The sequence below is a fragment of the Microbacterium sp. MF43 genome (assembly GCF_012847295.1).
GTDB lineage: Bacteria > Actinomycetota > Actinomycetes > Actinomycetales > Microbacteriaceae > Microbacterium.
In genome coordinates this window covers 568090-682169 of the sequence record NZ_JABBDY010000003.1, presented here as the reverse complement: position 1 = coordinate 682169, position 114080 = coordinate 568090, and the positions used below count along the sequence as shown (strand labels likewise).

General features: G+C 69.9%; 111 protein-coding genes (2 of these 111 only partly in view). 82 read left to right on the top strand and 29 right to left on the bottom strand.

What is annotated here, in order from left to right:
• On the bottom strand, positions 1–635 hold the 5' portion of the coding sequence (pknB, locus tag HF323_RS11695; protein WP_169582729.1) for a Stk1 family PASTA domain-containing Ser/Thr kinase. Its footprint begins 1306 nt before the window's first position; only the first 635 of its 1941 coding nucleotides appear in the window; the start codon lies at positions 633–635; the stop codon falls past the left edge of the window.
• Positions 636–704: 69 nt separating this feature from the next.
• Positions 705–1910: a LysM peptidoglycan-binding domain-containing protein gene (locus tag HF323_RS11690; protein ID WP_223169318.1), complete on the bottom strand. Its 1206-nt coding sequence runs from the start codon at positions 1908–1910 to the stop codon at positions 705–707.
• 149 nt (positions 1911–2059) lie between these two features.
• On the opposite strand from HF323_RS11690, the gene HF323_RS11685 reads away from it, so the two are divergent.
• Positions 2060–2410, top strand: a complete 351-nt coding sequence (locus HF323_RS11685; RefSeq protein WP_348981584.1) for an Rv2175c family DNA-binding protein — start codon at positions 2060–2062, stop codon at positions 2408–2410.
• A gap of 35 nt (positions 2411–2445) precedes the next feature.
• Here the strand turns inward: HF323_RS11685 and HF323_RS11680 are convergent, their stop codons facing one another.
• Positions 2446–3540 carry a polyprenyl synthetase family protein gene (locus HF323_RS11680; RefSeq protein ID WP_169582727.1) on the bottom strand — a complete coding sequence of 365 codons (1095 nt, stop codon included), beginning with the start codon at positions 3538–3540 and terminating at the stop codon, positions 2446–2448.
• 64 nt (positions 3541–3604) lie between these two features.
• Between HF323_RS11680 and HF323_RS11675 the strand changes: the two genes are divergently transcribed.
• From HF323_RS11675 to murG, 10 genes are all read left to right on the top strand, one after another.
• Positions 3605–3970 (top strand): DUF3040 domain-containing protein, encoded by a 366-nt coding sequence (locus tag HF323_RS11675; protein ID WP_169582726.1) that lies wholly within the window; start codon positions 3605–3607, stop codon positions 3968–3970.
• Positions 3971–4164: 194 nt separating this feature from the next.
• On the top strand, positions 4165–4596 hold the full coding sequence (mraZ, locus tag HF323_RS11670) for a division/cell wall cluster transcriptional repressor MraZ (RefSeq protein ID WP_169582725.1): 432 nt from the start codon (positions 4165–4167) through the stop codon (positions 4594–4596).
• Positions 4597–4697: 101 nt separating this feature from the next.
• Positions 4698–5651, top strand: a complete 954-nt coding sequence (rsmH, locus tag HF323_RS11665) for a 16S rRNA (cytosine(1402)-N(4))-methyltransferase RsmH (protein ID WP_169582724.1) — start codon at positions 4698–4700, stop codon at positions 5649–5651.
• Complete coding sequence (locus HF323_RS11660) at positions 5648–6241, top strand: hypothetical protein (protein WP_169582723.1); 594 nt, start codon at positions 5648–5650, stop codon at positions 6239–6241. Before rsmH ends, HF323_RS11660 begins: the two co-directional genes overlap by 4 nt.
• 3 nt (positions 6242–6244) lie before the next feature.
• Positions 6245–8029: a penicillin-binding protein 2 gene (locus HF323_RS11655; RefSeq protein ID WP_169582722.1), complete on the top strand. Its 1785-nt coding sequence runs from the start codon at positions 6245–6247 to the stop codon at positions 8027–8029.
• A gap of 24 nt (positions 8030–8053) precedes the next feature.
• Entirely contained in the window at positions 8054–9466 is a 1413-nt protein-coding gene (gene murF, locus HF323_RS11650) for a UDP-N-acetylmuramoyl-tripeptide--D-alanyl-D-alanine ligase (RefSeq protein ID WP_169582721.1), read from the top strand.
• The gene (gene mraY, locus HF323_RS11645) at positions 9463–10575 is read left to right on the top strand and encodes a phospho-N-acetylmuramoyl-pentapeptide-transferase (RefSeq protein ID WP_169582720.1); all 1113 of its coding nucleotides are present in this window, start codon (positions 9463–9465) and stop codon (positions 10573–10575) included. The genes murF and mraY overlap by 4 nt, the downstream gene beginning before the upstream one ends.
• Complete coding sequence (gene murD / locus HF323_RS11640; RefSeq protein WP_169582719.1) at positions 10572–12125, top strand: UDP-N-acetylmuramoyl-L-alanine--D-glutamate ligase; 1554 nt, start codon at positions 10572–10574, stop codon at positions 12123–12125. Before mraY ends, murD begins: the two co-directional genes overlap by 4 nt.
• On the top strand, positions 12076–13344 hold the full coding sequence (ftsW, locus tag HF323_RS11635; RefSeq protein ID WP_169582718.1) for a putative lipid II flippase FtsW: 1269 nt from the start codon (positions 12076–12078) through the stop codon (positions 13342–13344). Before murD ends, ftsW begins: the two co-directional genes overlap by 50 nt.
• A gap of 41 nt (positions 13345–13385) precedes the next feature.
• Positions 13386–14486 (top strand): undecaprenyldiphospho-muramoylpentapeptide beta-N-acetylglucosaminyltransferase, encoded by a 1101-nt coding sequence (gene murG / locus HF323_RS11630; protein ID WP_169582717.1) that lies wholly within the window; start codon positions 13386–13388, stop codon positions 14484–14486.
• A gap of 85 nt (positions 14487–14571) precedes the next feature.
• Here murG and HF323_RS11625 read toward each other — a convergent pair whose 3' ends face one another.
• Positions 14572–14934, bottom strand: a complete 363-nt coding sequence (locus HF323_RS11625) for a GntR family transcriptional regulator (RefSeq protein WP_169582716.1) — start codon at positions 14932–14934, stop codon at positions 14572–14574.
• A gap of 115 nt (positions 14935–15049) precedes the next feature.
• Here HF323_RS11625 and murC point away from each other — a divergent pair, with 115 nt between their 5' ends.
• The 16 genes from murC to HF323_RS11545 all read left to right on the top strand — a co-directional run bounded on the left by murC (position 15050) and on the right by HF323_RS11545 (position 31326).
• Entirely contained in the window at positions 15050–16474 is a 1425-nt protein-coding gene (gene murC, locus HF323_RS11620) for a UDP-N-acetylmuramate--L-alanine ligase (RefSeq protein WP_169582715.1), read from the top strand.
• A 6-nt stretch (positions 16475–16480) separates the two neighbouring features.
• Positions 16481–17449: an FtsQ-type POTRA domain-containing protein gene (locus HF323_RS11615; protein WP_169582714.1), complete on the top strand. Its 969-nt coding sequence runs from the start codon at positions 16481–16483 to the stop codon at positions 17447–17449.
• Positions 17450–17630: 181 nt separating this feature from the next.
• Complete coding sequence (gene ftsZ / locus HF323_RS11610; protein WP_169582713.1) at positions 17631–18770, top strand: cell division protein FtsZ; 1140 nt, start codon at positions 17631–17633, stop codon at positions 18768–18770.
• A 30-nt stretch (positions 18771–18800) separates the two neighbouring features.
• A complete protein-coding gene (locus HF323_RS11605; RefSeq protein ID WP_169582712.1) occupies positions 18801–19508 on the top strand; it encodes a YggS family pyridoxal phosphate-dependent enzyme in 708 nt (235 codons plus the stop codon).
• Between the two features lie 32 nt (positions 19509–19540).
• Positions 19541–20002 (top strand): cell division protein SepF, encoded by a 462-nt coding sequence (locus HF323_RS11600; RefSeq protein WP_169582855.1) that lies wholly within the window; start codon positions 19541–19543, stop codon positions 20000–20002.
• Between the two features lie 9 nt (positions 20003–20011).
• The gene (locus HF323_RS11595; RefSeq protein WP_169582711.1) at positions 20012–20311 is read left to right on the top strand and encodes a YggT family protein; all 300 of its coding nucleotides are present in this window, start codon (positions 20012–20014) and stop codon (positions 20309–20311) included.
• Between the two features lie 133 nt (positions 20312–20444).
• Complete coding sequence (locus HF323_RS11590; RefSeq protein ID WP_169582710.1) at positions 20445–21038, top strand: DivIVA domain-containing protein; 594 nt, start codon at positions 20445–20447, stop codon at positions 21036–21038.
• Positions 21039–21047: 9 nt separating this feature from the next.
• Positions 21048–21662, top strand: coding sequence for a signal peptidase II (gene lspA / locus HF323_RS11585; protein WP_169582709.1), 615 nt, complete (start codon positions 21048–21050; stop codon positions 21660–21662).
• Position 21663: 1 nt separating this feature from the next.
• On the top strand, positions 21664–22584 hold the full coding sequence (locus HF323_RS11580) for an RluA family pseudouridine synthase (protein WP_169582708.1): 921 nt from the start codon (positions 21664–21666) through the stop codon (positions 22582–22584).
• A 47-nt stretch (positions 22585–22631) separates the two neighbouring features.
• Positions 22632–23201, top strand: a complete 570-nt coding sequence (locus HF323_RS11575; protein ID WP_169582707.1) for a GNAT family N-acetyltransferase — start codon at positions 22632–22634, stop codon at positions 23199–23201.
• Between the two features lie 9 nt (positions 23202–23210).
• Entirely contained in the window at positions 23211–23660 is a 450-nt protein-coding gene (locus HF323_RS11570) for a hypothetical protein (protein ID WP_169582706.1), read from the top strand.
• 101 nt (positions 23661–23761) lie between these two features.
• On the top strand, positions 23762–27280 hold the full coding sequence (gene dnaE, locus HF323_RS11565; RefSeq protein ID WP_169582705.1) for a DNA polymerase III subunit alpha: 3519 nt from the start codon (positions 23762–23764) through the stop codon (positions 27278–27280).
• Positions 27281–27366: 86 nt separating this feature from the next.
• Positions 27367–28413 carry a hypothetical protein gene (locus tag HF323_RS15445; protein ID WP_317451062.1) on the top strand — a complete coding sequence of 349 codons (1047 nt, stop codon included), beginning with the start codon at positions 27367–27369 and terminating at the stop codon, positions 28411–28413.
• A 30-nt stretch (positions 28414–28443) separates the two neighbouring features.
• Positions 28444–29745: a histidinol dehydrogenase gene (gene hisD / locus HF323_RS11555; protein ID WP_169582704.1), complete on the top strand. Its 1302-nt coding sequence runs from the start codon at positions 28444–28446 to the stop codon at positions 29743–29745.
• Positions 29746–29776: 31 nt separating this feature from the next.
• Positions 29777–30250, top strand: a complete 474-nt coding sequence (gene nrdR, locus HF323_RS11550) for a transcriptional regulator NrdR (protein ID WP_169582703.1) — start codon at positions 29777–29779, stop codon at positions 30248–30250.
• 44 nt (positions 30251–30294) lie between these two features.
• Positions 30295–31326: a quinone-dependent dihydroorotate dehydrogenase gene (locus HF323_RS11545; RefSeq protein WP_169582702.1), complete on the top strand. Its 1032-nt coding sequence runs from the start codon at positions 30295–30297 to the stop codon at positions 31324–31326.
• 62 nt (positions 31327–31388) lie between these two features.
• On the opposite strand, the gene HF323_RS11540 is transcribed toward HF323_RS11545, so the two are convergent.
• Entirely contained in the window at positions 31389–31979 is a 591-nt protein-coding gene (locus HF323_RS11540) for a DUF3043 domain-containing protein (RefSeq protein WP_188241693.1), read from the bottom strand.
• Between the two features lie 50 nt (positions 31980–32029).
• On the opposite strand from HF323_RS11540, the gene HF323_RS11535 reads away from it, so the two are divergent.
• From HF323_RS11535 to HF323_RS11510, 6 genes are all read left to right on the top strand, one after another.
• The gene (locus tag HF323_RS11535; RefSeq protein WP_169582701.1) at positions 32030–33430 is read left to right on the top strand and encodes a dipeptidase; all 1401 of its coding nucleotides are present in this window, start codon (positions 32030–32032) and stop codon (positions 33428–33430) included.
• An 86-nt stretch (positions 33431–33516) separates the two neighbouring features.
• Complete coding sequence (locus HF323_RS11530; protein WP_169582700.1) at positions 33517–33882, top strand: iron-sulfur cluster assembly accessory protein; 366 nt, start codon at positions 33517–33519, stop codon at positions 33880–33882.
• 160 nt (positions 33883–34042) lie between these two features.
• Entirely contained in the window at positions 34043–34927 is an 885-nt protein-coding gene (gene coxB / locus HF323_RS11525) for a cytochrome c oxidase subunit II (protein ID WP_169582699.1), read from the top strand.
• 2 nt (positions 34928–34929) lie between these two features.
• Positions 34930–36693 (top strand): cytochrome c oxidase subunit I, encoded by a 1764-nt coding sequence (gene ctaD / locus HF323_RS11520; RefSeq protein WP_169582698.1) that lies wholly within the window; start codon positions 34930–34932, stop codon positions 36691–36693.
• Positions 36694–37158, top strand: a complete 465-nt coding sequence (locus tag HF323_RS11515; RefSeq protein ID WP_169582697.1) for a cytochrome c oxidase subunit 4 — start codon at positions 36694–36696, stop codon at positions 37156–37158.
• 2 nt (positions 37159–37160) lie between these two features.
• Positions 37161–37973 carry a protein phosphatase 2C domain-containing protein gene (locus tag HF323_RS11510; protein ID WP_317451061.1) on the top strand — a complete coding sequence of 271 codons (813 nt, stop codon included), beginning with the start codon at positions 37161–37163 and terminating at the stop codon, positions 37971–37973.
• A 21-nt stretch (positions 37974–37994) separates the two neighbouring features.
• Here HF323_RS11510 and HF323_RS11505 read toward each other — a convergent pair whose 3' ends face one another.
• The 5 genes from HF323_RS11505 to HF323_RS11485 form a co-directional block, all read right to left on the bottom strand.
• Complete coding sequence (locus HF323_RS11505) at positions 37995–38423, bottom strand: rhodanese-like domain-containing protein (protein WP_169582696.1); 429 nt, start codon at positions 38421–38423, stop codon at positions 37995–37997.
• Positions 38424–38588: 165 nt separating this feature from the next.
• Positions 38589–40439 carry a cytochrome bc complex cytochrome b subunit gene (locus tag HF323_RS11500; protein WP_223169317.1) on the bottom strand — a complete coding sequence of 617 codons (1851 nt, stop codon included), beginning with the start codon at positions 40437–40439 and terminating at the stop codon, positions 38589–38591.
• Positions 40440–40441: 2 nt separating this feature from the next.
• The gene (locus HF323_RS11495) at positions 40442–41521 is read right to left on the bottom strand and encodes a Rieske 2Fe-2S domain-containing protein (RefSeq protein ID WP_169582695.1); all 1080 of its coding nucleotides are present in this window, start codon (positions 41519–41521) and stop codon (positions 40442–40444) included.
• A gap of 34 nt (positions 41522–41555) precedes the next feature.
• Complete coding sequence (locus HF323_RS11490) at positions 41556–42359, bottom strand: cytochrome c (RefSeq protein ID WP_169582694.1); 804 nt, start codon at positions 42357–42359, stop codon at positions 41556–41558.
• Positions 42360–42379: 20 nt separating this feature from the next.
• Positions 42380–43024 (bottom strand): heme-copper oxidase subunit III, encoded by a 645-nt coding sequence (locus HF323_RS11485; RefSeq protein WP_169582693.1) that lies wholly within the window; start codon positions 43022–43024, stop codon positions 42380–42382.
• Positions 43025–43210: 186 nt separating this feature from the next.
• Between HF323_RS11485 and trpD the strand changes: the two genes are divergently transcribed.
• From trpD to HF323_RS11470, 3 genes are all read left to right on the top strand, one after another.
• Positions 43211–44272 carry an anthranilate phosphoribosyltransferase gene (gene trpD, locus HF323_RS11480; protein WP_169582692.1) on the top strand — a complete coding sequence of 354 codons (1062 nt, stop codon included), beginning with the start codon at positions 43211–43213 and terminating at the stop codon, positions 44270–44272.
• Positions 44273–44359: 87 nt separating this feature from the next.
• Complete coding sequence (locus HF323_RS11475) at positions 44360–44860, top strand: aromatic ring-opening dioxygenase LigA (protein WP_169582691.1); 501 nt, start codon at positions 44360–44362, stop codon at positions 44858–44860.
• A gap of 28 nt (positions 44861–44888) precedes the next feature.
• Positions 44889–45884: a PHP domain-containing protein gene (locus HF323_RS11470; RefSeq protein ID WP_169582690.1), complete on the top strand. Its 996-nt coding sequence runs from the start codon at positions 44889–44891 to the stop codon at positions 45882–45884.
• Positions 45885–45896: 12 nt separating this feature from the next.
• Here HF323_RS11470 and HF323_RS11465 read toward each other — a convergent pair whose 3' ends face one another.
• Positions 45897–46829: a 5'-3' exonuclease gene (locus tag HF323_RS11465; protein WP_169582689.1), complete on the bottom strand. Its 933-nt coding sequence runs from the start codon at positions 46827–46829 to the stop codon at positions 45897–45899.
• Between the two features lie 70 nt (positions 46830–46899).
• The gene (locus tag HF323_RS11460) at positions 46900–47508 is read right to left on the bottom strand and encodes a dihydrofolate reductase family protein (protein ID WP_169582688.1); all 609 of its coding nucleotides are present in this window, start codon (positions 47506–47508) and stop codon (positions 46900–46902) included.
• A 175-nt stretch (positions 47509–47683) separates the two neighbouring features.
• On the opposite strand from HF323_RS11460, the gene HF323_RS11455 reads away from it, so the two are divergent.
• Genes HF323_RS11455 through HF323_RS11440 form a run of 4 tightly spaced genes read left to right on the top strand, consistent with a single transcriptional unit; the run spans position 47684 to position 51940 of the window.
• Entirely contained in the window at positions 47684–48595 is a 912-nt protein-coding gene (locus HF323_RS11455) for a hypothetical protein (protein WP_169582687.1), read from the top strand.
• The gene (locus HF323_RS15740; RefSeq protein ID WP_169582686.1) at positions 48592–49788 is read left to right on the top strand and encodes an acylneuraminate cytidylyltransferase; all 1197 of its coding nucleotides are present in this window, start codon (positions 48592–48594) and stop codon (positions 49786–49788) included. The genes HF323_RS11455 and HF323_RS15740 overlap by 4 nt, the downstream gene beginning before the upstream one ends.
• Entirely contained in the window at positions 49785–50657 is an 873-nt protein-coding gene (locus HF323_RS11445) for an N-acetylneuraminate synthase family protein (RefSeq protein ID WP_169582685.1), read from the top strand. Before HF323_RS15740 ends, HF323_RS11445 begins: the two co-directional genes overlap by 4 nt.
• The gene (locus HF323_RS11440; protein ID WP_169582684.1) at positions 50654–51940 is read left to right on the top strand and encodes a DUF6716 putative glycosyltransferase; all 1287 of its coding nucleotides are present in this window, start codon (positions 50654–50656) and stop codon (positions 51938–51940) included. The genes HF323_RS11445 and HF323_RS11440 overlap by 4 nt, the downstream gene beginning before the upstream one ends.
• 1 nt (position 51941) lies before the next feature.
• Here HF323_RS11440 and HF323_RS11435 read toward each other — a convergent pair whose 3' ends face one another.
• Positions 51942–52715, bottom strand: coding sequence for a hypothetical protein (locus HF323_RS11435; RefSeq protein WP_317451060.1), 774 nt, complete (start codon positions 52713–52715; stop codon positions 51942–51944).
• Complete coding sequence (locus tag HF323_RS11430) at positions 52706–53236, bottom strand: hypothetical protein (protein ID WP_169582683.1); 531 nt, start codon at positions 53234–53236, stop codon at positions 52706–52708. Before HF323_RS11430 ends, HF323_RS11435 begins: the two co-directional genes overlap by 10 nt.
• Before the next feature lie 362 nt (positions 53237–53598).
• Between HF323_RS11430 and HF323_RS11425 the strand changes: the two genes are divergently transcribed.
• The 5 genes from HF323_RS11425 to HF323_RS11405 are packed head-to-tail and all read left to right on the top strand — an operon-like array spanning position 53599 to position 57260.
• On the top strand, positions 53599–53955 hold the full coding sequence (locus HF323_RS11425) for a TraR/DksA family transcriptional regulator (protein WP_169582682.1): 357 nt from the start codon (positions 53599–53601) through the stop codon (positions 53953–53955).
• A gap of 1 nt (position 53956) precedes the next feature.
• Positions 53957–54394: a YchJ family metal-binding protein gene (locus HF323_RS11420; protein WP_169582681.1), complete on the top strand. Its 438-nt coding sequence runs from the start codon at positions 53957–53959 to the stop codon at positions 54392–54394.
• Between the two features lie 49 nt (positions 54395–54443).
• Entirely contained in the window at positions 54444–55220 is a 777-nt protein-coding gene (locus HF323_RS11415) for an isocitrate lyase/phosphoenolpyruvate mutase family protein (protein WP_169582680.1), read from the top strand.
• Positions 55221–55228: 8 nt separating this feature from the next.
• Complete coding sequence (gene mmuM, locus HF323_RS11410; protein WP_317451059.1) at positions 55229–56128, top strand: homocysteine S-methyltransferase; 900 nt, start codon at positions 55229–55231, stop codon at positions 56126–56128.
• A gap of 37 nt (positions 56129–56165) precedes the next feature.
• The gene (locus HF323_RS11405) at positions 56166–57260 is read left to right on the top strand and encodes an NAD(P)-binding domain-containing protein (RefSeq protein WP_169582679.1); all 1095 of its coding nucleotides are present in this window, start codon (positions 56166–56168) and stop codon (positions 57258–57260) included.
• Positions 57261–57270: 10 nt separating this feature from the next.
• On the opposite strand, the gene HF323_RS11400 is transcribed toward HF323_RS11405, so the two are convergent.
• The gene (locus tag HF323_RS11400) at positions 57271–58302 is read right to left on the bottom strand and encodes a serine hydrolase domain-containing protein (protein ID WP_317451058.1); all 1032 of its coding nucleotides are present in this window, start codon (positions 58300–58302) and stop codon (positions 57271–57273) included.
• Between the two features lie 90 nt (positions 58303–58392).
• Here HF323_RS11400 and HF323_RS11395 point away from each other — a divergent pair, with 90 nt between their 5' ends.
• Together HF323_RS11395 and HF323_RS11390 are read left to right on the top strand one after the other, a co-directional pair.
• On the top strand, positions 58393–59838 hold the full coding sequence (locus tag HF323_RS11395) for an amino acid permease (protein ID WP_169582678.1): 1446 nt from the start codon (positions 58393–58395) through the stop codon (positions 59836–59838).
• A 77-nt stretch (positions 59839–59915) separates the two neighbouring features.
• Positions 59916–60560: an SDR family oxidoreductase gene (locus HF323_RS11390; RefSeq protein WP_169582677.1), complete on the top strand. Its 645-nt coding sequence runs from the start codon at positions 59916–59918 to the stop codon at positions 60558–60560.
• Positions 60561–60609: 49 nt separating this feature from the next.
• Here HF323_RS11390 and HF323_RS11385 read toward each other — a convergent pair whose 3' ends face one another.
• The gene (locus tag HF323_RS11385) at positions 60610–60819 is read right to left on the bottom strand and encodes a DUF1653 domain-containing protein (protein ID WP_169582676.1); all 210 of its coding nucleotides are present in this window, start codon (positions 60817–60819) and stop codon (positions 60610–60612) included.
• A gap of 65 nt (positions 60820–60884) precedes the next feature.
• Between HF323_RS11385 and HF323_RS11380 the strand changes: the two genes are divergently transcribed.
• The 6 genes from HF323_RS11380 (at position 60885) to HF323_RS11355 (ending at position 67963) form a co-directional block, all read left to right on the top strand.
• Positions 60885–61934 carry a zinc-dependent alcohol dehydrogenase family protein gene (locus tag HF323_RS11380; RefSeq protein WP_169582675.1) on the top strand — a complete coding sequence of 350 codons (1050 nt, stop codon included), beginning with the start codon at positions 60885–60887 and terminating at the stop codon, positions 61932–61934.
• Positions 61935–62167: 233 nt separating this feature from the next.
• Positions 62168–63616, top strand: a complete 1449-nt coding sequence (gene rpsA, locus HF323_RS11375; RefSeq protein WP_169582674.1) for a 30S ribosomal protein S1 — start codon at positions 62168–62170, stop codon at positions 63614–63616.
• 122 nt (positions 63617–63738) lie between these two features.
• Positions 63739–64290, top strand: coding sequence for a GIY-YIG nuclease family protein (locus HF323_RS15735; RefSeq protein WP_317451057.1), 552 nt, complete (start codon positions 63739–63741; stop codon positions 64288–64290).
• Between the two features lie 90 nt (positions 64291–64380).
• Complete coding sequence (locus HF323_RS11365; RefSeq protein WP_169582673.1) at positions 64381–65064, top strand: hypothetical protein; 684 nt, start codon at positions 64381–64383, stop codon at positions 65062–65064.
• A gap of 53 nt (positions 65065–65117) precedes the next feature.
• On the top strand, positions 65118–66800 hold the full coding sequence (locus tag HF323_RS11360; RefSeq protein WP_169582672.1) for an ATP-binding protein: 1683 nt from the start codon (positions 65118–65120) through the stop codon (positions 66798–66800).
• The gene (locus HF323_RS11355; RefSeq protein WP_169582671.1) at positions 66797–67963 is read left to right on the top strand and encodes a hypothetical protein; all 1167 of its coding nucleotides are present in this window, start codon (positions 66797–66799) and stop codon (positions 67961–67963) included. The genes HF323_RS11360 and HF323_RS11355 overlap by 4 nt, the downstream gene beginning before the upstream one ends.
• A 27-nt stretch (positions 67964–67990) precedes the next feature.
• Here the strand turns inward: HF323_RS11355 and HF323_RS11350 are convergent, their stop codons facing one another.
• On the bottom strand, positions 67991–68785 hold the full coding sequence (locus HF323_RS11350) for a response regulator transcription factor (protein WP_188241701.1): 795 nt from the start codon (positions 68783–68785) through the stop codon (positions 67991–67993).
• A 496-nt stretch (positions 68786–69281) separates the two neighbouring features.
• Between HF323_RS11350 and coaE the strand changes: the two genes are divergently transcribed.
• From coaE to uvrB, 3 genes are all read left to right on the top strand, one after another.
• Positions 69282–69896, top strand: coding sequence for a dephospho-CoA kinase (coaE, locus tag HF323_RS11345; RefSeq protein ID WP_169582670.1), 615 nt, complete (start codon positions 69282–69284; stop codon positions 69894–69896).
• 48 nt (positions 69897–69944) lie between these two features.
• Positions 69945–70574, top strand: a complete 630-nt coding sequence (locus tag HF323_RS11340; RefSeq protein ID WP_169582669.1) for a hypothetical protein — start codon at positions 69945–69947, stop codon at positions 70572–70574.
• 113 nt (positions 70575–70687) lie between these two features.
• The gene (gene uvrB / locus HF323_RS11335; protein ID WP_169582668.1) at positions 70688–72766 is read left to right on the top strand and encodes an excinuclease ABC subunit UvrB; all 2079 of its coding nucleotides are present in this window, start codon (positions 70688–70690) and stop codon (positions 72764–72766) included.
• A 73-nt stretch (positions 72767–72839) separates the two neighbouring features.
• Here the strand turns inward: uvrB and HF323_RS11330 are convergent, their stop codons facing one another.
• Complete coding sequence (locus HF323_RS11330) at positions 72840–73097, bottom strand: hypothetical protein (protein WP_169582667.1); 258 nt, start codon at positions 73095–73097, stop codon at positions 72840–72842.
• Positions 73098–73139: 42 nt separating this feature from the next.
• On the opposite strand from HF323_RS11330, the gene HF323_RS11325 reads away from it, so the two are divergent.
• The 6 genes from HF323_RS11325 (at position 73140) to whiA (ending at position 83027) form a co-directional block, all read left to right on the top strand.
• Positions 73140–73586 carry a MarR family transcriptional regulator gene (locus tag HF323_RS11325; RefSeq protein ID WP_169582666.1) on the top strand — a complete coding sequence of 149 codons (447 nt, stop codon included), beginning with the start codon at positions 73140–73142 and terminating at the stop codon, positions 73584–73586.
• Between the two features lie 132 nt (positions 73587–73718).
• A complete protein-coding gene (locus tag HF323_RS11320; protein WP_223169315.1) occupies positions 73719–76130 on the top strand; it encodes a 5'-nucleotidase C-terminal domain-containing protein in 2412 nt (803 codons plus the stop codon).
• Between the two features lie 129 nt (positions 76131–76259).
• Positions 76260–79160, top strand: coding sequence for an excinuclease ABC subunit UvrA (uvrA, locus tag HF323_RS11315; protein ID WP_169582665.1), 2901 nt, complete (start codon positions 76260–76262; stop codon positions 79158–79160).
• 3 nt (positions 79161–79163) lie between these two features.
• Positions 79164–81071: an excinuclease ABC subunit UvrC gene (uvrC, locus tag HF323_RS11310; RefSeq protein ID WP_169582664.1), complete on the top strand. Its 1908-nt coding sequence runs from the start codon at positions 79164–79166 to the stop codon at positions 81069–81071.
• Between the two features lie 26 nt (positions 81072–81097).
• Entirely contained in the window at positions 81098–81979 is an 882-nt protein-coding gene (gene rapZ, locus HF323_RS11305; protein ID WP_169582663.1) for an RNase adapter RapZ, read from the top strand.
• A gap of 70 nt (positions 81980–82049) precedes the next feature.
• A complete protein-coding gene (gene whiA, locus HF323_RS11300) occupies positions 82050–83027 on the top strand; it encodes a DNA-binding protein WhiA (RefSeq protein ID WP_169582662.1) in 978 nt (325 codons plus the stop codon).
• 3 nt (positions 83028–83030) lie between these two features.
• Here the strand turns inward: whiA and HF323_RS11295 are convergent, their stop codons facing one another.
• Entirely contained in the window at positions 83031–83870 is an 840-nt protein-coding gene (locus tag HF323_RS11295; protein WP_169582661.1) for a PhzF family phenazine biosynthesis protein, read from the bottom strand.
• A 162-nt stretch (positions 83871–84032) separates the two neighbouring features.
• Between HF323_RS11295 and HF323_RS11290 the strand changes: the two genes are divergently transcribed.
• From HF323_RS11290 to HF323_RS11265, 6 genes are all read left to right on the top strand, one after another.
• Positions 84033–84659 (top strand): superoxide dismutase, encoded by a 627-nt coding sequence (locus HF323_RS11290; protein WP_169582660.1) that lies wholly within the window; start codon positions 84033–84035, stop codon positions 84657–84659.
• Positions 84660–84763: 104 nt separating this feature from the next.
• The gene (gene gap, locus HF323_RS11285; protein WP_169582659.1) at positions 84764–85774 is read left to right on the top strand and encodes a type I glyceraldehyde-3-phosphate dehydrogenase; all 1011 of its coding nucleotides are present in this window, start codon (positions 84764–84766) and stop codon (positions 85772–85774) included.
• 9 nt (positions 85775–85783) lie between these two features.
• A complete protein-coding gene (locus tag HF323_RS11280) occupies positions 85784–86998 on the top strand; it encodes a phosphoglycerate kinase (protein ID WP_169582658.1) in 1215 nt (404 codons plus the stop codon).
• Positions 86989–87780 carry a triose-phosphate isomerase gene (gene tpiA / locus HF323_RS11275; RefSeq protein ID WP_169582657.1) on the top strand — a complete coding sequence of 264 codons (792 nt, stop codon included), beginning with the start codon at positions 86989–86991 and terminating at the stop codon, positions 87778–87780. The genes HF323_RS11280 and tpiA overlap by 10 nt, the downstream gene beginning before the upstream one ends.
• Before the next feature lie 59 nt (positions 87781–87839).
• Entirely contained in the window at positions 87840–88088 is a 249-nt protein-coding gene (gene secG / locus HF323_RS11270) for a preprotein translocase subunit SecG (RefSeq protein ID WP_169582656.1), read from the top strand.
• On the top strand, positions 88088–88444 hold the full coding sequence (locus tag HF323_RS11265) for an RNA polymerase-binding protein RbpA (protein WP_169582655.1): 357 nt from the start codon (positions 88088–88090) through the stop codon (positions 88442–88444). The genes secG and HF323_RS11265 overlap by 1 nt, the downstream gene beginning before the upstream one ends.
• 80 nt (positions 88445–88524) lie before the next feature.
• Here HF323_RS11265 and pgl read toward each other — a convergent pair whose 3' ends face one another.
• The 6 genes from pgl to tkt are packed head-to-tail and all read right to left on the bottom strand — an operon-like array spanning position 88525 to position 96706.
• Entirely contained in the window at positions 88525–89304 is a 780-nt protein-coding gene (gene pgl / locus HF323_RS11260; RefSeq protein ID WP_169582844.1) for a 6-phosphogluconolactonase, read from the bottom strand.
• 18 nt (positions 89305–89322) lie between these two features.
• The gene (locus HF323_RS11255; RefSeq protein WP_169582654.1) at positions 89323–90282 is read right to left on the bottom strand and encodes a glucose-6-phosphate dehydrogenase assembly protein OpcA; all 960 of its coding nucleotides are present in this window, start codon (positions 90280–90282) and stop codon (positions 89323–89325) included.
• A complete protein-coding gene (zwf, locus tag HF323_RS11250; RefSeq protein ID WP_169582653.1) occupies positions 90279–91829 on the bottom strand; it encodes a glucose-6-phosphate dehydrogenase in 1551 nt (516 codons plus the stop codon). Before zwf ends, HF323_RS11255 begins: the two co-directional genes overlap by 4 nt.
• A gap of 15 nt (positions 91830–91844) precedes the next feature.
• Complete coding sequence (locus HF323_RS11245) at positions 91845–93467, bottom strand: glucose-6-phosphate isomerase (protein WP_169582652.1); 1623 nt, start codon at positions 93465–93467, stop codon at positions 91845–91847.
• Entirely contained in the window at positions 93464–94585 is a 1122-nt protein-coding gene (tal, locus tag HF323_RS11240; protein ID WP_169582651.1) for a transaldolase, read from the bottom strand. The genes HF323_RS11245 and tal overlap by 4 nt, the downstream gene beginning before the upstream one ends.
• A 12-nt stretch (positions 94586–94597) precedes the next feature.
• Positions 94598–96706 (bottom strand): transketolase, encoded by a 2109-nt coding sequence (tkt, locus tag HF323_RS11235; protein ID WP_169582650.1) that lies wholly within the window; start codon positions 96704–96706, stop codon positions 94598–94600.
• Between the two features lie 313 nt (positions 96707–97019).
• Between tkt and HF323_RS11230 the strand changes: the two genes are divergently transcribed.
• The gene (locus tag HF323_RS11230) at positions 97020–97961 is read left to right on the top strand and encodes a heme o synthase (protein WP_169582843.1); all 942 of its coding nucleotides are present in this window, start codon (positions 97020–97022) and stop codon (positions 97959–97961) included.
• Between the two features lie 3 nt (positions 97962–97964).
• Here the strand turns inward: HF323_RS11230 and HF323_RS11225 are convergent, their stop codons facing one another.
• From HF323_RS11225 to HF323_RS11215, 3 genes are all read right to left on the bottom strand, one after another.
• Positions 97965–99539, bottom strand: a complete 1575-nt coding sequence (locus HF323_RS11225) for a Na+/H+ antiporter (protein ID WP_169582649.1) — start codon at positions 99537–99539, stop codon at positions 97965–97967.
• A 78-nt stretch (positions 99540–99617) separates the two neighbouring features.
• The gene (locus HF323_RS11220) at positions 99618–100013 is read right to left on the bottom strand and encodes a dinucleotide-utilizing enzyme (protein ID WP_211160450.1); all 396 of its coding nucleotides are present in this window, start codon (positions 100011–100013) and stop codon (positions 99618–99620) included.
• A 152-nt stretch (positions 100014–100165) separates the two neighbouring features.
• Entirely contained in the window at positions 100166–101272 is a 1107-nt protein-coding gene (locus HF323_RS11215) for a COX15/CtaA family protein (protein WP_169582648.1), read from the bottom strand.
• A gap of 261 nt (positions 101273–101533) precedes the next feature.
• On the opposite strand from HF323_RS11215, the gene sufB reads away from it, so the two are divergent.
• The 12 genes from sufB to HF323_RS11155 all read left to right on the top strand — a co-directional run bounded on the left by sufB (position 101534) and on the right by HF323_RS11155 (position 113159).
• Positions 101534–102952, top strand: a complete 1419-nt coding sequence (gene sufB, locus HF323_RS11210; protein WP_169582647.1) for a Fe-S cluster assembly protein SufB — start codon at positions 101534–101536, stop codon at positions 102950–102952.
• Positions 102952–104142 (top strand): Fe-S cluster assembly protein SufD, encoded by a 1191-nt coding sequence (sufD, locus tag HF323_RS11205; RefSeq protein WP_169582646.1) that lies wholly within the window; start codon positions 102952–102954, stop codon positions 104140–104142. Before sufB ends, sufD begins: the two co-directional genes overlap by 1 nt.
• On the top strand, positions 104139–104468 hold the full coding sequence (locus tag HF323_RS11200; RefSeq protein WP_169582645.1) for a non-heme iron oxygenase ferredoxin subunit: 330 nt from the start codon (positions 104139–104141) through the stop codon (positions 104466–104468). Before sufD ends, HF323_RS11200 begins: the two co-directional genes overlap by 4 nt.
• 14 nt (positions 104469–104482) lie before the next feature.
• Positions 104483–105277, top strand: coding sequence for a Fe-S cluster assembly ATPase SufC (sufC, locus tag HF323_RS11195; protein WP_169582644.1), 795 nt, complete (start codon positions 104483–104485; stop codon positions 105275–105277).
• A gap of 9 nt (positions 105278–105286) precedes the next feature.
• Positions 105287–105616, top strand: coding sequence for a metal-sulfur cluster assembly factor (locus HF323_RS11190; protein ID WP_127475313.1), 330 nt, complete (start codon positions 105287–105289; stop codon positions 105614–105616).
• Positions 105617–105733: 117 nt separating this feature from the next.
• Positions 105734–106885 carry an aminotransferase class I/II-fold pyridoxal phosphate-dependent enzyme gene (locus tag HF323_RS11185; RefSeq protein ID WP_169582841.1) on the top strand — a complete coding sequence of 384 codons (1152 nt, stop codon included), beginning with the start codon at positions 105734–105736 and terminating at the stop codon, positions 106883–106885.
• Positions 106882–108270, top strand: coding sequence for an MFS transporter (locus HF323_RS11180; protein WP_169582643.1), 1389 nt, complete (start codon positions 106882–106884; stop codon positions 108268–108270). The genes HF323_RS11185 and HF323_RS11180 overlap by 4 nt, the downstream gene beginning before the upstream one ends.
• Before the next feature lie 43 nt (positions 108271–108313).
• Complete coding sequence (locus HF323_RS15730) at positions 108314–109258, top strand: siderophore-interacting protein (protein ID WP_169582642.1); 945 nt, start codon at positions 108314–108316, stop codon at positions 109256–109258.
• Positions 109255–110265: an iron chelate uptake ABC transporter family permease subunit gene (locus tag HF323_RS11170; RefSeq protein WP_169582641.1), complete on the top strand. Its 1011-nt coding sequence runs from the start codon at positions 109255–109257 to the stop codon at positions 110263–110265. The genes HF323_RS15730 and HF323_RS11170 overlap by 4 nt, the downstream gene beginning before the upstream one ends.
• Positions 110262–111281: an iron chelate uptake ABC transporter family permease subunit gene (locus HF323_RS11165; RefSeq protein WP_317451056.1), complete on the top strand. Its 1020-nt coding sequence runs from the start codon at positions 110262–110264 to the stop codon at positions 111279–111281. Before HF323_RS11170 ends, HF323_RS11165 begins: the two co-directional genes overlap by 4 nt.
• Positions 111278–112099, top strand: a complete 822-nt coding sequence (locus HF323_RS11160; protein WP_169582640.1) for an ABC transporter ATP-binding protein — start codon at positions 111278–111280, stop codon at positions 112097–112099. The genes HF323_RS11165 and HF323_RS11160 overlap by 4 nt, the downstream gene beginning before the upstream one ends.
• A gap of 22 nt (positions 112100–112121) precedes the next feature.
• The gene (locus HF323_RS11155) at positions 112122–113159 is read left to right on the top strand and encodes an ABC transporter substrate-binding protein (RefSeq protein ID WP_169582639.1); all 1038 of its coding nucleotides are present in this window, start codon (positions 112122–112124) and stop codon (positions 113157–113159) included.
• 82 nt (positions 113160–113241) lie between these two features.
• On the opposite strand, the gene HF323_RS11150 is transcribed toward HF323_RS11155, so the two are convergent.
• Positions 113242–113877, bottom strand: coding sequence for a biotin transporter BioY (locus tag HF323_RS11150; RefSeq protein ID WP_169582638.1), 636 nt, complete (start codon positions 113875–113877; stop codon positions 113242–113244).
• 180 nt (positions 113878–114057) lie between these two features.
• On the opposite strand from HF323_RS11150, the gene HF323_RS11145 reads away from it, so the two are divergent.
• A protein-coding gene (locus tag HF323_RS11145; RefSeq protein ID WP_169582637.1) for an ABC-F family ATP-binding cassette domain-containing protein crosses the window boundary here: on the top strand, positions 114058–114080 show its beginning. 1576 nt of this gene lie beyond the right edge of the window; 23 of the gene's 1599 nt are visible here — the first part of the coding sequence; its start codon is at positions 114058–114060; its stop codon lies off the right edge, out of view.

The window sequence follows — 114080 nt, the reverse complement described above, 5'->3', positions numbered from 1 at the left end:
GTCAGCATCTCGTAGAGCATGATGCCCAGCGCATAGATGTCGCTGCGGGCGTCGGCCGTGCCGCGTGTGACGAGTTCGGGCGCGAGATAGGCGATCGTGCCGAGCAGCTGCGCGCCTGTCGCCGTGTTCGCGGTGGTGGCGCGGGCCAGGCCGAAGTCGCCGATCTTGATGCGGCCATCCTCGGCGAGGAGCACGTTCTCGGGTTTCACGTCGCGATGCACGATCCCGGCGCGGTGCGCGGCGGCCAGCCCCGACAGGATCGCGTCGAGGATCGAGACGGCCTGCGGCACGGTCAGCCGGCGCTGCTCGCGCAGCAGCTCCCGCAGCGTGATGCCCGGGAGGTACTCCATCACCAGGTAGGCCATGTCGCCGTCCTGGCCCTGGTCGAACACGTTCACCACGTGGGGGTCGGCCAATCGGGCGGCCGCGCGCGCCTCCTGGATGAAGCGGCTCTGGAAGACGGTGTCGTCGCTCAGGTGGCCATGCATCACCTTCAGGGCGACGCGACGCTCGAGGCGCAGATCGGTCGCCACGTACACCGTGGCCATGCCACCCCGCGCGATGCGAGCACGGACGCGGTATCGGCCGTCGACCAGACGGCCGATCAGCGGATCCGTCTGCTGACTCGTGCTCACGGCAGAAGTCTACGGACGCGTACCTGCGAGGCTGCGGAGCGGCTCACCCTGTGACGTGGAGGACCTGGATCATCCGAGTGCCGCGAGCCAGGCGTGAGCAGGCTTCTCCCACTGCGCGTAACGATCCGGATACGCCGAGATCTGCACGGCCTGCGCCGCCTGCGCGAACGTCATGCTCTGCCAACCGGGGATGTCGAGCAGACCGCGTGTGCGCGTCCCGTTCGGGTCGGCGGGTCCGCCGTAGAACGCCTGGGTGGCCCGTACCCGGTCGCGCACCTGATCCGCGGTGCCCCATCCCGTGCTCGGGCGCTGCTGGAACAGCCCGAGGGAGTCGCGGTCGCCCCCGTCGAGGTTGCGGATCCATGACTCCTGCATGGCGGTGCCGAGCGCGATCGCGATGCCGCGATCCGGAACGCCGAGCTCCCGTCCGATCTGGATGATGAGGCGCGCGTTGTCGATCTGCTCGGCGTCGAGCCCGAGTCCTCCCTGGGGCGGGATGACGAGCTTCTGCCCGGGATAGATGATCGACGACATCTGCAGCGTGTTCGCGGCGAGGACCGCCTGGATCGTCACGCCGTGCCGGGAGGCGATCGACGTGACGGTGTCGCCCGCTTTCACGACGTAAGACCCTGCGGCGGGTGTCGGGGCGGCGGGCGCAGCGGGCGTGGCGGGTGCCGCAGGCGCCGAGGCCGCAGGCGCGGCATTGCCCGGGATCGTGAGCTTCTGGCCCGGATAGATGATGGACGACCAGCTCAGGCCGTTCGCCTTCAGCACCGTCGGGACGCTGAGGCCGTGCCGTTTCGCGATGGCCGAGACGGTGTCGCCTGGCCGGACGGCGTGGACGACGGATGCCGCGACCGGCGCGGCGGGGGCAGCCGGGGTGACGGCGGCACCGCCGACGAGCGTGAGCACCTGACCGGGGTAGATGACGGAGCTCCACGACAGCCCGTTGAGCGCGAGGACGTCGACGGTGCGCAGTCCGAACCGCGCGGCGATGGCCGACACGGTGTCGCCGCGCTGCACGGTGTAGGTCGCCGGCCGGTTCGCCAGCGCGACGGCACGCGAGGGGATCGCGGTGGTGGGGGCAGGAGCCTTCGTGGCCATCGGCGTGCGAACGGTCGCATCCAGCGACAGCGGGCGCTGCATCCGCTCTGCCGAGGCAGGATCCGCCGCGTGCGCCGGCGCCGCCGTGAGCACGAGCGCGATGGATCCGCAGACGGCGGCGGGGGCGGCGGTGAAGGAGCGGATGCCGCGGGTTCGAGTATCGGGTCGCAAGAGATTCCCCCTCTTCGGACTCCCAGAACCGTGACACGGATGTATACGCGTGTCAACGGTTGTGAGATGAGGGGCAGATGTGAATTCTGTGACGGATGAGGTTCGGCACCGACGTGCGCGGGTGCGCACGGGAGTGGGATAGTGGCTGGGTGACAGCTGACGACGCTTCGCGCATCGAGACCGATTGGCTCACCCTGCCCGAACTGGTGGAGGTGCTCGGCGAACCGCTGGGCCGTGTCCGCCGCTTCCTCGACGAGTCCCACCTCATCGGCTCGCGACGCGACGGGGCCCTCAAGGTGCCGGCCGTGTTCATCAAGGACGGGCATCCGATCCCGTCGCTGCGGGGAACAGCCATCGTCCTTCACGACGCCGGATTCTCCGACGACGAGGCGATCGACTGGCTGCTGACGTCCGAGGAGTCGATCGGCGTCCCGCCCATTCAGGCGCTGATCGAAGGGCGCAAGGCCGAGGTGCGCCGCGTCGCCCAGACGATGGCCTGAGTCACCTTCGGCGCCGTCGCACCGGGCGGGTTCGCCTAGGTGACTCGCACCGTCGCGGCACGCGCGAGGTCACGCAGCTCGCTCACCGCGGCATCGCCGAGTCGTGCGCCCGACAGGGAGCGCTCCGCATCGCGGGCGTATTCGGAGATGAGGGATTCGACACCGTCGAGGGCACCCGTCTCGACGATGGTGCGCTGGAGCGAGGCGATCTGCTCACCGGTCAGCGACCGGTCGCCGAGCAGTTCGTCCACGATGCGCCGCGCCGGCGGCGCGAGCGCCTCGCGGGCGTAGGCGATCAGAACGGTGCGCTTGCCCTCGCGCAGGTCGTCGCCCGAGGGCTTGCCCGTCTCCCGTTCGTCGCCGAACACGCCCAGCACGTCGTCGCGCAGCTGGAACGCCATGCCGAGAGGGTGGCCGAAGGCCGCGAGAGCAGCCGTCTGCGCGGCATCCGCTCCCGCCAGCGCCGCACCGATCGCGAGCGGCTGCTGGATGCTGTACCGGGCCGACTTGAGGGAGGCGACGCGCAGGGCGCGGTCGGCGTGACGCTCATCGGGCTCGGTGAGGAAGGCCGACTCCTCGGCGATGTCGAGGAACTGCCCGATCGTGACCTCACGGCGCATCGCCGCGTACTCTGCGCGGGCGACCGTGGCGCGTTCGGGAGCAGTGAGCTCCAGCGCCTCTTCGAAGAGGTCGTCGCTCCAGGCGACGAGGAGGTCGCCGAGCAGGATCGCGCCCGAGCGTCCGAAGGCCGCGGCATCCCCCGTCCACTGGGCCTCGCGATGTGAGGCCTCGAGCGCGCGGTGCGCGGCGGGGCGGCCGCGGCGCGTATCCGAGTTGTCGATGACGTCGTCGTGGACGAGGGCGGCGGCGTGGAAGATCTCGAGCGCTCCCGCGGCCGCCACCACCTCGGCGGGGGGAACGGCGGATCGGGCGGAGGCCTCCTCCACCGCCCTCCACCCGGCGATCAGGAACCGGCCGCGAAGGCGTTTGCCGCCGGCGGCCGCCGCCGCCGCGGCCCCGATGAAGAGGCCGGCTTCGGAGCCCAGTCCGGCCGCGTGCGCGCGCTGCGCCGAGATGAAGGTGTCCAGACGCTGGGAAATGGCTTCGACCGGGTCTGCAGAGCGTGACACGGGCCTAGCCTAGTGATCTACGGCACGCGTAGAATCTTGGTACTCGAGCTAAAGAGGGGGATGCATGCCACTCTCCGAACAGGAGCAGCGTCTGCTCGACGAGATGGAACGCCATCTGATGCGCAACGACGCGGATGTCGTCAGCGCGCCGCGCGATGGTCGCAGCCTCAGTTATCGCAACATCGTGTACGGGACGATCCTCGTGCTCCTCGGTCTCGGCGGGCTCATCGTCGGCGTCTCGCTTCCTCTGATCGTGGTGGGGGTCGTCGGGTTCGTCGTCATGCTGGGCGGAGTGATCCTCGCCGTGACGCCGACGCGCGGCTCGGGCGCCGTCCGTGTCGAGCCGGCGAAGCCGACGCCGACGCGCCAGGGAACGTCCTTCATGGACCGCATGAACGACAGATGGGACAAGCGCCAAGGCGAGCGCTGACGGCGACCGCCTGACAGCAGGATCAAGCACCGACCTTCGGGTCGGTGCTTTTTTCTTTGCCTGAACGAGGGCCTTCGACGTCGATCAGGAGAGCGGGGGAGGAATCGGCCCACGAATCCATAGCAAAGTGGAGGAAAGTGGAGTAATGTGGTGCACATCCTGCGGGGGCCGGACGAAGGGGGAGTGATGAGCCGATGCTTCTTGGCACGCACACTCCCAAGCTCGACGACAAAGGTCGCGTCATCCTTCCGGCGAAATTCCGCGACGACCTGGGCGGGGGTGTCGTCGTGACCCGGGGTCAGGACCGCTGCCTCTACGTCTTCAGCACGCAGGAGTTCGAGCGCGTGCACGAGCGGATCCGCGAGGCGCCGCTGGCCAACAAGCAGGCCCGCGACTTCCTGCGCATGTTCCTCTCGGGGGCGAGCGCGGAGAAGCCCGACAGCCAGAACCGCATCACGATCCCCCCTCCGCTGCGCGCCTACGCCGGCCTGGAGCGCGACCTCGTCGTCACCGGCGTGGGCGCCCACGCCGAGATCTGGAACGCCGACGCGTGGAACAGCTACGCCGAGGCGAACGAAGAGAGCTATGCCGAGCTGGAGCAGGAGGTGATCCCGGGCCTTTTCTGAGCCCTCGGTCCTGACTCCCAGCCGCCCTCCCTGACGCACTTCCCCGGCGCCAGGTCGGAGCGGATGGGGATCAGGACCGAGGGACCCGGCCCCGATCGATCATGAACCTCCACGAGATCCACACCCCCGTCATGCTCGACCGCTGCGTCGAGCTGCTCGCGCCGTCGCTGCAGCGCGACGGCGCGGTCTTCGTCGACGCGACGCTCGGCATGGGCGGCCACTCCGAGGCCTTCCTCCAGCGGTTCCCCGGCGTCCACCTCGTCGGACTCGACCGCGACACCGACGCTCTGCGCATCGCGGGCGAGCGTCTGGCGCGCTTCGGCGATCGCGTCACTCTCGTGCACACCGTCTACGACGGCATCGCTGAGGCGGTCGCAGGTGCCGGGCACGCCAAGGTCGACGGCATCCTGTTCGACCTCGGAGTCTCGTCCCTCCAGCTCGACGTGGCCGATCGCGGCTTCGCGTATGCGCAGGACGCCCCCCTCGACATGCGCATGGACCAGTCCAGCGGCACCACCGCCGCCGAGGTGCTCGCGACGTACGGCGAGGGCGATCTGCGCCGCATCTTCGAGCGCTACGGCGAGGAGAAGCTCGCCGGACGCTACGCCCGCGCCATCATCGCGGCGCGGGCCGAGGCTCCGATCGAGCGGTCGGGGCGGCTCGTCGAGATCCTCCAGGCGGCCACGCCCGCCGCCGTGCAGCGCGCCGGGCACCCTGCCAAGCGGGTGTTCCAGGCCCTGCGCATCGAGGTCAATCGCGAACTCTCGGTGCTGGAGCGCGCCATTCCCGCCGCGCTGCGGCTCCTGTCGGTCGGCGGGCGGATCGTCGTGCTGTCGTACCAGTCGCTGGAGGACCGCCTGGTCAAGAGGGAGTTCGCGGATGCCTCGGCATCGACGGCTCCGCGAGGCCTGCCGGTCGAGCTGCCCGAGCACGCAGCGAAGTTCCGTCTGCTGGTCAAGGGCGCCGAACTGGCGTCGGACGAGGAGCGCGCGGTCAACCCGCGGGCGACCCCGGTGCGGCTTCGCGCCGCCGAACGAGTCAGGGAGGACGCATGAGCACCGCGACCAATGCGCTGCGCGCGCCTTCAGTCGTCCCGGTCCGTCCTGAGCGTCCCGGTCGTCGCCTGCACGCGGTCGAAGCGCCCGCCCGCCGTCGTCGCCCCAAGCTCCTCTACGGTGTCGTCGCCGTCCTCGGCGCCTTCCTCATCGCCGGTGCGCAGATGGCGCTGTCGATCATGACGACGCAGGGCACGTACGAGATCTCCGCGCTGACGCAGCAGCAGCGCGACCTGACCTACCAGAAGCAGATCCTCTACGACGAGGTCGCGGGGCTGAGCTCGCCGCAGTACCTCGCCGCGAACGCCGCGGCGCTGGGGATGGTGATCGACGAGTCGCCGAGCTATCTGCGCCTGAGCGACGGCGCCCTGCTGGGTGCGGGGGAGGTCTCGATGGGCGGCTCGCCCATCGAGGCGATCGGCCGCGGCGCGGTGCCGAACGCGCTGATCGCCGAAACGCCGCTCGTGACGGCCCCCGACGCGACGATCGGCGGGAAGAAGGCGCCGGTCGCGGCGCCCGTCGAGGACGGCGGAGTCGTCAACACTCCGCCGCCGATCACCGACGGACTGCCGACCCCGAGCACACACTGAGACATGACGACCCGCAGCACCCGAAGCCCGCGTCGTCGTACCGTCGTCGCCCTCGCCGTCGTCCTGGCCGTCTTCGCCGGATTCATCGTGCGGCTGGTCGACATCCAGGTGGTGAACGCCGACGCGCACGTCGCCGACTCCCTCGACAACGCGCTGGCCGGTGGTCAGGTGCTCCACGGCACGCGCGGCGCCATCGTCGATGAGAACGGGCAGACGCTCGCGGGAAGCATCCTCGAATACGACTGCCAGCTCGATCCCCTGCTCATCTCGCAGATCGAGGACGACATCGCCGAGGGCACCTCGAAGGCGGACCCCTGGAGCGAGGTGTCGCCGAAGATCGCCGAGATCACCGGTCAGGCGCCCGACGAGGTGCGCGCGATCGTCGCCGACGCTCTGGCGGAGAACCCCGGCTCGCGCTACGCGGTGCTGCGCAACGGTGTGAACACGGAGCAGTACCGAGCGCTCGTCGACCTGCGCACGCCGTACATCGCCTGCGTCGCGCATCCCGCGCGGGCGTACCCCGACGGCGCCGTGGCCGGCAACCTCGTCGGTTTCATCGGCACCGACGGTGACGCGCTCGAGGGACTGGAGAAGTCGTACGACAGCTGCCTCCGGGCGACCGACGGAGCGCTCGCCTATCAGAAGGGCAAGGACGGCGTAGTCATCCCTGGGACTCGGCGCGAGCAGCCCGCTGTGGACGGCGGCACCCTGAAGCTCACGATCGACCGCGACCTGCAGTGGTACCTTCAGCAGCTCATCGGCGAGGAGGTCACCGACCGCCGGGCCGAGTCGGGCGGGATCTTCGTCGTCGAGATCGAGACCGGCAAGATCCGCGCGGCGGCCGAGTACCCGGCCATCGACCCCAACCAGCCGACCGCCCTCGAAGGGGTGCGAGGCAGCCGAATCTTCGAGGCCACGTTCGAGCCGGGATCGACGTTCAAGGCGCTCACGGCGGCGACCGTGGTGGATGCCGGCGGCCAGACGCCCGCGTCCACGGTCGTCGCATCGAGCAAGGAGTACTTCGCCAACGGGGCCCGGGCGATCGACTCCTTCCAGCACCCCGCCTTCACGTACACGCTGACCGGCGTGCTCGTCGACTCGTCGAACGCCGGCATCTCGAAATTCAGCGAGAAGGTGGCGCCCTCGACGCGCTACGAGTACTTCCAGAAGTTCGGCATCGGATCGGGGAGTGCGGTGGACTTCCCGGGCGAGGAGACGGGTCTCCTGCATCCGCTGGATCAGTGGGATCCGCAGACGACCTACAACACCGGCTTCGGACAGGGCCTGACCACGACGGTCCCCGAGCTGGCGGGCGCGTACGTCGCGATCGCCAACGACGGCCTGCGCATGCCGCTCTCGCTCGTCGAGTCGTGCACGGCGGCGGATGGCACCGTGACGGCCCCCGAGCTCCCCGAGCCGACCCGGGTGCTCAAGGAGAGCACGTCGGTGCAGATGCGCAAGATGCTCGAGAACGTCTTCGTGCAGTCCACCTTCGCCAACATGGTGGAGATCCCCGGCTACCGGATCGCGGGAAAGACCGGAACGGGTGAGAAGCCCGATCTCGTCAACGGCGGGTACAAGCGCGGCGTGTACTTCACCACGATGGTCGGATTCGCGCCCGCCGAGGACCCGAAGTATCTCGTCATCGTCACGCTCGACGAGCCCAAGACGGTAACATCGTCTGCGGCCAACGGGCCCACGTTCCAGAAGGCCATGACCCAGGTTCTGAAGACCTATCGCGTCATGCCTTCGACGTCGGCGCCGGAGCTGTTGCCCAAGTTCGGGTGACCTCCCGATCCGGCCGGAGAATTCATGATCGCCCTCACCATCGCCCACATCGCCCGTGCCGTCAGAGGGGAAGTCGTCCTCGCCGGCGCCGACACCGCTGAGACGATCGTCTCGGGTGCCGTCGACACCGACTCGCGCCTCATGGTGCCGGGAGGGATCTTCGTCGCCAAGCCGGGCGAGGAGACGGACGGCCACCTGTTCGTCGACGCCGCTGTCGCCAACGGAGCGGCATTGGCGATCGTCGAGCGGGTGGTCGAAGCATCCGTCACCCAGATCGTCGTTCCGAGCGCGGTCGACGCACTGGCGGACCTCGCTCGCGAGGTGGTCGGCGCCGTTCGGGACGGTGGAGACCTCCGCATCGTCGGGATCACCGGCTCGAACGGCAAGACGACCACGAAGAACCTCCTCGCCCGCATCCTCGAGGGCGAGGGCGAGACGGTGTCACCCAAGGCGTCGTTCAACAACGAGGTCGGCGCGCCGCTGACGATGTTGCGTGTCACCGACGACACGCGATATCTCGTCAGCGAATTCGGGGCGAGCGCCCCCGGCGAGATCGCCCGCCTCGCGGGCCTGGTCGAGCCCGACATCGGCATCGTCCTCATGGTGGGGCTCGCCCACGCGGGCGGGTTCGGCGGCATCGAAGCGACGTTCCAGGCGAAGTCCGAGCTGGTGCGCGCGCTGCGCCCGGGCGGGCTCGCCATCCTCAATGCCGACGACGCCCGCGTGGCCGCGATGGCCCCCATCGCCGCCGAGCGCGGCGTATCGGTGCGCTGGTTCGGCCGCAGCCAAGGGGCGGAGGTCAGGGCCGACGACGTCGTCGTCACGGCATCCGGTACGACGTGCGTCGTGTCCGCCGACGGCCGGTCGTCGCCGCTGCGCCTCCGCGTGCTGGGCGAGCACCACGTCATGAACGCCCTCGCGGCGATCGCCGCCGCGACCGCCCTCGGCGTGCCCCTCGCGGATTGCGTCGCGCGCCTCGAGACCGTCGAGCTCGCTGAGCGCTGGCGCATGCAGCCGCTCGGCTCGGAGCGGGTGCGGATCATCAACGACGCCTACAACGCCAGTCCCGACTCGATGGCGGCCGCGCTGCGCACCCTCGCGCAGATCACCGGCCCGAAGGAGCGCACGGTGGCCGTGCTCGGGGCCATGAGCGAGCTCGGCGAGCACGCCGAGGAGGAGCACGACCGGGTCGGCCTGCTGGCTGTCCGCCTGGGGATCAAGCGCATCGTCGTCGTCGGCTCCGATGCCCGCCGCATGTACCTCGAGGCCGTCGCACAGGGGTCGTGGGATGCCGAAGCGGTGTTCTTCGAAACCGCCGACGATGCGTACGACTACCTCGTCGGCGAGCTCCGCGACGGGGACCGTGTGCTCGTGAAGTCGTCGAACTCGGCGGGTCTGCGGTTCCTCGGCGATCGTCTGGGAGAATCATTCTCGTGAGATCACTCCTGACGGCGGCGGCGATCTCGCTGGCATTCACCCTCTTCCTCACGCCGGTCTTCCTCCGGCTCTTCCGCAAGTGGGGCTGGGGGCAGGTGATCCGCACCCCCGACAACATCCACAACCCCAGTCACGGCGCCAAGCGCGGCACGCCCACCATGGGCGGCACGATCTTCATCGTCGGCACGATCGTCGGCTACCTCCTCGGCGCCTTCACGGGCAACAACCCGCCGACGATCTCGGGGCTCCTCGTCATCTGGATGATGGTCGGCTTCGGGGTCGTCGGATTCATCGACGACTACATGAAGGTGCGCAGCCAGCGCAGCCTCGGTCTCAGCGGGTGGCGGAAGATCGTCGGCCAGCTCGTCGTGGTCGTGCCGTTCGCGATCGTCGCGCTGAACTTCCCCAACGCGTGGCAGGAGACGCCGGCCTCGCCGTACGTGTCGATCTTCCGAGACCTGCCGGTGCTGTCGTTCTTCGCGCTCGGCCCGATCCTCGGCTGGCTGCTGTACCTCGCGTGGACCGCGTTCATCGGCGTCGCGTATTCGAACAGCGTGAACCTCACCGACGGCCTCGACGGCCTGGCCGCCGGCGCAGGGATCTTCGTCACGGGCGCCTACAGCCTCATCGCGTTCTGGCAGTTCAACCAGGCGTGCTGGGGCGGCGAGGGCCTGTCGCCGGGGGCGTTCTCGGCCTGCTATCCGACGCCCAACCCCTTCGACCTGGCCATCGTGTCGGCGTCGTTCGTCGGCGCCCTCGTCGGGTTCCTCTGGTGGCAGGCGCCGAAGGCCGAGGTCTTCATGGGCGACGTCGGATCGATGGCCATCGGGGGCGTCATCGCGGCCATGGCGATCCTCACCCGCACTGAACTGCTCTCGATCCTCGTCGCGGGCGTGTTCATCATCGCTCCGGGCTCGGTCATCCTGCAGCGTCTGTACTTCAAGGCGACCCGCGGCCGGCGTCTCTTCCTCATGAGCCCCTTCCACCATCATCTCGAGATGCGCGGGTGGCCCGAAGTGAAGATCACCGTGCGCATGTGGATCATCGCGGGGCTGCTCGCGGTCTCGGGCATCGGGTTCTTCTACGTCGAGTGGCTGTCGCAGACATGACCTCGGACCGCCTCGACGGCCTCATCAGCTGGCACGCGGACTGGAAGGGCCTGCGCGTCGCCGTGCTCGGCCTCTCCGTCACGGGCTTCGCCGTCGCCGACACGCTCACGGAGCTCGGCGCCGACGTGCTCGTCGTCACCGAGAAGGCCGACGAGGAGTACGCGCGCCTGCTGCCGGTCGTCGGCGCGCGCCTGTGGACGGGATCCCTCTCTGCGGTGCCCGCCGAGCTCGCGGCGTTCGCCCCGGAGGTCGTCATCGCCTCGCCGGGCTTCGCGCCGGGGCATCCGCTCATCTCCTGGACCCGCGAAGCCGGTATCGCCCTATGGGGCGACATCGAACTGGCGTGGCGCGTGCGCGACAAGGTGGTGCGCGCCGATGGATCGCCGGCCGACTGGATCCTCGTCACCGGGACGAACGGGAAGACCACGACCACGCGCCTGACCGCGTCGATGCTGGTCGCCGGAGGCCTGCGCGCCGCGCCGGTCGGCAACATCGGCACGCCGGTGCTCGACGCGGTGCGCGACCCCGGCGGATTCGATGCGCTCGTCGTCGAGCTCTCGAGCCACCAGCTGTGGTACCTGGGACTGCAGGAGGGACCGGACCCGGTCTCGCCGCACGCGGCGGTGTGCCTCAATCTCGCCGACGACCACCTGGAGTGGCACGGCTCGTTCGAGGCGTATCGCGATGCCAAGGCGCACGTGTACGACAACACGCGGGTGGCGTGCGTGTACAACAAGGCGGATGCCGCGACCCGCACCATGGTCGAAGACGCCGACGTCGTCGAGGGGGCGCGAGCGATCGGCTTCGACCTCGGCGTGCCCGGACCCAGCGATCTCGGCGTGGTCGACGGCATCCTCGTCGACCGCGCCTTCCTCGAGGACCGGCGCACGAGCGCCCTCGAGCTCACGACGGTCGCGGAGCTGCGCGAGCTCGGGCTCTCGGCGCCTCACGTCGCGGCGAACATCCTCGCCGCCGCCGCTCTCGCGCGCTCGCTCGATGTGCCTCCGGCGGACGTCCGCGATGCGCTGCGGGGGTTCCGACTGGACCCGCATCGGATCGAGGTCGTCGCCACCCACGAAGGAGTCACGTGGGTCGACGACTCGAAGGCCACGAACCCCCACGCTGCGGCGTCGTCGCTCACGGCGTACCCGGGCGCCGTCTGGGTCGTGGGCGGTCTCCTGAAGGGCGTGGACATCTCCGACCTGGTGGCCGATCGCGGCGCGCAGGCGAAGGCGGCGATCGTGATCGGCCTCGAGCGGGACGGCGTCGTGGCGGCGTTCTCGCGACACGCGCCGGGGGTGCCCCTGTTCGAGGTGGACGCAACCGAGACTGAAGAGGTCATGACGCGTGTCGTCGAGCTGGCGGCCGGGATCGCGCGTGACGGGGACGTCGTCTTGCTCGCCCCCGCCGCGGCATCCTTCGACCAGTTCGCGTCCTACGCGGATCGCGGCCGGCGTTTCGCCGACGCGGTGAGGAAGCGGATCGGAACGGGGGCCGAGGGTGAGCACGACGCAGCCGCGGACCCGTCCGCCGGCGGCGACCCCGCCTGACCCCTCGGCCCGCCGCGGGCTCGCAGCGCGCGTGTCGCTCGGACGGGTGTTCGCTCCCGTGCCGAGCGAGTTCCTGCTGATCGCGTCGACCACCGTGCTGCTGACGGTGTTCGGACTCGTCATGGTGCTCTCGGCGACGTCGGCTGTCGCCGCAGCGGCCGGGCAGTCTCCGTACGACACCGCCTTCCGCCAGGCGCTGTTCGCCGCCGTCGGCATCCCGCTGATGTTCATCGCCAGTCGTCTGCCCGTGACCTTCTGGAAGCGGGTCGCCTGGCCGGCGCTCATCCTGGCCACGCTGTTCCAGCTGCTCGTCTTCACGCCCCTGGGGTTCGACAACGACGGCAACCGCAACTGGATCGTGATCGCCGGTGTGCAGGCCCAGCCGTCCGAGTTCCTCAAGCTCGCGCTGGCGCTGTGGGTCGGCTACGTGCTGTTCCGCAAGCAGACCCTGCTGGGCCTGTGGCGCCACGTCTACATTCCGCTCGTCCCCGTCGCCGGCCTCGCGATCGCGACGGTGATGGCGGGCAAGGACCTCGGCACGGCGATGATCCTCGTGCTGATCGTGCTCGGCGCGCTGTTCTTCTCCGGCGTGCGGCTCCGCATCTTCATCCTTCCCGCGATCGGCGCGGCGGCCATCGTCGCCTACCTGGCGGTGACCAGCCCCGACCGCATGCGCCGCTTCATGAGCTTCCTCAATCCCAACTGCCTCGACGACTACCTCAACGACTGCTGGCAGCCGCTGCACGGCATCTGGGGACTGGCCAACGGCGGGATCTTCGGCCTGGGGCTGGGGAACTCTCGCGAGAAGTACGACTGGCTGCCCGCGGCCGCGCACGACTACATCTTCGCGATCGTGGGGGAGGAGCTCGGACTGATCGGCTGCGCGGTCGTCCTGGCCCTCTACGGGCTCTTCGCCGTCGGCGCCTTCCACATCATCCGCAAGACGGACGACCCGTTCGTGCGCATCGTCGCCGGCGGCATCACCGTATGGATCGTCGGGCAGGCGCTCGTGAACGTCGGCGTCGTGCTTCGCGTCTTCCCCGTGCTGGGCGTTCCGCTGCCCTTCATGTCGCAGGGCGGCACGTCGCTGCTCTCCGTGCTCGTCGCCTCGGGAGTCCTGCTGGCGTTCGCGCGGACGCTCCCCGACGCGGTCGCGCGCCGGCAGGCGTCGATCGATCTCGCCGCGGCACGGCGGGCAGCGGCATCCCGCACCCGCTGACCTCGCGGCGGGAAGCGGACCCCGCCGGATAGGCTCGGTGGGTGACGACGTACCTTCTCGCCGGCGGCGGCACCGCCGGACACGTCAACCCTCTGCTCGCCGTGGCCGACGCGCTTCGTGCGCGGGAACCCGACGCCGAGGTGCTCGTGCTGGGCACGCGAGAGGGCCTGGAGTCGCGGCTCGTGCCCGACCGCGGGTATGAGCTGCTGTTCGTCGACAAGGTGCCGTTCCCGCGGCGCCCGAACCGCTCTGCTGCGGCATTCCCCGTGCAGTTCCCGCGCGCGGTCGCTCAGGTGCGCGCGCACCTGGCCTCCCGCTCGGTCGATGTGGTCGTCGGCTTCGGCGGGTACGCCTCCGCTCCGGCCTATGTCGCCGCCCGCCGCGCCCGCATCCCCTTCGTCGTGCACGAGGCGAACGCGCGCCCGGGAATGGCGAACGTCCTCGGCGCCCGCACCGCGGCGAAAGTGGGCGTCGCGTTCGAGGGGACGCCGCTCAAGCGGTCGCACGTGGTCGGGATGCCCCTGCGACGCGAGATCGTCGAGCTCGACCGCGCTGCACGCAGACCCGAGGCGGCGTCCGCCTTCGACCTCGACGAGGACCGCCCGGTGCTCCTCGTGTTCGGCGGCTCGCTCGGGGCCCAGCGGCTCAACGACGCCTTCGGCGAAGGGCACGGCGCCGCGTGGCGCGATGTGCTCGACGCGGGCTGGCAGCTGCTCCACGTGACCGGCGAGCGATCCGAGCTGGCCGATCCCGGCGTGCGCGGCTACACCGTGCGCCGGTATGTCGACCGGATGGATCTGGCGTTCGCCCTGGCCGATCTCATCGTCTCGCGCGCGGGCGCGGCGACCGTGAGCGAGATCAGCGCGCTCGGGATACCCGCCGTGTACGTGCCGTACGCGGTCGGAAACGGCGAGCAGGCCCTGAACGCCTCGTCGGCGGTTCGAGCCGGCGCGGCGATCCTGATCCCCGACGCGGAGCTCACCGGCGACCGAGTCCGCAGCGAGATCGTGCCGCTGCTCGCCGACGAGGCCAGGAGGCGGGCGATGACGGATGCCGCGGCATCCGTCGGCACGCGCACCGGAACCGAGAACGTCCTCGACCTGATCGACCAGGCGCTCGGCCGGCCGACGGCATCGAGCTGAGACGGTCCGCTCTGCGCCGGCCTCGGCGAGTGGCCGCCCGCTCTGCGCCGACCTCGGCGAATGCTGTCCGACCGAGCTCCGGCCGCTAGTCCGCGGGTGCGCGCAGTGCCGCCGTCACGACGGCGAGGGCGTGCTCCGCGTCGACGCGCAGCTCGCGGACCTGGGCCGCGAACGCCGCCGCGGCGCGCTGCAGTTGCGCTCGAGCGGGGTCGTCGTCGAAGGACACGAAGGTGCCGTTGCGCCCGCGGGTCTCGATGAGGCCGGATGCCTCGAGCTCGCGGTACGCGCGGGCCACGGTGCCCGGCGCGACGCCCAGATCCTCGGCGAGCTTGCGCACCGTGGGAAGGCGATGCCCCGGCGCGAGTTCACCCGAGGCCATCGCGTCCACGAAGCCCGCGCGGAGCTGCTCGAAGGGTGGCGTCGGCGACGACGGGTCGATCGTGATCACGGCGGCTCCTCGGTCTCGGCGTCCGTGCGATTGTGCGCACGTTCGTACCAACAGGTCAAGGCGGCCAGCGTGCCGGGCCCGACCGGCCAGCCCGCGAACTTAGGATTGACGGGTCATGATCAGACCCGACCTCTCTCTTCCCATCCCCGAGCACATCGAGGCCGCCCACTTCATCGGGATCGGCGGCTCCGGCATGTCGGGCCTTGCCCGCATGTATCTCGAACGAGGCATCCGGGTCTCGGGGTCGGACCGCGCCGACAGCCCTTCGCTGCGCGATCTCGCCGCGCTGGGGGCGACCGTCCACGTCGGCCACGACGCGGCCAACCTGGGTGACGACGTCGACACCGTCGTTCACACCGGCGCCATCTGGCCAGAGAATCCGGAGTTCGTGCTGGCCAAGCAGCGCGGTCTCCACGTCATCCACCGCTCGCAGGCCCTCCACTGGCTGATCGGGGGTCGCCGCCTCGTCTCGGTCGCCGGAGCGCACGGGAAGACGACCTCGACCGGGATGATCGTCACCGCGCTGCAGGCGCTCGGCGCCGATCCGACCTTCGTCAACGGCGGAGTGATCGCCCAGCTCGGCGTCTCGAGCGGAAGCGGCTCGGACGATCTCTTCGTCATCGAAGCCGACGAATCGGACGGCACCTTCCTGCTGTACGACACGTCCGTGGCACTGATCACCAACGTGGATCCTGACCATCTGGATCACTGGGGCACCCGCGAAGCCTTCTACGAGGCGTTCGCGCGGTTCGGCAACGAGGCCCGCGAGGCGGTGGTGATCTCGTCGGACGACCCCGGCGCACGCCGCGTCTCCGAGCACCTGACGCACGAGCGCGTCGTGAGCTTCGGAGAGTCGGCCGATGCCGCCGTCCGCGTCGGCGACATCCGCACCGACGGACCGGTGTCGTTCACGATCACCTACGACGGACACACCGTCGCGGGCGCTCTCCCCGTGCCCGGCGCCCACAACGCCGTGAACGCGGCCGGCGCGGTCGCGGTGCTGCTGACCCTGGGCCACCCGCTCGAACCGGCGGTGCGCGCGGTCGAAGAGTTCGCGGGGACCGTGCGCCGCTTCGAGCTGCACGGCACCGAGCGCGGGGTCAGCGTCTACGACGACTACGCGCATCATCCGACCGAGGTCGCCGCGGCGCTCTCTGCGGCGCGGACGGTCGTCGGCGACGGACGGATCATCGCCATCCAGCAGCCGCACACGTACTCGCGCACGCAGGAGATGTACCGCGAGTTCGCCCAGGTGCTCGAGCATCACGCTGACCACACCGTGATGCTCGACGTATACGGCGCCCGCGAGGACCCGGTCCCGGGTGTCACCGGAGAGCTCGTGAGCGGCGCCTTCGACGATGCATCGCACGTGCATTACGTTCCGGACTGGCAGGAAGCCGCGGACTACACCGCCTCGATCGCGCGTGAGGGCGACTTCGTGATCACTCTCGGGTGCGGGAACGTGAACCTGATCATCCCGCAGGTGCTCGACGCGCTCGAGCGCACCGCTCCGGTCGCCCCCTCGAGCGTGGGGGAGTAGGAGCGGATGCGCCGGCCGACGCCGCTGCCGCCGCCGCCGCGCGGCGATGCGGCATCCGCCGCGGCGCCGCGCGCGACATCCACGGCCGACCTCGCTCCGCAGTTCGAGGAGCGTCACGGCGACGACCGGACCGCCGGCGAGGTCATCGCGCTGACGACGCCGACCGCCCGCGCTGACGACGCGGCGACCGGCCGCCCTCTCGACGACGACTTCATCGGCTGGCGCGACGTGTGGGGGGCCGCTCGCGCGCGCCGGAAGGCGCTGCGAGCAGAGGTGCGCCGCTTCACCGCCCGCCAGCGGCGTCGCCGGATGACCTGGATCGCGGCGGGCGCGTCGATCGTGGTGCTGGCGCTCGCGACGCTCGGAGCCGCGTACAGCCCGCTGTTCGCCGTCGAGGCCATCACGGTGGTGGGTGCCGAGCAGCTCGACGAGGCCGAGGTGCAGTCCGCGCTCGCCGACCAGCTGGGCACGCCCATGCCCCTCGTCGACGAGAGCGCCGTGAAGGCGGCGCTCATCGCGTTCCCCCTCGTGGAGTCGTACACGCTGGAGGCGCGTCCTCCGCACGAGCTCCTGGTGCGCATCGTCGAACGCACGCCGATCGGCGTGATCGAGACCCGTGCCGGCTTCTCGGTCGTCGACTCCGCCGGCGTCGCGCTGTCGACCACGGCCGCCGCGCCGACGGGGCTGCCGATCATCGACATCCGCGGCGGGGTCGGGTCGGATGCCTTCGCCGCGGCGGGTCAGGTGATGAATTCGCTGCCGGATGCCGTCCGCGCTCAGGTCACGGCGGTCGAGGCATCCACTCCCGACGACGTGACGCTGACGATGGGCGGCACCGCCACGCAGGTCGTATGGGGGAGCGCGTCGGATTCCGCCAAGAAGGCGGTGGTCCTGCAGAAGGCGATGGCCGCCAAGCCGCCGGCGACCGTGAACGTGTACGACGTCTCGTCGCCGTCCGCTGTCGTCATCCGCTGAGACCTGAAACCCGCGCCCGGCACGCGGATCTCGCCGCGGGATGCAGCGACACGCCGGAACGCTCCCGGTCGCGCGGCGGCGGCCGCTTACTTTCGATTCAGGAATTGCATACCGGGCAATTCTTTATACCTCTACTAGAGGTTGAAAGTTTAGACCAGGGTCCAGGGCTACGGAGGCCGGCATGAGCCAGAACCAGAACTACCTCGCCGTCATCAAGGTGGTCGGAGTCGGCGGAGGCGGCGTGAACGCCGTCAACCGGATGATCGAGCTCGGCCTGCGCGGCGTCGAGTTCATCGCCGTGAACACCGATGCGCAGGCGCTCCTGATGAGTGACGCCGACGTCAAGCTCGATGTGGGGCGCGAGCTCACCCGCGGGCTCGGCGCCGGTGCCGACCCCGAAGTGGGCCGTCGTGCTGCCGAGGACCACGCCGAGGAGATCGAGGAAGCGCTGCGCGGCGCCGACATGGTGTTCGTCACCGCCGGAGAGGGTGGTGGGACCGGCACGGGCGGCGCGCCCGTCGTCGCGAAGATCGCCAAGTCGATCGGCGCCCTGACGATCGGCGTCGTGACCAAGCCCTTCTCGTTCGAGGGGCGTCGCCGCCAGCAGCAGGCCGAGACGGGCGTCGCGAAGCTGAAGGAAGAGGTCGACACCCTCATCGTGGTGCCGAACGACCGGCTCCTCGAGATCAGCGACCGCGGCATCTCGATGATCGAGGCGTTCGCGACCGCCGACCAGGTGCTCCTCGCCGGTGTGCAGGGCATCACCGACCTCATCACGACCCCGGGTCTGATCAACCTCGACTTCGCCGACGTGAAGTCGGTCATGCAAGGTGCAGGCTCCGCGCTGATGGGCATCGGCTCCGCTCGCGGCGCCGACCGTGCGATCAAGGCCGCCGAGCTCGCGGTCGAGTCGCCGCTGCTCGAAGCCTCGATCGAGGGTGCCCACGGCGTCCTCCTGTCGATCCAGGGCGGGTCGAACCTCGGCATCTTCGAGATCAACGACGCAGCGCAGCTGGTCAAGGAAGCCGCACACCCCGAGGCGAACATCATCTTCGGAACCGTGATCGACGACACCCTCGGCGACGAGGTGCGTGTCACGGTCATCGCGGCGGGATTCGACGGCGGCGAGCCGCAGCAGCGCATCGAGCCGATCACGGCCTCGCGCGTCGTGACGACGCCCGCCGTGCCGGCGCTGTCGGCCGACGAAGCGGCGAAGGAGCAGGAGCCCGAGAAGGTCTCGGTCGGCGCGAGCCTGCCCGAGACCTCGTTCGACTCGGCGTTCGGCGACGACGACCTCGACATCCCCGACTTCCTCAAGTAACGCCGTCGCCGGGCCCAGGAGCGATACGCCGTGCCACCGTCCGCTGAGCCCGACGCGGCGCTCGCCGCCCGTCTCGCCGACGTCGATGCCCGCATCGCGGAGGCGGCGCGGGCGGCCGGACGCGATCCCGCAGAGCTGACGAGGATCGTCGTGACGAAGTTCCACCCTGCGAGCCTCGTCGAGCGGCTGTACGCCCTCGGGGTGCGCGACGTAGGGGAGAACCGGCAGCAGGAACTGTCGTCCAAGGCCGCAGAGGTGACGCAGCTGGAGGGCCTGCACTGGCACTTCATCGGGCAGGCGCAGACGAACAAGGCGCGCGCGATCCGCGCGCACGCGTCGGCCGTGCACTCGGTGGACCGCGCGCGCCTCGCGGATGCGCTCGACGCGGCCGCCTCACCCGGGAGCCCGACGCTCGACGTGCTGCTGCAGGTCAACCTCACCGACGATCCCGGCCGGGGTGGTGTCGCCCCCGACGCGGTGGAAGAGCTCGCGCGCCACGTCGCCGCACTCCCGACGCTTCGCATCCGGGGTGTGATGGCGGTCGCGCCACTGGACGTCCCGCCGGCGCAGGCGTTCGATCGCCTCCCCGACCTGTCCGCGAGCGTGCGTCGCGTCGTCCCGGACGCGCGATGGATCTCGGCGGGAATGACCGCCGACTTCGCGGAGGCGATCGCCGCAGGCGCGACACACCTGCGGATCGGCTCGGCAATCACGGGCCCGCGCCCCGAGCGCGGTTAACCTCGGAACAGATGAGCACAACGGAGGATGCGATGTCGAACCCGCTCAAGAAGACCATGGTGTACCTGGGCCTCGCCGACGAGGAAGAGGTCTATGACGAGCCCGCGCCCCAGCCGCGCAGCCGCAAGACCGAGGCGGTCGTCGAGAAGGCTGCTCCGGTGACGCCGATCCATCGCCCCGCGGTGGTGCGCCAGCCGGCTCCTTCGGCCATCAACGAGATCGTGACGGTGCACCCCAAGCAGTACCGCGACGCCCAGGTCATCGCCGAGAACTTCCGCGACGGGATCCCGGTCATCATCAACCTGTCGCAGATGAGCGACGCCGATGCGCGACGCCTCATCGACTTCGCCTCGGGTCTGTCGCTCGGCCTGTACGGCCGCATCGAGCGGGTCACCAGCAAGGTGTTCCTCCTCTCGCCGGAGAACGTCGCCGTCTCGGGTGACGGCGCCGTCGCGCAGGCCGATCCGGAATCGGTCCCCTTCTCGCAGCCGTAGTCTGGATAGGTGCCCGTCGTCCAGCTCATCGCCTCGATCCTGAATCTGGCGCTCCTCCTTTTCGTCTTCCTGCTGCTCGCACGGCTGATCCTGGACTGGATCCCGTTCTTCAACCGGGAGTGGCGCCCGCGCGGCGCCGGCCTCGTCGCCGCCGAGCTCATCTACACGGTCACCGACCCTCCGATCAAGCTCTTCCGGCGATTCATCCCGCCCCTGCGGGTGGGGGCGATCGCCATCGACTTCGGCTTCGCGCTGACGATGCTGCTGTGCTTCATCCTCCTCAGCGTCACCCGCGCGATCGCCGCCTAGACACGCCGCCGGGCACGTCGAACCCTTCGACACTCTCAGGGGCCCGCGGCTATGCTTGCCTGATACGACCAGCCGCCGGCCGGTCGTCCCCCGACATCGGCCAGCGACCTGAGCGCTCGAAAGAGGAATCACCATGGCATTGACCCCCGATGACGTCGTCACCAAGCAGTTCCAGCACGTCCGCTTCAAGGAGGGCTTCGACCCGGACGAGGTCGATGACTTCCTCGACGAGATCGTCGTCGAGTGGCGCAAGGCTCTCGCCGAGAACGAGGAGCTGAAGGCCAAGCTGGCGGCGTACGAGTCCGGTGCCGCCCCCGCTCGCACCGCCGAGCCCGCTCCGGCCCCCGCCGCGGCTGCTCCGGCGCCCGCCGCCCCCGCCGCTGCCGAGGGCGCTGCGCCCGGTGCTGCCAGCGCAGGCATCATCGAGCTCGCCCAGCGCCTGCACGACGAGCACGTCGCCGAGGGTCGCGCTCAGCGCGACCAGCTGATCTCCGAGGCCAAGGCTCAGGCGGCCTCGATCATCTCCGACGCCGAGACCCGCGGCCGCGAAGAAGTCGCGCGCCTCGACCGCGAGCGTTCGCAGCTCGAGAGCCGTATCGCCGAGCTGCGCAACTTCGAGCGCGACTACCGCGCGCAGCTGCGCACGTACATCGAGGGTCACCTGCGCGATCTCGAGACCACGGGCACGTCGTCCGGCACGTCGCCGGTCTCGGCCATCGGCCTCTAGGCCGGTCCTTTGACGGGCCGACCCCCCCTTCACAAGGCGGCGGCCGGCGCCATCATCGCGACTCTCGCGGTGCTGGTGCTGGCCGCCGACCAGTTCACGAAGTACCTCGCACTCGACAACCTGCCGTACGAGCAGCCGGTCCCGGTGATCGGCGACTTCCTGATCTTCTATCTCGTCCGAAACCCCGGCGCCGCCTTCTCGCTCGGCGAGAGCGTCACGTGGATCTTCACGATCGCGCTGGCGGCCGTGGCTGTGGTGATCGTGTGGCTCGCCGCAACCCGCATCCGATCCCGGCTGTGGGCTGTCGTGCTCGGTCTCCTGCTCGGCGGCGTCCTGGGCAACCTCACGGATCGCGTGCTTCGCGAGCCGGGCTTTCCCGTCGGGCATGTGATCGACTTCATCAACACGCCATGGATGATGCCGGCGATCTACAACGTCGCCGACATCTTCATCGTCTCGATGATGATCTCCGTGGCCCTGCTCGTCCTGCTCGGGCTCCATCTCGACGGCACGCGCGAGCCGCGGAAGACGGCGGGCGACGACGCGTCGCCGTCCGCTCCATCCGAGCCCGCCGCCGGTGATGGCGAAGCGGATGCCGCGGCATCCGAGTCCCCGAAAGCCTGACGTGGCGTCCCGCAGCCTTCCCGTGCCCGACGGGCTCGACGGTGTGCGCGTCGACGCCGCGCTGGCCAAGATGCTCGGATTCTCCCGCACCTTCGCGGCCGAGGTTGCCGAGGCGGGCGGTGTGACGATGGACGGGCGGACGCTCGCGAAGTCCGACAAGCTGCGCGGCGGCGCATGGCTCGATGTCTCGTGGGCGCCGAAGGAAGAGCCCCGCGTCATCCCCGTCGAGGTTCCCGATCTGGGGATCGCGTACGACGACGACGAGATCGTCGTCGTCGACAAGCCCGCCGGTGTCGCCGCCCATCCGTCCGTCGGATGGGAGGGGCCCACGGTGCTGGGCGCGCTGGCGGCCGGCGGCTACCGGATCGCGACGAGCGGTGCCGCGGAGCGTCAGGGAGTCGTGCATCGTCTCGATGTCGGCACCAGCGGCCTGATGGTCGTCGCGAAGACCGAGCACGCCTATACGGCGCTCAAGCGCGCGTTCAAGGAGCGCGAGGTGGAGAAGATCTACCACGCGGTCGTGCAGGGGCATCCGGACCCGCTCGCCGGGACGATCGATGCACCGATCGGCCGTCACCCCACCCACTCGTGGAAGTTCGCCGTGACGCCCGACGGCAAGGACTCCGTGACCCACTACGAGACGCTGGAGGCGTTCCCCGGCGCGTCGCTGCTGGAGATCCACCTCGAGACGGGTCGCACCCATCAGATCCGCGTGCACATGGCTGCGCACCGCCACCCGTGCGTCGGCGACCCGCTGTACGGCGCGGATCCCACGCTCTCCGCGCGCCTCGGCCTGACGCGGCAGTGGCTGCACGCGCACGAACTGTCGTTCGCCCACCCGGCGTCGGGGGAGTGGGTCACCTTCACGTCGGAGTATCCGCCCGACCTCGCACACGCTCTCGAGGTGCTGCGCGGCGACTGAGCGGCGCAGCCCGCGCGGATGTCGGGCGTGCGGGCCAGACTCGGGCTATGGCGATCGACGTGAGACCGGCGACCGTGTTCGACGACGTCGCGACGCTGGTCGGCCCGAAGAAGCCCGAGTCCAGCGTCTGCTTCTGCCTCAGCTACCGCATCCCCGCCAAGGAGGCGACGGCGCTGCGTGGTCCAGAGCGGGCGCAGCGCGTGCGGCGGCTCATGGCCGAGGAGGGGCCGATCGGCGTCCTGGCTTATGACGGCGACGAGCCCGTCGGATGGGCCGCCGTGGCCCCGCGCAGCCGCACCCACTTCGCCACCTTCCGGAAGATCCCCCGCGTCGACGATCTCGACGTCTGGTCGGTGTGGTGCTTCCGCGTGCGCCCCGGCCATCGCAAGAAGGGCGTGATGCACGCGCTGATCGACGGTGCCGTCGCGTTCGCAAGGCAGCAGGGTGCGCCGGCGATCGAGGGGTACCCGGTCGACAATCAGGGTGAGAGGGTCGACCTCACGATGGCGTACGTGGGAACGCGAGGGCTCTTCGAGCAAGCCGGCTTCATCAAGGCGGCCGACACCGAGTCGGTGCTGTCCGGCTTCCCGCGCGTGCTGATGCGCCGCGACCTCTAGCCTGGACGCGTGAACGACCTGCTGCGACGCCGCCTCGCGCGCTCCACCGTGCTGTACCTGGACCTCCTCGACACCGTTCCGCCCGAGCTGCTCGGCTCGCACCTGGCCGACCTGCCGTCCGACACCATCGGACACCAGCTGTGGTGCGTGCTCGGCGCCCGCGAGAGCTACCCGCGCGCGGCGGCGGCGGGCGCGTGGCAGGGGTTCACGAGTCCTGTCACGGCCGAGCAGACGACGGATGCCTCGGCACTCCGCGCCGCGTTCGAGCAGACCGCGCGCGACCTCGACGCGTGGGTCGCCGGCATCGATGCCGCCGACGAGGCTTCCCTGACCTACGCGCTCTCCCTGCTCGAGCATGAGACGCAGCATCAGGGGCAGCTCATCCGCTACCTGTACGGGCTGCGCATCGACCGTCCGCACACGTGGCAGCAGCAGTACGCGCTCGACGAGGACTTCTGACCTTCACCCTGTCGTCGAGGGTGAAGCGACCTGCCCGCGCGTCGCGGCGACACCCGCGGGCCCGGGCGATGAGTGTCGGCGTCCGAATCTAGACTCGAGCCGTGGCATCCGACTCCTTCGTTCATCTGCACGTGCACAGCGAGTACTCGATGCTCGACGGGGCGGCCAAGATCGGCGCGATGACGCAGGCCGCCGCCGACTACGGAATGCCCGCGATCGCGGTCACCGACCACGGCAACACCTTCGCCGCGTTCGAGTTCTACAACGCGGCCAAGGCTGCGGGCGTCAAGCCGATCATCGGGCTCGAGGCATACGTGACGCCCGGCACGCACCGCAGCGACAAGTCGCGGGTGGCGTGGGGGACCCCCGAGCAGAAGAGTGACGACGTCTCGGGCTCCGGCGCCTACACGCACATGACGATGTGGAGCCAGAGCACCGAGGGGATGCACAATCTCTTCCGGCTCAGCTCGCTCTCGAGCATGGAGGGCTACTACTTCAAGCCCCGCATGGATCGGGAGCTGCTCGAGACGTACGGCAAGGGGCTCATCGCGACGACGGGCTGCCCCTCCGGCGAGGTGCAGACCCGCCTCCGCCTGGGGCAGTACGACGCGGCCCGCGCCGCCGCGGCCGAGTTCCAGGACATCTTCGGCAAGGAGAACTACTTCGCCGAGATCATGGACCACGGACTCTCCATCGAGCGCCGGGTCATGACCGATCTGCTGAGGCTCTCGAAGGACCTCGGCATCCCGCTCGTCGCCACCAACGACTCCCACTACACGCACCAGCACGAGGCCGACGCCCACGCCGCCCTCCTGTGCGTGCAGTCCGGTTCGACGCTCGACGACCCCAACCGCTTCAAGTTCGACGGCGACGGCTACTACATCAAGACCGCTCAGGAGATGCGGCAGATCTTCCGAGACCACCCCGAGGCGTGCGACAACACCCTGCTCATCGCCGAGCGCTGCGAGGTGGAGTTCAACACCGCGGCGAACTACATGCCGCGCTTCCCCGTGCCGGACGGCGAGACCGAAGACAGCTGGCTCATCAAGGAGGTCGAGGCCGGGCTGCACTACCGATACCCCGACGGCATCCCCGACAGGGTGCGCAAGCAGGCGGAGTACGAGACGGGCATCATCCTGCAGATGGGCTTCCCGGGCTACTTCCTGGTCGTCGCCGACTTCATCAACTGGGCGAAGGACAACGGCATCCGCGTCGGTCCCGGGCGAGGCTCCGGCGCCGGCTCGATGGTCGCCTACGCGATGCGGATCACCGACCTCGACCCGCTCGAGCATGGGCTCATCTTCGAGCGGTTCCTCAACCCCGACCGCGTCTCGATGCCCGACTTCGACGTGGACTTCGACGACCGCCGACGCGGCGAGGTGATCGACTACGTCACCGAGAAGTACGGCTCGGAGCGCGTCGCACAGATCGTCACGTACGGAACCATCAAGTCCAAGCAGGCGCTCAAAGACGCCGGTCGGGTGCTCGGCTTCCCCTTCAGCATGGGGGAGCGGCTGACGAAGGCGATGCCCCCGGCCGTCATGGGCAAGGACATGCCGCTCAGCGGCATGTTCGACAAGGAGCACCCTCGGTTCAAGGAGGCGTCGGAGTTCCGCGCCCTCATCGACACCGACCCCGAGGCCAAGACGGTCTTCGACCGCGCGCTCGGGCTCGAGGGCCTCAAGCGCCAGTGGGGAGTCCACGCGGCGGGCGTCATCATGTCGAGCGAGCCGCTGCTCGACATCATCCCGATCATGCGCCGAGAGCAGGACGGCCAGATCGTCACTCAGTTCGACTACCCGTCGTGCGAGACCCTCGGCCTGATCAAGATGGACTTCCTGGGGCTGCGCAACCTCACGATCATCTCGGACGCCCTCGACAACATCCGCTTGAACCGCGGCGAGGAACTCGACCTGGAGCACCTGGCGCTCGACGACCGAGGCGCATACGAGCTGCTCGCCCGCGGCGACACGCTCGGCGTCTTCCAGCTCGACGGCGGCCCGATGCGCTCGCTCCTGCGACTGCTTCGTCCCGACAACTTCGAGGACGTCTCCGCCGTCATCGCGCTCTACCGCCCGGGTCCGATGGGCGCGAACTCGCACATCAACTACGCGCTGCGCAAGAACGGGCAGCAGGAGGTCACCCCGATCCATCCCGAGCTCGAGGAGCCCCTGCGGGAGATCCTCGACATCAGCTACGGCCTGATCATCTATCAGGAGCAGGTCATGGCGATCGCGCAGAAGGTCGCCGGGTTCTCGCTCGGTCAGGCAGACATCCTCCGTCGCGCGATGGGCAAGAAGAAGAAGTCCGAGCTCGATAAGCAGTACGAGGGATTCTCGGGCGGCATGACGGAGCGCGGCTTCAGTGCCGACGCGATCAAAGCCCTGTGGGACATCCTGCTGCCGTTCTCCGACTACGCGTTCAACAAAGCGCACTCCGCCGCCTATGGCCTGGTGTCGTACTGGACCGCGTATCTGAAGGCGCACTACCCCGCCGAGTACATGGCCGCGCTGCTCACGAGCGTCGGCGACTCGAAGGACAAGATGGCGGTCTACCTCAACGAGTGCCGTCGCATGGGCATCAAGGTGCTGCCGCCCGATGTGCGCGAGTCGATCCGGTACTTCGCCGCTGTCGGCGAAGACATCCGATTCGGCCTGGGGGCCGTGCGCAACGTCGGCGCCAACGTCGTCGACGGCATCATCGCGGCTCGCAAGGACGACACGTTCACGTCGTTCCACGACTTCCTCGACAAAGTTCCCATCCACGTCGCCAACAAACGCACCCTCGAGTCCCTGATCAAGGCCGGAGCGTTCGACTCGATGGGCGACACCCGTCGCGCTCTGCTCGAGATCCACGAGGATGCGACCGAGGCGGCGGTCGACAGGAAGCGCAACGAGGCCCAGGGTGCGATCGGCTTCGACTTCGACAGCCTTTACGACGCCGCCGAAGAGGTCGTCCCGGCCAAGGTCCCGCCGCGTCCGGAGTTCACCAAGAAGGACAAGCTCGCCTTCGAACGCGAGATGCTCGGGCTCTACGTCTCCGATCATCCGCTCGCGGGCCTCGAGATCCCGTTGGCCAAGCACGCGTCGACGAGCATCCACGACCTGCTCTCGTCCGAAGACGTCAACGACGGAGACCAGGTCACGGTGGCGGGTCTCGTGACGAGCGTTCAGCATCGTGTCGCCAAGGCCAGCGGGAACCCCTACGGCATGATCACCGTCGAGGACTTCAACGGCGAGGTCACGATCATGTTCATGGGCAAGACGTACACCGAATTCAGCTCCATGCTCGTGGCCGACTCGATCCTCGTCGTGCGCGGGCGCGTCTCGCGCAGGGAGGACGGACTCAACCTGCACGCGCAATCGGCGTTCGCTCCGGATCTGGGGACGATGGATGCCTCGGGGCCGCTGGTCCTCGTGATGCCCGAACGCCGCGCCAACGAAGCGGTCGTGGGGGAGCTGCTGCAGGTGCTCGACCGTCACCGGGGCGACACCGAGGTCACCGTCAAGCTCCACGCCGGGTCTGTCGCGAAGGTGTTCGAGATCCCGCATCAGGTGCGCCTCACCGCAGATCTGTACGGCGAACTCAAGGGCCTCCTGGGCCCGCAGTGCCTGGGCTGAATCACCCCGATCTCATTTCCGTCTCATCGGGCGTGAGTAGCATGAATGCGACGTATCGCCGCCTCGCGCGGCCGGAAGGGAACATCGTGACGGACGACCAGCACAATGAGGATCTCGACGTCGAACAGGGCTCGGTTCACCCCGAAGAGCCGCCGCAGTACGGCGTGGGCCCGTTCTCGATTCGCGAGGTCGCCCTGGCAGGCGTCTGGCTCGTCGCGTTCGTCGTGTCGTTCTTCTCCGTCAATGTGGGCCGCTTCGAATCGGTGTGGACCTCGAGCATCCTCTGGATCCTCGCGATCGGCGTGCCGACCGCCGCGGTGTTCCTGATCGTGCTCCGCCGGCTGTCGCCGCAGGGCATTCGCCGCGTCGGATCGCTCGGCATCGACCAGTTCGCGTCCGTCGCCTTCTCCGTGGCGTTCGTCGTGTGGCTCCAGCTCATCTGGGAGACCGTCGAGATCGCTGCCGAGACCGGCGCGTGGGCGCGCACCTGGGTGATCTGGGTGGAGGGCATCCTGATGCTCGCCGGTGTGGTGCTCACCGTGTTCGCTCCGCTCATCCCCGTACTCGAGGAGGATTTCCGCGGTCGTCCGGAGGTGCCCGCTCATCGCAGCGCACGGCCGATCCGCTCGATCACGGCCCGCCCGCCGCGCGCGCCCCGTCCCTCGGAGGCCGAGACCTCCGACTTCTCGTCGTACGCGCCGGCCGTCGGCGCCGCGCCGTACGCCACGTCGGGAGAGACGCTCGCCGCGCCGGCCGCTGCCGCCTCCGCGCGTCCCGGCGAGCCGCCGCGCGCCGACGAGGCCGAGTTCGAGGCGGGAGCGAAAGCGGAGCCCGACCGCACGGCCGAGACCAGGGCCTTCGAGCCGGCTCACTCGCGCGATACGTTCGAGCCCGTCCAGGAGCCCACGACGACCGTCGAGCCCGCCGCCGAACCCGCTGCGCGGCACCAGGCGTTCTGGGCGCTCGTGCCCGAGGACCGCGATGTCGTCGATGAGATCGGCATCCCCGTCTTCCGCATTGGACCGACGGCATGGGCGCTCGTCATCGAGGACCGCGGTGAAGCGTTCGTCGTGCGGCATGAAGACGGCCGCATCGGCTATCTGCACGACGTCTCCGGCGTCACACGCGGCTGACGCCGCCTCCCGCGCCGCTAGCGTAGAAGTATGCTCCGCACGATCGACCTGCGCGGGCGTGTACTCACGTCCGCGGAGCTTCTCGCGACCGTCCCGCGTGCCTCGGCGGCGCGCGAAGAGGCTCTCACGACAGCCGCCCGCATCGTCGCCGACGTCGCCTCGCACGGCGAGACGGCGCTTCGCGATCAGGCGGAGCGGTTCGACCGGGTGACCGGCCATGACATCCGCGTCCCGGGCTCCCACCTCGACGAGGCCGCCGCGGCGCTCGACCCCGCGGTGCGCAGTGCGCTCGAGGAGGCCATCGCGCGGGTGCGCGAGGCCTCCGCCGCTCAGGTGCCCGCCCCCGCGACGACCGTGCTCGGCCCCGGTGCGCGGGTGACACAACGGTGGCAGCCCGTGCGCCGCGTCGGGCTCTACGTGCCGGGCGGGAAGGCCGTCTACCCGTCGAGCGTCGTCATGAACGTCGTCCCCGCCCAGGTGGCGGGCGTCGCCGAGATCGCGCTCGCCTCGCCCCCTCAGCGGGAGCACGGCGGACGCGTGCACCCCGTGATCCTGGGTGCCGCGAAGCTCCTCGGCGTCGACGAGGTCTACGCCATGGGCGGCGCAGGGGCCGTCGGAGCGCTCGCGCACGGGGTGCCGACGCTCGGACTCGAGCCCGTCGACGTCGTCACCGGCCCCGGCAACAACTTCGTCGCGGCCGCGAAACGCGCGGTGGCGGGACTCGTCGGGACGGATGCCGAGGCCGGCGCCACCGAGATCCTGATCGTCGCCGACGACACCGCCGATCCGCGGCTGGTCGCCGCCGATCTCATCAGCCAGGCTGAGCACGACGAGCAGGCCTCTGCCGTCCTCGTCACGACATCGGAGCCGCTCGCGGCGGCACTGGCCGTGGAGGTCGCTTCCCGCGCGCTGGCGACACGTCACGCCGAGCGAGTGACGACGGCGCTGTCCGGACCGCAGTCCGCGATCGTCCTCGTCGACGACCTCGCAGCGGCGACGGACTTCAGCAACGCCTACGCGCCGGAGCACCTCGAACTGCATCTCGCTGACCCACGCCCCGAGGACTTCGTCCACGCCGGCGCGGTGTTCGTCGGGCCGGACTCACCGGTCAGCCTCGGCGACTACCTCGCGGGCAGCAATCACGTGCTTCCGACCGGCGGTCAGGCCCGTTACGCCGCCGGGCTGTCGGCTTCGACGTTCCTGCGGCCGCAGCAGGTCATCGAGTACGATCACTCGGCACTCGAAGCGGTCCGCGACGCGATCGTCACACTCGCGGAGGCCGAGGCGCTGCCCGCCCACGGTGAGGCCGTCGTGGCGCGCTTCGAGGCGTAGCCGGCCGCGTGAGGCGTAGTCTGTTCCTGCCATGCACTGCCCGTTCTGCCGCCACCCGGACTCGCGCGTGATCGACTCGCGCACGAGCGACGACGGTCTCAGCATTCGCCGACGTCGCCAGTGCCCGCAGTGCGGCGGTCGTTTCACGACCGTGGAGACGGCGAGCCTCAACGTGATCAAGCGCTCGGGGGTGATCGAGCCCTTCAGCCGGGAGAAGGTCATGTCGGGCGTCCGCAAGGCCTGTCAGGGCCGGCCCGTGACGGAGGCCGACCTCGCGGTCCTGGCCCAGACCGTCGAGGAGACGGTCCGCCAGACGGGTGCGTCGCAGCTCGACACCAATGAGATCGGCCTGGCGATCCTGGGGCCGCTCCGCGAACTCGACGAGGTGGCCTACCTGCGATTCGCCAGCGTCTACCAGGCGTTCGACTCTCTGGAGGACTTCGATTCGGCGATCGCGCAGCTGCGCGCCGATCATCAGGATCGCCCCGCCCGGGCGGTCGACTGACACGACGTCGGACCGCAGCGGAGTGACCGGTTAGCCTGGATCCGATGTATCCCCTCCTCTTCCGGACCGTGCTGTCGCGCATGGATCCCGAGACCGCGCACCACGCGGCCATGGTCGTCATCCGTGTTCTCGGAGTTCCGCCGTTCTCCTGGGCTGCGCGCGCGCTCACCCGCCCCGATCCCGCGTTGGGGGTCTCGGCGCTCGGGCTGCGCTTCGCCACGCCGTTCGGCGTCGCGGCGGGCTTCGACAAGGACGCCACCGGCGCGGCGGGGCTGTTCGCGCTCGGGTTCGGGCATGTCGAGGTGGGCACCCTCACCGCCATCCCGCAGGAGGGGAACCCTCGCCCGCGACTGTTCCGGCTCATCCCCGATCGGGCGGTCGTCAACCGGATGGGCTTCAACAACCACGGCGCCGAGGCGGCCGCAGCGCGACTCGAGAAGCTGCGCCGTCGGCGGCACCGAGGTGTGATCGGCGTGAACATCGGCAAGAGCCGTGTGGTCGATGTCGCCGATGCCACCGCCGACTACGTGCGAAGCGCGACACAGCTCGCGCCTCTCGCCGATTACCTCGTCGTCAACGTGTCCTCTCCGAACACGCCCGGCCTGCGCGGGCTGCAGGCCGTCGAGACCCTCCGGCCGCTGCTGGAGGCGGTCCGGGATGCCGCGGGCCCGACGCCCCTCCTGGTGAAGATCGCCCCCGACCTGCCCGACGACGAGGTGACGGCCATCGCGACGCTGGCGGTGGACCTCGGCCTGGCCGGTCTCATCGCCACGAACACGACGATCTCGCGCGACGGGCTCGTCACCGATCCGGAGACGGTGGCAGCCGCCGGAGCGGGCGGCCTGTCCGGTGCCCCGCTGAAGCAGCGTTCGCTCGAGGTCCTGCGCCTCGTCCGCGCGGCCGTGCCCGCCGACTTCTGCGTCATCTCCGTCGGCGGCGTCGAGACGGCCGCCGATGTGCGCGAGCGGCGGGATGCCGGGGCCACCCTGGTTCAGGGATACACCGGCTTCCTCTATCGGGGACCGTTGTGGGCCCGGCAGATCAGTCGCGGACTGCGTCGAGACGTCTCGGCCTGACGCGCGCCGGCATGGCCGGGCGACCCACCGTCCGGTGACGGCGGGAGAGGCATCCGATCGACTCAGACCGGGCGCTGGCCGCGCTTGACTTGCGGCTTCGGCAGACGCAGGAAGCGCATCTGAACGGTGCGCATCGCGGCGTACCAGCCGAGGCCCTTCTCGATCTTGTCGGCCCCGAACTTCGCCTTGACCGCGCGCTTGACCATGATCGAGGTCAGGATCATGTCGCCGATGACGAAGAAGATGAAGATCCACAGCACGACGAACGAGTAGAACTGCACCTCGCGCAGCGGGATGAAGGTCGCGAGGATCACGATCACCATGGCGGGCATGACCGCCTCGCCCAGGTGCCAGCCGGCGTCGACGTAGTCGCGCACGAACTTGCGCTGCGGACCCTGGTCGCGCGCCGGGAGGTAGCGCGGGTCGCCGGAGGCCATGCCCACGCGGGCCTTCTCGCGTTGAGCGGCGAGTTCGGCCCGCTGACGCGCCTTCGCCTCCTTGGTGTCGGGCACGAGGGGGCGCTTGCGGGCGGCCTCGCGCTCGGCGCGGGTCGGGGTCGCGCGACCCTTTCCGGTCGTGACGGGAGTGCCGTTCAGCACCGTCCCGTCGGACGGCGCGTCGCTGGACGCGGATGCTGCGGAGTTCTTGGCCACGATGATCCTCGGAAGATTTTGCGGGGGCGGGTGCACTTAAGATTACCCGCATGACCTCTGACCTCTCCCGACAGGATGCTGTGCGCGACGCAGCGGCATCCGGCATCCCTGCCGCCATCGCCGACCTCGGCACCCTCGTGCGCATTCCGTCCGTCGCCTTCCCTGGGTTCGACGAGGCGCCGGTCGAGCGCAGCGCCGAGGCAGTCGCCGATCTCGTGCGCGGCACCGGGCTGTTCGAGACCGTCGAGGTGCGGCGCTCGTCGATCCCGGGCACGGCGGAGCAGGGGAAGCCGGCCGTGCTGGCCACGCGTGCGGCGCGCAACGGCCGCCCGACGATCCTGCTGTACGCACACCATGACGTTCAGCCGGTCGGCGACGAGTCGCTGTGGGAGTCGCCGCCGTTCGAGCCGACGCTGCGCAACGGTCGCCTGTACGGGCGCGGGGCGGCCGACGACAAGGCGGGCGTCATGGCGCACATCGCCGCGCTCCGTGCGCTCAAGGAGGCGGTCGGCGAGGACTTCGATCTGGGCGTCGCGCTCTTCTTCGAAGGCGAGGAGGAGGCCGGATCACGCTCGTTCGCGCAATTCCTCTCCGACAACGCCGACGCGCTTCGCGCCGACGTCATCGTGGTCGCCGACTCGGGCAACTGGGACGACAAGACGCCTGCTCTCACCGTCTCCCTGCGTGGCAACACGCGCTTCACCATGCGCGTGAAGACGCTCGAGCACGCGTCGCACTCCGGCATGTTCGGTGGAGCGGTGCCCGACGCGATGATGGCCGCTGTCAAGATGCTGGCGACGCTGTGGGACGACGACGGAGCAGTCGCGGTGGAGGGCCTGACGGAGCGGGATGCCCCGACTCCCGAGTACTCCGAGGAGACGCTGCGCGACGAGGCCGGACTGCCGGCCGGAGTCTCGCCGGTCGGGCGGGGCACGATCCTCAGCCGGATCTGGAACAAGCCGTCCATCACCGTGACGGGCATCGATGCGCCGAGCGTCGCGAACGCCTCGAACACGCTGAGCCCCGAGGTCTCGGTCGTCATCAGCGCACGCATCGCCCCCGGCCAGTCCGCGCGCGACGCCTATGGGGCCATCGAGGCGCACCTGCGAGCCCACGCCCCGTTCGGGGCCGAAGTGACCTTCACCGACCAGGACTACGGCGACGCGTTCCTCGTCGACACCTCCGGCTGGGCCGTCGAGGCTGCCCGCGAGGCGCTGCACGAAGGGTACGGCGTCGAATCGGTCGACATCGGAGTGGGCGGATCCATCCCCTTCATCGCCGACCTCGTCCGCGAGTTCCCCGGGGCGCAGATCCTCGTCACCGGGGTGGAGGACCCGCACGCCCGCGCGCACAGCCCCAATGAGTCCCTGCACCTCGAGACGTTCCGAAACGCGGTCCTGTCCGAGGCGCTGCTCCTCGAGAAGCTCGACCGGCGCGACGGCCGGGCGTAGACACGATCCGCTCGGAGCCGGTTCCCCGGCGACGAAGGTAGAATCGCACCATCCAGCCGCGAACGCGGCCCGTCCGGAGGAGTGCCATGACCGACACTGCGATGTCGACCGACCAGTCCGTTCGCGAGCACGGCGTCCTGCTCACCGACGCTGCCTCGCTCAAGGTGAAGAGCCTGCTCTCCCAGGAGGGGCGGGATGATCTCCGCCTGCGCGTCGCAGTCCAGCCCGGCGGCTGCAGCGGCCTCATCTACCAGCTGTACTTCGACGAGCGCTACCTCGACGGAGACAAGACGGTCGACTTCGACGGAGTCGAGGTGATCGTCGACGACATGAGCGTCCCCTACCTCGACGGCGCGACCATCGACTTCAAGGACACGATCTCGGAGCAGGGCTTCACGATCGACAACCCGAACGCGGCCGGCAGCTGCGCATGTGGCGACAGCTTCCACTGATCGCAGGAGATTTTCCCGCAGGCCCGGCGCGCTCCTCGGAGCGCCCGGGCCTGCGGTTTTCCGCTCCGGAGACACGGTTCAACCTGGGCGGATGGCCTGAATCGACTGAACGCTTGCCCTAGACTGGCAAGGTCCTCTTCACGACCCGGAAAGGTGCACCGTGCCCTCGAAACGCCGTATCCGCTGGGCCGTTCTCCCGATCGGGATCGCAACGGCCGCACTGCTCGCCGGATGCACCCCGACAGAGCTGAACGGCTACCTGCCCGGCTTCGTCGAAGACGGCACCCCGGCCACCGACCGCACCGACATGGTGTCGGGTCTGTGGGTCAACTCCTGGATCGTGCTTCTCGCCGTCGGCGTGATCACGTGGGGCCTGATGGGCTGGGCGGCGATCGCCTACCGGCGCCGCCGCGGTCAGACCGGGCTCCCCGTCCAGCTGCGGTACAACATGCCGATCGAGATCTTCTACACGATCGTGCCGCTCATCCTCGTCATCGGCTTCTTCGCGTTCACGGCGCGCGACCAGACGATCCTCGAGACGCAGTACGAAGACCCGGACGTCGAGATCACCGCCATCGGCAAGCAGTGGTCGTGGGACTTCCAGTACAACGGCGAGGACGAGGAAGACACCGTCTGGAGCATGGGCGTCCAGGCGCAGACCGACGCTGAGGGCAACATCACCAGCGAGCTGCCCACGCTCGTCCTTCCGGTCGACCAGACGGTCAAGATCAAGCTCCAGTCGCGGGATGTGATCCACTCCTTCTGGATCATCGACTTCCTGTACAAGAAGGACATGTACATCGGCAAGGACAACTACTGGTCCTTCACGCCGACCCGAGAGGGATCGTACGCCGGCAAGTGCGCCGAGCTCTGCGGTGAGTACCACTCGATGATGCTCTTCAACGTCGAGGTCGTGAGCGAGGGGGAGTACGAGGAGTACCTCGCCTCCCTCCGAGACGCCGGCCAGACCGGGGACATCAACGACCAGTACGACCGCCTCCAGAACCTGCCCGGAACGGGTGCAAGCGAAGAGGGAGACCACTGATCATGGCGACGACGCTTCCGCTTCAGGAGAAGACGCAGGGTCGCCCGACCACGCTGCCCCCTCGCCAGGCGGCGCTGCTCAGCGCTTCACGCGTCGAGCAGAAGGGCAACATCATCGTCAAGTGGATCACCTCCACCGACCACAAGACGATCGGCTACCTGTACCTCATCTCGTCGGTGCTGTTCTTCCTTCTCGGCGGTGTGATGGCGCTCATCATCCGCGCCGAGCTCTTCGAGCCCGGGATGCAGATCATCCCGACGAAGGAGCAGTACAACCAGCTGTTCACGATGCACGGCACGATCATGCTGCTGATGTTCGCGACGCCGCTCTTCGCCGGCTTCGCCAACGCGATCCTGCCGCTGCAGATCGGTGCGCCCGATGTCGCGTTCCCCCGTCTGAACGCCTTCGCGTTCTGGCTGTTCCTCTTCGGGTCGACCATCGCGGTCGCCGGCTTCCTCACCCCGCAGGGCGCGGCGTCGTTCGGCTGGTTCGCCTACCAGCCGCTGGCGAATGCCAGCTTCTCTCCCGGCGCGGGAGGCAACCTCTGGATGCTCGGCCTCGGCATGAGCGGTTTCGGCACGATCCTCGGTGCGGTGAACTTCATCACCACGATCATCACGATGCGTGCGCCGGGCATGACCATGTGGCGCATGCCGATCTTCTCGTGGAACACGCTGGTCACCAGCATCCTGATCCTCATGGCGTTCCCGGTGCTCGCCGCCGCCATCCTGGCCGCCGCCGCTGACCGCGTGCTCGGTGCGCACATCTACGACCCGGCCAACGGCGGCGTCCTGCTCTGGCAGCACCTCTTCTGGTTCTTCGGTCATCCCGAGGTGTACATCATCGCGCTGCCGTTCTTCGGCATCATCTCCGAGGTGCTTCCGGTCTTCAGCCGCAAGCCGATCTTCGGCTACAAGACCCTCGTCTACGCGACGATCGCCATCGCCGCGCTGTCGGTCGCGGTGTGGGCGCACCACATGTACGTGACGGGTGCTGTCCTGCTGCCGTTCTTCGCGCTCATGACGATGCTCATCGCGGTTCCGACGGGTGTGAAGATCTTCAACTGGATCGGAACCATGTGGCGGGGCTCCGTGACCTTCGAGACACCGATGGTGTTCGCACTCGGCTTCCTGGTCTCGTTCGTGTTCGGTGGACTCACGGGCGTCATCCTCGCGTCGCCGCCCCTGGACTTCCATTTGTCGGACTCGTACTTCGTCGTGGCGCACTTCCACTACGTCGTCTTCGGCACGGTCGTGTTCGCGATGTTCGCAGGCTTCTACTTCTGGTGGCCGAAGTGGACGGGCAAGATGCTCAACGAGCGTCTCGGCATGGTGCACTTCTGGATGCTCTTCATCGGCTTCCACATGACGTTCCTCATCCAGCATTGGCTGGGCGTGGACGGCATGGTCCGCCGCTATGCCGACTACTCCGAGGCAGATGGCTTCACCTGGCAGAACCAGGTGTCGACCGTGGGTGCGATCATCCTGGGCGCTTCGATGATCCCCTTCCTGTTCAATGTCTGGATCACGGCACGCAACGCGCCCCGGGTGACGGTCAACGACCCGTGGGGTTACGGCGCGTCGCTGGAGTGGGCCACCTCCTGCCCGCCGCCGCGGCACAACTTCACGTCGATCCCGCGCATCCGCAGCGAGCGTCCTGCGTTCGACCTCAACCACCCGGAGGCGGGCATCCCCGTCGGCGTGGGTCCCGCGAAGGACGCGCCCGAAGCTCCGGTTGTCGACCTCGCCGAGGGAGAGGTGAAGTAAGTGCGCACCAACACCGGACTCTGGTGGCTCCTCTGCGCGTTCTTCGTGCTGATGGCGGTCGTCTACACGGGCTGGAACCTGCTCTCGCACTGGGACACCAACCTCACCGGCAGCCAGTCGCTGTGGGAGACCGCGACGCGCTCGATCGAGTGGGTCGGCAGTGTCGCCCTGCTCTTCACCGCCTTCATGTCGGCGCTCATCGCCTTCTACATCGGCAAGGTGCACAAGGCACAGGGTGGCGAACTGCCCGAAGACATCCTGACCTCCGACATCGACGACGGCGACCCGGAGCTGGGTGAGTTCAGCCCCTGGTCGTGGTGGCCGATCGTCCTCGCCTTCTCGGCCGCGATCGCGATGATCGGCCTCGCCGTGGGGGCGTGGATGGTGCCAATCGGATTCGGCATCTTCCTCGTCGCGATCGTCGGCTGGGTGTACGAGTACTACCGCGGGTACTTCGCGCGCTGATCGTGGCGCTGCGCCCCTCGCGCGTGCGGCTGCGCGCCGCTGCGGTGTCCGACATCGGGCCTCACCGCACCGTGAACCAGGACGCCGCCTTCACGGCACCCTGGGGTGGTGCAGTGGCGGATGGCGTCGGAGGCGGACCGGCTGGCGACCTCGCATCTGCGGCGTTCGTGCACCGGCTCGCCGCCGGGCGTATCGGAACCGTGGATGCCCAGACGCTCGCCGTCAGCGTTCGTGAGGCGAATTGGGACCTGCGAGCACACGTCGAACGGGATCCGTCTCTCCACGGGATGGCGACGACCTTCACGGGCATCTTCGTATCGGAGAACGACTCCGTGCTGCTGGCGCACACCGGCGATTCCCGTGCGTATCTCCTGCGCGCCGGCACGCTCACGCAGCAGACGCGCGACGACTCCTACGTCCAGGCGCTCGTGGACCTGGGTCTCGTCGGGCCCGAGGAGGCGATCTCGCATCCGCGTCGCAACCTCATCACGGCCTCGCTCTCGGGAGCGGAGCGCGATGGGGCAGTGGTCGTCGAACACGACGCGCGCCATGGCGACCGTTGGGTGCTGTGCAGCGACGGGCTGAGTGACTACGTTCCGCTGGGCGACATCGCCGACGCGGTGTCGGCGCCTGATGCTGCGGTCGCCGCCGCATCCGCCGTCGGCGTGGCGATCCGCGCCGGGACGCGCGACAACGTCACGGTGGTCGTCTGCGATGTCGAGGTCGGGGCTGTGCAGTCCTTCTCGGATCGGCCCGACGCCTCCTTCTACGGTGCGGCGGCCCAGCGGTTCACCGAGGGCCTCGAATACGCCTGACCGGCGCCTGCGACCACGCGGTCACGCACCGCCGAGCGCGGCATTGTCACGTACCACCATCACCTGCGGGTCGAACGTGCGGGGGAGTGCTCCCTGGTCGTTCTCGGTCGGCTGCCCTTCGCGGATCCAGTACTCATAGCCTCCGATCATCTCCTTCACGCTGTAGCCGATCTTGGCGAACTCCAGGGCGCCCTTGGCGCCCGCGTTGCAGCCCGGGCTCCAGCAGTAGACGACCACGGGAACGGACGGATCGAGCTCGCGCGGCGCACGCTCGGCGATCTGCGCGTAGGGCATGTGGACTGCCCCCACGATGCGCCCCTGCGCCCACGCCTCGTCGCCGCGCACGTCGACGAGTACGAAGCGCCCACCGGCCTTCTGCGCGGCATAGACGTCCGAGGCATCCGTCTCGAGGGCGAGCTTGGCGGAGAAGTAGTCGAGAGCTGACGTCATGTGTCCACGCTACGACCCTGGCCCCTGCGTCGGAGTCGCACCGCGGTCAAGCCTCCACGGAATCCTGCCGACCCTGGTCGCGCGCCCCAGGGACCAATGGCGGATGCCCCGGCACCGGCGCCTCGAGGGGCGCGGTGCCGGGGCATCCGATCGAATCGATCCGACCTACTGGTTGGACTCCTTCTCGCGATTGCGTTTCTTTTCGCCGGTCTCGGGAACGATCACGTTCGACGGACGGACGGCGGTCTCGGAATTGCGACCGTCGTCGATCGGCGTGTGAGGCGCGTCGGGCACGCCGGCGCGCTCGTGAGCGGCCTGCAGCTCGGCGTCTTCCTCCGCGGCGATGTGGTCGAGCTCGTGGTGCTGGTGGGCCAGCGCCGCGTCGAGTTCTGCCTGGGTGACCGGCGTGAGCCGGTCCTCGAAGAACCAGCGCGAGAAGGCCGCGCGGAGGTTCTCGTGCCACGGGATACGGCCCTTCGCGTTCGGGCGCACGACCAGCGGTTCGTACGTCTCGAACCCGACGAGCTTGTAGCGCTCGTAGTCGTCGACAGGCTGGTGAACCTCGATGTACTCGCCGCCGGGGAGGCGCACGATGCGACCGGACTCGTACCCGTGCAGCGCGATCTCGCGGTCCTTCCGCTGAAGCGCGATGCAGATGCGCTTCGTCACGAAGTAGGCGACGACAGGACCGACGAAGAGGAGCGCCTGGAGGGTGTGGATGACCCCCTCCATGGTGAGCCAGAAGTGCGTCGCGATGATGTCGGACGCTGCGGCGGCCCACAGCACGGCGTAGAACGTGACTCCCGCGGCGCCGATCGCCGTGCGGGTGGCCGCGTTGCGGGGACGCTCGGCGATGTGGTGCTCACGCTTGTCTCCGGTGACCCACGCCTCGATGAAGGGGTAGATCAGCACGACGAGGATGAACACGCCGAGTCCGACGAGGGGGACCAGGATGTTGAACGACCACGTGTGGCCGAGGAACACGAACTCCCAGCCCGGCGGAATGAGTCGCAGAGCGCCATCCGCGAAGCCGATGTACCAGTCCGGCTGCGTTCCCGCCGAGACCGGCGACGGGTCGTACGGACCGTAGTTCCAGATCGGGTTGATCGTGAACAGGGCCGCGATCAGCGCGATGAAGCCGAACGTGATGAAGAGGAAGCCACCCATCTTCGACATGTAGACGGGCATCATCGGGTAGCCGACGACGACGCTGTTGGTGCGGCCGGCACCAGCGAACTGCGTGTGCTTGTTGATCACCATGAGCATCAGGTGCAGCACCAGCAGGCCGACGAGGATCGCCGGGAGCAGCAGGATGTGCAGGGAGTAGAGGCGCCCCACGATGGCGGTACCCGGGAACTCGCCGCCGAACAGGAGGAACGAGGTCCACGTGCCGATCAGCGGGATGCCCTTGACCATGCCGTCGATGATGCGCAGGCCGTTGCCCGAGAGAACATCGTCGGGGAGCGAGTACCCGGTGAAGCCCTCGCCCATCGCGAGGATGAAGAGGATGAACCCGATCACCCAGTTGAGCTCGCGCGGCTTGCGGAACGCGCCGGTGAAGAACACGCGGAGCATGTGCACGCCGATGCCGGCGACGAAGACGAGCGCCGCCCAGTGGTGCATCTGGCGCACCAGGAGACCGCCGCGCAGGTCGAACGAGATCTCGAGCGTCGAGGCCATGGCGGCGGACATCTCGATGCCGCGCATGGGGAGGTAGGCGCCGTGGTAGTGCGTCTCGACCATGGAGGCCTGGAAGAAGAACGTCAGGAACGTGCCCGTGAGAAGCACGACGACGAAGCTCCACAGCGCGATCTCGCCGAGCATGAACGACCAGTGGTCGGGGAAGATCTTCCGGCCGAGCTCCTTGACGAAGCCCGACAGGCTGGTGCGCTCGTCGATGTAGTTCGAGGCGGCGCCGACGAAACGTCCGCCGAGCGGCTTGTCGCGCGTGCCCGCGGGCTCTGCGTACGACGCCGGCTCCCGAGTCAGGTTCTCGGAGGGGTGCGTGGTGGTCATGATCAGTGACGCTCCCAGAAGCTCGGGCCGACGGGCTCGGTGAAGTCGCTGCGCGCGATCAGGTAACCCTCGTCGTCGACGGTGATCGGCAGCTGCGGCAGCGGACGGGCGGCGGGTCCGAAGATGACCTTCGCGGCGTCGGTGACATCGAACTGCGACTGGTGGCAGGGGCACAGCAGGTGGTGAGTCTGCTGCTCGTACAGCGCGACGGGGCATCCGACGTGGGTGCAGACCTTGGAGTACGCGACGATGCCGTCGTAGGACCAGTCCGCGCGCTCGGGCGATTCGGTGATCTGCTCGGGGAGCAGGCGCATGAGGAGGACGATCGCCTTGGCCTTCTCCTCGAGGTAGCCGTCGGAGTGCGAGATATCGGCGAGGTCCTCGGGGATGACGTGCACGGCCGAGCCGAGCGTCACGTCCGCGGCGCGGATCGGCTCACCCGTCGGGTCGTGTGCGAGGCGCGTGCCCTCCTTCCACATCGTGTGGCTGAGGAGGTAGACGGGGTCGCCGCCGTGCGGGTGCTCGGGGGTGTCCTGAGGCGCGAGACCGCGGAAGAGGACGATCGCGGGAGCGACCGAGGCGACGAGGGCCGCGATCAGCGAGTTGCGGATCATCGCCCGCCGGCCGAAGCCCGACTCCTCGTTGGCGTCCGCGAACGCCTGGATCGCCGCGGCTCGGGTCGTGTCGCGACCGCGCGTGGCGTGACGCGGCTCGACGTACTCCTTGTCGGACATCACGGCCTTCGACCAGTGGATCGCGCCGATGCCGATGGCGAGCAGCGCGAGCGCGATGCCGAGGCCGATGAACAGGTTGTTGTTCCGGATGTCGATCATCCGGCCGCTCTCGATGGGGAAGAGCATGTAGGCCGCGATGGCCCAGATGCTCCCGGCGATCGAGATGTAGAAGAGCGTGTAGACCGTGCGGACAGCCCGCTTCATGGCGGCCGGATCCTGGTCGGTGATCCGCTCGCGGTGCGGCGGGAGCTCCGGGTTGTGCACCGGGTCGGTGACCGCGACGGCGAGCCCGGGGGAGGGCTTCCAGGAAGCCCTCTCGTGCTCGAGCGGGTCGTCCTCGTGTGCCATGCTGCTCCTCGTCAGTTCTTGCGTATCAGTGAGTTCAGTTGGATTTCGCCGTGATCCACACGGTGATGGCGATCAGAGCGCCGATGCCGAAGATCCAGATGAAGAGGCCCTCGGAGACGGGGCCGAGCGAGCCGAGCGTGAATCCGCCGGGCGACGTGGTGTCCTGCAGGAAGAGCAGGTACGTGATGATGTCGCGCTTCTCCTCGACCGTCAGGGTCATGTCGTTGAAGACCGGCATGTTCTGCGGGCCCGTCACCATCGCGGCATACATGTTCAGCGCCGAGGTGTTGTACAGCGCGGGAGCGTACTTGCCCTCGGTCAGCGCGCCACCGGCACCGGCGACGTTGTGGCACATCGCGCAGTTGATGCGGAACAGCTCGCCGCCCTCGGACGCGTTGCCCTCGCCGTCGAGCACCTCGTCGTCGGGGAAGGACGGGCCCGGGGCGATGCTCTGGATGTAGGCGCCGACCGCCGCGATCTGCTCGTCGGTGAACTGAACGGGCTTCTGGGGCGCCTGCGGTCCCTGCATCTGCAGGGGCATGCGGCCCGTGCTCATCTGGAAGTGCACGGCGAGCTCGCCGACGCCGTAGAGCGACGGCCCGTCGTTGGTGCCCTGCACGTCCAGACCGTGGCAGGTCGCGCAGTTGGCCTGGAACAGCCTCTCGCCGTCCTCGACGGTCGACGCACTGGCCACCGTCGACTCGGTCGTGGTCGCGGCGACGGCTGCGGATGCGCCGGCGTAGACGCCGCCGGTGATCAGCAGGCCGATGCCGATGAGTGCTGCTGCCGCCCAGGGGCTGCGGCGGCCTTTCGAGCGGCGCGGGGTGTCACGTGCCATGTCGGGAATCAGCTCCGCTCTTATTTCAGGAAGTAGATGACGAGGAACAGGGCGATCCAGACGACGTCGACGAAGTGCCAGTAGTACGACACCACGATCGAGGAGGTCATCTCTTTGCGCCCGAAGTTCTTGACGGCGTAGGCGCGGCCGATCACGAGGAGGAACGCGATGAGACCGCCGGTGACGTGGAGCGCGTGGAAGCCGGTCGTGAGGTAGAACGCCGACGCATACGAGTTCGCGTCGATCGGCATGCCCTCGGCGACGAGCTGGGCGTACTCCCACACCTGGCCGGAGACGAAGATCGCGCCGAGCGCGAAGGTCAGCCAGAACCACTCGACCATGCCCCAGCGCTGCCAGAAGCTGTTCGACTTCACGGTGTAGGGCTGGAAGCGCTCGGCCGCGAACACACCCATCTGGCACGTGACGGACGACAGCACCAGGATGATCGTGTTGACGGTCGCGTACGGGATGTTCAGCAGGGCAGTCTCTTGGGCCCAGAGTTCGGGCGAGGTGCTGCGCAGGGTGAAGTAGATCGCGAAGAGGCCCGCGAAGAACATCACCTCGCTGCCGAGCCAGACGATGGTGCCGACGGCGACCGGGTCGGGCCGCTTGACGGACCGCATGGCCTGGGCGTAGGTCGCTGAGGAGGTCGTCACGCTCCCCATTATGGCCGATTCAGGGGCACGAGTTTCGCATCGGGGGCCACCTATTTGGCTGGATCGCGACTTAGGGGGGCCTAAGAGAAGTCCGGGAGCGGGCCGTGAAGTCGCGGTGAAGACCCGGAACCGCCCTCGGCGGGATGGAGTGTCACGAAACGATTGCGATTCGCTGCGGTCGATAGGCTTCTGCATATGGCGGAGCTGTACACCTGGCCGGACGTTCTCACCACGCTTCTGGACCGACGCGACCTCAGCGTCTCGGAGTCGACCTGGGCGATGCGGCAGATCATGTCCGGCGCGGCGACGCCCTCGCAGCTGGCGGGATTCCTCGTCGCGCTGCGGGCCAAGGGGGAGACCGTCGACGAGATCGTCGGCTTCCGCGACGCCATCCTCGAGGCGGCCTTGCCGCTGCGCGTCGACCCGGCCGTCCTCGACATCGTCGGCACGGGTGGCGACCGGTTCGGAACCGTCAACGTCTCGACCATGTCGGCGCTCGTCGCGGCGGCATCCGGCGTCCCCGTCGTCAAGCACGGCAACAGGGCCGCGAGCTCGTCGTCGGGGTCGTCCGACGTGCTGGGCGCCCTCGGCGTCGACCTGTCCCTGCCTCCCGAGGCGGTGGCCGAGGCACTGTCTCGCGCGGGGATCACCTTCGCGTTCGCGGCCGCCTTCCACCCCGGCTTCAAGCACGCCGGTCCCACGCGGAGCGAGCTCGGCGTGCCGACCGTCTTCAACTTCCTCGGCCCGCTGTGCAACCCGGCCCGCGCCGAGGCGAACGCCGTGGGCGTGGCGCACCTCGACCGGGTCCCGCTCATCACCGGCGTCTTCCGCACCCGCGGCGCGACGGCGCTGGTGTTCCGCGGCGACGACGGCCTCGACGAGCTCACCACGACGGGCCACAGCCGGCTGTGGGAAGTGAGCCGCGGCGACATCCACGAGCACGACCTCGACCCGCGCGACCTCGGCATCCCGCTGGCCGATATCGACGACCTGCTCGGCGGGGATCCGGCGCACAACGCCGCGGTCGTGCGCCGCGTGCTGGGCGGTGAGGAGGGGCCGGTGCGCGACATCGTGCTGCTCAATGCCGCCGCGGGAATCGTGGCCTACCGCCTTTTCCGGGACGCCGCGCAGGTCCAGCGGCCGATCCTCGAGCGCCTGGCCGAAGCGCGGGATGATGCGGCGGAGGCGATCGACTCCGGCGCCGCCACGACGACGCTCGACCGCTGGGTCCAGGTCACGCGCGATCTCGGTGCCTGACAGGGCGTTCTCACGGCGAGGGGCTTACGCGTCGTCGCACGGCGGCGCTAGCGTGGCGCAGAACCGACCGCTCGCCTGGAGGACGCCATGACCCAGCAGACCGCCGCCGCTACCGCAGACGTCATCGAACCGCCCGCCAAGAGCGTCGGATTCGTCAAGGCGGTGGGGATCCTCGGCATCATCGGGGGCGTGCTGCTGGTCGTCGTCGCCATCATCGCGTGGATCGGCGTCACCACGCAGCTGACGGCCGAGAACATCACGATCCCCGACGATGCAGCGGCCTTCCAGGGACAGCAGGTCACCGGCCCCGTGACCGCCTACATCCAGGCCGACGTCATCAACAAGCACGCCCTCGAGGCATCGGGCGGGAAGACGTACGCCGAGTTGCCCCAGGACGACCCGGTGCGCGCCACCGTGATGCAGGCGTCCTTCCTCCGCGCCTCGCTGTACACCTCCGTCGTCGCCTACGGGGTCGCCCTGTTCGCGGCCGGCATGGGCGTCCTCGCCATCCTCTTCGGCTGGGCGATCCACCGGCTGGCCGCCGTGCCCGTAGTGGTCAAGCGCTCGGCCGTGAGTGCAGGCACGTGACGACGCCAGCCGTTCGGGCCTCGCGCGCATGAATCCGCACGAGGCCCTCACCGAGATCGCGACGCTGCTGGAACGCGAGCGGTCGTCGCGCTACAAGTCCAAGGCGTTCCGCGCGGCGGCGGACGCCATCGTCGGCCTCAGCGACGAGCAGCTGCGGGATGCCCCATCCCTGCGCCGCCGCAAAGGGATCGGCGATTCCACGTTCGCCGTGATCCAGGAGGCGCTGGGCGGCGGAGTGCCGTCGTACCTGGCCGATCTGCGCGAGCGCGCGGGCGTACAGCCGGCCTCGGCACTGCGGGGGAGCCTCCGCGGCGACCTCCACTCCCACAGCGACTGGTCCGACGGGCTCACCTCGATCGATCTCATGGTCGCCGCGGCCCGGGCGCTCGGTCACGAGTATCTCGCGCTCACCGACCACTCGCCCCGGCTGCGCGTCGCCAACGGCCTGTCGCCCGAGCGGCTGCGTGATCAGCTCGAGGTCGTCGCCGGCATGAGCGGTGACGGCTTCACGCTGCTGTCGGGCATCGAGGTCGACATCCTCGACGATGGCGCGCTGGATCAGGAGCCCGACCTGCTCGACCAGCTCGACATCGTGGTGGCGTCGGCGCACTCGAAGCTGCGCATGGAGCGCGGCCCGATGACGCGGCGCCTGGTGGCGGCCGCCTCGAATCCGCACGTCGACGTGCTCGGCCATGTCACGGGTCGCCTGGTCGAGGGCTCTCGCGGCACGAGGCCTCCGTCGACCTTCGACGCCCGGCCCGTCTTCGAGGCGTGCGCCGCGCACGGCGTCGCGGTCGAGATCAACTCCCGCCCCGAGCGGCAGGATCCGCCCGACGACCTCATGACGATGGCGCTGGAGATCGGATGCCTCTTCTCGATCGACTCCGATGCCCATGCGCCCGGGCAGCTCTCGCTCATCGACCACGGGGCCGCGCGTGCCGAGAAGATCGGCGTGCCCCCCGATCGGATCGTCACGACATGGCCGCTCGAGCGGCTGCGCGAGTGGACCGGGCGCGAGCGCTGATCCGCCGGCAGGTCAGGCCCGGCGGACGCGGTCGAGCGCCTCGACGATGCGGTTCATCGCGGCCCCCAGTGCCCAGCGTTCGGCGAGAGCCGAGGCATCCGCCCTCCCCTTCTCGTCGAGCGGGCGCAGTGTGGCGTCGACCTCGGGCAGGTCGAGATCGCGCACGACCGCCACGACCTGCGGAGCGACCTCCAGGTACGGCGCGCCGGCCAGCATCTTCGCCCGCACACGTGCGGACATGCCCTCGCCGGCCTCGGCCGCGGCGATGATGCCGGCGAGGTCTCCGTGGGCAGCGAGGAGTCCTGCGGCGGTCTTCTCGCCGATGCCTGCGACACCCGGGAGCCCGTCGGAGGAGTCCCCGCGCAGCGTCGCGAAGTCGGCGTACTGCGACGGGAGCACGCCGTACTTCGTCACCACGGTCGCGTCGGTGACGATCTCGAGATTGCTCATGCCGCGGGCGGTGTAGATGACCCGGACGTCGCGCCCGTCGTCGACGAGCTGGAAGAGGTCGCGGTCGCCGGTGACGACGTCGACCGGCAGCGCGGCACGCGTCGCGAGGGTGCCGATCACATCGTCGGCCTCGTGCTCGGCGGCGCCGACGATGGCGAGGCCCAGCGCGCCGAGCGTCTCGCGGATCACCGGCACCTGCGCTTCGAGCGGGTCGGGGACGACCTCGATATCGGGGCCGACGGCCACCACCTCGGCGACCCGGTGCGTCTTGTACGTCGGAATGAGGTCGACGCGCCACTGCGGACGCCAGTCGTCGTCCCAGCATGCGATGAGGTGCGTCGGCTGGTAGGTCGTGACGAGCTTCGTGATGATGTCGAGGAACCCTCGCACCGCATTCACCGGCGTTCCGTCGGGCGCGCGCACCGTGTCGGGAACGCCATAGAACGCGCGGAAGTACAGCGAGGCGGAGTCGAGCAGCATCAGGCGGTCGGTCACGTCGTTCATCCTGGCACGCGTCGCCGGCGCCGGCAGAGGAGGGACGGATGCCGCGGCATCCGATCCCCGGTCATGTCAGCCGGTAGGTGACGTGCGTGACGTGCGGCGTGGACCGCACGCGCACCGGGTCGAGGGCCAGCGGCGGGACCCCGTCGAACAGACGCACGACGTCGGTGCGGCCGTTGAGCCCGAGCGTGACGGGCGCGATGTGGAGCCGGAGCTCGTCGATGAGCCCGCGCGCGAGGAACTGGTTCAACGTGTCGGCGCCGCCCGCGATCGAGACGATGCCGTCGCCGGCCGCATCGCGGGCCCGCTCCAAGGCGGCTTCCGGTCCGTCCGTGACGAAGTGGAACGTGGTGCCGCCGTCCATCTCGACGGACTCGCGCGGGTGGTGGGTGAGCACGAACACGGGGCCGTGGTACGGCGGCTCGGGCCCCCACCAGCCGCGCCAGTCGCCCGTCCACTCGCCGCGTATCGGGCCGAACATGTTGCGCCCCATCACGTAGGCGCGGCCCTCGAGGATCGCGTCGAGCTCCTCGCGGTGGTCGTCGGCGTGATCGAACATCCAGGAGTGCAGGGCGCTCTGGGCGGACTCGCCCAGGGGATTCTCCTCGCTCTGGTGAGGCCCGGCGGAGAAGCCGTCGACGGAGACGGCGATGTCTGCGGTGACTCGTGTCATGCGCCCACCCTGCCGGTCGCCGAGCCGCTGCGCCACCCGTTCCGTGTCACGGCGGACAGCGGCGCGGTCACGGCACCGTCCGTTCACCTGGTCGTCGCGCGGCGTACGACCGGCGTGCGCCTGTTCGTTCACAGGGGCCGTCCATCGTGAGGAGACGGCCGCGGCAGGAGGTGACATGGCTCGCAACGATGTGATCGCGTGGGTGGAGTCACCCCTCCAGCTGGTCGGCGCAGCCGAGTGGGCCGCCGCGCACCGCACGACCGTCCCGGTCGCCGGGCGCCTCACGGCGCAGATGTCGGCCACCGCCGACGAGCTGCTCGAGCGGGGCGCTCGCTTCGGCGACATGGAGCCCTACCTCGGCATCCCGTTCGCGCTGCTGGCGCGCCACGGGCACTGGCTCGTCGGCGACGGCTTCTCGGGCCAGTTCCGGCTCGCGGCATCCGTCCTCCGGCCGCATCGCGTGACGTTCCTCGACGACGGCGCGAACGCGGTCGCGTACGCCGACGCGCTGCTGGGGCGCCGCGAGTACGCACGGCCGGGCGTGGCCGAGCGCGGACTGACGACGCGGCTCGCCCCGATCGCGCACGTGGCGGTGCTGCGGCGCGCGGCTGCGCGGCGTGCCGCGTTCTTCACCGCCTTCGATCTCGGCGCCGAGCGACGGGATGCCCTGCAGGACCGCGGGTTCGGCATCCGTCGTCACCACTTCGATTGGACCCGCCAGAGCGCGCCCGCGGCACCCGCCCTCGGCGGACGGATCGTTCTGGGCAGCGCCCAGCCGGTCGACGGGCGCATGACCCTCGACGACTACGTCGCGTGGGTGACGGATGCCTCGGCCCCCGGCCCCGCCGTCTATCTGCCGCATCGGCGGGAGACTCCGGCGCAGCTGGCGGCGGTGGCGGGGATCCCCGGGCTCGCGATCCGGCGGACGGATCTGCCCGTCGAGCTCGTCCTCGCCGGTGCGCAGGGCGCTCTCGACGTGCGGACGCTCGCGTCGAGCACCACCACGACGCTGCCGCTCGTGCTCGACGGCACGGGGTCGACGGTGCGCGTCGGTTCGGGGCCGGTCAGGGTGGGCGGAGCCGCGTGAGCGAGGTCGTCGCGATCATTCCCGCGCGCGGCGGGTCGAAGGGGATACCGCACAAGAACCTGCGGCGCGTGGGCGGAATCCCTCTCGTCGCGCGAGCCGTCGACGCCGCGCGGCGGTGCCCGTCGATCGACCGGGTCGTGGTGTCCACCGACGACGACGACATCGCCGCGGTCGCCGCGGAGTGGGGTGCGGAGGTCATTCTCCGGCCGGGCGTGCTGGCGGGAGACGAGGCGACCTCCGAGAGCGCGCTGCTGCACGCATTGGAGGTGCTCGATGAGCGCCGGGTGGATGTCGGCGTGATCGCCTTCCTGCAGGCGACCTCGCCCTTCATCGATGTGCCCGCGCTGCACGATGCCGTGCTGCTGGTGAGGTCGCGCCGCCGGGACAGCGTGTTCTCCGCCGTCGAGACCTACGGATTCCTGTGGAGCAAGGCCGCCGGCTCGGCCGCCCGGGCTCTCAACCACGATGCGAGCGTCCGGCCTCGCCGGCAGGACCGCGACCCGCACTATCTGGAGACCGGCGCGTTCTACGTGCTGCGTGCGGCCGGCTTCCGCGCGATGGGGCACCGGTTCTTCGGGAGCATCGGGATCGCCGAGGTGCCCGAGCGCACGGCGATCGAGATCGACACGGCGGCGGAGCTCGAGATCGCCCAGGCCCTCGCTCCGCTCATCGACCGCCCCGGCACGATCGACGTCGACGCCGTCGTGACGGACTTCGACGGCGTGCACACCGACGACTCCGCGACCGTCGCGCAGGACGGCACCGAGGCGGTGACTGTCAGCCGGTCCGACGGCATGGGGGTGGCGCTCCTGCGTTCGGCGGGAGTTCCGGTGCTCATCCTGTCGACCGAGCAGAACCCGGTCGTCACGTCGCGGGCGCGCAAGCTGCGGGTCGACGTCGCCCAGGGCGTCGACGACAAGTGCGAGGCGCTCCGGACCTGGGCCGGTGGCCGCGGCATCCCGCTGTCGCGCATCGCCTACGTCGGCAACGACGTCAACGACCTGTCGTGCCTCGGCCTCGTCGGCTGGCCCATCGCCGTCCCTGACGCGCATCCGCTCGTCCTCGCCGCCGCCCGCCTCGTGCTCGACCGCCCCGGCGGCGCGGGCGCCGTGCGCGATCTCGCCGACCGCGTGCTGGCGGGGCGGGCCGAGGCATCCGTCACCCCTCGCACCGCCCCTCAGGAGGCACCATGACCGTCACCATCGGATCCCGCGTCGTCGGAGGCGGGCGACCCGCCTACGTGATCGCCGAGATCGGCCTCAACCACAACGGCGACGTCGACCTCGCCAAGCAGCTCATCGACGTGGCCGCCGACGCCGGCGCCGACGCGGTGAAGTTCCAGAAGCGCACCCCCGAGCTCGCGACGCCCGAGCACATGCGCGACATCCCGCGCGAGACGCCGTGGGGAACCATGTCGTACCTCGACTACCGACGCCGCGTCGAGTTCGACCGCGACGAGTACATCGAGATCTCCGACCACGCTCTGCTGCGCGGCCTGGAGTGGTTCGCGTCGCCGTGGGACGAGCCGAGCGTGGCGTTCCTCGAGGACCTCGGGGTCACGGCTCACAAAGTGTCGTCGGCGTCGCTGACGGACCACGCGCTGCTCGGCGCCCTGCGCGACACCGGCAAGACGGTGATCCTCTCGACCGGGATGTCGACGATCGAGCAGATCGACGCCGCGATCGGCGTGCTCGGCACGGAACGGCTGCTCCTCATGCATGCGACGTCGACGTACCCGATGGAGCCGGGCGAGGCGAACCTGCGGATGATCCCGGCGCTGCGCGACCGCTACCCGGGCGTGCCGGTCGGCTACTCCGGCCATGAGCGGGGCCTGCAGATCTCGCTGGCCGCTGTCGCGCTGGGAGCCGTCGCGGTCGAACGGCACATCACGCTCGACCGCACGATGTGGGGCTCCGATCATGCGGCCTCGCTCGAGCCCGCCGGACTTCACCACCTGGTGCGCGACATCCGCGTGATCGAGGCGGCGCTGGGCGACGGGGTCAAGCGCGTGTACCCCGGCGAGCTCGCCCCGATGGCGAAGCTGCGTCGCGTTCCGGCGTGAGCGGGCCGCGCGCGGGCGGGAATGCGACCCGACCGGGGGCGGGTGCGCCGCGACGGATCGTCGCCATCGCCGACACCGATTCGTACGTCAAGTGGGCTGCCGCGCTCGTCGGCACGCTCGAAGCGGGGTGGGATGCCTCGCTGCTCGTACTCGAGACGCCCCTGGCGGTCTCCGACGCGCAACTGCGTGCGGCGCTCAGCGGGAGCAGTCTGCCGCGGGCCCGGGTGACGCGCGTGACGTGGGAGCGGCTGGGCCCTTCACTGCGGGCCCTCGCGCCCGACGCCGTGCTGCTCGCCGCACGCGGACCGCTCGTGCGCGTGCTGGCCCGCGAGATGGCGAGGTCCGACCCGCGGCCGGTGATCGTGACCGGCCTGCCCGGGATCTCGATCCCGGCGACGCGGAAGGCGATCGCCTACCGCACGCAGTGCGACCTGTTCGTGCTGCACTCGCACCGGGAACGTCGTGAGTTCGCGGCGCTGGCTCGGGAGCGGGGGATGCCGCAGCGCTTCGCGCTCGCGACGCTCCCGTTCGCGCGGCGGGGCGACGGTCCTTCGCGCGCCGTAGGCGGAACGGATCTCGTGTTCGCTCCGCAGGCGAAGGTGCCGGCGGAGCGGGCCGACCGGCTGCGGGTCGCCCGGCTCCTCGTGCGCACGGCGCAAGCGGAGCCCGGCCGGCGCGTGGTGGTCAAGCTGCGAGCGTCAGCGGGGGAGCAGCAGACGCACGCCGAGCGCGACAGCTATCCCGACCTTCTCGCGACGCTCGGCCCCCTGCCGCGGAACCTCGTGATCTCGACGCAGGCGATGGGGCGGGCGCTGGCATCGGCCGAGGGGCTGGTCACCGTGAGCTCGACCGCCGCGGTCGAGGCCATGGCGCTCGGCGTGCCGGTGATCGCGCTCGACACCTTCGGTGTGGGCCCCGAGCTCATCAACGAGGTGCTGGCCGATGCCGGACTGCTGGGAGGCGAGCAGGACGTCGTGGCGCGGCGGTTTCGCATCCCGGATGCCTCGTGGCTCGAGGACAACTACTTCCACGACTCTGCGGCGGACGACTGGACCGACCAGGTTCGGCGTCTGATCGACGCGCGGCGCGCGGGCTTGCTGGCGCCGCGGCGGCCGCTCGTGCGGCGCGGCGGTGCCGTCCGGGACGCGTGGGAGCGCAAGTCGGTGCTCGGTGCGCACGACAGATCGGTCGGAGGCCTCGCTGCGCTCGCCGTCGGCGTTCCCGCGCGAGAAGCCGCGCGCGCGGTGCAGCGGCTGCGCGGCGTGCGCGTCGAGGTGCGGTGAGTCAGCAGCCGGGGCCGCGCGGGTTCTCGCGGCACGTCCGCTCGACGAGCGCGGTGCGCACCTCGACGACCTCGACCGCGTAGCCGCCCGCGCTCGCGGTCACGTAGCCCGGGACCGGTCGCCACGTGCCGCTGCCGAAGTCGACGGATGCCTCGTACCGCACGGTCACCGAGACGTCGTAGGTGCCCCGGCGCCCGTACGCGTGGCTGGTGGCGGTGGGGGTGAACTGCGCCTGGCCGAGGTCCTCCCACGTGGCCCCGCCCGTCGAGGCGACCGCGGAGGTGCCGTCGCCGTGATCGAACGCGAATGCGACGGGGGTGAAACGCACCGTCACGTCCCAGCCGAGCACGGTGCCCGGGATCGTCTGCTCGGACGCCGTGGCCACGAGGTTCGCCGGCATGCCGACGACGCCGAAGCCCGCGGGCTCGCCGCTGAGCGACGGACGGGCGGGCCGGAACGACGCGAGATCGGCGAGCGTGAGGTCGGGGACCGTTGCGACGGAGTAGCTGTCGCGGCACAGACCGGTGCACTCCTCGGGCTCGACCGGGCCGGGGGCGGGGGCGTTGGATCGCGGGGGTGCGGCGTCGTTTCGGGGCGGAGGCGAGCCGGGGCGATTCAGACCCGCGGAGATGTCCACGTGCGAGCCGGAGTTGGAGACATCGCACTCGCTCTGCCAACCGCTGAAGTCGCAGTCATCCGCCATCGCCGGTGCGGCGAGAGAGAGGGAGCCGACACCGAGAGCGACGCCGAGGAGAATCGAGAGATTCAACCGCACGTCGGTCCTCCATCGCGACCACTGAAGTCCGCGATTAGCAAGCCAGTTGAACTGGTCCCCGTGAGATGGAGTGTGACAAGCATGCTCTGCACGTCCGGACGATCGTCGCTCACCACGGACGTTCCGTCCGCATCGACGAGCGTTACGCCCGACACGTCAAGGCAGACATTTAGCGCTACAGTGTCGGAGTCGACTGACGCAAGCTCGACGGTCCGCGCAAGGCTCCCGCCGTCCACTGTCCAGCCACTGGCGTGCATCTCGCTAAATCTTGTTCGCGCCTCCGCGTTGGCTTCGCCCGTCGTCCAGGCATAGACGGCCTCGAACGTCTCAGGGTCGCTGAGATCGACGTCGTTGAGCGCGTCCACGTACGCCCGATACGTCGCCTCAGCCGCGGCGAACGCCTCGGCGTCGCTGGTGAAGGCCGGCGCCGGCTCGGCGTCGACAGTCTGGGGCGTGCATCCGGCGAGCAGTCCGACGGCGACGAACACCGTGAGGGCCAGTCGTGAAGGGCGCGAGGTCACACCTCCACGCTAACCGCCAAGCGCTTACCCGCTTCGCCGTTATCCACATCACCGGCGGCCGATGCGTGTCGAGCCGAGGCGTGGAGGAGCCGGCGATCGCGTGGGGGCCCGTGACCGCCGGCTCTGGGCGACTCGATGAGGCCGCCCCTCGTGTCCCTGGGGGTGAGCACGAGGAGGGGTCCCGGTGCGAATCGTGCCGTCGGGTCCGCATCGCCGATCGATCCTGTGGGGGAGGGTCCGACCTCGCGGAGACACCTCCATGATCCCACCAATGGACTGTGAACGGGCTGCGGCTCTCGGCGCGGCAACGGCCGACCATCCTGCGTAGGCCGGCTGTCGGATGGGCACGTAATCTCGATGCGATGCCCTCCTTCGACGACCGCTCCTCCCAGCTGGGCGCCCTGCACGGTGAAGCCGTCGAGCGTCTCCGTCGTCTCGACGACCACATCGCTCAACTGCGATCCGACCGCGGCGCCGACAACGCCGACGACGAGCACGATCCCGAGGGTGTGACGCTGTCCACCGAGTGGGCGCGGCTGGAAGGACTGCGCGACGCCGCGATCCGGGAGCTCGCCGAGATCGACGCCGCCGTGGCGCGCGTCGCCGCGGGCGACGACGGGCGCTGCGTCGACTGCGGTGGCCGCATCCCGATCGGACGACTGATCGCGCGCCCCGCCGCGACCCGGTGCGTGGACTGCGCCACGCGGGCGGGAGGCTGACGTGTCGTTCGGTGCGGCGGCCTTGCTCCCGTCGGGTGATCCGCGCTTTCCCCGACCCGCCGGTCACGCTCCTTGCCCGTGCGGAAGCGGCGACGCCTTCAAGCGATGCTGCGCGCCGCTCCTGGGCGGAAGCCCTGCTCCCTCGGCCGAACGACTCATGCGCTCGCGCTACACCGCTTTCGTCGCAGGAGACGCGCGGTACCTGGCAGAGACGTGGCATCCGGGCACCCGACCCGACGACCTCGACCTGGACCCCGTTCGGCGATGGAGCGGCCTCGAGATCGTCGCCGTCGACGGCGGCGGTCCGCAGGACTCCCGCGGCACCGTCGAGTTCCGTGCCTCCTGGCGGCACGGGAGCGAGCGGGGCGTGCTGCACGAGCGCAGCCGCTTCGTGCGGCAGAGCGGGCGCTGGTGGTACGTCGACGGGAACGTTCGCTGACCCGGTCCGCACGGCCCTCGTGCCTGCGCGCCGCCGATACCGTGGATCCATGACCACTCAGGCCGAGAAAGCTCAGTCCCTCGAGCGGCTCCACGCCGCCCCCGAGATCCTTCGCGTCGTGAACGTGTGGGACGCCGTGTCCACGCGCACGATCGCCGCGCTGCCCGAGACACGCGCGATCGCCACCGCCGGGCACTCCATCGCCGCGACCTACGGCTACGCCGACGGTCAGATCCCGCTCGAGACGATGCTCGACATGGTCGGCCGCATCGTGGAGGCCGCCGGCGACCTTCCGGTGACGGCCGACCTCGATGACGGCCACGGCGACGCGGGAGAGACCGTCCGCCGTGCGATCGCGAAGGGTGTCGTGGGCGCCAACGTCGAGGACCGGCTCAAGCCGCTCGACGAGTCCGTCGCCGCCGTGCGCGCCGTCGTCGCGGCCGGGGAAGCCGAGGGCATCCCGTTCGTCCTCAACGCGCGCACCGACGCGTTCGTCCGCGGCGGCGGGCGGCCGGTCGAGGAATCGATCGCCGACGCCATCGAGCGCGGGCGCGCATACCTCGACGCCGGCGCCAGCCTCGTGTTCATTCCGGGCATCCTCGACGCCGACGTCACGCGCCGCCTCGTGGACGGGATCGGCGAGCGCAAGATCAGCGTCATCGGGCTCCCGGGCGCCCTCAGCTCGACCGAGTACGAGGGGCTCGGCGTCGCCCGCATCTCGTACGGGCCGACCACGCAGCGGGTCGCGCTGACCGCGCTCCAGGATGTCGCCGCCGACCTGTATCGCGGTGGCGTCATCCCCGCGTCCACGCGCACGCTCAACTGATCCCGGTCGTGACCGCCTTCGAGCGCGCCCTCGCGCGAGGACCCGTCGTGCTCGACGGCGGTCTCGGCACCCATCTCGAGGCCCGCGGGAACGACCTCTCCTCGCATCTGTGGTCGGCGCGCCTGCTGGCGGAGGATCCGGGGGAGATCCGCGCGGCCCACGCCGACTTCTTCCGCGCGGGGGCCCGCGTCGCGATCACCGCGTCGTACCAGGTCAGCGCCGACGGGCTCGCCGCGGCCGGGTTCGACGATGTCGACGCGCTCCTCCGCCGCAGCGTCGACCTCGCCCGCGAGGCGCGCGCCGAGGCCGGCCTGTCTGCGGACGAGGCGTGGGTGGCGGCATCCGTCGGGCCTTTCGGCGCAAGCCGCGCGGACGGCAGCGAGTACACCGGTAAGGACGGCCTCGACCTCGCTGCGCTGCGAGCCTGGCACCGACCCCGCCTGCACGCGCTCGCGGCTGCGGAGCCCGACGTCCTCGCGGTCGAGACCCTGCCGTCGCTCACCGAGGTCGAGGCGGTGTGCGCCGAGCTCGACGGGCTCGGCGTCCCTGCGTGGGTGAGCATGACGGTCGCAGGCGGGCGCCTGCGCACGGGGGAGTCGTTGACGGATGCCGCCGCCATCGCCGGCTCGACGAGCGGCGTGATCGCGATCGGCGTCAACTGCTGCGCGGCGGATGACGTCGCTCCCGCGCTCGCCGAGCTGCGCGCGGCGTCGGCGCTTCCCCTCGTGGCCTACCCGAACAGCGGCGAGGAGTGGGATGCCGCTGCTCGATCGTGGGCGGGCGATGCTGCTCCGGCGCACGCGGCGTCGTCCGCGTGGGTGGACGCCGGAGCGCGCCTCGTCGGCGGCTGCTGCCGCGTCGGACCGGAGGAGATCGCGCGCATCGCGCAGGCGGTGGGCGGCGGCTGACGGGAATCCGGTCGGGTCGGCAGGCGTTGTCACGAGCATGCAGCCCCGCCCCGCCGACGTCGTCGTGATCGGCGCCGGACAGGCGGGGCTGTCCGCCGCGTACCACCTGCAGCGTCTCGGCTACGCGCCGGTGCGGCAGGCTTCACCCGGCTCGGAGACGTTCGTCGTGCTCGACGCCGAAGAGGCTCCGGGCGGTGCGTGGCAGCACCGCTGGGCGTCGCTGCGGATGGGCACCGTCAACGGCATCCACGAGCTGCCGGGGTTCGCCGTGCCACCCGCCGACCCGGGAGCGGCGAGCCGCGACATCCTGCCCGCGTACTTCGCCGCGTACGAGGAGCGGTACGCGCTCGACGTGGTGCGGCCGGTGCGGGTGCGCGCAGTCCGGCGCGAGGACGACGACCCCACGGGCAGGCTGCTGGTCGAGACCGATCAGGGAGCGTGGGCGGCTCGCCACGTCATCAACGCGACCGGGACCTGGACCCGCCCCTTCTGGCCGCGGTACCCCGGACAGCGGCGGTTTCGGCGGCGTCAGCTCCACGTCGCGGACTACGTCTCGCGCGACGAGTTCGCCGGGAAGCGGGTGATCATCGTCGGTGCGGGCATCTCGGCGGTGCAGCTGCTCGACGAGATCTCGCACGTGGCCGACACCTACTGGGTGACCCGTCGCGAACCGGAGTGGGTCGAGGACGCCTTCGACGTGCCCGCGCGCGTGGCGGCGATCGCGGGTGTCGAGGAGCGGGTGCGACGCGGCCTGCCGCCGGGGAGCGTCATCTCGGTGACGGGCATGCACTGGACGCCGTGGGCACGCAGCGCGCAGGCGCGCGGAGTGCTGGTGAGGCATCCGATGTTCACCGAGATCGAGGAGGAGGGCGTGCGCATGCCGGACGGCACGTTCGTGGGCGCCGACGTGATCCTGTGGGCGACCGGGTTCCGGCCGGCTCTCGACCACCTCGCCCCGCTGCGGCTGCGGACGCCGGAGGGCGGCATCCGTGTCGCGAACGGCCGCTCGCTCGACGAACCGCGCCTGTTCCTCATCGGCTACGGGCCGTCTCAGTCGACGATCGGCGCGAACCGGGCCGGTCGCGACGCCGTGCGGGCGATCGTCGCCGGGCGGGCGGCCGCGGCTGCCTGACGCTGCCGCCTCAGTCCGTGTCGCGCAGCCACTCGCGGAGGACCCGGGCGGGTCCCCACGCGCCCTCGGACGTGTTGGAGACGACTGTGACGGTCGTGCGCGAGTCGGGGTCGAAGCGGGTGCGGATCGAGACGCCGGCGTCGTACCCCTCGAGGACGATCCCGGGTCCCGCCTGGTCGAGCCAGAAACCCAGCCCGTAGCGCAGTCCCTCCGACTCGACGTCCCGGCGGGACCGCCACATGTCCTCCACGACGGATGCGGGCAGGACGGCCCCGTCGGCGAGCGCACGCCAGAAGGTGCTCACGTCGCCGACCGTCGTGAAGGCACCGCCGTCGCCGTTCCCTCGCACCGGCAGGTGGAGGACGTTCGTTCGCAGTGACGACGGGTCCTCGAACAGATAGCCGAGGGCCGCGTCGCCGGGGAGCTCGTCGGTGCGCAGGAAGCCGGTGGCCGCCAGGCCCGCCGGCGTGAAGACCCGATCCCGGACCAGGTCGTGGAACGGCACGCCGCTCGCCCGCTCGGCAATGATCGCGAGCACGACGTACCCGCCGTTGTTGTACGCGAATCGCTCCCCGGGCGCGGACTTCTGCGGATGCCCGTCGATCGCCCGCACGAAGCCCTCGGTCGTCGCCAGCTCGTGCACGGGCACCGAGAGCACGTAATCGTCGACGCTCCCATCGTCGTCTTCGTCGAGGTAGTCGCCGATGCCCGAGGTGTGCGACAGCAGGTGCTCGACCGTGACGGCGTCGTCGATGGACGGCAGGTCCTCGTTCAGGATGCCCCGCACCGGCGTGTCGAGGCGCAGCGTGCCGTCGCCGACGAGCGACATCACGGCGAGCGCGGTGAACGCCTTGCTCGCACTGGCCATCGCGAACCGCGTGTCGACGGTGTTGTCGATGCCGTGTGCACGATCGGCGCGGCCGTAGGCGCGGCGGAACACCGGCGTGCCGTCGACGTCCACCGAGATCGCTCCGCTCATCGCGTCGGCGCGGGCGCGATCGTCGAGTGCGGAGGAGAGGACGTCGAGGTCGCCGTGGGTCACGGTCTTCACGCTAGATCGCCGGTCCTCTCGGCGCCAAGCGGGTACCGTGTTCTGACGAGTCGGCCGACGCGCCGGCCGGAAGGACCTCGCATGAGCATCACGGGCGAATTGTTCCGCCGGAAGCCGGTGACGGCTCCTGTCGAATCCCCAGGCGGTCTCACCCGGCGCATCGGAACCTTCCAGCTCGCGATGCTGGGTGTCGGCGCCACGATCGGCACCGGCGTCTTCTTCGTCATGCACGAGGCGGTGCCGCTGGCCGGTCCCGCAGTCATCCTCGCCTTCCTCATCGCCGCCATCGCGGCGGGCCTGACCGCCGTCTGCTACGCCGAGATGGCCTCGGCCGTGCCGGTGTCGGGCTCCACCTACTCCTACGCGTACGCAACGCTCGGCGAGATCGTGGCGATGGGTGTCGCCGCGTGCCTCGTGCTCGAGTACGGCGTCTCGACGGCCGCGGTCGCATCGGGGTGGAGCGGCTATCTCGATCGCCTCGTGAGCGACCTGTTCGGCTGGAGCATCCCCACCGCCCTTACCGTGGGCCCGCTCGAGGGCGGCATCATCAACCTCCCGTCGGTCGTGCTGGTGGGCCTGTGCGCACTGCTGCTCATCCGCGGTACGCGGGAGTCCGCGACGGTCAACACGATCATGGTGCTCATCAAGGTCGGCGTCCTCGTCATGTTCGGCGCCATCGCGATCACCGCCTTCCAGGCGGATCACTTCGCCGACTTCGCCCCCCACGGCGCAGCCGGCATCACGGCGGCCGCAGGAACGATCTTCTTCACCTTCATCGGCCTGGACGCCGTCTCCACCGCGGGCGATGAGGTGCGTGATCCGCAGCGGTCGCTGCCGAGGGCGATCATGATCGCCCTCGCCGTCGTCGTGGCGGTCTACCTCTTCCTCGCGGTCGCCTCCGTCGGCGCGCAGCCGTGGCAGGACTTCGAGGACCCCGAGCAGCAGAGCGCGGGCCTCGCCGTCATCCTGGGCGATGTGCTCGGCGCGCAGTGGCCGGCGACCGTCCTCGCCGCCGGCGCGGTGATCTCGATCTTCTCGGTCACGCTCGTCACGCTCTTCGGGCAGAGCCGCATCCTCTACTCGATCGGCCGAGACGGGCTCCTGCCGAAGCCCTTCGCCCGCGTGGCGCCCCATACGCACACCCCCGTTTTCGCGACCGTGGTCGCCGCGATCGCGGTGGCTCTGCTGGCCGGATTGATCCCGCTGTCGAATCTGTGGGACATGGTGTCGATGGGCACGCTCGTCGCCTTCATCGTGGTGTCGATCGCGGTCGTGGTGCTGCGCCGCACGCAGCCTGACCTGCCGCGCGCCTTCCGCGTGCCCGGCTATCCGGTCACGCCGGTGCTCGCGATCCTCGCGTGCCTGTATCTGATCAGCGGGCTCGGCTGGGAGACGTACGCCTGGTTCGCCGTGTGGCTCATCGTGGTGCTCGCCTACTATCTGCTGTGGGGGCGCCGCCACAGCCTTCTCGCCCGCGAGAGCGCGGGGACGGATGCCTCGGCCGGCACGGCCCCGCCGAGCAGGTAGCCACGGCACGCCCTGCGCGCGGCCGGGTGACGCCGCCGTGCCGGGCTAGCGTGGACGAGCGACGGAAGGAGCCAGCCATGGCGCGCATCCTCATCATCGGCGGACACGGCAAGGTCGCCCTGCTGCTCGAACCGATCCTGGCCGCTGCCGGGCACACCGTGACCGCCGTCATCCGCAATCCCGAGCACGAGTCCGACGTCGCCGCGACCGGCGCACAGCCTCTCGTCGCCGACATCGAGGCCTTCGACGTCGACCAGCTGCGGAACCTCCTGAGCGGCAACGACGTCGTCGTGTGGTCCGCCGGAGCGGGCGGGGGCGACCCCCGCCGCACGTACGCCGTCGACCGGGACGCCGCGATCCGCTCGATGGACGCGGGGGTGCAGGCGGGCGTCGACCGGTACGTCATGGTCTCGTGGATCGGCTCTCGGGCCGACCACGGCATCGACCGCGACTCGTCGTTCTTCACGTACGCGGATGCGAAATGGGCGGCCGACGCCCACCTCGAGGCGAGCGACCTCGACTGGACGATCGTCGCGCCGGGTACGCTCACGCTCGACCCGCCGACGGGCCGCATCGAGATCGATCCGGAGGGCCGCGGCGAGGTGTCGCGCGCCGACGTCGCCGCGGTGGTGGCCGCCGTCATCGCGGACGACTCCACGATCGGCCGCACGATCCGGTTCGGCAACGGCGACGAGCACATCGGGCACGCCGTCGCCGGCTGATCACCGGCCGACGGGCATCAGCGAGCGCATCCCGCCGGGGCGTGACGGGTCAATCGACGCGCACGAACCGCGGGCCGGAGTATCCATCGCGATCGACCGGCTCGTCCCACATCTCCCGCGGACGCACCCAGAGGCCCGAGTCTCCCGAGAGCGGGCGGTAGACGACGAGCTGCTCCTCGGTCTCACTGTGGCGGGCGAGCCCGACCACCTCGTACAGGCCGCCTTTGAAGTGCCGATACATTCCTGGCTCGAGCGTCATGGGGCCAGACTACAAATCCGATGCAGGGCGCGCCGCCGTCCTGCCGACCGCCCTAGGCTCGGAGCATGCTTGCCACCGTCATCCATGCAGCCCGCGACATCCGTGTCGAAGAAGTCCCCGATCCCGAGCTGTCCACCGGCGCCGACGCGATCGTGCGCGTGGTCGCAGCGTGCGTGTGCGGATCGGATCTGTGGCCGTATCGCGGGGTCACGCCCACCGAGGAACCGCATCGCATCGGCCACGAGTTCGTCGGCGTGGTGGAGCGCGTCGGGCCGGAGGTGCGCGTCGTCAAGGAGGGTGACTTCGTGATCGCTCCGTTCTACGTGTGCGACGGCACGTGCATCAACTGCCGCAACGGCGTCAGCACCTCCTGCCTCACCGGCGGATGGTGGGGGAGCGATGACCGCTTCGGCGGATTCGCCGACGGCGGCCAGGGGGAGCGCGTCCGCGTTCCGCTCGCCGACGGCACGCTCGCGGTCGTCCCCGGCCCGGTCTCGCCCGACGAGATCCCGGGACTTCTCACGCTGAGCGACGTGATGGGCACGGGCCACCACGCCGCCGTCTCGGCGGGAGTGCGCCCGGGCGACGCGGTGGCCGTCGTCGGCGACGGCGCCGTCGGCCTCTGCGCGATCATCGCCGCCAAGCGGCTCGGCGCCGCCACGATCATCGCCATGTCGCGGCACCCGCAGCGGCAGGCCCTCGCCCGCGAGTTCGGCGCCACGCACATCGTCGAGGAGCGGGGCGAGGACGGCGTGAACCGCGTTCGTGAGCTCACCGAGGGCATCGGGGCGGACCGCGTCCTGGAGTGCGTGGGCACGAAGGAGTCGATGGACCAGGCGCTGCGCTCCGCGCGCCCGGGCGGAATGGTCGGGTACGTCGGTGTGCCGAACGGCGGCCCTGAGCTCCCGATCCGCCAGATGTTCGGACGGAACGTCGGCGTCGCCGGCGGTGTCGCGCCGGTGCGCGGCTACATCGAGGAGCTGCTGCCCGACGTTCGCTCGGGTGCCATCCGGCCCGGGCTCGTCTTCGACCTCGAACTGCCGCTCACCGAGGCCGCCGAGGCGTATGCCGCGATGGACGAGCGACGGGCGACGAAGGTGCTGCTCCGCCCGTGATTCCGGCGCGTCAGGCCGGTGCGGGAACATCGCGTACGGGGCTCGCGTTCTGATACTCTGGAGTGTCACGCGTGTGGCTGTCTCGCCACGCCTGGGCTCCGGCTTGCGCCGGCCGCCATGTGACATCGCACGAAAACAATCCGCTTCGCTTCGGCCGAGGCATCCGCTCGCCCCGCGCGACCCGGAACCGCGACCGAGCCCGACACCCCAACCCAACAAGGACAACCCACTACATGACTACCGCAACGACCGCCCCGGCCACCAAGCAGGTCGCCATCAACGACATCGGATCTGCTGAGGACTTCCTGGCAGCGGTCGAGAAGACCCTCAAGTTCTTCAATGACGGAGACCTCATCGAAGGCACCGTCGTGAAGATCGACCGCGACGAGGTCCTCCTCGACGTCGGCTACAAGACCGAGGGTGTCATCCCCTCGCGCGAGCTCTCCATCAAGCACGACGTCGACCCCAACGAGGTCGTCAAGGTCGGCGACGCCGTCGAGGCGCTCGTTCTCCAGAAGGAGGACAAGGAAGGCCGCCTCATCCTGTCGAAGAAGCGCGCCCAGTACGAGCGCGCGTGGGGCGACGTCGAGAAGATCAAGGAGAACGACGGTGTCGTCACCGGTTCTGTGATCGAGGTCGTCAAGGGTGGCCTCATCGTCGACATCGGACTCCGTGGCTTCCTCCCCGCTTCGCTCATCGAGCTGCGCCGCGTCCGCGACCTCACGCCGTACCTCGGCCAGGAGATCGAGGCCAAGATCCTCGAGCTCGACAAGAACCGCAACAACGTCGTGCTGTCGCGCCGCGCCCTGCTCGAGCAGACGCAGTCCGAGTCGCGCACCACGTTCCTCAACAACCTGCACAAGGGTCAGGTCCGCAAGGGCGTCGTCTCGTCGATCGTCAACTTCGGTGCGTTCGTCGACCTGGGCGGCGTGGACGGTCTCGTGCACGTCTCCGAGCTCTCGTGGAAGCACATCGAGCACGCGTCCGAGGTCGTCGAGGTCGGCCAGGAGGTCACCGTCGAGATCCTCGAGGTCGACCTGGACCGCGAGCGCGTCTCGCTGTCGCTGAAGGCGACGCAGGAGGACCCGTGGCAGGTCTTCGCCCGCACGCACGCGATCGGTCAGGTCGCTCCGGGCAAGGTCACCAAGCTCGTTCCGTTCGGTGCGTTCGTCCGCGTCGCGGACGGCATCGAGGGCCTCGTGCACATCTCGGAGCTGTCGGGCAAGCACGTCGAGCTCGCCGAGCAGGTCGTGTCGGTCGGCGAAGAGGTCTTCGTCAAGATCATCGACATCGACCTCGAGCGTCGCCGCATCTCGCTGTCGCTCAAGCAGGCGAACGAGTCGGTGGACCCCAACGGCACCGAGTTCGACCCGGCGCTGTACGGCATGGTCACCGAGTACGACGAGAACGGCGAGTACAAGTACCCCGAGGGCTTCGACCCCGAGTCGGGTGCCTGGCTCGAGGGCTTCGACGCCCAGCGCGAGAAGTGGGAGCAGGAGTACGCCGCTGCCCAGGGTCGCTGGGAGGCGCACAAGGCCGTCGTCGCGAAGGCGCTCGAGGCCGAGGCCGCTGCTCCGGTCGAGACCGGCGCGTCGACCTTCTCGTCCGACAGCGGCCCCGCGGGCACGCTGGCCGACGACGAGGCTCTCGCCGCTCTGCGTGAGAAGCTGTCGGGCCGCTGATAGCCACGCGGTGATCGAGGAGCGCACACGCGCACATCGAGATCCGGTCGAAAGGGCCGGGACCTTCGGGTCCCGGCCCTTTCGGGTTCTCGCATGTCGGCGCCGCTTCGTACACTCGCGGTGTGCCCGGTGATTGTGTGGTGGGGAGCGGATGCCGCGGCCCCGTGCCGCCGGACGCACCGGTGCCCCTCTGCGAGTGGCACCTCGCCGTGGCATCCGAGTGGGATCAGCGGCACCACGGCGTGACCGACACCCTGCCCTCACCGTGTGCGGTGTGCGCGTCTCGCCTCGGCGTGCGCTATCCGTCCGGATGGCTCTGCGCGGTGTGCGAATGGCGCCACGGCGACATCGTCGACGACGAGTTGCCGCCGCCGCGCGTCGACATCGTGTACTACCTGCGGTACGCGGACCGCATCAAGATCGGCACGACCTCCAACCCGCGTCAGCGTCTTGCGGCGATCTGGCACGACGAGGTGCTGGCCTTCGAGCGCGGCGACCGCGCCGTCGAGCGCCGCCGTCACGCACAGTTCGCCGCTGACCGATTCGCCGGGACCGAGTGGTTCCACAGCTCGCCGGCGCTTCGCCAGCACGTGGCGGAGCGATCCGCGGGTGTGGAGGACCCCTGGCTGCTCTACGCCCGCTGGGTCAGCGAGGCCGTCGCGGCGCGCGGATGACGCCGCCGGCGTCTCCGCGGCCAGCCGCCCACAGCGCGCTCAAAGGAACCGGGCCTAGCGTCGGGAGTCCCGACCGGACGGAGGACGATCATGGGTTTCCTGGACCGCCTTTTCGGCAGCGACGACGAGCGGCAGACGCCGCCGGTTCCGCAGAACGGCGACGGCGGGCCCGCGCAGCCCGCGGCCGGCCGTCCCGGTGCACAGCCCCCGCGCAGCCCGGACGAGCTCGCGATCGAGCGCTACCGCTACCTCCTCCGAACCGCACCGCCGGAGACGATCGAGCAGGTCCACGCCGAAGCCTTCGCCAAGCTCACCGACGCGCAGCGTCAGCAGGTGCTCGCCGAGCTGTCGGCGAGCCTCCCGGATTCCGAGCGCCCCGGTTCTGCCGACCCCCGGGCGATGGCGCGCGCGGCCACGCGTGCCGAGTACACGCAGCCCGGGTTCATGGAGCGCACACTCGGTCCGCAGCGTCAGAGCGGCGGTCCGTCGTTCGGGGCGATGGTCGGCTCGTCGATCCTCGGAACCGTCGCCGGCTACGTCATCGGGTCGGCCCTCGTGAGCGCGTTCCTTGCGCCGTCCATGGCGTACGACCAGGGCTACGACGACGGCTCCGCGGAGGGCGCGAGCGGCGAATCCGGCCCGGACGACGGGGCCGCAGCAGGCGACGGCTGGGGCGATTCGGGCTCCGGCTGGGGCGGTGACGCGGGCGGGAGCGACGCCGGTGCGGACTTCGGCGGATTCGGCGGCGACTTCGGCGGCGACTTCGGGTTCTGATCACCCGTGCGCGCCCCGCGCGCGGAGGCGCCGGCATCCGTTAGCGTCACCGTATGGTCGCCGCGACGAATGACGAGCGGCGCCCCGTCCCGCGCGCCCGGCGGGAAGGGCGCGCGCGAGCCGCGTGGCTGCGCCCCGATTTCGCGGACCGCACGCGCGAGCGCACCGCCACGCTGAATCAGCTGCTGCTGGCCTCGGTCGTCTTCGCGCTCGGGGTGCTCGTCGCCGTCGGGCCGTTCCCGGGCGATCCCGTGCTCTTCTTCGCCGGCGTCGTGATGGTCGTGATCGTGACCGGCGCGACCCTCGTGATTCCGTGGAACCGGTTCGCGTGGGGCTGGGTCGCCCTCGTCCCGGCCGTCGACATCGCGGCGATCACCCTCATGCAGCTCGCGGCGCCCGGCACCGCGATGGGACTGCTGTGGATCTTCCCCACGACGTGGCTGGCGTCTGGCTTCGGACTGCTGGGTCTGTTCGCGGTGATCGTCTCCATCGCCGCCATCATCACGGTGCTGACGGTGGCCAGTGCGCAGGAGGTGACCTACACGACCTTCCTGCTGCCGCTGGTCCTCTTCGCGGTTGCGGCGACGAGCCATCTCACCGCCCGGAGGTCAGACGCGCAGCGCACCCTGCTGGCCAAGCAGGCGCAGCTCCTGCGGCGCGTGCTGGAGAGCTCCCGGAGGCAGGAGCAGGTCGTCACCGAGGTCCTCGACGCCGTCGACTTCGGGGTCATCCGGGTCGAGGCCGACGGCCGGGTGGCCGTGACCAATGAGGCCCATGGCCGGCTCCAGCGCGCGGTGCGCGCCGACGGCGAGGATGTCGTGGCATTCCGCGATGACGGCGTCACACGCCTTCCGCCCGACGAGCTGCCCGTCGAGAGGGCGCTCCGAGGCGAGGCGTTCGACAGTCAGGTGGTGTGGTTCGGCGAGGAGCCCGGTCCGCGTAAAGCGCTCAGCATCACCGCGCGACGGCTGCTCGACCCCGACGGAGGCGATTCGGGGGCCGTGGTGATCTCGCGAGACGTGACCTCCGAGCTCGAGGCGCTGCGGGCGCGCGACGAACTGGTGGCCTCGGTGTCGCACGAACTGCGGACCCCCCTGACCTCGATCCTCGGGTACCTCGATCTGGCGATCGAGGAGCCCGGCATCCCCGACCACGTGCGTGCGAACCTCGACATCGCCGAGCGCAACGCCGAACGGCTCCTGCGGATCGTCGCCGACATCCTCGCGGCCTCCTCGTCGTCGTCGTCGTCCATCGAGGCCTCCATGACGCCCCAGGCCCTCGACGCGCGGGAGATCGTGCGCGCGTCCGGCGAAGCCCTGCTCCCACGCGCCACGATGCGCGCGGTGGAGATCGACACGACCGGCCTCGAGGACGCGCCGGTGTGGGGCGACCCGGTGCGCTTGCGCCAGGTGGTCGACAACCTCGTCTCGAACGCGATCGCGTACAACAAGGACGGCGGCACGGTGTTCCTCGGCACGACGACCGACGGGACATCCACGTGGATCCTGGTGCGCGACACCGGGATCGGCATCAGTGAGAGCGATCGATCGCGGCTCTTCCAGCGGTTCTACAAGGCGGGTGCACGGCGTCGCTCCGGCACGGGACTCGGGCTCGCCATCACTCGCGACATCGTGCGGGCGCACGGCGGCGAGCTGGGACTTCACAGCTCGCCGGGCGTGGGCTCCACCTTCGTCGTCAAGCTCCCCGCCATCGCCCCGGAAGGAACGGCCGCATGACCCTCGATCTCACGAGCGTCGTCATCATGACGGCGCTGGTCGTCAACGTGAGCGGCATCCTCTTCATCGTCGAGACGCTGCTGCGCCGCGACGAGGGAGCGGGGCGCATCTGGGCGCTCGGCTTCCTCGCCGCCATGCTGACCACGCTGGCCTACACGATGTGGTCCCAATCGGACGGGGCGTGGTGGGCCGTGGCGGTCGGCAACAGCGCCTTCGTCGCGGGCACCGGCTGCATGTGGCTCGGCTGCCGTGTCTTCAACGGCCGGCGCATGGACTGGGCGGCCGCCCTCGTGGCCGGAGGCGTCCTCGCCGCGGCGGTCGCCGTCGCGGTGGAGGGACCGGATGGAGGCGACTGGGCTGGCGCGGTCTGGATGTTCGTCGGGCTGCTGGCCTTCGCGGCGGCCGGAGCTGTCGAGTGCCTGCGCGGCGCGCTGCGCGAGGCGCGCACGGCGTGGGTCCTCGCCGCCGTGCTCGGCTTCCAGTCCCTCTACTACGTGTCCCGCACCACGGCGTTCCTCACGTCGGGTCCCGACAGCCCGCTGTTCCAGAACGCGTTCGGCACGATCCCGACCAGCTTCCTCACCGTGGTGCTGACGATCGTGGCCGTGGTGAGCACGTCCGTGCTGCGGGCCTCCCGGGCGCCCATGCGGGGCCATCTCCGGCGGTCGGCGGTCGGCGTCCCCAAGGACGGCATCCTGCCTGCCGAGTCGTTCGCCGACGCACTGGAGAACCTGTGCGAGCGTGCGGCCTGGCGCGGCGAGATCGTGGGCGTCACCGCTGTGCGCATCGACGATCTCGAGCAGATCTCGACCGCGTTCGGCAGCGAGGTCGCCCGCTCGGTGACCGACACGTGGCGCACGGGCGTCCGTCGCCATGCGCCGACCAACGCACTGGTGGCCGAGGACGGCGAGACCGGGCTCTTCGTCGGCGCCGTGCTCGACACCGCGATCGAGGCCAGGCGGCAGGCCGGTGCGATCTACCGCGGGTTGTTCGACGATCTCGGGAAGGTCGGCGGGGGCGTCATCCCTGTCGTCGGCGTGGGCATCGCGCTGAGCGAGGCGGTCGGCTACGAACCAGAGGCGCTCATGAGGGTCGCCCGTGAGACGGCCAGCCGCGCGTCGTCGAGCGTCGAGACGTCGGTGCTGATGGCGGAGGCCGAGTAGAGGCATCCGCCCCTGACGTCCCGCCTCTCAGGACGCGGTGAGACGGTACCCGACGCCGCGGACCGTCTCGATCCATCGGGGGCTCGTGGGGGACTCGCCGAGCTTGCGCCGGAGATTGGCGACATGCACCTCGATGGCGCGGGCGTCGCTGTCGCTGACGAACTCGACCCCGGTGAACTGCTCGCCGCGCAGCATGAGGGCGAGGTCCGACTTGCCGCGCACGCGCCGACCAGCCGCGAGCAGATCGGCGAGGATGTCGAACTCGCTCCGGGTGAGCTCGAGGTCTTCGCCGTCGACCGTGACGATGCGCATCTCCGGGTTGAGGCGCAGGCCCTGGTGCTCGAGCCACGCACCCGATGGTTCGGATGCCTCGGCGGGCGCCACCGCTGCGACGTGCTGGCGGGGGCGGCGCAGCATCGCGTCGATGCGTGCGCGCAGCTCGCGGGGGCGGAACGGCTTTGCGACGTAGTCGTCGGCCCCGGCCTCCAGGCCCTGCAGTGCGTCGATCTCCTCGGTCCTGGCGCTGAGCATGACGATGTACGTCGCGCTGACGGCCCGGATGCGCTTGGCGGTCTCGAAACCGTCCATGCCGGGCATGTTGACGTCCAGGGTCGTCACGAGTGGCTGGTGTTCGCGCACGAGGTCGAGGCCGACGTATCCGTCCGGGGCTCCGTGAACCTCGAAGCCGGCCTGGGAGAGCACCGCAGAGAGGAGGGACCGGATGTCTTCCTCGTCCTCGATAACGACGGCTACGCGCGCTTCTTCCACCGACTCACCCTCCGGCGCCGGCATGGGGAAAGCCGGTTCCTGGATGTCGGTCATGATATCCCAGAACGCGTTCTGGAAGAGGCGGGCGGGCTCGGACGTCACGGCGTGTCCTGCCGGGAACGTGTCGGCACAGCGAGGGCTGCCCCGGCGGGGCGGCGACCCGGATCACGAGGATCGGGTGCGCCGGCCCCGCCGGAGCGTGAGGCCGCTGACAGAGCGACATGAACCCCCCCACGTCGCTCTGCGCGTGCCCCTGCGGTGCGGTGAGGGGAGGCGGTCGCCCCCACGACCGCCTCCCCGCCGTACCGGATACGGACATCTGCGCTCCGCCCTGCGGCGGTGTCGGAGAAGGGGAATGGGCATGCGACCGACGTCACAGAGTCACGTCGGCTCACGTCCCCATCACCCCCAGCTGTTTCCTTTTGCAGACCCGCGTACTTTCGGGTTGACCCGACCGTACTCGCGTGCCCTCAAGCCACCCTCAGTGCGACCTCAGGAGCACCCAAGGGTTCGATGCCCCGGCTGGCGGCGGGCGTGGCATCCTCGATGCATGCCTCTCGTCGCACTCACCGGTGGCATCGCCTCCGGCAAGTCCACGATCGCCCGCCGCCTCGCCGAGCACGGCGCCGTCGTGGTCGACGCCGACCAGATCGTGCGGGACGTCCAGCAGCCCGGGTCCCCGGTGCTGGCGGCCATCGCCACCGCTTTCGGCAGCGATGTCGTCTCCGCCGACGGATCGCTCGACCGTGCTCGCCTGGGCGCTCGGGTGTTCGGCGACCCCGACGCGATCGCGCGACTCAACGCGATCGTCCATCCCGCGGTGCGCGCCGAGTCCGCCCGCCGCTTCGCGGCCGCGTTGGCCGCCGATCCCTCGGCGGTGGTCGTCTACGACGTGCCGCTGCTCGTCGAGGCACGCGTCGACGATCCCTGGGAGCTCATCGTCGTGGCTCACGCGCCGGAATCGGTGCGGAGACGGCGCCTCGTCGAGCTTCGCGGATTGAGTGAAGCGGATGCCTCGGCGCGCCTGGCCTCGCAGGTCTCCGACGACGCCCGGCTGGCGGTCGCCGACGTCGTGATCGAGACCGGTGGCTCCCTCGACGACACGCTCCGGCAGGTCGACGAGCTGTGGGCGACGATGCCCGAGCGGATCGCCGCGCGCACCTAGTCCGCGTCACCGGTCGCGGGTAGCCTGAGCGCACGAAGGAGGTGCACGATGGGCTGGCTCTCGAAGTTCGTGCGTCGGAGGCGCGTGACGGGCATCTCTGACGAGGAGCGCATGGGGCGCTACGTGTACCTGCTGAACACGCTGCCGGCCTCGGTGATCGAGAGCGCGCACGCGTCGGCCTTCAAGGACCTTCCGGCCGAGCGGCGCCGCGAGATGTTCGAGCAGCTTCGGCCGTTCCTGTCCGACGCGGAGCGGGATGCCTCGACCGACGATCCCACGGTGATCGCCAAGCTCTTCCGGCGCGCGGAAGAGCGCCGAGCGGAGCGCGAGGAGGGCGGTGCGGACCGCCGCAGCGCCGCCACGATGACGGACGAGGCCGACCCGCGCGACCTCGTCGACCCGCGGCAGCTCGTGCTCAGCAGCGGCGCGGCCGCGCTCGTGACGCAGAACTTCCTGCTGTCGGCAGCTGTCGCGACGTACTTCTCTGCGGGTGCCGGCTCGCTCATGCTCGATACCTCGCCGACCTGGATCGGCGACACGTACGACCCCGGTTCGGGCGGCGGCTTCGACGGCGGCGGCTTCGGCGGGGGGTTCGACGGCGGCGGCGGCTTCGGCGGCGGATTCGACGGCGGCGGCTTCGGCGGCGGCTTCGGCGGCGACGGGGGCGGCGGGGGCTGACTCGAGTTCCCCGGAGCCGGTCCAAGGCTGGGCCGACGCCTGCGGCCACGACGGCGGGTCCGCCCGGCGCGAACGGCCGCCCCGGTGTCGGAGGCCCGGCCTACGCTGGAAGGGTGCAAGCCACCCGATCCGTCCGCCCCTTCGAGGTCGTCAGCGAGTACTCGCCGTCCGGCGACCAGCCGCAGGCGATCGCCGAGCTCGCCGCGCGCATCAACGCCGGCGAGACCGACGTGGTGCTCCTCGGCGCCACCGGCACCGGCAAGTCCGCCACGACGGCATGGCTCGTCGAGGCGGTGCAGCGTCCCACGCTCGTCCTGGCGCACAACAAGACGCTGGCCGCGCAGCTGGCGAACGAGTTCCGCGAGCTCATGCCCCACAACGCGGTCGAGTACTTCGTCAGCTATTACGACTACTACCAGCCCGAGGCCTACGTCCCGCAGACAGACACCTTCATCGAGAAGGACTCCTCGATCAACGCCGAGGTCGAGCGCCTGCGTCACTCCACCACGAACTCGCTCCTGAGCCGTCGTGACGTCATCGTGGTGAGCACGGTCTCGTGCATCTACGGCCTCGGGTCTCCCGAGGAGTACCTCCGCGCGATGGTGGCGCTGCAGGTGGGCGAGCGCTACGACCGCGACGCCCTCATCCGCAAGTTCATCGCGATGCAGTACAACCGCAACGACGTCGACTTCTCGCGCGGCAATTTCCGCGTCCGCGGAGACACGATCGAGATCATCCCGGTCTACGAGGAGTACGCGATCCGCGTCGAGATGTTCGGTGACGAGATCGAGGCGCTGTACATGCTGCACCCCCTCACCGGCGACGTCGTGCAGCGGCTCGACGCGGTGCCGATCTTCCCCGCGACGCACTACGCCGCGGGCACAGAGACGGTGCAGCGGGCCATCGGCACGATCGAGCACGAGCTCGAGCACCGCCTGAAAGAGCTCGAGTCGCAGAACAAGCTCCTCGAGGCGCAGCGCCTGCGCATGCGCACGACCTTCGACCTCGAGATGCTGCAGCAGCTCGGCTTCTGCTCGGGCATCGAGAACTATTCGCGTCATCTCGACGGGCGCATGCCCGGTGAGCCTCCCCACACGCTCCTCGACTTCTTCCCCGATGACTTCCTCATGGTGATCGACGAGTCGCACGTGACGGTCCCGCAGATCGGCGCGATGTACGAGGGGGATGCCTCGCGCAAGCGCACCCTCGTCGAGCACGGCTTCCGCCTGCCCAGCGCGCTGGACAACCGGCCGCTGAGGTTCGACGAGTTCAAGGAGCGGGTCGGACAGACGGTGTACCTCTCGGCGACCCCTGGTCGGTACGAGATGGGCATCGCCGACGGCGTGGTCGAGCAGATCATCCGCCCGACGGGTCTCGTCGACCCGCAGATCATCGTCAAGCCCTCGAAGGGCCAGATCGACGATCTGCTCGAAGAGATCCGGATCCGCGCCTCCCGGGATGAGCGCGTGCTCGTCACCACGCTGACGAAGAAGATGGCCGAGGAGCTCACCGACTTCCTCGGAGAGCACGGCGTGCGCGTGCGGTACCTGCATTCCGATGTCGACACGCTCCGTCGCGTCGAGCTGCTGAGCGAGCTCCGAGCCGGCGTCTACGACGTTCTGGTCGGCATCAACCTTCTCCGCGAGGGGCTCGATCTGCCCGAAGTCTCTCTGGTGTCGATCCTCGACGCCGACAAGGAGGGCTTCCTCCGCAGCGGCACGTCGCTCATCCAGACGATCGGCCGCGCGGCGCGAAACGTCTCCGGCGAAGTTCACATGTACGCCGACACCGTGACCGACTCGATGCGCAACGCGATCGAAGAGACCGATCGCCGTCGCGACAAGCAGATCGCCTACAACCTCGAGAACGGCATCGACCCGCAGCCCCTGCGCAAGCGCATCGCCGACATCACCGAAGTGCTCGCGCGTGAGGCATCCGATACCAAGGCGATGCTCTCTCGCAAGGACTCCCGGCTCAAGTCGGGCAAGGGAAAGTCGCCGACGCCGCAGCTACGGCGGGAGGGGATCGCGGCCGAGGGCGCGACCCAGCTGGAGGCCACGATCGCCGACCTCAGCGACCAGATGCTCGCCGCAGCGGGCGAGCTCAAGTTCGAGCTGGCCGCCCGCTTGCGCGACGAAGTCCAAGACCTCAAGAAGGAGCTGCGGGCGATGGAGCGGGCCGGGCACGCTTGATCTGTCCGCGCCGGAGCGCGACCTCGCACGACGAAGAAGCGCGCGCCTGCCGGTGGCCGGCAGCGCCTGGAGCTCACGGGCAGTGCATGAGCGGCTTCGGGCCCGACCGGTCGAACGTGTGCTGCGAGATCGGCGCACCGCACAGCGGACAGGCCCGCTCAGCGCGTTCGGCCGGGGTAGGCGGGGGAGTCGTCTCGTACGGTCCCACCGCCGCCGGACCCGCAGCGCGGATCAGGTTGGCGTTGACGAACGCGTACCAGCCGCCGGCCTGACGCACTCGCTCGCGCAGGGGCAGGCGGTCGCGGGGCTCGGACGAAGAAGGCTCGCTCATATCATTAGTGTACTAATGATGAGGGATCGATAGACTCGACCTGTGGAATCCCCGGACGATCTGCTCAAGCTCGACAACCAGGTGTGCTTCGCGCTGGTGACCGCCGCACGGAACGTCGTGTCGATTTATCGTCCGATCCTCGAGCCGCTCGGCCTCACCCACCCGCAGTACCTCGTGATGCTGGCGCTGTGGGAGCGGGCGCCTCGCTCGCTCCGCGAACTCGCCGACGAGTTGGCGCTCGAGCCCGCGACGCTCTCGCCCCTCGTGAAGAGGCTGCAGGGGCAGGGACTCGTCGCCAAGTCCCGCAGCGTCTCCGATGAGCGCGTTCTCGAGATCGACCTCACCGATGCCGGCAGAGGGCTGCGCGGCCGCGCGCTCGAGGTGCCGGCGAAGGTGATGGAGCGGACGGGGATGGATGCCGGGCAGCTCGCTGCGCTGCGCGACAGCCTCGGCAGGTTCGCCGGTGGGCGCAACACAAGCGTTGCGTGACCGATACATGAAGTTCCTCTCATCCCCTAGGCAGACTTCGAGGCATTTCCTAGGCTTCGTCTGAAGCCCCGTCTGGACCCGACAGCGAGCCCGACGCCCGGGGCTGCTCATCCGTCCAGAACAGGAACCACCATGCGAATGCGGTCACACCCCGACCACGGCACTCCGACACGACGCAGGATCGCGACGGGCGCCACCGCCACCATCGTCGCGCTCGGCGCCGGGCTGCTCGTCGCCAGCCCCGCGGCCCACGCGGCCGACACCCAGATCCAGATCCTCGCGACCAACGACTTCCACGGTCGCATCCTCGACGAGGGCGCCCAGGCCGGCGCCGCGAAGATGGCGGGGGCGGTCGATCAGCTGCGCGCCGCGAACCCGAACACGGTGTTCGCCGCCGCGGGCGATCTCATCGGAGCCTCGACGTTCGAGTCGTTCATCCAGCACGACAAGCCCACGATCGACGCGCTCAACGCGGCGGGTCTCGAGGTCTCGGCCGTCGGAAACCACGAGCTCGACGCCGGGTACGACGACCTGATCAATCGGGTCATGGCCCCCTACGACGCCGTCACCAACCCGTATGGCGGTGCCGAGTGGGAATACATCGCCGCGAACCTCAAGATGAAGGCGACGGGCGACGATGCCGTCCCCGCCACGTGGATCAAGGACATGGGCGGCGTGCAGGTCGGCTTCGTCGGCGCGGTCACCGAGGAGCTCCCCGCCCTGGTCAGCCCGGGCGGCATCGCTGACATCGAGGTGAGGGGCATCGTCGATTCGGTCAACGCCGAGGCGGCCGACCTCGTCGACAACGGCGCCGATATCGTCGTGATGCTCGTCCACGAGGGCGCACCGTCGACCAACTGCCTCACCATGCGTGACTCGGGGAGGTGGGCGGACATCATCAACAACGTGTCGGCGGACGTCGACGCCATCGTCTCCGGCCACACCCACCTCGCGTACAACTGCTCCTTCCCCGTGCCGCAGTGGGTCTCGGAGGGGCGCGCCGTCACCGAGCGCCCCGTCGTCTCGGCCGGCCAGTACGGCACGAACCTCAACCAGCTGCTCTTCACCGTCGACAGCGAGACGGGCGCCGTGAAGGCCAAGGCGCAGAACCTCCTGGGCATCGCCGCGTTCCCGGCCGACGCCGAGGTGGCAGCTCTCGTGCTCGCCGCGAAGAACGCGGCCGACGTCGAGGGAGCGAAGCCGCTCGGCAAGATCGCGGGAGCCTTCAACCGGGCGCAGCTGAGCACCACCAACCCGACCACCGGCCTTCCGAACGAGAACCGGGGCGGCGAGTCGACGATCGGGAACCTCGTCGCCGAGGTGCAGCGGTGGGCGACCGAGAAGCCCGAGTCGGGTGGAGCCCAGATCGCGTTCATGAACCCGGGCGGTCTGCGCGCCGACATGACGGGCACCAACCCGGGCGACGGCTCGTACCCGCGCACGCTCACGTACAAGCAGGCCGCCGGGGTGCAGTCCTTCGCGAACACGCTGGTCAACATGCGACTGACGGGCGCCCAGATCAAGACCGTCCTGGAGCAGCAGTGGCAGCGTGACGCGTTCAACGGACTGCCCACGCGGCCGTTCCTGCGCATGGGCGTCTCCGACGGGTTCGAGTACACCTACGTCCAGAAGATGGTCACCGAGACGCAGCGCGACAATCCCGCGACGAGCGACAACGAGGCGAAGGAGTATACCGCGCCGAAGGGGACCGTCACCGGCATGTGGCTGAACGGCGAGCCGATCGATCTCGCGTCGACCTACTCGGTGACGGTGAACTCGTTCCTCGCGACAGGCGGCGACAACTTCCGCGAACTGGGCAACGGCACGAACAAGCGCGACACCGGCAAGGTGGACCTCGCCGCGATGGTGGACTACATGGCCGCCTTCGCCGCGACCACGCCGCTCCCGGTCGACTACGCGCAGCGCGCCGTCGAGGTGAGCTTCCCGGCCGCCGCGCCGACGGCGTACGACCCGGGCGCCACCGTTGCGTTCGACGTGAAGTCGTGGTCGATGTCGACGGCCGCGGACGTCAAGGACAACGAGATCGTGGTCTCGCTCGATGGCGAGGTGCTCGGCACGGCGCCCGTGACGACCATCCTCGGAACCGATCCGTACGACAACCTCGGCACCGCCAGCGTGGCCGTGACGCTCCCGGCGGACGTGCCGCTGGGCGGACGCGTCGAGCTCACCCTCACCGGTGCGAGCACGGGAACCGAGATCACCGTCCCGGTGGCGATCGACCGCGCCGACAGCACGACGGTCGGCATGCCCAACAAGGTGCTGGCCAACTCGAAGGGCAACGGGGTCATCCAGTACACGACGACGGTGACCGCGCAGTTCGGCGCGACGGTGGCGGGCGATGTCACGATCTACGACGGCGACGTCGCGATCGCGACCGCGACCATCACGCCGTCGAGCGCGGGCGTGGTCAAGATCAAGCTCCCCACGCTGGCCAAGGGCACGCATTCGCTCTGGGTCCAGTACGAGGGCAGCGACACGGTGAAGCCGTCGCAGAGCGCGCCGGTGACCGTGGTCGTCAAGTGACGCACGGTTGATCGACGGACGGATGCCGCGGGGCCGTGTGCCCCGCGGCATCCGTCGCCTGGGCTGGCAGGAAGCCGGGAAGCAATCGCCCTCGGAGCCGATGTCGGAGGCCCCGCCTACACTTGTCTGGTGCCCATCGTCCCCGTCGCCGTGCCCGGAAACACCAGCGGAAAACTCAGCGTCCGCGGTGCTCGCGTACACAATCTCAAGAACGTCGACCTCGACATCCCGCGCGACTCGCTCGTCGTCTTCACGGGGCTGTCGGGCTCGGGAAAGTCGAGCCTCGCGTTCGACACGATCTTCGCCGAGGGGCAGCGTCGCTACGTCGAATCGCTGAGCGCCTATGCGCGTCAGTTCCTCGGTCAGGTCGACCGTCCCGACGTGGACTTCATCGAGGGGCTCAGTCCCGCGGTGTCGATCGACCAGAAGTCGACGAACCGCAACCCGCGGTCGACGGTCGGCACCATCACCGAGATCCACGACTACATGCGACTGCTGTGGGCGCGCATCGGCGTGCCCCACTGCCCGGAGTGCGGCGAGGTCATCCAGCGCCAGACGGTCCAGCAGATCGCCGACCAGCTCATGGAGCTTCCCGAGCGCACGCGCTACCAGATCGTCGCCCCCGTCGTGACCCAGAAGAAGGGCGAGTTCGTCGACCTCTTCAAGGAGCTCTCGGCGAAGGGCTACGCCCGCGCCGTGGTCGACGGCGAGCTCGTCCAGCTCGCCGAACCGCCGACACTCAAGAAGAGCTACAAGCACGACATCGCGGTCGTCGTCGACCGCCTGGTCGCCGCCCCCGACATCCTGGGCCGCGTCACCGATTCCGTCGAGACGGCGCTCAGCCTGGCGGGGGGCATCATCCAGGTCAACTTCGTCGACGCGGAGGGCGACGAGGCCTGGCAGTCGTTCTCCGAGAAGCTCGCTTGTCCGAACGGGCACCCGCTTCAGCTCACCGAGATCGAGCCGCGCACGTTCTCGTTCAACGCCCCGTTCGGTGCCTGCCCCGCCTGCTCAGGGCTCGGCACCCGCATGTCGGTCGACGTCGAGCTGATGATCGGCGACGAGGAGCTCTCGATCCGCGAGGGCGTGCTGATCCCGTGGACGACACAGGGCAAGGGCCTCTTCCAGTACTACGAGCGCCTGCTCGAGGGGCTCGCGCGCGATCTCGACTTCTCGCTCGACACACCGTGGCGGATGCTGCGGACCGAGGTGCGCGAGGCCGTGCTCCGGGGCGAGAACTACAAGGTCACGGTCAAGTGGAAGAACCGCTACGGCCGCGAGATGCGGTACTCCTCGGGCTTCGAGGGCGTGGTCCCCTACATCGAGCGACAGTACCTCCAGGCCGAGACCGACACGCAGCGCCAGCGGTGGGCGGAGTTCCTGCGCGAAGTGCCCTGCCCGGTGTGCGACGGGGCGCGCCTCAAGCCGGAGGTGCTGGCGGTGCTCGTGCACGGCCACTCCATCGCGGATGCCTCGCGCCTGAGTCTCGCCGACGCGCAGAAGTTCTTCGCCGGGCTCCAGCTCACCGACCGCGAAGCGAAGATCGGTGCGCAGGTGCTGCGCGAGATCCGCCTGCGACTGGACTTCCTCATCCAGGTGGGCCTCACCTACCTGAACCTCAGCCGTTCCGCCGGGTCGCTGTCGGGCGGCGAGGCGCAGCGCATCCGCCTGGCGACCCAGATCGGCTCCGGCCTGACCGGCGTGCTCTATGTGCTCGACGAGCCGTCGATCGGCCTCCATCAGCGTGACAACCGCCGCCTCATCGAGACGCTGCTGACGCTCCGCGACCTCGGCAACACCCTCATCGTGGTCGAGCACGACGAGGAGACCATCCATGCGGCCGACTGGATCGTCGACATCGGCCCGCGCGCCGGTGTCGACGGTGGCGCCGTCGTGCACTCCGGGCCGCTCGATCAGCTTCTCGCCGAGGGGGACTCGATCACCGGCGACTACCTCGCCGGCCGCCGCGAGATCCCCACGCCGAAGAAGCGGCGCAAGATCGACAAGGGCCGCAAGCTGACGGTCGTCGGGGCTCGCGAGAACAACCTCAAGAACGTGACCGTAGAGTTCCCCCTCGGCGTCCTCACCGCGGTCACGGGGGTGAGCGGCTCGGGCAAGTCGTCGCTCGTCAACGACATCCTCTACGAGGTGCTGGCGACACGCCTCAACGGGGCGCGACGGGTGGCGGGCAAGCATACGCGCATCACCGGGACCGAGGATCTCGACAAGGTCGTCCACGTCGACCAGGGTCCGATCGGGCGCACGCCGCGATCGAATCCGGCGACGTACACCGGGGTCTTCGACCGCATCCGCACCCTGTTCAGCGAGACGCCCGAGGCGAAGGCGCGCGGCTACCAGCCCGGCCGGTTCAGCTTCAACGTCAAGGGCGGCCGCTGCGAGGCGTGCTCGGGCGACGGCACGATCAAGATCGAGATGAACTTCCTTCCCGATGTGTACGTGGACTGCGAGGTGTGCCACGGCAAGCGGTACAACCGCGACACCCTCGCCGTGCACTACAAGGGCAAGAACATCGCCGAGGTGCTCGAGATGCCGATCTCCGAGGCGGCCGAGTTCTTCGAGCCGATCCAGGCGATCCACCGCTACCTGCGCACGCTGGTCGACGTCGGTCTGGGCTATGTGCGGCTCGGGCAGTCAGCGACGACCCTCTCCGGCGGCGAGGCGCAGCGCGTGAAGCTTGCGACCGAGCTGCAGCGCCGGTCCAACGGACGCTCGATCTACGTGCTGGACGAGCCGACCACGGGCTTGCATTTCGAAGACGTCCGGCGCCTTCTCGAGGTGCTCAACGGCCTCGTCGACAAGGGCAACTCCGTGATCGTGATCGAGCACAACCTGGACGTCATCAAGAACGCCGACTGGATCATCGATCTCGGTCCCGAGGGCGGCTCGGGGGGTGGCGAGATCATCGCGACGGGTACGCCCGAACAGGTCGCGCGGGTCGAGGGGAGCCACACCGGCGCGTTCCTCGCCGAGGTCCTCGGCGGATCGCAGGCGGTCCGCAAGGCCGGCTGAGCGATGGCACGCTCCGCACCCACGGTCGCCTACAAGCCGAAGCCGGGGGAGATCCCCACCAACCCCGGCGTCTACCGCTTCCGCGACGCCGACGGCCGCGTGCTCTACGTCGGCAAGGCGAAGAACCTGCGCGCGCGCCTGTCGAACTACTTCGCTCCGCTGCACACCCTGCACGAGCGCACGCGCCGCATGGTCATCACCGCGGCATCGGTGGAGTGGACGGTGGTCGCCAGCGACGTCGACTCGCTGCAGCTCGAGTACATGTGGATCAAGGAGTTCGATCCGCCCTTCAACGTCCGCTATCGCGACGACAAGTCGTACCCGTTCATGGCGATCACCATGGCCGACGAGGCGCCGCGCGTGATCGTCACCCGCAACCGGCGGATCCGCGGGGCGAAGTACTTCGGGCCTTATCCCAAGGTGTGGGCCGTCCACGACACCATCGACCTGATGATCAAGGTGTTCCCGATCCGCACGTGCAGCGACTCGTCGTACAAGAAGGCGATGACATCGGGGCGGCCATGCTTCCCCGGCCAGATCGGGCGCTGCGGCGGTCCGTGCTCGATGAAGGTCACGATCGAGGAGCATCGCGCGATCGTCGACGACTTCGTCGCCTTCATGGCCGGGGGAGACCAGCGGTTCAAGAAGGAGCTGACCGCGCGGATGCGCGAGGCATCCGCCGCCATGGACTATGAAGCGGCCGCTGTCTATCGCGACCGACTTCAGGCGATCGACGCGGTGCTCAACAAGAGCGCGCTCGTCCTCGCGGCCGACACCGACGCCGACCTGTTCGGTATCGCCGAGGATGAGCTCGCCGCGGCGGTCCAGCACTTCGTGATCCGCGGCGGACGCGTGCGCGGCGTGCGAGCCACCACGATCGAGAAGGAGCTCGACATCACCGGCGGCGACCTCGTCGATCAGGTCCTGCAGCGCACCTACGGCAACGCCGAGGGACCCGAGATCCCGCGCCAGGTGCTCGTCCCCGAGCTCCCCGACGACGCCGCGGACCTCGAGGAGTGGCTGCGCGAGAGACGCGGCAAGTCGGTGACGATCCAGGTCGCCCAGCGTGGACGCAAGGCCGAGCTTATGAAGACCGCGTCGCTCAATGCCCAGCAGGCGCTTATGCTGCACAAGACCCGGCGCACGAGCGACTACGTGGCGCGCACCCAGGCTCTCACCGATCTGCAGGAGGCGCTCGACCTGGCCGAGGCGCCGTTGCGGATCGAATGCTTCGACGTCTCGCACCTGGGCGGAACGAACGTCGTGGCCTCGATGGTCGTGTTCGAGGACGGGCTTCCCCGCAAGGATCAGTACCGCTCGTTCAAGGTCGAGGAGACCACCGACGACACCGACTCGCTCTACCAGGTGCTCACCCGTCGCCTCGCCTACCTGGACCGGCCGGAGGAGAACGAGCCCGAGGCGGTCGAGCCGACGGCCGACGGCGAGGTCGTCACCGAGCGGCGTCGCACGCGGTTCGCCTACCGCCCGCAGCTCCTGGTGGTGGACGGCGGAAAGCCGCAGGTCGAGGCGGCGGCCCGCGCGCTGCGTGACGCCGGGCACGAGGAGATCGCGCTCTGCGGCATCGCCAAGCGGCTCGAGGAGGTCTGGTTGCCGGGGGAGGAGTACCCGGTGATCCTTCCCCGCACCTCGGAGTCGCTCTACCTGCTGCAGCGCCTGCGCGACGAGGCCCACCGATTCGCGATCACCCACCAGCGAAGGCGCCGGCGCCGCGACATCTCGAGCGTCCTCGCCGAGGTCCCGGGACTCGGCGAGGCGCGGATCAAGGCGCTGCTGCGTCACTTCGGCTCGGTGTCGGCATTGAAGAATGCCACGCCCGACGAGATCGCCGAGCTTCCCGGCGTCGGGCCCAAGCTCGCGGCGGCGATCCACTCCCACCTCTCGGATCGGTAGGGTTGTAGCGACGACGGGGGTAGGTCATGGCCGAGGCAGTGCGCCGCGAGACGGGCGAGGTGCTGATCGTCACGGGCATGTCCGGCGCCGGCCGCTCGACAGCCGCCAACGCGCTCGAGGACCTCGGCTGGTACGTCGTCGACAACCTGCCGCCGCAGATGCTGCGTCCGCTGCTCGATCTCACCGAGCTCGCCGCCGGCGTCCTTCCCAAGGTGGCGGTGGTCGTCGATGTGCGCGGCCGAGATCTGTTCGCCGACCTTCCCGAAGCCATGCGGGCCCTCCGCGAGCGGCGGCAGATCAGGCTGATGTTCCTCGACGCCTCCGACGAGGTGCTGGTGCGCCGGTTCGAGGCCGTGCGCCGCCCGCATCCGCTTCAGGGCGACGGCACGATCCTCGACGGCATCCGCCTGGAGCGCGACCGCCTGGCCGGCGTGCGCGAGAGCGCCGACGTCATCATCGACACGTCGCGGTACAACATCCATCAGCTCGCGACCCAGGTGAACGACCTGTTCACCGAGGACGACGCCGCCCGGCACACGCTCACCATCCTGAGCTTCGGATTCAAGTACGGCCTGCCGCCCGATGCCGACCTCGTCGCCGACATGCGTTTCCTGCCCAACCCGTTCTGGAACGAGGCGCTGCGGCCCCTCACGGGAGAGGACCCGACGGTGCGCGAGTTCGTGCTCGAGCAGGAGGGCGCTCGGGAGTTCATCGATGCGTACGCGGCCGCGCTGCGCCCCGTCCTCGAGGGCTACCAGCGCGAGAACAAACGCCACTCCGTCGTGGCGGTGGGCTGCACCGGCGGAAAGCACAGGTCGGTCGTGATGGCCCGCGAGCTCGCCGAGCGCCTGGCCGCGGTTCCGGGTGTGGCGGTGCGCGTGAAGGACCGTGACCTCGGGCGCGAGTGAGCTCTCTGCGATCGGCCCTGCCCGCGAGTAGGCTGGACCGTCGTTGCCCCCCACCTCGTGAAGGAGTCCCGTGTCGCTGACCGCTGACGTGAAGGCCGAGCTGATCACCGTGCGCGACCCGCGCCCGACGGCCCGGGTCGCCGAGCTCACGTCGCTGCTGCGCTTCTCAGGGGGCCTGCACTCCATCGCCAATCGCGTCGCCGTCGAGGCCGAGCTCGACTCCGACCTGCTCGCACGCCGCACCGCGCGCGACCTGGTCGAGCTGTACGGTGTGCGGCCGGAGCTCGTCCACGTCCAGGGCTCGGGAGGCCGCAGCGGCAGCCACTACGCCGTGCGCGTGATCGACGGCGGCGAGACGCTCGCCCGGCAGACCGGGCTCCTCGACCAGCGTCGCCGGCCCGTGCGCGGCCTTCCCAACAAGCTCACCACCGGGTCGAGGCCCGACCTCGCCGCGGTGTGGCGCGGAGCGTTCCTCGCCGCCGGCTCGCTGTCGGAGCCGGGCCGCTCGGCCGCACTCGAGATCACGTGCCCTTCTCCTGAGGCGGCCATGGCTCTGGTGGGCGCCGCCCACCGTCTCGGCATCCCCGGCAAGGCACGGGAGGTGCGCGGCATCCCGCGCGTCGTCGTGCGTGAGGGTGAGGCGATCCGGGCCGCACTGGCCGCGATGGGCGCGGAGAAGGCCGCCGCGGAGTGGGATCAGCTGCGTCAGCGTCGCGAGGTGCGCGCGGGCGTGAACCGCCTGGTGAACTTCGACGACGCGAACCTGCGGCGCTCGGCGCAAGCCGCCGTCGCGGCGTGCGCACGCGTGGAGCGGGCGCTGGAGATCCTGGGTGATGAGGTGCCCGAGCACCTGCGCGAGGCCGGGGCCCTGCGGCTGGCGCACCGCGACGCGAGCTTGGACGAGCTCGGCCACCACGCCGACCCGCCCCTCACGAAGGACGCCGTGGCCGGCCGCATCCGGCGCCTTCTCGCCATGGCCGACAAGAAGGCCGAAGCCGACGGCATCCCCGGCACCGAGTCCGCCGTGCCCGCGGGCATGGAGGACTGACGCTCAGCCGATCCTGACGGCGGCGCCCGACACGGTGATGCCGCCCGACCGTGGGATGTCTACCTCCAGGAGGCTCGGCCGGCCGACGTGCGCGCCCTGCTCGATGCGCACACGAGCCGGCGGCGTCACGGCCCCGGTGTCGCGCAGATACGCGCCGGTCGCGGCCGCACCGGCCCCCGTCGCGGGGTCCTCGCTGATCGGGCCGACCGGGAAGATGTTCCGCGCGGCCCAGACCTCGTCGGCGAGTCGGTGGAGGACGATGATCGTCGCGGGCCAGCCCGAGGCATCCATCAGCGCCCGCGCCTGCACCGGATCGAAGCCGAACCCGTCGAAGACCCCGCGATCGGCGAGCACGATCAGCGGGTGCGGATTGCCGGCGAAGGCGAGCCGGGGCGGATGCCTCGGGTCGAGGTCGTCACGCGTGCGGCCGATCAGGGCGAGCACGGCGTCGAGGTCGGACTCGTCGAGCGGCGCGACCCACGGCTCGACGCTCGTGAAGGACGCGCGGCGCGACCCGCCGTCGGACGCGGTCGTGATCTCGATCGGTCCGACGGGCGACGCGAACACGAAGACCCCGTCGCCGAGGACTTCGGCGATCGCGACGGCCGACGCGACGGTGGCGTGACCGCAGAACGGCACCTCGGCCACGGGGGAGAAGTAGCGGATGCCGCGGTCCCGCCCGGCGCCCGTGACGAACGCCGTCTCGGCGTAGCCCACGTCGGCCGCGATGCGCTGCATGTCGGCGACGGACAGGGCGTCGGCATCGAGGACGACCCCAGCGGGGTTGCCGCCCTCGGGATCGCCGGAGAAGGCCGCCCATCGCTGCACCGTCGGTCGCATCATCCCGTGATCCTAACCGCGCGGGTGGGTCGCCGAGCCGGCGGAAAGCTAGATCGTGTCACCGAGGGAAGCAACCCCCTCATCGCGGTGTTCACCCTCAGTAGGATGAACCCGTCACCCTCGCTGCGCCGGGGTATCGGCGCGCGCCGACAGGAAGAAGAGAACATGGCGACCTACACCTTGCCCGACCTCCCTTACGACTACTCCGCGCTCGAGCCGCACATCAGCGGCAAGATCATGGAGCTGCACCACAGCAAGCACCACCAGGCGTATGTGACAGGGGCCAACACGGCGCTCGAGCAGCTCGCCGAGGCCCGCCAGAGCGGCAACCTCGCCAACGTGAACAAGCTCGAGAAGGACCTGGCGTTCAACCTCGGCGGCCACGTCAACCACTCGATCTTCTGGACGAACCTGTCGCCGAACGGCGGTGGTGAGCCCGAGGGCGAGCTGCGTGCCGCGATCGACGAGTTCTTCGGCGGGTTCGACAAGTTCCAGGCCCACTTCACGGCTGCCGCCACCGGCATCCAGGGCTCCGGCTGGGCCGTCCTGAGCTGGGACCCGATCGGCGAGCAGCTCATCATCCAGCAGCTGTTCGACCAGCAGAGCAACACCGCACAGGGAACCGTGCCCATCTTCCAGCTCGACATGTGGGAGCACGCGTTCTACCTCGACTACCTCAACGTCAAGGCCGACTATGTCAAGGCCGCGTGGAACATCGCCAACTGGGAGAACGTCGCGCAGCGTCTCGACGCCGCCCGCCAGAAGACCGCGGGCCTGCTGGTACTGTCATAAAAGGCGCGGCGTCCCGTCGGGACCGCCCGCCGGGACGCCGTTGTCCACTCTCTGAATCGCACCAAACCGCGCACTCGCGCACGACACATCTCAGGAGAACCTCCGTGGCTGTCAAGATCGGCATCAACGGCTTCGGCCGCATCGGACGCAACTACCTCCGCGCGGCGCTCGCGCAGGGAGCGGACCTCGACATCGTGGCGGTGAACGACCTCACCGACAACAAGACCCTCGCGCACCTGCTGAAGTACGACTCGGTGGGCGGCGTGCTGGCCGAGGACGTCTCGTACACCGCGGACTCCATCACCGTCGGCGACAAGACCATCAAGGTCTTCGAGGAGCGCGACCCCGCCAACCTGCCCTGGGGCGAGCTCGGCGTCGACATCGTCATCGAGTCGACCGGCCGCTTCACCAAGGCCGAGGACGCGAAGAAGCACGTCGCGGGCGGCGCGAAGAAGGTCCTGATCTCGGCTCCGGCGACCGGCGACGACGTCACCGTCGTCATGGGCGTCAACGAGGGCGACTACGACCCCGCCAACCACGTCATCATCTCGAACGCCTCGTGCACGACGAACTGCCTCGCGCCCCTCGCGAAGGTCTTCAACGACGCCTTCGGCATCGAGCGCGGCTTCATGATGACCGCCCACGCCTACACCGCCGACCAGAACCTGCAGGACGGTCCGCACAGCGACCTCCGTCGCGCGCGCGGCGCGGCGATCAACATCGTCCCCGCCTCGACGGGTGCCGCCAAGGCCATCGGTCACGTCCTGCCCGAGCTCAACGGCAAGCTGAGCGGCTCGTCGTACCGTGTGCCCGTGCCCACCGGCTCGATCGTCGACCTCACCATCGTCACGCCTGCCGAGGGCCTCACGGTCGAGCAGGTCAACGCGGCCTACAAGGCCGCTGCCGCCGACGGCCGTCTCGCGGGCTACCTGCAGTACACCGAGGACCCGATCGTGTCGAGCGACATCCAGGGCAACCCGCACTCGTCGATCTTCGACGCGGAACTGACGAACGTCAGCGGCAACCTGGTCAAGGTCTCCGCCTGGTATGACAACGAGTGGGGCTACTCGAACCGCCTCGTCGACCTGACCGAGTACGTCGCCGAGAGCCTCTGACCCTCGATCATGGCTCTGCGCACCCTCGACACGCTGGGTTCGCTGGCCGGCAAGCGCGTCATCGTCCGTGCTGACCTGAACGTCCCCCTCAAGGACGCGGTCATCACGGACGATGGCCGTGTGCGGGCCACGCTCCCCACGCTCAACGCCCTCATCAACGACGGCGCGCGCGTCGTCGTCTGCTCGCACCTCGGCCGTCCCGATGGGGCGCCGGATGCGAAGTACAGCCTCGAGCCGGTCGCGCAGCGGCTGTCCGAGCTCCTCGGAAAGCCCGTCGCGTTCGCGCGCGACACCGTCGGCGAGTCCGCCCATGAGGCCGTCGCGGCCCTCGAGGACGGCGATGTCGCGGTGATCGAGAATCTGCGCTTCAACCCGGGGGAGACGTCGAAGGACGAAGGGGAGCGCCGAGCGTTCGCCACACAGCTCGCCGAGCTCGGCGACGCGCTGGTGTCGGACGGCTTCGGCGTCGTCCACCGAAAGCAGGCGTCGGTGTACGAGCTCGCGCAGCTGCTGCCGTCCGCGGCCGGCCTCCTGATCGCGACCGAGCTCGACGTGCTCGACCGCCTGACCGAGAACCCCGAGCGGCCGTACACGGTGGTCCTCGGCGGCTCGAAGGTCAGCGACAAGCTCGGTGTGATCTCGCACCTGCTGCCTCGCGTCGACCGCCTCCTGATCGGCGGCGGGATGCTGTTCACATTCCTCGCCGCGCAGGGTCACAAGGTGGGCTCGAGCCTCCTCGAAGCCGACCAGCTCGACACCGTGCGCGACTACATGCGCCGTGCCGAGGAGTCCGGCGTCGAGCTGGTGCTGCCCACCGATGTCGTCGTCGCCTCGAAGTTCGGCGCCGACGCGGAGCACCTGGTCACGAGCGCCGACGCGATCGAAGACACCGCCTTCGGGGCATCCGGTCTCGGCCTCGACATCGGACCTGACACGGCGGCCCGCTTCGCCGACCTCGTCCGCGGCTCCAAGACGGTGTTCTGGAACGGTCCCATGGGCGTCTTCGAGCTCGCGCCGTTCGCCGCAGGAACGAAGGCGGTCGCGCAGGCGCTCACCGAGGTCGACGGCCTCTCGGTCGTGGGCGGCGGCGACTCCGCCGCGGCGGTGCGTCAGCTCGGCTTCGCCGACGACCGGTTCGGTCACATCTCGACGGGCGGAGGCGCGAGCCTCGAGTTCCTCGAAGGCAAGAAGCTCCCCGGACTGGAGGTCCTCGGATGGCAGTAGCAGCCCGCACCCCGCTCATCGCCGGCAACTGGAAGATGAACCTCGACCACCTTCAGGCGGTCGCGTTCGTCCAGAAGCTGCATTGGACGCTCAAGGACGCCAAGCACGAGGACGGCTCCGTCGAGGTCGCCGTCTTCCCGCCGTTCACCGACCTGCGCACCGTGCAGACGCTGCTGGACGCCGACAAAATCCCGTTCGCCCTCGGTGCGCAGGACCTCTCCGCACACGACTCCGGCGCTTACACCGGCGAGGTGTCGGGAGCGTTCCTCGCGAAGCTCGACAGTCGCTACGTGATCATCGGTCACTCCGAACGGCGCGAGTACCACCACGAGGGCGATGACACCGTCGCGGCGAAGGTGCAGGCCGCACTCAAGCACGGGCTCGTGCCCGTGATCTGCGTAGGGGAGACCAGCGACGACCTCGAGAAGTTCGGCGCCAGCGCCGTACCGGTGGGGCAGCTGCAGGCGGCCCTGCAGGGAGTGAAGGCCGACGCCGACATCGTCGTGGCCTACGAGCCCGTCTGGGCGATCGGCTCCGGGCAGGCAGCGACGCCGGAGCAGGCGCAGGATGTCTGCGCGAAGCTCCGTGAGGTCGTGGCCGACAAACTCGGCGACGACGCGGCGGCGCGCACGCGGGTCCTCTACGGCGGATCGGTCAAGGCGGCGAACATCGCCAGCTTCATGCGGGAGCCGGACGTCGACGGCGCACTGGTCGGCGGGGCGAGCCTCGTCGTGGACGAGTTCGCCGCGATCATCCGGTACCAGAAGCACGTCGGCGTCTGACAGGTATACTCGACCCTTGTGCGATCAGCGAATGATCGCGGCGAAAGGCTTCAACGACTGTGCAGATCCTCGAGTTCGTCCTGCAGGTGCTCCTCGGTATCACGAGCCTCCTGCTGACCCTTCTCATCCTGCTCCACAAGGGGCGCGGCGGCGGCCTGTCCGACATGTTCGGCGGCGGAATGACGTCGGCGCTCGGCTCGTCCGGTCTCGCTGAGCGCAACCTCAACCGATTCACCGTGATCCTCGCGCTGGCGTGGTTCGTCGCGATCGTCGCGCTCGGCCTCATCACGAAGTTCCAGGCCGTCTGATGGCTACCGGGGGCAACGCGATCCGCGGCACACGCGTCGGTGCCGGGCCGATGGGCGAGCAGGACCACGGGTTCCACGCCGATCGCATCGCGATCTCCTACTGGGACGCTCTCGGCAACGAGACGGTGCGCTACTTCGCCGCGGGCATCCCCGAGGAGGAGATCCCCGAGACGATCGATTCGCCGCACTCGGGCCTCCCTGCCGGCCGCGACAAGGAGAATCCGCCGGCGGTCGCCAAGACCGAGCCGTACAAGACCCACCTCGCGTATGTGAAGGAGCGCCGCACGGAGGAAGAGGCCGACGCCCTCCTCGACGACGCCCTCCGTCAGCTGCGCGAGCGACGCGGTCAGGACTGACGCGACGACACCAGAAAAGGGAGAGCGGATGCCTCGGCATCCGCTCTCCCTTTCTCTCTGCGCAGCGCGCGACGAACGTGTCAGTACTCGCGATCGATGAGCTCCGGCGGCACCTGGGCGGCGGCATCCCGATCGACGAAGAAGACGGTGCGCTTGCGACCCTTCGCACCCGCGGCAGGCACGCTCGCGTAGCTGGCACCGGCGAGAGCCAGGCCCAGGGCCGACGCCTTGTCGGCGCCCGAGAGCACCATCCACACACGTTTGGAGCCGTTGATCACCGGGCGGGTCATCGAGATGCGTTCGGGCGGCGGCTTGGGGGAGTCGCGCACCGGCACGACCGCGCGATCCGTGATGAGGATCTCGGGGCGGTCCGGGAACAACGATGCGATGTGACCGTCGGGACCGACGCCCAGGAAGCACACGTCGAACGACGGCCATGGCCCCTCTGCGCCGGGGAAGCGAGCCAGCTCGGCCGCGTAGGCGGCGGCAGCCGCGTCCAGATCGAGGCCGTCATCGCTCGCCGGTGCGGCGTGGATGTTGTCGGCAGGGATGTCGAGGGTGTCGAGGAGTGCGGTGCGCGCCTGCTTCTCATTGCGGTCGGCATCGTCGCGAGGGACGAAGCGCTCGTCGCTCCACCAGAAGTGCACCAGCGACCAGTCGATGCGCGCGGATCTCGGGTCTCGCCCCGCAGCCGCGAGCACCGCAGAGCCCATGGAGCCGCCGGTGAGCGAGACGTGCGCGAGTTTGCCCTCGTCGACGCGCTTGCACACGCGATTCAGGAAGCGCGCTGCCACGGAGTCCGCCAGTGTCGATGTGTCGGGGCTGATGACCACCCGCTTCTCGGCCCACGCCTCAACCATGTGGCTCACTCACTCCGCTCACGCGTGCTGCGTCTCCTTCGTCGCCGGAGGGCCGAGCAGTTCCCATCCCTCGGTGATCACTCGACCATACAGGACGTCCGGGTCGAGCCGACGGAGCTCTTCGGCGAGGCATTCGCGCAACGTCCGGCGCGGGAACGCCAGGTCGTGCGTGGGCTGACCAGGCTGGGTGAGGATCGCGACGCCGGGCGACGGACGCTCCAGGTGCACCTCGCCGCCGGCACGGACGAGCGTGACGGACTTGATGCCGTGCGGCCACTCCTCGGGGTCGAGGTACGCCCAGTCGACGGGCACGTCGAGCGCCAGGCGGAGCCACGCCGCGAGCAGCGCGGTCGACGGGGAGTCGGCGGCGCCGCGCACCCGCACCGCGGTGACGGATTCGTACGGCGGCTGGTCGAGGATCGCCGCGAGCTGCTCGCGCCAGCGCGTGAGCCGAGTCCACGCGAGGTCGGTGTCCCCGGGTGCGTACTGAGCGCCGAGCGACGCGACGAAGGCGGACGGATCGGACTTCGTCGCGGCATCCGTGATCCGACGCTGCGCGATGCGGCCGATCGACGTCTTGGAGATGTTCTCGGGCGTCTTGTTCGGCCACCACACCACGACCGGCGCGTCGGGAAGCAGGAGCCCGGTGACGAGGGACTCGAGGTTGGAGTTCCCGGCCTCTCCCGTGACCCGGAGCGTGACGACCTCGCTGGCGCCGGCGTCGCCGCCGACGCGGATCTGCGCGTCCAGGCGCGAGTCCGGGTCGTCCCCGTTGGCGAGCATCAGCACGATGACGCGCATCGGGTGCTCGCGCGAGGCATCGTTCGCTGCCTCGATCACCTCCTCCACCGCGCCCTCGCGCGTGAGGATGACGAGCGTCAGCACGCGGCCGAGCGCGACCGCGCCGCCCTCCTCGCGCACGCTGACGAGCGCACGCGAGATCTTGCTGACGGTGGTGTCTGGCAGATCGACGATCACGGGCGCCTCCAGCTGCGGCCGTCGCGGGCGAGCATCTCGTCCGCGGATGCCGGGCCCCACGACCCGGGCGAATACTGTTCGAGCGGACCGCCCTGCGCGGCCCAGAACTCCTCGATCGGGTCGAGGATCTTCCAGGAGAGCTCGACCTCCTCGTGCCGCGGGAACAGCGGCGGGTCGCCGAGGAGCACGTCGAGGATGAGCCGTTCGTATGCCTCGGGGCTCGCCTCGGTGAAGGCATGGCCGTAGCCGAAGTCCATGGTGACGTCGCGCACCTGCGCACCCGCCCCCGGGACCTTCGAGCCGAAGCGGATCGTGACGCCCTCGTCGGGCTGCACGCGGATCACCAGGGCATTCTGGCCCTGACCGGACGTCTGGCTGCGCGAGAACAGCAGCTCGGGTGCACGCTTGAACACGACGGCGATCTCGGTCACGCGCCGACCCAGGCGCTTGCCGGTGCGCAGGTAGAACGGCACCCCCGCCCACCGGCGGGTGTTGATCTCGAGGGTGATCGCCGCGTACGTCTCGGTGGTCGACTGGGGATCCATCCCTTCCTCTTCGAGGAAGCCGAGCACCTTCTCGCCGCCCTGCCAGCCGCCGGCGTACTGACCTCGCGCGGTGGACCGCGAGAGGTCGTCCGGCAGCGTGACCGCCGCGAGCACCTTCTCCTTCTCGGCGCGCAGATCCTTCGCGTCGAACGAGATCGGCTCCTCCATCGCCGTGAGGGCGAGCAGCTGGAGCAGATGGTTCTGGATCACGTCGCGGGCCGCGCCGATGCCGTCGTAGTAGCCGGCTCGGCCACCGACGCCGATGTCCTCCGCCATCGTGATCTGGACGTGGTCGACGTAGTTGCGATTCCAGATCGGCTCGTACAGCTCGTTCGCGAAGCGCAGCGCCAGGATGTTCTGGACCGTCTCCTTGCCCAGGTAGTGATCGATGCGGAAGATCGAGTCCGTCGGGAACGTCGACCGCAGCGCGTCGTTGAGCGCCTGCGCCGAGGCGAGGTCGTGCCCGAAGGGCTTCTCGATGACGACGCGCCGCCAGCGATCGGGCTGGTCGGCGGTGTCGTCGACGAGGCCCGAGGCACGCAGCTGCTCGGCCACCAGCGCGAAGTCCTTCGGCGGGATCGACAGATAGTAGGCGTGATTGCCCATCGTGCCGCGCTCCACGTCCAGGTTCTCCACCGTCTCGCGCAGGCGACGGAACGCGTCGGGGTCGCCGAACTCGCCCGAGACGAAGCGGATCCCCTGGAGCAGCTGCTGCCAGGTCTCGTCGCGGAACTCGGTGCGCGCGTGCTGCCGCACCGCGTCGTGGACGACCTGGGCGAAGTCCTGGTCCTCCCAGTCGCGCCGGGCAAAGCCCACGAGCGCGAAGCCGGGCGGGAGCAGACCGCGGTTGGCCAGGTCGTACACAGCGGGCATCAGCTTCTTGCGGGAGAGATCTCCCGTCACACCGAAGATGACCAGAGCGCTCGGACCGGCGATCCGGTTGAGGCGACGGTCCTCGGGGTCGCGCAGCGGGTTGTGCCCGCGCGAGATATCGATCGTCATCGGGGCGAGGATCTCCTACTGGGCCGCCTCGAAGAGCGAGAGCACTTCGATCCGGGGGTCGGTGAGGGTGAGCGTGACGACGGGGCGCCCGTGTCCGTCGGCGAGCACGCTGGCGTCGCCGGCGGCCTGCGCCTGGATGAGCTGGCCGAAGGTGAAGGGCCGGCCCGGGATCTCGAGGTCCACATCGGTCTTCTCGAGGATCTGCAGGAAGACGCCGTGCGCGGGACCGCCCTTGTGATACTGGCCGGTCGAGTGCAGGAACCGCGGGCCCCAGCCGAACGTGGTCGGGCGTCCGGAGTCTGCCGCTACGAGCTCGCGAAGTCCTTGGAGCTGGTCCAGCTCGAGCCGGTTCACGTACGCCTGGATCGAGACGTAGCCATCCTCGGGGAGGCGCGCCCACAGCGCATCGAGCACGCCGGCCACCGTCCCCGACGCCGCGAGAGCGGGATCCGAGACGCGCACCTCGACGCCCTCGACGGTGAAGGCCGGCTCGGTCGGCTCAGGACGGGCGTCGAGGAGTCCCCGCGCGGCGATCTTGGCCGACTCGACGTCCGGCTGGTCGAAGGGGTTGATGCCGAGCATCTTCCCCGCGATCACCGTGGCGTACTCCCAGACGACGAACTGCGCGCCGAGCGAGCCGCTCACGAGCACCTCGCCCTCGTGGTGCTCGAAGAGGTGGAAGCGCTTGGCCTCGTCCACGAGGCGCACGATCTGCAGATCGGCGGGCTTGCTCTCGACTTCGGGCGAGACGGGCAGCAGGACGACCGGGAGGATGCCGGTGCCCTCCTTGCCCGTCGACTCGGCGACGAGCTGCTCGATCCAGTCGGGCAGCCCCACGATGTGCGTGCCGTCCGTGACGAGGCCGAGCTTGTCGCGGCGCGGCTCCCCGCCGGCGATCGCCGCGGCGAGCACCAGCGCGGGGTTGTCGGGGCTGTCGATGGCAACCTCGAGGAGGGTCGCCTCGGCCTCGTCGAGGAGCTCGGCGATGTCGACCCCCGCGAGGCCGGTGGGGACGAGGCCGAAGGCCGTGAGCGCCGAATAGCGGCCACCGACCGTCGGGTCCGCGTTGAACACGGTGTAGCCGTCCGCGCGCGCAGCCTGGTCGAGGGGCGAACCGGGGTCGGTCACGACGACGATGCGCTCGAGCGGGTCGATGCCCAGGTCGCGGAACGCCGCTTCGAAGGCGCGCTTGGCCGAGTCGGTCTCGACGGTGGAGCCCGACTTCGAAGACACCACCAGCACTGTCCTGCTCAGGTCGCCCTGCTGGGCGTCGCCGTCGATGGCGGCGAGCACCTGACCGGGCGCGGTCGAATCGAGGATCACCAGCGGCACGCCAGCCGTCTGCGCGATCACCTCGGGCGCCAGCGAGGAGCCGCCCATGCCGGCGAGGACGACGCGCGTGACGCCCTTCGCGGCGAGCTGCTGGCGCAGCGCCTCGATCTGCGGCACGAGCGGACGCGAGACGCTGACCGCCTGCACCCATCCGAGGCGCTTGGACGCCTCGTCTTCGGCTGCGGGGCCCCACAGCGAGCCGTCGCCGGCTGTGATTCCCGAGGCGATGAGGCTCGAGACCAGACCCGGCAGCGTCTCGTCCACGACCGACTTGACCCGCCCGCTGAGGTGGATGTCGAAGCTCATCGCGCGACCTCGGGTGCGTTCTCGAGCGCCGTCTTGACGGTGGCCTGCAGGTCGTGCCACGAGGCGATGAACTTCTCGACGCCCTCGTCCTCGAGCACCTGGGTGACGTCGGCGAAGTCGACGCCGAGGTCGGCGAGGTCGGCGAACACCTTGTGCGCAGCCTCGTACGTGCCGGTGACCGTGTCGCCCGCGATCTCGCCGTGGTCGAACGTCGCCTCGAGCGTCTTCTCGGGCATGGTGTTGACCGTGCCGGGAGCGACCAGCTCGGTGACGTACAGCGTGTCCGGGAGCGACGGGTCCTTGACGCCCGTCGACGCCCACAGCGGTCGCTGCGCGTTCGCACCGGCACCCAGGAGCGCCTTCGCACGGTCGCTGCCGAACTCCTTCTCGTACAGCTCGTACGCCAGTCGGGCGTTCGCGACGCCCGCGAGCGACTTGAGCGCCTCGGCCGCGTCGCCGCCGATGGCCGCGAGGCGCTTGTCCACCTCGGAGTCGACGCGCGACACGAAGAACGAGGCCACGGAGTGGATCTGCGACACGTCGTGTCCGTTCGCCTGGGCGTGCTCGATGCCCGACAGGTACGCGTCGATGACCTCGGCGTAGCGCTCGAGGCTGAAGATGAGCGTGACGTTGACCGAGATGCCCTCCGCGAGGACGGCGGTGATCGCGGGGAGACCGGCCTTCGTGGCGGGGATCTTGATGTGCACGTTGGGGCGCCCGACGGTCGCCCACAGCTCCTTGGCCTGCGCGATCGTGGCTTCGGTGTCGTGTGCGAGGTCGGGGGAGACCTCGATCGAGACGCGGCCGTCGACGCCGTGGGTCGCGTCGTAGACGGGGCGGAAGATGTCGGCCGCGTCGCGGACGTCGTCGGTGGTCGCAGCGAAGATCGCCTCGTCGACGCTCGCGCCCTTGGCGGCCAGCTCGGCGATCTGCGACGCGTAGGCGTGTCCGCCGCCTCCGATCGCGCCCTGGAAGATCGTCGGGTTGGTCGTGACGCCCGTGACGTTGCGGGTGCTGATGAGCTCCGTCAGGTTGCCGGAGGTGATGCGCTCGCGCGACAGGTCGTCCAGCCAGATGCTCACGCCGGCGGCGGAGAGCTGTTCGGTGGGAGTGCTCATGCGTACTTCTCCTTAGTCCACCGCCGCGGATGCGGCGGCCAGGGTCTCGCGTGCCGCCTCGACGACGGCTTCGGCGGTGATGCCGAACTTCTGGAAGAGGGTCTTGTAGTCGGCGGAGGCACCGAAGTGATCGATCGCGACCGAACGGCCCTTGTCGCCGACGATGCCTCGCCACGTGAGGGACGAGCCCGCCTCGACGGAGACGCGCGCGGTGACGGCCGCGGGCAGCACGGACTCGCGGTACGCCTCGTCCTGCTCGGCGAACCACTCGAGCGACGGCGCGGAGACGACCCGGGCGTTGACGCCCTCGGCCGCGAGCGTCTCGCGCGCGGCGACGGCCAGCTGAACCTCGGAGCCCGTGGCGATGAGGATCACGTCCGGCGTCCCGTTCGGCGCCTCGGCGAGCACGTAGGCGCCACGCGCCACGCCCTCGGCGGACGCGAAGGTCTCGCCGGATGCCTCGCCCTCGCCACGCGGGAGCACGGGGATGTTCTGGCGGGTGAGCGCGATGCCCGCGGGACCGCCGTGCCGACGGAGCAGTTCGAGCCACGCGACCGAGGTCTCGTTGGCGTCGGCGGGGCGCACGACGGTGAAGTTGGGGATCGCGCGGAGCGTCGCCAGCTGCTCGATCGGCTGGTGCGTCGGACCGTCCTCGCCGAGCGCGACCGAGTCGTGGGTCCACACGAAGATCGACGGGATGTCCATCAGCGCGGCCAGGCGCACTGACGGGCGCATGTAGTCGCTGAAGATCAGGAAGGTGCCGCCGAAGGCGCGGGTCGGACCGTGCAGCACGATGCCGTTGACGATCGCGGCCATCGCGTGCTCGCGGATGCCGAAGTGCAGCACGCGGCCGAACCGGTCGCCGGACCATTCGTGCGTGGACCACTCCGACGGGATGAACGACTTCGCGTCCTTGATGGTGGTGAGGTTCGACTCGGCGAGGTCGGCCGAACCGCCCCAGAGCTCGGGGAGCTCGGCGGCGAGGGCGTTGATGACGACGCCGGATGCGGCACGGGTGGAGACGTCCTTGCCCGCTTCGAACGAGGGCAGCGCGTCGGCGATTCCCTCAGGGAGCTCGCGGGCCTGCAGCCGGTCGAGGAGGGCCTTGCGCTCGGGGTTCGAGGCTGCCCAGGCGTCGAAGGACTCCTGCCAGGCCGCGCGCTCCTCGGCGGCGCGCTCCGCGAGCGAGCGGGTGTGGGCGAGGACGTCGTCCGCGACCGCGAAGGTCTGCTCGGGATCGAACCCGAGGACCTTCTTGGTGGCCGCGAGCTCGTCGGCGCCGAGCGCCGAGCCATGGATCTTCCCGGTGTTCTGCTTGCCGGGAGAGGGCCAGCCGATGATGGTGCGCAGGATGATGAGCGAGGGCTTGTCGGTCTCGCCCTTCGCGGCCTCGATCGCGGCGTAGAGCTCGGCGACGTCCTCCGCGTACTCGCCCGACTTCTTCCAGTCCACGATCTGCACGTGCCAGCCGTAGGCCTCGTAGCGCTTGGCGACGTCCTCGCTGTAGGCGACGTTGGTGTCGTCCTCGATCGAGATCTGGTTCGAGTCGTAGATCGCGATGAGGTTGCCGAGCTGCTGGTGGCCGGCGAGAGAGGATGCCTCGCTCGTCACGCCTTCCTGAAGGTCGCCGTCGCCGGCGATGACGTACACGAAGTGGTCGAACGGCGACTGCCCGGCCGGGGTCTCGGGGTCGAACAGGCCCCGCTCGTAGCGGGCGGCGTACGCGAAGCCGACGGACGACGCCAGGCCCTGGCCCAGCGGGCCGGTGGTGATCTCGACGCCCGCGGTGTGGCCGTATTCGGGGTGTCCCGGTGTCTTCGACCCCCACGTCCGCAGCGACTTCAGGTCGTCCAGTTCGAGGCCGAATCCGCCCAGATAGAGCTGCACGTACTGGGTGAGCGACGAGTGCCCGGCCGACAGGATGAACCGGTCGCGGCCGACCCAGTGGGTGTCGGTCGGGTCGTGACGCAGCACGCGCTGGTAGAGCAGGTACGCCGCCGGCGCGAGGCTCATCGCCGTTCCGGGGTGGCCGTTGCCGACCTTCTCCACGGCGTCCGCCGCAAGCACTCGAGCGGTGTCCACCGCGCGCCGATCGATCTCATCCCAACGCAGTTCCGACACCGGACCGCCTCTCTCTGGAAGTGCGCCCGACGAGGGCCGTGCCGCATCCTTGTCCGGAATGGGAAGGGGGAATCGGCGCGGGGCGCGCGTGTCGTCTCAGCATAGCGAAGGGGCATGCCGCCCCGGCGATGTGAGCCGCTGTGTGACAGAGTCTTGCGAACCGCCTGGCCGGTTCGATGTCGGCGCCGTGTCCTGGCGGTGACGATTCGCTCACGCGCGTTGCGCCCGGCTTGTGAGGCGGGTGCCCGCCCGGGTCCGCCGGGCGGATGACGTAGACTTGAGCGGATTTCTGCGGGCGGCGATTGCGGGGGCGATGGACATCTCGACGACAGCGCGTGCTGGGGCATCCTCACCGGCGGCGCGCGGGTCTCGGCAGCCGTTCAGCCGCACCGTCCGCGCCTACATCGCGCTGATGAAGCCGCGCGTGCTCGAGCTGCTCCTCGTCACGACCGTGCCGGTCATGGTCCTCGCCGAGGGCGGGTTCCCCGGTCTCTGGCTGGTGCTCGCCACCGTCATCGGCGGCACGGCGAGCGCGGGCTCGGCGGCGGCGTTCAACATGTATCTCGACCGCGACATCGACGCCCACATGCAGCGCACGGTGAACCGGCCTCTGGTCACCGGCGAGGTGTCACCGCGCGGCGCGCTGATCTTCGCGTGGACGCTCGCGGTGTTCTCGACGGTGTGGCTCTGGCTCACCACGAACTGGCTTGCTGCCGTGCTCTCGGCCGCGGCCATCTTCTTCTACGTCGTGATCTACACGATGATCCTCAAGCGCCGCACCGAGCAGAACATCGTGTGGGGCGGCATCGCGGGATGCTTCCCGGTGCTGATCGGCTGGACCGCCGTGACCGGCACGCTCGCGTGGCCGCCCGTCATCCTGTTCGCCCTCGTCTTCCTCTGGACGCCGCCGCACTACTGGCCGCTGTCGATGAAGTACAAGGAGCAGTACGAGGAGGTCGACGTGCCGATGCTCGGCGCGACGCGCAACGGGTCGCAGGTGGGCCTCCAGGTCATCCTCTACGCGTGGGCGACGGTCGCGTGCTCGCTGCTGCTCATCCCGGTCGCGGGGATGGGCCTGGTGTACACCGTGTCGGCCCTGGTCTTCGGCGGCTGGTTCATCTACGAGTCGCACCGCCTGTACAACCGTGCCGTCCGGGGGACGGAGCCGCGGCCGATGCGCGTCTTCCACGCCTCGATCACGTATCTCACGCTGATCTTCGTGGCGATCGCGGTCGACCCGCTGCTCCCGTTCTGACCCTCACTCAGACTTGGGGTACTGCGCCTTGAGCGCGGTCTCCTCGGCATCGATCGCCTGAAGGGCGGCCATGATCGCCGGTTCCGGGTACCTGCCCTCGCGGCGGGCCTGCAGCACCGCCGCGCGTTCGGCCTCGAGCATGGCACGTCGGAGCCGCAGCTTGGACTCGAGCTGCGGGATCGAGGCATCCGGTCCGTAGAGGTCGAGCGTCTCGCCGAGGAATCCCGCATCGGTCCGCAGCAACTCGACGATCCTCGTCTCGTCCTGCGGTCCGGCCTCCTTCTCGAGGCGCGCGATCCCGGCCTGACGGGCCTCGGCCATGAGCAGCCGGCGCTCGGTCAGCTCCTGGGTGAAGCTCGGGCGCGGCAGGTGGAGGCGCCGGACGATCCAGGGCAGGGCGAGGCCGCCGACGAGGCTGGCGACGACGACCACGAACGCGAGGAACTGCAGATACTCGCGCCCCGGCGTCTCCGGCGGCAGCAGGAAGACGGCCGCGAGAGTCACGACGCCGCGGACACCCGCCGAGGCGACGGCGACGCCGTTTCCCCACGCCCAGCTGCGCTCGCGCAGGCGGCGCGGACCCTTGCGGTAGAGCAGCGTCGTCCCCATCACCCAGGCGAATCGCGACGCCACGAGGGCGAGCAGGATGCCGGCGCAGATGAGCGCTGTCTGCCACACCCCGGGCCCGGTGGCGATGGCACCCTCCAGGATGCCCCGCAGATTGAGGCCGATGAACAGGAACACCGCGTTCTCGAGCAGGAACTGGATCGTCTTCCAGTTGACGCGCTCGGCCACGCGGGCCTCCGCCGATGCCACCGACGGGGCGCGGAAGCCGAGGTACAGCCCCGCGATCACGACGGCGAGCACTCCCGACGCGTGCACGACCTCGGCGAGCAGGAACGCCGCGAACGGAGTGATGAGGATGAGGCTCGTGTCCAGGACGGGGGAGTTCAGCTGCGCGCGGACGAGCGAGACGATCCATCCGACGCCGAGCCCGATGGCCAGGCCCGCGACGACGGCGATCACGAAGTCGATCGCGACGTCGGCCGGCGTGACGACGCTCACGATCGCTGCGATCGAGGCGTTGAGCGCGACGAGCGCGGTGGCATCGTTGAGCAGGCTCTCGCCCTCGAGGATCGTCACGACGCGTCGCGGCAAGCCGAGCCGGCCGGCGATCGCGGTGACGGCGATGGCGTCGGTGGGAGCGACGACGGATGCGAACGCGAATGCGGCGGCGAGGGTGATCGCCGGAACCAGCAGATAGGTCGCGAACCCGACCGTGATGACGGTGAAGGCGACGAGGCCGACCGAGAGCAGCAGGATGCTGTCGTTCCTCGCGCGCACGTCGATCACCGAGGTGCGGATGGCGGCCGCGAACAGCAGTGGCGGAAGGATGCCATAGAGGATGAGGTCCGGTTCGACCGTCACCTGCGGGACGCCGGGGATGTAAGAGACGATCCCGCCGACGGCGACCAGCGCGACCGGCGCAGACCACCCGATGCGGCCGACCAGCCCGGTCACGGTGACGGTCGTCAGGACGAAGAGGACGATCCAGGTGATCGATTCGACGGGGTCCACGCCCTCAGTATCGGGCAGGAACGGCGACGGGGCGCGTCCGCTGATCCATCCAGCGAACGCGCCCCGTCACGCGAGGGCTCAGCGGGCCGGGCCGGGCCCCGCCTGCTCGGCGAGCGGAGCCTCGAGCGAAGCGTCGTTCTTCGCCGGGCCGGCCTCGTCCGCGGCGTCATCGGACGCCCAGTCGATCGGCTCGACGATCTCGATCGGCGCATGAGGTCGCAGCGTCGACAGGGCAGCGATCGCGAGGGAGATCAGGATGCCGACGATGCCGACGCCGATCAGCGTGGCGCCGAGTCCAGCGATCGACTGTCCCACGTACACCTCCACTCCGGTCGCGGTGCCATCGGTGAGGGTGGTCGTCATGACGCCGAGCTTGTCGACGAGCAGAAGAGCGCCCGCGCCGGCGGTCGCCAGCGAAGCGGCCACAAGAGCCCAGAACGGGATGCTGCGGACCAGAGGGGGACGGGTAGGCATGGTGTTCAACTCCAGACGCGCGACACGGTCGGCCGCGGCATCCGACAGCCTCTCCCACTCGTTTGAACAGAACCTCGGTGCTTCCGATGAAAACCCTATGAACGCGTCCGTGGGGGATTCGACATCCCGCCGTGTCTTCCGCTGCGGGATCGTCAGCCTGCGGCGACCGCCGTCGCGCCGAGTCCCGAGCGCACCTCGGGCTCGGGCGCGGGCGAGCCGGGCCGCTTGAGACGCAGCACCACCACCGTCATCGCCGCCGCTGTGAGGGCAGCGAGCACCATGTGGATGCCCACCGCGAGAGGCGGGAGCGCCTCGCGCGCCTGGTACACGCCGACGGCGACCTGGACGACCACCGTGACCAGGAGCGCCAGCGACCACCGCAGCGTCGGAAGCCGGAGGATCGCGCCCGCGCCGACGAGAACCGCGAGCAGGGCGGCGAGGACATAGCCCGGGATGGCGTGCACGTGCGCCAGGACGGACGCATCGAAGCCGGTGCGGATGACGTCCGCGTCGCCGGAGTGCGGGCCGTTCGCCGTTGTCAGCACGCCGAACGCGAGGGTCAGCGCGAGAGCGGCGGCGGTGGCGTAGGTGAGCGTCGCGAACCAGGCCGGCACCGCCCACTCGCGCGGACCGGGACGTTCGTACGCTCGCACGAGATACGCCGACGTGACCATCACGAGCACGACGGACGAGACGTAGTGGAAGCCGACGATGAAGGGATTGAGCCCTGTCAGAACGGTGATGCCCCCGACGAGCGCCTGGGCGACCACCCCGCCGACGACGACGAACGCCAGCAGGACCAGATCGCGGCGGTCGACGATGGTGCGCAGGGCCGCCACTGCGGCGGCGATGACGGAGAGCAGCGCGACCGCGGCGAATGCGACGAATCCCGGCGCGCCCAGCGCGTCGGCGATCAGGTAGGCGACGGCACCGCCGGCGATGCCGCCTGCGGCGAACCACGCGGTCCGGCGCAGTTCACGGCGGGCGCCGACATGAAGCAGAGTCAGGGCGAGTACCGCCAGCGCGAGCACGCCGACGACGCCGGTCAGCGTGCGGTTGCCGAACTCGATCACACCGTGGATCCCGAGCTCTTCGGTGGGGAAGAGCGACTCGGGCGTGCAGAGCGGCCATTCCGAGCACCCCAGTCCCGACCCGGTCAGCCGCACGGCGCCGCCGGTGCCGATGATGACGACTTCCGCGGCGAACGACAGCCACGCCAGCAGCAGGAGCCATCGGCCGGGACGCGACGGAGAGGACACGTTTCGCCTCCTGGTAATCGGCCCGCCATCGCCCGGATCGTCGCGTGACGAACCTGGTCGAGGCGGACCCTGTAGAATCGAAGAGTCGGTTGCGCGTGCAGAACCCCTGGGTTCGCGCGCTGCGCACCACTGACAGTCTAGGCGCGACGGCCGGCGCCGAATGAGTGGGCCCACGAGCGGCATCCACCTCCGGTAACTCCACCGGGGGAGCCGGAATGCCGGGGCGGATGACACCGCCAGAGCCCGGAGGAGAACGAGACGATGTCTGATGTGCTGATCGACCGCCCTGAGCTGGATGGCCTGGGTGTCTACGAGTTCGGGTGGCACGACACCGACGCCGCCGGCGCCGTCGCGCAGCGCGGGATCAACGAGAGCGTCGTCCGCGGCATCTCGGCGCTCAAGAGCGAGCCCGAATGGATGCTGAAGACCCGTCTGAAGGGGTACCAGCTGTTCGGCCGCAAGCCGATGCCGACCTGGGGAGCCGATCTCAGCGAGATCGATTTCGACAACATCAAGTACTTCGTGCGCTCGACCGAGAAGCAGGCCGGCACGTGGGAAGAGCTGCCCGAGGAGATCCGCAACACGTACGAACGCCTCGGCATCCCCGAGGCCGAGCGTCAGCGGCTCGTCGCCGGCGTCGCCGCGCAGTACGAGTCCGAGGTGGTCTACCACCAGATCAACGAGCAGCTCGAGGCGCAGGGTGTCATCTTCATGGACACCGACACGGCGCTCCGCGAGCACCCGGAGTTCTTCGAGGAGTACTTCGGCACCGTGATCCCCGCGGGCGACAACAAGTTCGCCGCGCTCAACACCGCCGTCTGGTCGGGCGGATCCTTCGTCTACGTGCCGCCGGGTGTGCACGTGGAGATTCCGCTCCAGGCCTACTTCCGCATCAACACCGAGAACATGGGCCAGTTCGAGCGGACGCTCATCATCGCCGACGAGGGTTCCTACGTCCACTACATCGAGGGCTGCACGGCCCCGATCTACAAGAGCGACTCGCTGCACTCGGCCGTCGTCGAGATCATCGTCAAGAAGAACGCACGCGTGCGCTACACGACGATCCAGAACTGGTCGAACAACGTCTACAACCTCGTCACGAAGCGCGCCGTCGCCCACGAGGGCGCCACCATGGAGTGGATCGACGGCAACATCGGCTCGAAGGTCACGATGAAGTACCCGTCGATCTTCCTCATGGGCGAGCACGCCAAGGGCGAGACGCTCTCGGTCGCCTTCGCCGGCCCGGGGCAGCACCAGGACGCCGGCGCCAAGATGATCCACATGGCCCCCTACACGCAGTCGTCGATCGTCTCGAAGTCGATCGCCCGCGGCGGCGGTCGTGCCGGCTACCGCGGCGAGGTCCGCGTGGATGCCAATGCGCACCACTCCGCCAACACGGTGCGATGCGATGCGCTGCTGGTCGATACCATCTCGCGCTCCGACACGTATCCGGCGATCGACATCCGCGTCGACGACGTGCAGCTGGGGCACGAGGCCACCGTCTCCAAGGTGAGCGAGGAGCAGCTGTTCTATCTCATGAGCCGCGGCCTCCCCGAGGACGAGGCGATGGCGATGATCGTGCGCGGCTTCATCGAGCCGATCGCACGAGAGCTTCCCATGGAGTATGCGCTCGAACTCAACAAGCTCATCGAGATGGGCATGGAAGGATCCGTCGGCTAGTGAGCTCCGCTACTGAGGCCCCCGCCACCGTTCCCGGCGCGAAGGGCCACACTGATGGCGCCGGTGCGTTCGTTCCCGTTCAGACCCGTTCCGAACGCTTCCACTCCTTCGACCCGGCTGCCTTCGAGGCGCCGTCGGGCCGCGAGGTCAACTGGAAGCACACGCCGGTCGCCCTGCTGCAGCCGCTGTTCTCCGACGAGATCGGGCGACACGGCGTCATGGAGGTCGAGGTGACCGCGCCTGCCGCCCTCGTCCAGGACCGTCTCGGCCACGATGCCGCTCCCCGCGGCGAGGTCTTCCGTCCGGAGGACCTCCCGAGCGCCATCGCGTGGAAGCAGGAGGACGAGGCCCCGCTGCTGCGGATCCCCGCCGGTGCGGAGTTCGACGAGCCCGTGCTGGTGAACCTGCGCGGCACGGGCGGGCTCGCGCACGCCCACGTCGTGATCGAGGCGCTTCCCAACTCGCACGCCACCGTCGTCTTCCGTCACACCGGCACCGCGCACCACGCGCAGAACATCGAGATCATCGTGCGCGATGGCGCGCACCTCACCGTCGTGTCGGTGCAGGAGTGGGACGATGACGCCGTCCACGCGGCATCCCATCAGGCCCGTGTCGAGAAGGACGCGACGCTCCGCCACATCGTGGTGAGCTTCGGGGGCGGCGTGGTTCGCGTGAACCCGAGCGTCGAGCTCGCGGGCACGGGCTCGCGCGGCGAGCTCTACGGTCTCAGCTACGCCGACGCGGGACAGCACCTCGAGAGCCAGGTGTACCTGCACCACAAGGGCGCGGAGACCACGGGGGACGTGCTCTACAAGGGAGCGCTGCAGGGCGAGGGTGCGCGCAGCGTCTGGATCGGCGATGTGCTGATCGGACCGGATGCCGTCGGCACCGACTCCTACGAGGCGAACCGCAATCTGGTCCTGACCGATGGCGCGCGCGCCGAGTCGATCCCGAACCTCGAGATCGAGACGGGCGACATCCGCGGTGCCGGGCACGCCAGCGCGACCGGCCGGTTCGACGACGAGCAGCTCTTCTACCTGCAGGCTCGCGGCATCCGCGAGGACGAGGCACGCCGCCTGGTCGTGCTCGGCTTCCTCGCCGAGATCGTGCAGAAGATCAACGTCCCCGACCTCGAAGCCGAGCTGTTCGCGGCCATCGAGGAGGAACTGGCCAAGGAGATCGCCCGATGACGGCACAGCGCGTGTGCGCCCTCAGTGAACTCGTGCAGGACGAAGCCCGCCGCTTCGAGATCGACGGCGTCGCCATGGCCGTCGTCCTCGACTCGAACGGCGAGGTGCATGCGATCGGCGACACGTGCACGCACGGCGACATCTCCCTGGCCGAGGGCTTCGTCGACGGCGAGACGCTCGAGTGCTGGGCGCACGGCTCGGCCTTCTCGCTGCGCACCGGCAAGCCCCTCAACCTCCCCGCGTACGAGCCGGTCCCGGTCTTCGCGGTCACCATCGACGGCGATGACGTGCTCATCGACCCGGCCGTCAAGCTCGAAGCGAACTGAAGAAGGTACTGAAGATGTCTGAGCTCGAGATCCGAGACCTGCACGTGACGGTCGAGACCGATGAGGGGACGACGCCGATCCTCAACGGCGTGACGCTCACGATCCGCACCGGAGAGACCCACGCCATCATGGGGCCCAACGGCTCCGGCAAGTCGACGCTCGCCTACACGATCGCCGGCCACCCGAAGTACACCGTCACGAGCGGGTCCATCTCGCTGGACGGCGAGGACGTGCTCGAGATGACGGTGGACGAGCGTGCCCGCGCCGGTCTCTTCCTGGCGATGCAGTACCCCGTCGAGATCCCCGGCGTCACGGTGACGAACTTCCTCCGCACTGCGAAGACGGCCATCGACGGCGAGGCGCCCGCGATCCGCACGTGGACCAAGGACGTCAAGTCGTCGATGAAGAACCTCCGGATGGACCCGAAGTTCGCCCAGCGCAACGTCAATGAGGGCTTCTCCGGCGGTGAGAAGAAGCGCCACGAGATCCTTCAGCTCGAGCTTCTCAAGCCGCAGATCGCCGTGCTGGACGAGACCGACTCGGGTCTCGACGTCGACGCGCTCAAGATCGTCTCGGAGGGCGTGAACCGCGCCAAGGAGGAGACGAACCTCGGTGTGCTGCTGATCACGCACTACACGCGCATCCTCCGCTACATCCACCCCGACTTCGTGCACGTGATGATCGGCGGACGTATCGTCGAGGAAGGCGGCCCTGAGCTCGCCGACCGGCTCGAGGACGAGGGCTACGACCGCTTCCTGCCTCCGGGCGAGGAAGAGCCCGCCGACGCCGCCGTCGCCAGCGAAGCCTAGAATCGTTACATGACCGCAACGCTCACACCCGAGAAGTACGACGAGGTCACCGAGGCTCTCAAGGACGTCATGGACCCCGAGCTGGGGATCAACGTCGTCGACCTCGGCCTCATCTACGACCTCGGGTGGGATGACGAGAACGACGCCCTGGTCATCCACATGACCCTCACGTCGGCGGGCTGTCCGCTCACCGACGTCCTCGAGGAGCAGACGGCGCAAGCGCTCGACGAGGTGGTGGATCGGTTCCGCATCAACTGGGTGTGGATGCCGCCGTGGGGCCCGGAGCGGATCACCGACGACGGACGAGACATGATGCGCGCCCTCGGCTTCGCCATCTGACGGTCCCGCCTGCCACAGCCCGCCCGCAACTGCCCGCCCGCAACTGCATGCCCGCAACACAAGGTCACGTCCGGGCGAGGCATCCGTCTCCGTCGTTACTCTCGACGGGTGCGCGTCATCACCCCGTTGGAAGCCCTTCCGCTCGAGCTGCTCCGGCAGCGCTCGAGCACGAAGTGGCGCAAGTACGGCGATGATGTCCTGCCGCTGTTCGTCGCCGAGACGGACTACCCGCAGGCGCCGGCCATCCGCGAGGCGCTGACCCGCGCGGTCGCCCTCGGCGACACCGGCTACACGCCGCCCGAGCCGGGCATCGCGGCGGCCTACGCCGGGTTCGCCGACCGGCGATTCGGCTGGGCGGTCGATCCGGCCCGTGTTCGCACCACGTGCGACGTGATGATGGCGATCGTCGAGCTGCTGCGTCGGGTCACACAGCCGGGCGACCGCGTCGTCGTCACGCCTCCGGTCTACCCGCCGTTCTTCGACGTCGTGCCCGAGGCCGGTGCCGTCGTCGAGCTCGTGCCGCTCGTCGACACCGGGGCGGGGTGGGAGCTCGACCTTCTCGGGATCGAGGCCGCGCTCGTGGGCGGCGCGCGCGCCGTGCTGCTGTGCAACCCGCACAACCCCACCGGCACCGCCCACTCCCGCCAGACGCTCGCGGCCCTCGCGGACCTCGCCGCCCGATACGGCGCGACCGTGATCAGCGATGAGATCCACGCTCCCCTCACGCACCGTGACGCCACGTTCACGCCCTTCCTCGCCGCGTCGCCCACCGCGGCGCGTGTCGGGTACGCGGTCGCGAGCGCCAGCAAGGCGTTCAACCTCGCCGGCCTCAAGTGCGCGCTCATCGTGACGGCCGACGACGTGACGACGAATGTCGTGCGGTCGCTGCCCGACGAGGTCGAGTGGCGCACCGGACTCTTCGGTGCGATCGCCGCGGTCGCGGCGTTCTCTCCTGAGAGCGATCCGTGGCTGGACTCCCAGCTGGCAGCCCTCGACGTCAACCGCGCGCTGCTGGCCGATCTGCTCGCCGAGCACGTCCCGGGCGCGCGATACCGGATCCCCGATGCCGGCTTCCTCGCCTGGGTCGACCTCTCCGCGCTGGGGTGGGGGGACAACCCCGCCGAGCGCATCCGCCGCGACGCGAAGGTCGCCTTCCACCTCGGCCCGTACTTCGGCGCAGCGGGCGCGGGGCACGTGCGCATCAACTTCGGCTGTTCGCCCGAGGTCCTCGCCGAGGCGGTCCGCAGGGTGGGTAGCCTGGTCGGATGAGCTCCGCACCCGTTCGCACGGCGACGGGTATCTGGCAGCCGGCGTTCGTCTGGGTCACCGTCGGCGCGGTCGCGCTGATCTTCCTTGCGGCGATGCAGTCGCTCGCCGTGACGACCGTCATGCCTGTCGTGAGCGCGGATCTCGACGGGGACGCGCTCTATGCGGTGGCCTTCTCGGGAACGCTCGCCACGAGCGTCATCGGCATGGTCGCCGTCGGAGCCTGGTGCGACCGCGGGGGAGTGCTGGCGCCGCTGACGACGGCCGTGGCGCTGTTCGTCGTCGGTCTCGTGATCGCGGGACTCGCCGCGAACATGGAGTGGCTCGTCGCCGGACGGCTCATCCAGGGGCTCGGCACGGGCGGGCAGACCGTCGCGCTGTACGTCGTCGTCGCCCGGGTCTATCCGCCCGAGCTGCACGGCCGCGTCTTCGCGGCGTTCTCGGCGGCGTGGGTGGTGCCGTCCCTGATCGGCCCGTTCCTCGCAGGTGCGGTCACCGAGGCCCTGCACTGGAGGTGGGTGTTCCTCGGGGTCGCCGCGCTGACGGTCGTCGCCTTCGCGATGGTGGTGCTCAGGCTCCACGGGCTTGCGCTCCACACCGACGACCCATCGACCGAACGCGTCGCCGCCCGCCTGGCGTGCGCGGTCGCGGTGGCCGCGGGGGCGCTGGCGCTGAGCCTCGCGGGCGAACTCGGCGGATACGCCTGGGCGGTGGTGGCGGCATCCGTCGTCGTCATCGCGGTGGCCTCTCGGCCGCTGCTCCCGCGCGGGACGCTGCGCTCGGTGCGCGGCCTGCCCAGCGTCGTGCTGATGCGGGGCCTCATCGCGGGGTCGCTGTTCGGCGCCGAGATCTACGTGCCGTACCTGCTCATCGACCACTACGGCTTCTCGCCGACGTGGGCGGGACTCGGCCTTACCGCCGCTGCCCTGGCGTGGGCGGGAGCCGCGTGGGTGCAGGGCCGCCACGGCGATCGGCTCGGCAACACGCGCATCACGCTCATCGGCACCGCGCTGCTGGGAGCGGCCGCGCTCATCGCCGCGGTCACCGCGCTCCTGTGGCTGGCTCCCGGCGTGCTCGTCGCCGGATGGGCGCTCGCGGGCGCCGGCATGGGGCTCATGTATCCGCGCCTGACCGTACTGACGCTCGCGTACTCGACGCCCCAGAATCAGGGTTTCAACTCCGCCGCGCTGTCGATCTCGGATTCGATCGGCGCGGCTACCGCCATCGCCGCGATGGGTCTCGTCTTCACGGCGTTGACGGGGACGGATGCCGCGTTCCCGGCGGTCTTCGCGATGGCGGCCGCCCTCGCGGCTCTCGCGCTGGTCCCGGGTCTGCGCCTGGGGCACGCCCAGGAGGACCTCGCGGGGGCCCGGCGCGGAGGAATGTGACGCCGGATTTGAGGCCCAGGACAGGTAAGGCTAGCCTTACTGTGTGAGTTCCTCCGCCGCCGTCGCCACGCGCCCTGCGTATCGTCCGTACGCCGCGACCGTGGTCGACGTGCACCGCCTCTCTCCGCACTTCGTACGCGTGACGTTCGGCTGCGACGACTTCGAGTACTTCGGCACCGCGGGGCTCGATCAGCGCATCAAGCTGATCCTTCCGCTGGCGGACGGCACGATCACCGATATCGGCCAGCGCGACGACGCGGTCATCGACGCGGGGGACTGGTACGCCATGTGGCGCGCCGTCCCGAGCGCGGTGCGCAGCCCGCTTCGCACCTACACGGTGCGCCGTGCGAATCCCGACGAGCGGCAGGTCGTCGTCGACTTCGTCGTGCACCATGACGCCGGTCCGGCCGGGGCCTGGGCGGCATCCGCGGCCGTCGGCCAGAAGCTGGTGATCGTCGGACCCGACCAGCGCAGCGACTTCAGCCGGCAGGGCCTGGACTGGCACCCCGGCACGGCGCGGCGCGTGCTCCTCGCGGGAGACGAGACCGCCGCGCCCGGGATCTCGGGCATCCTCGAGGCGCTCGATGAGACGTACGAGGTCGACGCCTTCATCGAGGTGCCTACCGGCGCCGATCGGCTGTCGCTGGATGTGCCGGACTCGTTCCGGGTGACGTGGCTCGCACGCGACGACCGCGAGCACGGGGCAGCGCTCACCGAGGCGGTCGCCGCCTGGAGCGCTGGCGCGCCGGACGTCCTCGCCCGTGCCGCCGCCCCTCGCGCACAGGAGCTCGCCGACGTCGACGTCGACGTCGAGCTGCTGTGGGACAGCCCGGAGGACTCCGAGGGCGAGTTCTACGCCTGGATGGCCGGCGAGGCGGCGATGGTCAAGGGCCTGCGCCGCCATCTGGTGCAGGGCTGCGGCGTGGACCGCAAGCGCGTGGCGTTCATGGGGTACTGGCGGCTCGGGCAGTCCGAGCGACAGGAATGACCTCCGCGCGCGATCGGCGCGGGCGCCTCCTCCTGGTCCTCGCCCTCGTGCTGCTGGCGGTGATGGTGGTGGTGAGCCTCATGATCGGCGCGCGCGCGGTGGCTCCGTGGGTCGTGGTGGATGCGTTCGTCCGTCCAGACCCCGACTCGGCCGATCACACGGTCATCCTCACGCAGCGCGTTCCCCGCACGGTCATCGGCATCCTCGCGGGTGCCGCTCTCGCTCTCGCCGGGACCCTCATGCAGGGCCTCACGCGAAACCCGCTCGCCGATCCCGGACTGCTGGGTGTCAACGCCGGCGCCTCCGTGGCCGTGCTCGCGGCCATCACACTGCTGGGCATCACCTCGCCGTCCGGCTTCGTCTGGTTCGCGTTCGCCGGCGCCGCGGTCGCCGCCGTCGTGGTGGCGCTGATCGGCACGCGCGGCCCCGACGGCTCCAGCCCGGCCAAGCTCGCTCTCACCGGCGCCGCCGTCACGGCGGGCCTCACCGCCGTGACCACCTTCATCCTCACGACCTCCATCACGGCGTTCGACGTGTTCCGGTACTGGCAGGTCGGCGGGCTGACCGTCCGCGGGCTCGACACGGTCGCCGTCGTGACCCTGCCGATCGTCGTGGGCGCGATCATCGCCTTCTCGTGCGCCCGCGGACTCGACCTCATAGCGCTCGGCGACGAGACGGCCGCTGGGCTCGGTCACAGCGTCGGCCGCACGAGACTCCTCGGGATCATCGCGACCGTGCTCCTCTGCGGCAGTGCGACGGCGATCGCCGGACCCATCGTCTTCGTCGGACTGCTCGTGCCGCACGCGCTGCGCGCGCTGGTCGGCGGCGACTACCGCTGGCTCCTCGCCGTCGGCGCGCCGGCAGGAGCGATCGTGCTTCTGGCAGCCGATGTGATCGGACGGGTGATCGCCCTTCCCGGCGAGGTGCAGGCCGGCCTGGTCGTCGCCTTCGTCGGCGCGCCCGTTCTCATCTCGCTCGTCCTGCGGCCGGGGCGGGTGACGTTGTGACCTCCTCCGTCCTCGAGATCCGCACCCGCGTGCGCCGGCGCCGCGCGCTCGTCGTCGGCGGTTCCCTCCTCGCGGTCGTCGTCGTCTCTCTGGTCTCGCTCTCGCTCGGCGACTTCCCGCTCACGCTCGATGACGTCTGGCGCACGCTGTGGGGCGCGGGGAACCGGGCCCAGTCGTACGTCATCTTCCAGGTGCGCGCCCCACGGCTCGCCATGGCGCTCCTCGTCGGCGGCGCGCTGGGCGCGGCGGGTGCGCTCCTGCAGTCCCTCCTGCGCAATCCGCTGGCGAGCCCCGATCTGCTGGGGATCAGCGGCGGCGCCGGGGCGGCGGCCGTCTTCGCGATGCTGACGCTCGGACTGGGGGGCCCGCTCCTCGCGCTGGCGGCTTTCGCGGGCGGTCTCGTCGTGGCCGCCTTCCTCCTGCTCGCGGGGCGGCACCGCGCCGACGGCGGCTATCGGCTGATCCTCGCGGGTGTCGGCGTCGCGTTCCTCACGATCGCGATCACGAACTACCTCATGGTCCGGGCGAAGGTCGAGCTCGCGCAGGCCGCCCTGATCTGGCTGACGGGCAGCCTCGCTTCGACGCCCTGGTGGAACGTGCTCACGGTCGCGGTCGTGGTGATCCTCGCGATTCCCGCCGTGGTTGCCTGCGCCCGCTGGCTCCCGCTCACCCAGATGGGCGCCCCCACCGCGGCGGCTCTGGGCGTGCGCACCTCGACCGTGCGGATCGTCGCCGTGGTCACCGCAGTCGTCCTCACCGCGGTGACGTGTGCGTTCGTCGGGCCGATCGCCTTCATCGCCCTGTGTGCGCCGGCGATCGCACGTCCCCTCCTCGGGCACGGCGCCGTCGGAATCGGCACGAGTGCGGCGATCGGCGCCGTACTGCTGGCCGCGGCCGATCTGGTGGCGCAGTTCGCGATCCCCGGCTCCTCGATGCCCGTGGGCGTCGTCACCGGCGCCATCGGCGCGGTCTTCCTGCTGTGGCTGCTGGCCACGTCGAAAGGACGGAACCTGTGACTCCCGATTCCGCTCCCCGCCTGAGTGCGCGTGGCCTCGCCGCCGGATACCCCGGCCGCCGCGTCATCGAGGGGCTCGACCTCGAGGTCGCTCCGGGGCGCATGACGATGATCATCGGCGCCAACGCGTGCGGCAAGTCGACCCTGCTGAGCGTTCTGGCCCGTGTGAACGAGCCGCTCGGCGGCACCGTCGCGCTGGACGACATCGATGTCTCGACCCTCTCACGCCGGCGCTTCGCCCAGACGGTCGGGCTGCTGCCGCAGCATCCGACCGCGCCCGACGGCCTCACCGTCGCCGAACTCGTCTCGCGCGGCCGCCACCCGCACCGCGGCGTCTTCCAGCGCTGGAGCGCCGCTGACACCTCCGCGGTGGACGACGCGATGGCCAAGACGGGGGTCGCCGCCCTGGCAGACCGCCCCGTCGGCGATCTCTCCGGCGGGCAGCGACAGCGGGTGTGGATCGCGATGGCCCTCGCCCAGGAGCCCCGAATCCTCCTGCTCGACGAGCCGACGACGTTCCTCGACCTCAGCCATCAGATCGAGGTCCTCGACCTGCTTCGCGATCTCAATCGCACCGATGGCACGACGATCGTCGTCGTGCTCCACGAGCTCAATCTCGCCGCGCGCTACGCCGACGAGCTGGTCGTCATGAGCGCGGGCCGCGTCGTCGCCCACGGCGCGCCGTCCGATGTCCTCACGAGCGAGATCGTGGCGCAGGCCTTCGAGCTCGAAGCCCTCGTGATGCCCGACCCGCTCACCTCCACCCCCCTCGTCATCCCGATCCCCCGCGGCGCCCACGCGGCCGCGGACGAGGCGTGACTCCACCCGAAAGGAAGAATCCATGTCCGCACTGACCTCCCGCCTGACCGCCCTCGCGGCGCTGACGGTGGCCGGCGGCCTCGTCCTCTCCGGCTGTGCCGGAACCGGTGAACCGGCGACCTCGTCGATCCAGGACGCCGCAGGCTCGTCCGAGAGCTTCCCGGTCACGTTCGAGCACATCTACGGCGAGACCGTGATCGAGGAGGCTCCCGAGCGCGTCGCCACGTGGGGCTGGGGTGCGACCGACGCCGTGCTGGCGCTGGGCATCGTCCCCGTGGCGATCCCGTCGTCGGAATACGGCGGCGGCGACAACCGCATCACGCCGTGGGTCGAGGAAGCGCTCGACGAGCTCGGCGGCGAGGAGCCCGTCCTCCTCGACAACTCCTCGTTCGAGCTCTCGGTCGAAGAGCTCCTGGCGACCGATCCCGACGTGCTCATCGCGTCCTACTCGGGCCTGACGCAGGAGGAGTACGACGCCGTCACGGCCGCCGGCATCCCCGTCGTCGCCCCCGAGGAGGCGCTCTGGGCGACCCCGTGGCGTGACGTGATCACCGACACCGGCGCGGCGCTGGGGCTCGAGACCGAGGCGCAGGACCTGCTCGCCGAGCTCGACCAGCAGGTCGCCGAGGCGGCCGCCGAGCACCCGGAGTTCGAGGGCACGACCATCGCGTACGCGGACGACGACGTCGACACGTTCTACGTGTACCTTCCAGCCGACCCGCGAGTCGAGATCCTCGAGGACCTCGGCTTCGTGAGCGCACCGGCGGTGACCGAGCTCGACAGCGGCGAGTCGACCTTCTACACGACCGTCAGCAGCGAGAACCTCGACCAGGTCGTCGCGGACGTCCTCTTCACGCAGGCCGAGGTGCAGCAGGACCTCGACGACTTCCTCGCGTCCGACCGCGGCCAGCTGATCCCGGCCGTCGCCGCCGGGGCTGTCGCCCCGATCGTCGGTGAGGAGAATGTCGCGGCCGTCTCGCCGACCGCGCTGACGCTCCCGTGGATCCTGCCCGAGATCGTCGAGCAGCTCGCTGCGGCGACGGCGATCGCGCAGGGCTGATCCGCCTGGCGCGCACGCGAAAGCCCCGGCCGATCGGCCGGGGCTTTCGTCGATTCCGGATGCCTCGCGCCGAGGCATCCGCTCACTTCTTGGACGCGTCGACCTTGCGGACCAGCGCCCACGCGCCCGGGATGATGAGGGCGGCCAGGCCGGCCTTGATGAGCCCGCCGAGGATGAACGGGAAGAGGCCGAACTCGAGCAGCTGCCAGAAGGTGAAGTCGCCACCACCCACGACGTTGAGGATCAGCGCCATGTAGGGGATGCCGAACACGAACGGCATCGCGCTGGCGGCGACGAATCCGATGAACGCGAGGGCCGGCTTGCGGTCCCAGGCGCGCTCGGCGAACCAGCCGGCCACGAACGCGGAGAAGATGAATCCGATCACGTACCCGAAGCTCGGCTTGGCGACGGCGGCGATCGTGCCGGTGAAGTCCGCGAACACGGGAAGGCCCGCGAGCCCGGCGAGCAGGTACGTGACCATGGCAGCGGCGCCGCGCCGCGAGCCGAGCGCAGCGCCGACGACGATGACGCCCAGCGTCTGGCCGGTGATCGGCACGGGCTGGAGGGGGATCGAGACCTGCGCGAGGATCGCGACGAGCGCGGCGCCGGCGACGACGAGGCCGGCGTCCAACGCGAAGGCGCGGGCGCGGGTGGACGGGCGGGCGATCACGTCCGCGAGGACACGGCGCGACGAGGGGGCTGCGGCGATGGCTGACATGGCTCTCAGCCTAGGGGCATTCCTTTCGATGTTCTTAGATCGAGTCCACTAATGACGCCACGATCCTCTGTCCACGTCCTCCAGAGACGAGGGGGGAAGGGCACATCCCGCCTCGATCTATACTGGGAGGCTGGCCGATCGGCCAATCACCCCATCCACCGACGGAACGGACGTTTCGCTGTGCTCGCCGTGCACGACCTCGA

What these genes read in the sequence shown, in the direction of transcription:
- HF323_RS11675 (WP_169582726.1), top strand. Translation starts at nt 3,605, where the DNA reads ATGCCACTCTCCGAACAGGAGCAGCGTCTGCTCGACGAGATGGAACGC.
- mraZ (WP_169582725.1), top strand. Translation starts at nt 4,165, where the DNA reads ATGCTTCTTGGCACGCACACTCCCAAGCTCGACGACAAAGGTCGCGTC.
- rsmH (WP_169582724.1), top strand. Translation starts at nt 4,698, where the DNA reads ATGAACCTCCACGAGATCCACACCCCCGTCATGCTCGACCGCTGCGTC.
- HF323_RS11660 (WP_169582723.1), top strand. Translation starts at nt 5,648, where the DNA reads ATGAGCACCGCGACCAATGCGCTGCGCGCGCCTTCAGTCGTCCCGGTC.
- HF323_RS11655 (WP_169582722.1), top strand. Translation starts at nt 6,245, where the DNA reads ATGACGACCCGCAGCACCCGAAGCCCGCGTCGTCGTACCGTCGTCGCC.
- murF (WP_169582721.1), top strand. Translation starts at nt 8,054, where the DNA reads ATGATCGCCCTCACCATCGCCCACATCGCCCGTGCCGTCAGAGGGGAA.
- murD (WP_169582719.1), top strand. Translation starts at nt 10,572, where the DNA reads ATGACCTCGGACCGCCTCGACGGCCTCATCAGCTGGCACGCGGACTGG.
- murC (WP_169582715.1), top strand. Translation starts at nt 15,050, where the DNA reads ATGATCAGACCCGACCTCTCTCTTCCCATCCCCGAGCACATCGAGGCC.
- HF323_RS11615 (WP_169582714.1), top strand. Translation starts at nt 16,481, where the DNA reads ATGCGCCGGCCGACGCCGCTGCCGCCGCCGCCGCGCGGCGATGCGGCA.
- ftsZ (WP_169582713.1), top strand. Translation starts at nt 17,631, where the DNA reads ATGAGCCAGAACCAGAACTACCTCGCCGTCATCAAGGTGGTCGGAGTC.
- HF323_RS11600 (WP_169582855.1), top strand. Translation starts at nt 19,541, where the DNA reads ATGTCGAACCCGCTCAAGAAGACCATGGTGTACCTGGGCCTCGCCGAC.
- HF323_RS11590 (WP_169582710.1), top strand. Translation starts at nt 20,445, where the DNA reads ATGGCATTGACCCCCGATGACGTCGTCACCAAGCAGTTCCAGCACGTC.
- HF323_RS11575 (WP_169582707.1), top strand. Translation starts at nt 22,632, where the DNA reads ATGGCGATCGACGTGAGACCGGCGACCGTGTTCGACGACGTCGCGACG.
- hisD (WP_169582704.1), top strand. Translation starts at nt 28,444, where the DNA reads ATGCTCCGCACGATCGACCTGCGCGGGCGTGTACTCACGTCCGCGGAG.
- nrdR (WP_169582703.1), top strand. Translation starts at nt 29,777, where the DNA reads ATGCACTGCCCGTTCTGCCGCCACCCGGACTCGCGCGTGATCGACTCG.
- HF323_RS11545 (WP_169582702.1), top strand. Translation starts at nt 30,295, where the DNA reads ATGTATCCCCTCCTCTTCCGGACCGTGCTGTCGCGCATGGATCCCGAG.
- HF323_RS11535 (WP_169582701.1), top strand. Translation starts at nt 32,030, where the DNA reads ATGACCTCTGACCTCTCCCGACAGGATGCTGTGCGCGACGCAGCGGCA.
- HF323_RS11530 (WP_169582700.1), top strand. Translation starts at nt 33,517, where the DNA reads ATGACCGACACTGCGATGTCGACCGACCAGTCCGTTCGCGAGCACGGC.
- ctaD (WP_169582698.1), top strand. Translation starts at nt 34,930, where the DNA reads ATGGCGACGACGCTTCCGCTTCAGGAGAAGACGCAGGGTCGCCCGACC.
- HF323_RS11505 (WP_169582696.1), bottom strand. Translation starts at nt 38,423, where the DNA reads ATGACGTCAGCTCTCGACTACTTCTCCGCCAAGCTCGCCCTCGAGACG.
- HF323_RS11500 (WP_223169317.1), bottom strand. Translation starts at nt 40,439, where the DNA reads ATGACCACCACGCACCCCTCCGAGAACCTGACTCGGGAGCCGGCGTCG.
- HF323_RS11495 (WP_169582695.1), bottom strand. Translation starts at nt 41,521, where the DNA reads ATGGCACACGAGGACGACCCGCTCGAGCACGAGAGGGCTTCCTGGAAG.
- HF323_RS11490 (WP_169582694.1), bottom strand. Translation starts at nt 42,359, where the DNA reads ATGGCACGTGACACCCCGCGCCGCTCGAAAGGCCGCCGCAGCCCCTGG.
- HF323_RS11485 (WP_169582693.1), bottom strand. Translation starts at nt 43,024, where the DNA reads ATGGGGAGCGTGACGACCTCCTCAGCGACCTACGCCCAGGCCATGCGG.
- trpD (WP_169582692.1), top strand. Translation starts at nt 43,211, where the DNA reads ATGGCGGAGCTGTACACCTGGCCGGACGTTCTCACCACGCTTCTGGAC.
- HF323_RS11475 (WP_169582691.1), top strand. Translation starts at nt 44,360, where the DNA reads ATGACCCAGCAGACCGCCGCCGCTACCGCAGACGTCATCGAACCGCCC.
- HF323_RS11470 (WP_169582690.1), top strand. Translation starts at nt 44,889, where the DNA reads ATGAATCCGCACGAGGCCCTCACCGAGATCGCGACGCTGCTGGAACGC.
- HF323_RS11460 (WP_169582688.1), bottom strand. Translation starts at nt 47,508, where the DNA reads ATGACACGAGTCACCGCAGACATCGCCGTCTCCGTCGACGGCTTCTCC.
- HF323_RS11455 (WP_169582687.1), top strand. Translation starts at nt 47,684, where the DNA reads ATGGCTCGCAACGATGTGATCGCGTGGGTGGAGTCACCCCTCCAGCTG.
- HF323_RS11445 (WP_169582685.1), top strand. Translation starts at nt 49,785, where the DNA reads ATGACCGTCACCATCGGATCCCGCGTCGTCGGAGGCGGGCGACCCGCC.
- HF323_RS11425 (WP_169582682.1), top strand. Translation starts at nt 53,599, where the DNA reads ATGCCCTCCTTCGACGACCGCTCCTCCCAGCTGGGCGCCCTGCACGGT.
- HF323_RS11415 (WP_169582680.1), top strand. Translation starts at nt 54,444, where the DNA reads ATGACCACTCAGGCCGAGAAAGCTCAGTCCCTCGAGCGGCTCCACGCC.
- HF323_RS11405 (WP_169582679.1), top strand. Translation starts at nt 56,166, where the DNA reads ATGCAGCCCCGCCCCGCCGACGTCGTCGTGATCGGCGCCGGACAGGCG.
- HF323_RS11395 (WP_169582678.1), top strand. Translation starts at nt 58,393, where the DNA reads ATGAGCATCACGGGCGAATTGTTCCGCCGGAAGCCGGTGACGGCTCCT.
- HF323_RS11390 (WP_169582677.1), top strand. Translation starts at nt 59,916, where the DNA reads ATGGCGCGCATCCTCATCATCGGCGGACACGGCAAGGTCGCCCTGCTG.
- HF323_RS11385 (WP_169582676.1), bottom strand. Translation starts at nt 60,819, where the DNA reads ATGACGCTCGAGCCAGGAATGTATCGGCACTTCAAAGGCGGCCTGTAC.
- HF323_RS11380 (WP_169582675.1), top strand. Translation starts at nt 60,885, where the DNA reads ATGCTTGCCACCGTCATCCATGCAGCCCGCGACATCCGTGTCGAAGAA.
- rpsA (WP_169582674.1), top strand. Translation starts at nt 62,168, where the DNA reads ATGACTACCGCAACGACCGCCCCGGCCACCAAGCAGGTCGCCATCAAC.
- HF323_RS11365 (WP_169582673.1), top strand. Translation starts at nt 64,381, where the DNA reads ATGGGTTTCCTGGACCGCCTTTTCGGCAGCGACGACGAGCGGCAGACG.
- HF323_RS11360 (WP_169582672.1), top strand. Translation starts at nt 65,118, where the DNA reads ATGGTCGCCGCGACGAATGACGAGCGGCGCCCCGTCCCGCGCGCCCGG.
- HF323_RS11355 (WP_169582671.1), top strand. Translation starts at nt 66,797, where the DNA reads ATGACCCTCGATCTCACGAGCGTCGTCATCATGACGGCGCTGGTCGTC.
- HF323_RS11350 (WP_188241701.1), bottom strand. Translation starts at nt 68,785, where the DNA reads ATGACCGACATCCAGGAACCGGCTTTCCCCATGCCGGCGCCGGAGGGT.
- coaE (WP_169582670.1), top strand. Translation starts at nt 69,282, where the DNA reads ATGCCTCTCGTCGCACTCACCGGTGGCATCGCCTCCGGCAAGTCCACG.
- HF323_RS11340 (WP_169582669.1), top strand. Translation starts at nt 69,945, where the DNA reads ATGGGCTGGCTCTCGAAGTTCGTGCGTCGGAGGCGCGTGACGGGCATC.
- HF323_RS11330 (WP_169582667.1), bottom strand. Translation starts at nt 73,097, where the DNA reads ATGAGCGAGCCTTCTTCGTCCGAGCCCCGCGACCGCCTGCCCCTGCGC.
- HF323_RS11320 (WP_223169315.1), top strand. Translation starts at nt 73,719, where the DNA reads ATGCGAATGCGGTCACACCCCGACCACGGCACTCCGACACGACGCAGG.
- uvrC (WP_169582664.1), top strand. Translation starts at nt 79,164, where the DNA reads ATGGCACGCTCCGCACCCACGGTCGCCTACAAGCCGAAGCCGGGGGAG.
- rapZ (WP_169582663.1), top strand. Translation starts at nt 81,098, where the DNA reads ATGGCCGAGGCAGTGCGCCGCGAGACGGGCGAGGTGCTGATCGTCACG.
- HF323_RS11295 (WP_169582661.1), bottom strand. Translation starts at nt 83,870, where the DNA reads ATGATGCGACCGACGGTGCAGCGATGGGCGGCCTTCTCCGGCGATCCC.
- HF323_RS11290 (WP_169582660.1), top strand. Translation starts at nt 84,033, where the DNA reads ATGGCGACCTACACCTTGCCCGACCTCCCTTACGACTACTCCGCGCTC.
- HF323_RS11280 (WP_169582658.1), top strand. Translation starts at nt 85,784, where the DNA reads ATGGCTCTGCGCACCCTCGACACGCTGGGTTCGCTGGCCGGCAAGCGC.
- tpiA (WP_169582657.1), top strand. Translation starts at nt 86,989, where the DNA reads ATGGCAGTAGCAGCCCGCACCCCGCTCATCGCCGGCAACTGGAAGATG.
- HF323_RS11265 (WP_169582655.1), top strand. Translation starts at nt 88,088, where the DNA reads ATGGCTACCGGGGGCAACGCGATCCGCGGCACACGCGTCGGTGCCGGG.
- pgl (WP_169582844.1), bottom strand. Translation starts at nt 89,304, where the DNA reads ATGGTTGAGGCGTGGGCCGAGAAGCGGGTGGTCATCAGCCCCGACACA.
- zwf (WP_169582653.1), bottom strand. Translation starts at nt 91,829, where the DNA reads ATGACGATCGATATCTCGCGCGGGCACAACCCGCTGCGCGACCCCGAG.
- HF323_RS11245 (WP_169582652.1), bottom strand. Translation starts at nt 93,467, where the DNA reads ATGAGCTTCGACATCCACCTCAGCGGGCGGGTCAAGTCGGTCGTGGAC.
- tal (WP_169582651.1), bottom strand. Translation starts at nt 94,585, where the DNA reads ATGAGCACTCCCACCGAACAGCTCTCCGCCGCCGGCGTGAGCATCTGG.
- HF323_RS11230 (WP_169582843.1), top strand. Translation starts at nt 97,020, where the DNA reads ATGGACATCTCGACGACAGCGCGTGCTGGGGCATCCTCACCGGCGGCG.
- HF323_RS11220 (WP_211160450.1), bottom strand. Translation starts at nt 100,013, where the DNA reads ATGCCTACCCGTCCCCCTCTGGTCCGCAGCATCCCGTTCTGGGCTCTT.
- sufB (WP_169582647.1), top strand. Translation starts at nt 101,534, where the DNA reads ATGTCTGATGTGCTGATCGACCGCCCTGAGCTGGATGGCCTGGGTGTC.
- HF323_RS11200 (WP_169582645.1), top strand. Translation starts at nt 104,139, where the DNA reads ATGACGGCACAGCGCGTGTGCGCCCTCAGTGAACTCGTGCAGGACGAA.
- sufC (WP_169582644.1), top strand. Translation starts at nt 104,483, where the DNA reads ATGTCTGAGCTCGAGATCCGAGACCTGCACGTGACGGTCGAGACCGAT.
- HF323_RS11190 (WP_127475313.1), top strand. Translation starts at nt 105,287, where the DNA reads ATGACCGCAACGCTCACACCCGAGAAGTACGACGAGGTCACCGAGGCT.
- HF323_RS11180 (WP_169582643.1), top strand. Translation starts at nt 106,882, where the DNA reads ATGAGCTCCGCACCCGTTCGCACGGCGACGGGTATCTGGCAGCCGGCG.
- HF323_RS11170 (WP_169582641.1), top strand. Translation starts at nt 109,255, where the DNA reads ATGACCTCCGCGCGCGATCGGCGCGGGCGCCTCCTCCTGGTCCTCGCC.
- HF323_RS11155 (WP_169582639.1), top strand. Translation starts at nt 112,122, where the DNA reads ATGTCCGCACTGACCTCCCGCCTGACCGCCCTCGCGGCGCTGACGGTG.
- HF323_RS11150 (WP_169582638.1), bottom strand. Translation starts at nt 113,877, where the DNA reads ATGTCAGCCATCGCCGCAGCCCCCTCGTCGCGCCGTGTCCTCGCGGAC.